Genomic DNA, 115,343 nt, shown 5'->3' with positions numbered 1-115,343 from the left:
GGCTCCGCAAGGCTGCTGCTACCGCGGAGCGCGGTCCGCGGCTCTGGACCCGCGTCGCCGCAGGTCTCGGTGCATCGCTGCTCGCGGCCGCCGGTCTGTGGTTCGTCCTCGCGCGAGAGCCCGCTTCGGCGCCATCGTCACAGCCGAAAACGGCCGAACTGTCCGAACCACTGCCAGATCGCGCGAAGATCGAACCTCCGCCCTCGCCCGTCGCCGGCCTCCAGCCCGTAGCGACCGCGACGGCCCCCGATCCGCGCCCGTCAGCAGACGCGTCCGCGGACGCCGTGACCAGCGAGACGCCGCCGACTCAAGTCCAAACCCAAGTCCAAGCTCAAGTCCAAGCTCAGGTCCAACCTCAAGTCGAACCTCAAGTGCAAGCTCGAGCCGAAGCCCAAGTCCAAAGCGATACGCGCGTCGCGGACGCGACACCTGCCGTCGCACCGCCAGCTCCAAGTGCTGAAGCGGCCAACATTCGCTTGCCTGACGTCGTCATGATCCCGGGCGGCACGTTCACCATGGGCGGTTCGGAAACGTCCGAGCTGCCGGCTCACCGCGTCGCGATCAAGCCGTTCGCGCTCGGCAAATACCCGGTCACGCTTGGCGAATGGAAGGAATGCGTCGCCGACAAGGCGTGCACTGACGTCACGAGTGGTCCGGATGACAATCCGGTCACCAATGTCAGCTACGACGATGCCAGGGACTATCTCGGTTGGCTCTCGCGGAAAATCGGAAAGCCGTTCCGGCTTCCCACCGAGGCCGAATGGGAATATGCCGCGCGCGGCGGGGCGGCCACGAAATTCTGGTGGGGTGATCAGATGCGCCCCGGCATGGCCAACTGCAACCGCTGCAACGAGGCCGATGCGCCGCCGCAGTTGATGAAGGTCGGAAGCTTTCCAGCCAATCCGTTCGGCCTGTACGACATGGGCGGCGGCGTCGACCAATGGGTTGCCGACAGCTGGCACAAATCCTATCAGGGCGCGCCGTCCGATGGCTCGGCCTGGATAGACGAGCAGAGCTTCCTCCATGTCATCCGCTCGGGCTCGTGGAAGAACGATGCGAGCTATGCCCGCAGCGGCAGCCGCGATCGCTATGATGGGCGGGTGAGATATCCGACGCACGGCTTCCGCGTCGCTCTGTCGCTATGACCGCGGATCGCCCGCGACCACCGGCGCCCGCCGCATCAGTTTAGTTCGATTCTGATCGGCAAGCGCGTCGCGCGGCCTGCCGGAACCTCAATTTTGCCTTGCTGTCGTCGGTGTATCGATTTGCGACACCGTCCAATATTGCCATGCCTGATCGTCAGCATTTTGTGAGTCGGGGAGTTATGAAAAGTGTGAGCTCCGCGCACGCCGCGCCGCCGTCCGGTCGCCCGTTCTGGCGATGTTTGTATCATGCGTCGATCGCGGCTTTCGCCTTCGCCGTTGCGATCATGCTGGCGCCGAGCGACGCAGCGGCGCAGGCCAGGACGGCTCCCAAGGACGCGTACCTCTACATCATCTCCCCGGACGACGGCGACACCGTGAAGAGCCCATTCTGGTGCCGCTTCGGCCTGCGCAACATGGGCGTGACGCATGCCGGCGACAGCTTTTCCAACACCGGTCATCATCACCTTCTGATCGATTCCAACGAACCGATCAGCCCCGGTGAGCCGATTCCTCAGGACAGAAAGCATCTTCACTATGGCGGCGGTGAGACTGAGGCCTTGATCGATCTCCCTCCAGGCAAGCATACGCTCCAGCTCGTGATGGGCGACGGCATGCACTTCAACTTCGATCCGCCGCTCGTATCGAAGAAGATCACAATCACAGTCAGGGACAGCTCGGAGCGACACAGCCGGAGCGCCGAGCGGGGCCACCGTCGGACAAAACATGTTCACGAGCGCCCGGCCGAGGCGTCGGCGGCCGAGACAACGCCGCCCGACCCGTCAAAGTCGGCGAGCGCTGTCGATTTCTTCAAAGGCTTGTTTTCGGGGGCGAAGTAACGATGGGATCACGATCGCTGAGATGATCGACAGGCGAATGACTGCCGGTCTCCCGATCGTCGGGTCAGCGTCCCGCGAAATCCTCTCGGCAGATGCGCGCGGCGTCGGCCTGGAGCTGCTGGCGCAGCGCCTCCCCGAAGCTCAGCTGCTCCTGGCGCATCTTCTCGCGGGCGAGGTGAAACTCGGCGAGCATGACGGCGACATCCTGCCGACCATCGGCGAGGGCTTGCAGCCGCGACTCGGACCGGGTCTGAAACTCGCTGAACATCTGATTGACGTCCGAGACGATCCGCGTGACATCGGCGCACAGCCGGTCCTTCAGCGCGAGATGGTTCTGCCGGCGTTCGTCCGATATGCGTCCGAGATAGGTTTCCGTATCCGCAAGCGCCTCGAGCCGCTCGACCGCTCGCGCGGCAATCTCGGCGGCCGAGCGCGCGTCCGCTTCGCGCTTGGCGGCCAGCCGCTCCGCATTCCAGTTCGCACGGGCCTGGCGCTGCGTGACCGCAGCCCTGGCGCGCGTCCTGCTCAGCCTTCTGATTGCAGCGGATCTCGTCATGTCGATGCTCCTCTGTTCTCCGCGCCCGTGATCGGTACCTCGACGGCTTGTTCTATTTGATTTGCGACCGTGCGCTCGCGACGATCGATTCCAGATTGATGAGCCGGCCGGGCGGCCCGAGCAGCGTGCGAAGATGGTCGGGCCGCTGCGCCGCCAATTCGCCGACGGTGCGGATATTGAGCCGCCGCAGCTTCGCCTTCAGGGCCGGCCCGAGCGCGCGCAACTCATCGATATCGCGGCTCGACGCGAGCGATCGGACGAAGCCGTGCTTGATCTCGGCAGGACGAGGCCGGGGCGGCGTGGCCGTCTCGGGTTTCGGATCGGCCGCAGCGGGCGTGACGGAGGCGGCGGCAGGTTTTGCGGCCGGTGGAGGCGGCTTGTCGGCTCTCGCTTGCTCGGCGCCGGCCCGCGACGCGGCAGGCTTCCTGGCAGCCGCAGCGCGTAGCGGCTTCACCGGCGCTGTCGCGATGGCCTGCGCCGCGCCGGCCGAACTTGCGGCATGGCGCCGGCGCGCGCGCCGGAGATCATCGATCTTGCGCAGAGCCGCCTCGGAACGGGCCGTCAGTTGCTTGAGGTGCCGGGCATCGCCCTGACCGCCTGCTGGTTTGCCCGGGGTTGCGCGTACGGTGGTCGCGCCCTGCCCCGATGGCGAGGGCTTGGCTGGTTTCGCGGATTTCTTCGGCGACGGCGCCAGGGCACCTGCCGGCTGACGACGGCGCGCGGCGCGCTCCGCCCTGAGACTTCCGAGATAGTCCCGAACCTCGCCCTTGATCTCGGCCCAGCTTCTGCCTGCACCGGACTGATCCGAACCACTCATGTCGAAAGCCATGTCTTGACTGACTTGAAGGGACCGACCCTGAGGCTGCCGAGAAATTCCCGGCGCCTCAGGATCAGGATCGTTGTCACGCCGCCGAAGGCTGCGCGGTGAGGCCGATCGCCTCGGCATATTTCAGCCAGGTCTCGACCGACGCGATCACGACGCGGGCCTCGATGGCGATCAGCTCGATACCAACCAGCGCGACACGGACGAACGCATCGATCACAACGCCCTTGTCGAGGACACGATCGATCACTTCGGCGATGCTGCTGGATGCAATGCTCTTCTCAATAGCCACGGACTTACCTCATGCGTTTCTGCGGTTGTGGTGTCGCATCCAGGATTTTCCCGATGCATCTGCCCTTCGATCTGAACCGAAGTCACAAATCGAATTACTAGGGTTATTACAGATCTGTTCTAATAATTAGTTTAAATTACTGGATGAGCGACAAGTATTGTCTAGTAAAATCAAGTATTCAATTCTTGAAATGCCCGCACCTGGCCGCAGGCGCAAATCGCCCGGCCCACGCACGGTGATCATGGCATGGCCGGCAGCCGAGACACGCTGCGCCATCTTGATCCGACTCGAATGATCGGCGAGGCGGCTAAATTCTTCACTCGTCAATCCTGCTGCTTAGGCATCAGGACCGCTGTACTTAGGTGTATGTAAGGACGTCCAACTCACAGATAGATCACTGATCCCCGGGGTATGACGCGTGGGGTTTGCGACATCGCGCTAACGCCACGCGCCGGCGCAGCGCGTGCTGACAACCGCCCTTCGCAACAACTCAGCGCCGCGTCCTGCGCAGATCCGGAGTCCGCTTCGCCGCGCCGCCGGTGGCCGAAGGCCGCTCGTCGAGATGCGACGACAGCTCGCTGCTGATCGCCGAGCTGATGTCGAGAAACTCGTCGGTCAGCTTCCGCATCGCCGCCAGGCTGTCGTTGAACGTCTTGACCACGTCCTCGTCCTGATCGCCGAGTTGGCCCGACAGCAGGCCTTCCAGCGAATTGAAGCGATCCTCGATCGCCGAGGTGAATCCGCTCATCAGCTTGAGCACGGTCGTCATGGATGGCGACAACGGATGCGCATAGGCGCCCGCTTCGACCGGGCCGGCGACCGTCACGGCCGCCGATTTGGTGCTGTCCAGCCGGTCGCCGAAGGACTTGAGCTCGTCCCTGACGGTGCTCATCGAGCTTTCGATCCGGGCCTCGCATTCCAGCATCGTCTCGACAAACGCCGTGCCGATGTCCTCCGAACGCGTACCGGCCGGCAGCTGCTCGATCCTGCCCGCGATGGCCTGAAGCTTGCGATCGAACTCGGCGAACCGGCTCAGCACGGCCGCGAGGTCGTGCGAGAGCTGCTCGATCGCGGCGCCGCCGTCGTGCCGGCTCTGATTGTCCTGCGCCACGACATCAGCCGCCGAGGCCATGGCATGCTGTGTTCGGACCAGCGCCGAATCGGCGAATTGCGACAGCAGCCTGATCTTGTCATAGAGAGGCTGGACGTCGATCTCGATCGCCTGCCGCGCAACAGCCGTCCGCGGCCAGACCTGCTCGCGCGTTTCCAGTCCGTCATAGATCCGATCGAGGCGGAGCACGATATCGTCGAGCCGGCTCCCGACCTCCGAGGACTCATGGCCTGCGGCGACAGGGTGCAGCGTTGTTCCCGGCGATGACCAGCGGGTGAGCTCCTGGCGTCCGGCAACGGCGCTTTCGACGCCTGCTTGCAGGCGCTCAATCGCATCGCATATCTCCGCCAATTCGCGGCGGCCCGACGGAATGGCGTGAACGCCAGCCATCACCTCGCGCACGCTGCCTTGCGCCACGCCAGTGGCGAAGTCCTTGAAGTCCGCGAACTGCCGCGCCATCGCGGCCATCGCGCTTTCGAACTGCCCGGCGCGATCGGTCGTCTTGACCGCGTCGATCCGTGACGACATCTCCGTCAGATGGCGGATGATTTCGAGCCGCAGACCGATCAGGTTGGGCTGAAGCTCGGAGGTCGCGGACGACAGCATGGTCCGCACCTCGGCCAAGCCGCGATGAATGGTCTCGGACACATCTTCGAGACGATCGAGCATCTCGTCGAGCCGCCCGCTCAATCCGGCGGCGGCGCCGAACGGAGCGTGGGGCATCGCGCCACCGCCCGAGGTCAGCGTGACCTCGCGTAGCAGCGGATATTTGGCGATTGCCGTGTTCGCGCCGATCCCGAGATCACCGGTTGCGCCTGGCCTCTGATCATCGCCGGCAAGATAGAGTATCCGCGTCACCTGCACCGACAGTTCGCCGAGGCGGCTATCGATCCGCGCCACGTCCGCCTGCCCCGCAAGATGCTGCACGTGGCGCCCGAAAGCCTGCGGCATGCCGGACATGGTCTCGGCCAGGCTTGTCACCTGTCGCGAGACATCCGTCAGCATGCGGGCCTGCGCCTGGCTGAGAGATTGGACACCGTCCTTGATCGGCTGCACGGCACTGTCGACCGCGTTCGCACGGCCTGCCAGCTCAGCGACCGCGGTGTGGACCAATTGCAGCCTGTCGATGATCTGATCGACGCGGCCGGCAAAGGCCGACTGATCACGCCTCAGGTTCTCGACGAGGCCATCGAGCTGATGTGGCAGCTGGTCGTCGAGGCGGTCGAGCACGATGTCGAGCCGGCTGCCGACATCGGCCAGCTGCGGGCCGAGGGCCATCGCGAATGCGGGTTGGGCATCGGATGGTCTGGCCTGCCCCTCGCTCACGGCCGCTCGGGCCGCGAGGATCGCATTCATGAGCCGGGTGACCGCTTCGTCCGTCTGCCGCTCCAGCCCGCCGACCAGCCTGGAGCAGTTGGTGACGACGTCCGACGCGCTGGTGGTGACCTTGTCTTCGACGCGCAACGCAAGCGCCTGCATGTCCGCCTGCAGCGCGGTCGTTGCGACATCATGGGCCCGGAGCAGACCGGCGATCTCGTCGACCGCCTGCGCAACGCCGTCGACTGCGGCAAACCGCTGATCGATCCGCGCCAACCCCCCGTCGAACGCCGCGCGGCCGTCGTCGATCCGCGCGGCGAGACGCTCATCGACCAGGCGGACCTCATCCTTGACCGCGCTGGCCACCCGTTCCTGTTGGGTCAGCGCCTTGCCGAGCTCGCCAGCCATGTCGGCGACGCCGCGCGATGTGAGACCGAGCTGTTGCTCGACCAGCCCAAGCAGATGCGTGATCTGCCCGAGCGTCTGCTCGATCGTGTGCAGCCGCATGCGATTCACGTCGTCATCCGGGGAGCCGCCGAGACGTTCGGCAAGCTCACCAAGGCGACCTTGAATGGTCTGTGCCGCGGCGAGCATCGGCTGCAGTTGCGCCGACGACAGCCGATCCAGCGTCTGCGCCTGCTCGGCGACACCAGCGGCAAGCCCTGCGAGCCTGCGCAACGCCTCCGCGACATGGTCGCCGAGCTCCTGGCTCATGCTGTCGACCCGGGCTTCCGACAGCCGCCGGCTGTCGGCGAGGTCGCGCGACAGCAGAGCGAGCTCCTGAGACAGCCTGTCGAAGCGCGGGACGATCTCGATCTGCTCGAGGAACGCCCGGTTCTGCTCCAGAGAGTGCGCGATCCGCGACGACGTCGCGTCGACGGCGTTGAGGCCGTCCGAGACGCAGGTCAGGCTGCCCTCGATCCGCGACAGCAGGTTGAGGAACGCCGATTCCGATCCGGCGCGCGACTCCATCGCCCGGGCCGACAGCCGCTCACATTTGGCATCGCTGTCGGCGATGATGGCTCCGACCGCGTGCTCCTGCGCCTCGGTGGCGCGGACGACCTGCTGGCCGAGCAGCCGAACGGCCTCGCTGGTCGACGCGCCCTGTTGCAGGAGCTGCGTCAGCTCGCCGGCGATATCGAGGCGCTGCAGCAATTCGTCCTGCACGCGGGCGAGCCGCTCGCGGCTGTCGGCCAGCGACGCCGACTGCGCCTCGGACAGCCGTTGCAAGGTGCGGCCGGTCTCGACGAGCGAGCCATCAAGTCCCACCGTGCGCTGCTCGACGGAGGCGATCTGGACCTCGATGTTCTCCAGCTGCTTGGCCACGACGAGGTGGGTCTCCGACGCACTCTCCTGCTGGGTCTTGCTGGCGCGCTCGACCAGCTCGGCGAGCGACGCATGATGACGGATCGAATCGTCGCGCAGCAGCTGCAGGCCATCGATGATGACGGCGTCCGTCTTGACCCGGGAGCTGACCGCATCGAGCTGCGCTCCGATATGCGACAGCACCGAATAGAGATTGGCCATGTCGTCCGCGCTCGGCAGCGGCAGCTTGGTCGCGTCCTTCTGCAGAAGCGCGCGCTGCAGCTCGGAGAGCCTGTGGTCGAGCGTTGCCGTGGTCGCGAGCTGCGAAACGGAGCCGCCGAGCTCCGTGATGCGGCCGTCCAGCGGCTCGACGCGCCGCGCCACGCCGCGCAGATCGCTCAAGACCGGCTCCATCGCGCCCGCGATCGATCCCTTGGTGCGCTCGACGATGGTCTCGACCGCGGACGCAGCCTGGCTCGCGACCAGGCCCCGCATGTCGCGCAGGCCATCCACCACGAGTTGATTCGCCTGCCGGACCGCACCGTCGAGCACGCCGACATCCTCGCGCGTGGCCTTTGATCCCAGGCTCTCGCGAATCTTCGCAAGCTCGGTCACGGTCTGCTCGCGGATATCGATGACGGTCTCCTTGAGCTCCGCGGCCGCAGCCTTCACCGCTTCCGCTTCGCGTGTGCCGGCGGCGTTGCGGATCTGGACGATGCTCTCGGACATCTCGGCCAGGCGATCGAGGATCGCGCCGGTCGGACGCACCTGGGAGGCCACGGAATTCACGGCCGACCTGACTTCCGCGAGGCCGGCGCCGTTCTCCTTCAATTCCACGCCCGCACAGGTGACGGCGCGCGCGAGATTCTCCAGCTCGGCCACCAGCCGCGGATCCTTGCCGATGGATTTGAGCAGCGCATTGGCGCGCTCCTCGAACCGCGCAACCACGTTCTCGAACATCACGGGCGCGAGCCGGACCGTTTCGACCTCGGCCACGTTCGCCTCGCGCATCCGATCGAGCTTGCCCTTCTCGGCATCGAAGGTCTTCTGGATGTCGGTGAACGCGCGCGACAGCTGCCCGCTGTTCTCGTTCAGATCCTCGGCCAGCTTCGATGTCGCATGCGCAATTCCCGTCAGCTCCGCCTTCGCGGTGCGTGCCACGGTGCGCACCGCCTGCGTCACTTCTTCAATGGCGTGGATGCTGACGACATAATGCCCGATCATGATCTGGCTCTGCACGACATCCCGCGTCAGGTCGGTGATATCGCGCAGGATGCCGGCGGTCTCCGGCGGCTGCGCAGCGCCGCCGCTCTTGCGAACCTCGCGCAGATAGTCGACCAGGCGCCGCAGCGGAAGGTGCAGATTCCGCTGCAACGCGAACCAGGCCAGCGCGCTCTGCGCCAACAGTGCAACGATGATTCCGGCCCCGAAAGGCATCTGATCGGAGTAGCCGGCCTTGGCCACGATCGGCGAAACCAGGATCAGCAGGCAGGACACGGCGATCGGCATGACGACCAGCTGCAGCGACAGCTGACCAAGACTGTCGGTCTTCTTGTCGATTTGAAGCATCATCGATCGTCCCTAAATGAGCCTGCCGAGCGGCCCGAGCTCGATATTCAGTTCGTCGCGCCGCAGGCCGAACTGCTGCGACAGATCCTCGATCGCCGCCGCGGCCAGCATCAGGGTCCGTCCGAGATTTTCTTCCTGTTCGTCGGTCAGACTGTTCGCTTCGACGCGGCGGACCGCCTGCATTTCCATCAGTCGCCGGAGAAATTCGAGGATCGTCAGCACCAGGCGCGCGAGATCCTGGCGGACCTGGTCGGGATTGATCTCCACCCTCCCGGTCAACGCCTCGGCCAGTTTCTCCACGCCCGCCGCTTGCAAGGCATCTTCAAAATCTGTCATGCGTGATGCCGTCCAATGGGGAGACCGATCGACGCCAGCACCCGGGCAGCCGTCGCGAATGGGGGAAGCGGTCCTTCGACGACGCCGGGCTGCGTCCCGGCAGATGCGAGCTCAATCAGGCAGCCGCCGAGGGCCGCCGCATCGATCGCAGCACAGCTCAGAATCCCTTCCGCCACGCCCTGCTCGACGCGTACCGACGGTAGATCGAACCGCCGGTCACGCGCGGCTGCGGACAGCCGGCGCGCCAGATGCGAGGCATGCGAGGGATGTAGCTTCTGCAACTGGCGCAGATAGGCGCGTCCGGCAGATCCAGCCTCGGATCGCGCGGCCTGCGGAGCATCGTCGAAGGTCCGTGCATTGATGCAGAAAGCAAATTCCACGGTCAACTCGATATCGGCGACGGCGAGCCTCAGCCGCTCGATGGCAGTGTCATGCGCGGCCGTGAAGGCCTGCTCGTCGATCGACAATTGCCACGGCACCGGCAGGAACGGCCCGGTCGAGCACCAACGCACCGCTGTCTTGTAGCGGGACGCTCTCACGTCTGCGGCCGCGGGTGGCATGACGGCCAGGACGCCGCGCGCGAGATCGCGCACCGCCACCTCGTCCGCGAGAGGATGGTGGGGAAGCGCAAAGCCGGCGATGAGGGTCATCTCGCCTCCTCCAGCAGTTCGCGGCGCGCACGCGTCATGCGGTCGACCGACGCGACGACGACGTGAAGGCCGATAAAGACGAGATCGATGCCGGCCACGCTGAGGATGAGCTCGCCGTGCACCACAATTCCCTTGTCCAGGATGCGGTCCAGCAGGTCGAGCAGCGAACCGCGATCAGGATCGGAGAAGATGCTTGGCGGCGATCGCAGATTGTCGGTCATTCCTCGCCATGAACCTTCCTGTCGGCTACGAAGGAGTAGGCTGGCCAGGCGCCCGTCACCGTCAGCGTGAGACCCAGCGAACTCGCATCGCACGCATAACTTTGAGCGACCTGCAGAAATGCCCCGACGCCTCGCCGCTCGACGAGGCAGGCCAGATTGAGAAGAAGCGCGCTTGACGCGCGGTCGTCGGACAAAGGTTGCTGGGCGACGCAGACTTGGCCGAGCACCTCGCGCACGGCGGCCGCGAACGTCTGCCTCGCTTCCGAGGCTCGCCGGTCCTGGGCGCGCTTGTCGACACGACTGCGCAGATAGTCGCGGCCGTTCGTGGGCTTCACATCCCTGACAGTGTCCGCGGTCGCGATCTGCGCGATCCGCACCCCGAATTCGAGCCTTCCGGCGATGCGTTCCAGCGCAGCTCGTACCTGCGGCTCGGCCTGGTCGCAGATCCCGGACATGGCGGTCAATGAGCTCGCGAACGTGCCGAACTTCAGTGGAACGATGTCCATCGTTGCCGCGACCTCGCCCAGCCTTGCTGCATGCATCAACGCCAGTGCCGTAATGGCCTGAGGATCCTCGAGCGCGGCGGCCTGAGCCGGCGTCAGGCGCGATGCGAGAGCGACGACGTCCGTCGTGCGGCCTTCGCCGATCACCGCGCATGCATGTTGCCGCAGCAGTTCGTCGACGGCGCCGGGCGTGCGCCCGAGCATGAAGCCATGCACGATGATGGGAGGCGCGCTGGTCATATCGCTCTCTTGAGATCACCGTCGCGCCGGATCGACGCGAGCGCCGCGACCTTGCCGTTGGCAGTCTGTTTGGAGTGGACGCGGATCAGAAGATCATACGCCGTCTTGATGTCGGTCATATCCGGAATGTCGCGGGCCTGCGGCGACGAGGCTGCCATGTCGGGATGCGCGGCGCGCGCATTGCGTAGATAGGCAAGCCGGATCGCCTCTGCATTTGCCTGCGCGGTGATGCCGAGAAGCCTGCGCGCGGCGCGAATCGCGGGCTCCGAGGGCACGTCGACGCAGACGCTCGCGAAAGAGACCGGCGGCAACGGACCGGTGACGCGGATCGTCAGCGCGTCCGGCGCAATCGCATCGATGCCGGCCAGTACGTCATCGAGAGCGACCTCCTCCGACCTCTCGATCAGGACAACGAGGTTCGCCACGTCGCGGTCGCCACCGCCCGGCAGCGTCAGGCACTCCTTGAAATGCGTCGACAGCGCTGTGATCACGCGCGTCGCGAGGTCCTGCCTCGCGCGCTCGGGCGAGGACGGCTCAACGCCCGGGAAGCGCGCGGGATCCCAGCTGATCCGGACCTGAAACTGAACGCGCGAGCCGAACGCGTCGAGTTCGCGGCGCAATCCATCGGCGGAGGCTGCCAGGAACGCCGCGACATCGGTCGCGTCGTCCAGCGCCGCGTCTCCTGCGGCCGGAAGCAGCGGCCCGAGCTTGATCAGCGCCTCCAGCCTGCGTTGTTCGGCGGTGAGCCCCTCGATCAGCCGCTTCCGCGAGCGGTTCCGGAGCCAGCTGCTGCGCGACGCGCCGACCGCAACGGCCGCAAGCCCGCAAGCCTCGATCAGCTTGACACCTTCGAGATCGCCCGCGTCGCGACCGAGCTCGATGCGGCGGGCCGTCGCTGCATCCGTGATGCCGACAAGTCGAAGGCTCATCGCGACGTTTCCCTTTGCTCCTGAAGCGCCGGCGGGCGCCGGTCGACGGCCGCGAACGCAGCCTCGAAGTCCTCCGCCCCGAGCACCGGCTCGAAGCTGTCGGCATCGACGCTGCGCCTCAGGCAGGCGCGCGCAGCGGTATGAACGAGATTGGCGAGCTCGGCGCCCGTGTAGCCCGATGTGCGCATCGCCAGATGCTCGATGCGCACATCGGGAGTGACGGCCACCTTCGACACATAGATGGCGAGGATGGCTTGTCGGGCCGCGGCATCCGGCAGCGGCATCTGGATGATGTGGTCGAAACGGCCCGGCCGCAGCAGCGCCGGATCGACGCAATCGATGCGATTCGTCGCGCCGAGCAGGAACACGTTCTTGAATTCCTCGATGCCGTCGATCTCGGTCAGGAGCTGCGAGACGATGCGGTCCATCGTGCCGCCGTCCGTGCCGCTGCGCGCGGGCGCGATGGCATCGATCTCGTCGAAGAAAATGATGGTCGGCGCGGAGGAGCGCGCGCGGGAGAACACGTCGCGGACGGCGCGCTCGGATTCTCCGAGGAACTGATTCAGGAGCTGCGGGCCGCGAACGGAAATGAAGTTGACGCCTGCTTCCGTCGCCAGCGCCTTGGCCAGCAGCGTCTTGCCCGTTCCCGGCGCGCCATGCAGCAGGACGCCCTTGGCGGGCTGCAGGTTGAGCGCGGCAAACCGGTCGGCATGCAGGATCGGCCAGACCACCGCCTCGATCAGCGTCTGCCTGATCTTGTCCAGCCCGCCAACCATGTCCCACGACACGTTCGGCACGTCGGCGAGAAACTCGCGCAGCGCGCTCGGCCGCGTCTCCGCGAATCCCGTGTCGAAGTCGGCGGCGGTCACGAACAGGCTGCCGACATCGACATCCTCGATCGCGCCGGTGAGCTTGGCGACGCGGCGCAGAGCAGCCATGCCGGCCTCCCGGCACAGCGCGGCGAGATCGGCGCCGACATAGCCGTGCGATATGCGCGCGATATGATCGAGATCGACATCCTGCGACAGCGGCATGGTCTTGCTGTGCACCTCGAGAATCTGTCGCCGTCCCTGCTGGTCAGGCGCGCCGAAGCGAATCTCGCGGTCGAAGCGGCCGGGCCGCCGTAGCGCCGGATCGATACTATCAGGCAGGTTGGTCGCGCCGATCACGGTGACCGCACCGCGCGAGCGGATGCCGTCCATCAAGGTCAGCAACTGGCCGACGATGCGACGCTCGACCTGCCGGTCGCCGCTCAATCCTTCGCGCTTGGGCGCGATCGCATCGAGCTCGTCGAGGAATACGATGGAAGGCGCCTTCGCCCTCGCCTGCTCGAACACCGACCGCAGCTGCGCCTCCGACTCGCCGTAGTGCTTGGCGACGATCTCCGGACCGCTGATCTGGAAGAAGCTGCACTTGTTCTCATAGGCGATGGCGCGCGCGAGCAGGGTCTTGCCGGTGCCGGGCGGGCCGGAGAAGAGGATGCCGCGCGGCGGGTCGATGCCGACGCGTTCGAACAGCTCCGGCTGCCGCAGCGGCAGTTCGACCATCTCGCGCACCCGCTGCAGCTCCTGGTCGACGCCACCCAGATCCTCGTAGGTGATGCTGCGGTCGGCGTCGCCCACCTCGCGCGCGGATATGTCCAGCCGTGTTTCCGTGGTGATCAGCACGGGGCCGCTGGGCCGCGTCGCGGTGACCTCGCAGCTCGTGCTGTTGCCGCCCATCAGCGGCAGGCGAATGCTGTCGCCCGCAGTGATCGGGATGTGCTCCAGCGCGGCGACGACCCGGCTCTTGCCGCCGCTCGACAGGCTCGCGCCGGTCACGCTCAGGGTCACGCTGGTGGCCGCATTCGGCTGCGCCAGCGACAGCGTGACGGACTCGCCGATCTGCACGCCGGCATTGCGCCGGATGATGCCGTCGAGAACGACGATGCCCTTGCCTCGGAGACTCTCGTTGAGAAACAGGATGCGCGCATGGGTCTCGCGATTGCCGCGGATCCGCGCGACGTCGCCGGCCACCATGCCGAGCAGACGCGCGTCAGCGGGATCGATGCGAACGATGCCGCGGCCGACCACGCCGGCCGCAGCCTCCTTGACGACCCTGGTCAGCTCGGTTCCGGCGGCCCGCTGGGCGTCCGTGATCATTTCTTTTCCCCCGCCGCCATCCGCTCAGCCGCGGCCTGCAGCCGCCGGACCAGGTCGATCTCGATGGTCTCGAACTCTTCCTCGGTGAGCTCGCCCTTGAGCAGGCGTTGCTCGAGCGCGGCGAGGTGCTGCTTGAGCGCTTCCGTGTCGTCCATCTGCGCCTGGACGGCGTCATCGATCTTCTCGCCGACCCATTCGACGAAGTTCAGGGGCCCGAGAACCGGAGCGGTCAGCAGCTTGAACAGCATGGCTCATCCTCCGGCGTTGCCGGCGTCATCCCAGTTCAGACTCGCGCGCACGAAATTGTAAGGCGGCACCGGCGCCAGATAGCTGACGTCACAGCGCGCATCGCGCGCCTTCTGAAACGACGCCACCAGATCAAACAGCTGCGGCTCTGCCTCCGCTGCGACCAGGCAGGCCAGGCGCACCACGATCATGTCGTCGGTCACCGGCAGCTCCTTGTGCTTGACGCAGAGCGGCGCGATCGCATGCAAAATCTCGTTATGGTCGCTGGCGTTCTTCTGCCGGATGATCTTCTCGACCTGCTGCCCGATGGCGACCCGCTGGTGATAGGACTGCACCTCGTCCGCGCTGACCAGCTCGCGGCCACGGCGCCCGATCTCCGGCCGCTCGGAGGCGATCTCCTCGAACAGCCCGTCGCGCTTGAAGCGGACGGTGATCCCGACCTCGATTCGGCCGTCGAGCTCTGCGAGCAATGCAAGCAGATGCGCCTCGCGCGGCGCGATCGCCTTTGCCGCGATCTCGAAGGAGTCGAGAACGACGCCGAACTGCATCGGCAGCACGGTGACCTGGTTCAGGAGAAGCTCTTCGAGAACCTTGGTATGGCTGATCGTATTGCGCCGGATCGGCAGGATCTCCGCATCGGCGATCGGGCTCATCACCAGCCCCAGCGCGCCGATCCGCCGAGTCTCGACCGGTCCGGCCTCGATGCCGACGGGGCGCGCGACGATGTCGATGGCCGCATCAGCGTGGACGATACCATACACATAGATACGGGCTGCCATTTGCGTCTCCGATGAGTGCAGCAACAGGACATCGCCGCCGACCGGGCGGCCTGCGGATCGTCCGCGCGGGTTCGCGTCAGACCTTTCGAAGCGACACCTGAAGGATGCCGTTGCGGAGCGACGTCTGCCGGCTCTCAGGATCGACCGCCTGTTCAAGCGGGAAGGCGGCCCGATAGCGCTTCGGACCAGAGGTCTCGACGACCAACTCCTGTCCGGCGATGGTCACCTGGATCTGGTCTTCCGCGACTCCGGGCAATTCGATGGTGTAGACGATCTGGTCATCCTCGCTATGAACCTCCGCCAGCGGCTCGCGCGCGGTGTCGACATCGGACCCGGTCTTCCGCCCGGGATTGAATTCGCTGTTCGGCGGCCGCGCACGCGACGGGCGCTGGCCGAGAATCCCCGATCGGACGCTGTATCCCATCACGCCCTTGAGCGGCCCGCCGGGCGTGTTGATCTCGAATTCGTGCTGGCCGGCCCCGTCGGTGCCCTCGCCCGCGCCCTGCAGCTTTTCCTTGAGCGTTTCGGCGAGATCGCCCAATCGCCTGCCCATCTCTTCGAGTGACTTGAACCCGGAGAGGTCGTCGTCGGACCGCCGCTTCATGTTTGACTCTCCTCTTTTGTTCGTTGATCAGGTCGACGGAACGACCATGCCTTCCATGCGCTTTTCAAGAATGGCGAGCCGGCCGCGCAGCCTGCGGTTCTCATCCTCGAGGCCGCTGGTCTTGCCGGACAACATGGGATCGCTCTCCCACCAATTGATGCCGATCTCCTTCGCCTTATCGACCGTCGTCACCAGAAGACGAAGGCGGATGGTCAGCAGTTCGATCCCGACGAGCGAGACCGAGATGTCGCCGGCGATCACGATGCCCTTGTCCAGCACCCGTTCCAGAATGTCGGCGAGCCCGTCGGATCGTATCGAGTGCTGCATGGGCCGCTCCTGATCAGCCTGCTGATCTCAGCGCACGCGATACTCGCTCGAACGCCATCACTTCTCCGGTCTCGCTGAACTTCATCAGGTAGCGGGCGATGACGTCATTGTCCGCGATCTTGCCCTTCTGCTCGGTGACCTCGACCTCGACGGTCCAGCCATCGCCCTCGTGACAGCAGCGCGAGACTGTCTCCACCGGAACCTCGAGCAGGTCGCGGGCCGCTGTCCGTGCGAGCTTCGTCAATTCGATCGGTGTCATGTCGTCACCCGTTTCGTCGGCGCGGCGGCGGAGGGGCTGGCTTGGCCACGGCGGTCGGCTTCTCGCCGAGCGCATTCCGCTCCATCAGATACTGGATCCGCTTGTCGACGCCCTTCAGCGCCTCGAGGGTCGACGTGTAGCGAGCGAGATATTGCGCAACGGCCTGCGCGAGCCGCTCGCGCTCATATTCGAGCCTGACGATCTCGGTCGCAGCCTCGGTCCTCGACTTGCTCCCGCCGACCGATGGAAGCGGCCGCCGCGGTATCTGAGCCCGCATCATCCGCTGCATGACTGATCACCTTCGGACGGCGTGGACCGGCAGACCTGCTCGATGATGTCCGACAATTCGCGCTGGAAGCCCTCGCGCTGCTCCGGATCCATCGACCGGCTCGGCGCCTTCGCCTCCAGCACGTCGAAACAGAGCTGCATGAAGTGCGGGTCGTCGACATCGGGAACGAAATCCTCGTTGTGCGCGACGCGGGCGATGATGATCGCGCTTCTGATCGAGGGCAGCTGCAGCAGCCGCTTCGACTGACGCACCGCGCGAACGATGTCGACTGCGACTTCGGCGAGATGGAATGACGCGCCCGATCGCGCCATGACGATGCCGATCTCGGCATCGCGACGGTGATGATCGAAGTCGAAGGTGATCACCCGATCGATCAACGCATCCTGCGGCTGGCTGATGCCGGCGTAGTCCTCCGGATTGGAGGTGAGAATGACTCGGAATTCCGGGTGCGCGGCCTCGTAGCGGTCGGCCCTGGCGCGTCCGGAAATGATGACCATCCGCTCCTCGAGCGCCATCAGCAATGGATTGTTGGCCTGCGGCGGCGATCGCGTGAACTCGTCATAGATCAGCGTGTAGCCGCTCATGATCGCGGTCGTCAGCGCATTGTCGGTCCAGACGATGCCCGTCTCGGTTTCGACCCGGCGGACGCTCGAGACGTAGCGATCGACGATCTGCTTGGTGCGGACACCCGTCTGTTCGCCGATCAGGCTGGCGGAGGTTGCGGCGCTGTCACCGACGATCATGCAGACGGGACGTCCCCATTCGGCCGCGACGGCCATCGCCAAGGTCGTCTTGCCCGTGCCTGCGGGTCCCCTGAAATGGATCGGAGCGCCGGCGCGAAGATATCTCAACGAACGCTCCTTCAGCGACCGCAGGCCATCGTCGAGAAAAAGGCTCGATCGCGCGTGCAGCTTGACCACGCCGGCATGCTCGCCTTCGAGCTTTTCGATCTGCACCATGGAATTATCATGCCGTTGCGCAGCGCTGGATTCCGAAGCCGACCTCACGCACGCCTCCAATTGATTCTCGACGATCGGACGGCTGCTTCGTACTAGAAACGAACGTCCCCGCTCTCGGAACACATTAGATAACGCATGGTTAGTGCCTTGTTACGGAGCGATACTACGAAGGTGATGAGCGAACCGTACCTTTGTGTATCCGAATCGCCGAAGACTGCGGCAGGCCGGTCCACGAATCACTTTTCAAGCCTGCCGTCAAAGGGCGGCGCAACCTTCACGCCGCATGCACCTTACATGAAACGTGATTCTACACCGTCGCTTCGACGGTCTCCGCGGACGGCTTACGGTGTTCGGACCCGGTCCGGTGCGCGGATCTCGTTCGCGTCAGGGGCCGTCCGTTCCGCGAGACACGACCCTGCTGCGACGTCGGCACGAGCGAAGATCTGACCTCGATCAATGCATCCACGAGCTTCGCGATATCTTCGTCCGTGTGCTGAGGTGTCGGCGTGAGACGCAGCCGCTCCGTGCCGCGCGGAACAGTCGGATAGTTGATGGGTTGAACGTAGATGTCGTGAAGGTCCAACAGCCTGTCGCTCATCTGTTTGCACAGGCGGGGCTCTCCCACCATGATCGGCACGATGTGGCTGGGATTCTCCAGATGAGCGATCCCCGCCTGGTCGAGCTTCTTCCGCAGCAGCGACACCCTGTTCTGGTGGCGCGCGCGTCGACGGCCATCTCGCCTGAGCAGCTTGATGCTTTCGAGCGCGCCCGCTGCCACGCTCGGCGGCAGCGCCGTCGAGAAGATGAAGCCGGATGCGAAGCTGCGGATGAAATCGCAGAGGTCTCGAGACCCGGCGATGTAACCGCCGACGACGCCGAATGCCTTGGCGAGCGTTCCCTCGATCATGGTCAGCCGGTCGCGAACGCCGTGAAGCTCGGAGATACCCCCGCCCTCGTGACCGTACAGCCCGACGGCGTGAACCTCGTCAAGATAGGTCATGGCCCCGTGGGCGTCGGCGACGTCACAGATATCGGAGATCGGCGCGATGTCGCCGTCCATCGAATAGACCGACTCGAACACCACGATCTTGGGCACGCGCGCCTCGACCGCAGCCAGTTTCGCTCGCAGGTCAGCGACATCATTGTGCTTGAAGATCCGTACCTCGCAGCGGCTGTGCCGGATGCCCTCGATGATCGAGGCATGGTTGAGCTCGTCGGAGAACATCACGCAGTTCGGCAGTCTTGCACCGAGCGTGCCGAGCGTCGCCCAATTCGAGGCGTAGCCCGAGTTGAACAACAGCGCGGCCGGTTTGCCGTGGAGCGCGGCGAGTTCCGCCTCCAGCATGACGTGAGCATGACTCGTGCCGGAGATGTTGCGCGTGCCTCCGGCGCCGGCGCCGCTGCGATCGAGAGCGCGGTGCATCGCACCGAGCACCTGCGGGTTCTCACCCATGCCGAGATAGTCGTTGGAGCACCAGATCGTCACGACTTTCGCAACGCCGTCCCGGCGGTAGATCGCCCGTGGAAATGCGCCCACCATGCGCTCGAGATCGGCAAAGACGCGGTATGCGCCCTCGCCGCGCAATTCGGCCAGGGAGCCGCGGAACATCGCCTCGTAATCCATTTGCGTCTCCGGGGGATCTATGTGCATCAGCGATGCGGCGGTCCATCAATCGACATGCGCGAGCGCGCCGCGGGCGGCAGCGTCGCTGCGACTTTCGCCAGGCGATGGCGGCGCCGGGAAGAGCCAGCCGTCGATGAAATCGCGGGCGAGATCGACTCCGACGCATCCGGCGAGCATCCGGAACGTATGCTCATTGCTGCGCTGAGCCTCGATGTATTTGCGCTGGGCGACCTGCATCTCGGCCTCGGCCGCCGTCGCAAGGTGCGCGTCGAGATAGTACGCCAAAGCGGAACGCCCGAGCGCGACGACGCTGGCGACCTCGTGCCTGGATGCCGGGCGGATGGCGAGCGCGCTGCGCGAGAAAATCGACGCCGCCCAGGCCGGCAGGATGCGCGTCTCTCTGAAATTTGCTCTTTGGGCAGCGCTCGCCTCGGACCAGCCGTCGATGATCGCGTTCGCTGCCATAGTCGTTGGCGACAGGTCGAGAAAGGCACCGGTCGCCTTCTTGCGGCCGGCGATGATGTCGAAGCCGAAAATCGGCGCCGCGCGGTCGAAATGCGGAAAGATGCAGACATGAACGACGCCGATCTGCTCGCCGATCGAGAACGACTCGACATGCGCGTGGCGGAAGCGGCCGCCGACGAAGACGTCGTTGCGCCAGGTGATCTCCTTCTGCAGTGTGCCCTCGGCGATCGCGGCAGCGTGGAAATCGGGTACGCGTACGCGCTCCAGCGCCGGCACGGCGCGCAAATCCGCCGCGAAGTCTTCGGCCGCGTGCTGCAGATCGCAGATCAAGTCGTCGCCGTCGTCCCCATCACTCATTGATCGGCAGCCATCCAGCGGTCGAGCGCCGAGAAGGTCCGCTGCGCGCCGTCGATCATCTTGTCCAGATCGAGGTTCTGATCGTCGACCGCCCGGCTCATCGCCTTCTTGAAGGCTTGCCATTTTGCTCCGACGTCGGTCCCATACGGAGAATAGAACGACGCGCCATTGCCGCTCGTGACCTTCAGAGTCTGCAGCAGCGATCGCGCGATGAGCTGCCCTCCCATCGTGGAGCCCTCGATCACGTAGATGCAGCCCCACGCCTGCTCGACGGCATCGAAGGGCGCGAAATCGGCGTAAGCCGCCCGGTCGGGAGCGGGCGCCTGCAGGGCAGCGAGATCGGCGAACAGCAAGGCGGCCTTGCCGGCGCGGGCTTCAAGCTCGAGGGCGGCAGGAAGCTGCTCGGCCCAACGCAGCCACTCGCGTTCGACAGGCACATAGAAGGCGGTGAGCCTGCGCAGGATACCGGCATATTCGGATCGCGTCAGATCGTCCGCCAACAGCCGCTTCAGGCAGCCGTTCTTCTCGATCGATTCGTGCGCGGCGCGGGTCTCGTTTCGCAGCCGCAGCCACACGGTGTTCTCGTCATGACGGGAGCCTCCGACGGGCCGTGCATGGTCGGTCAAATTCTGCAGCGTGCTCATGTCTTGCAGCCTTGGATGTTACTGTCGTTCTTCGCGCGGCGGTGTGAATCGTGGCCCAACGGCCGAGATCGGCGCCGAACAGCTGCGCGGTGGTGTCATCGCTGCACGCGAGCCTGCGCGCCTTGGCCGGCGTAGTCGTCGCTTTGTCTCGGGATCGAGATCACGGCGACCACGCCGGGTCCGACTTCTGGCGGAACACATGTCTTCTGACGTGACGGCTACCACCGGCGAACGCACATTGGTCACGGCAACGATCGTCGCATTCTGCGACAGGCAGACCCGCCCGGGGACGGCGGGGCGGCCGGCTCACGCAATCTCCAGAACTTTTCCGAGATTGGCTTTGTGCATGACGGCCAGCACCTGCTGGTTCGCATTGGACACGCCAAGCGACTTGTTCTTGGACTTTGCCGTCGCGCTCAGGAACATCAGCATTCCCGAACTGGCAGCCTCGATGCTCTGCAGTCCGGAGAAATCGAGCTTGATCTTGCTGACCGACGGATTTGAGAGAACGGGCTCGACCTGCTGCTTGAAGGCCGTCTGAGTGTCGCTGGTCAGGGCGCCGCGGACGACGACCGTCGCCACGTTCCCGGCGGATTGCACTGAAAGAGTGATAGACATAGCGGCGGCCTCACAGGGGTTCGTATTCAGACTTGAAATCGAGCGACCCGGCCAGCCGCGGCGCATCAACGACGTCCATCAGCAGACGTCCCGAACTGGGACCGTAAGATTTCTGGCCCTGTTCCTGGTATCCACCCATGTTCCCCGCGAGTTCGGTGCGCCGCCGCGAGTCTGCCGGCCGACGCCGATCGAGGCTCTTCCGCCACACCGCCGAAATCGCATCGCCAAATTCCGCAGCGAGCCTGACCTCCACTTCGAGCCATGGACGCGAGGCGCCGTCGAGCGGCTGACGATGCAGCGCGAACGATGTCTTCGGCCGGAACATCTTGGGGCTCATCAGCTCCTGCCGGCTCGGCGGCTGGCCCGCCCATTCGGCATCGATCACGTTCTCGGCGCGGAACCAGAGGATGAAGTTGCCGCTCTCGTCACCGAGAGCCGTCGCGACCATGCCGCAAGCCCGAGCCCGAGCCTCGCCGCTGATCGGCAGCATGTCTGGCAAGGCATCCGTGGCGAACACCCGGAAGTTGCTTTCCGCAAGCGACGGCAGGCGATCGCCGAACTGGGCAACGATGCCGCGCACGGTCAGCGAATCCGGGGTCGATCCGATCAGCCGCACGTGAGAGTGCCGTCCGGCCCTGACGATCGCAGCGCCGTCGGCGTCCATCATGTTCAGCAGATCGACTTCGAATTTCTCGAGCGCTGCGGCCGGCTTGGCGGCCTCCTCGTCGACGAAGAACCGCGGCGACAGCGCCGCGAGCTGCGCGGCGACCATCTGGCAGGTCTTCTTGTGGATCCACGATGAATCGGCACGCGACTCGCCGATCTGCTCGATGATCCGACGGCCATTGTCGACCGCCGCAATCAGCTCCGAGGCGATCTTGTAGCGGTCGTCGATCCGCGCCTCCAGCGCCTCCAATTCGATCAGCTTGCTGATGAACATCATCGTCATCTGCTCGATGACCACGCGGCTGTCGTAATTGAGGAATTTGCACTCGAAATTGTGGATGACGAACAGTCCCCAGACGCGGTCGTCGACGTTCACGGGGAAGATCAGGTTGCTCTCGACGCCGAGATTGCGATTATAGCCGTTGTCGCATTCATGGATGCCACGCAGCCAGGCGTCGGTCAGGTCGAGCGTCGAGCCCGTCGGCACGATGCCGCCGTCGGGAGATCGCGTCATCAGCGGCACCGACGGCGAGCCCGACTGCGGCTTCGCACGCGTCTTTCCGGTCGACAGGATTTCCATCGCGTCGGTCGGGATGTCGGAAGCGGCAAAGAAGACGTGCAGGAACGAGGCCGGCAGCCGCGTCGTCTCGGAATGCTTCTCGGCGACGACCTGGCCGTGACCGTGCGAGACGAACTTGTAGAGCTTGACGCGGTCATAGCCGGTCACGAAGTTCATCATCTCGACGGCGCACTGATAAAGCCCGTCGATCGACCGCTGCTTGGCGAGCTGCTCGGTCGCCTCCGCCACCAGCGTCGCGTAGTCGCGCTCCGCCTCGACATACGGCTCGATCTCGATGAAGAGCTTGCCGCTGCGCACGTGGCAGATCGCCTCGAACTTCCGGCCGTTGACCGTCAGCATGGTCGGATTATCGAAGAACATCCGTCCGGGACGAAGGATCTCCAGCATCCGCTCGCGTGACCCGGACTCCTTGAAGATCTCGACCGGGCTGCGGCCGAGCGCGTCGGCCACCGAGATGCCCAGGATCTCCTTCACATTGGCGCTGACATGCTCGATCGCATCGACGCCGTGAGTCAGAACCAGCATCACGCCGTGCGGCTGGCACGACCCGATGCGCGCGACCGGAAGGCTGTCGTGCGCACATGGTGCCGGCCGGCCATTATGAATGCAACTGGCAAGAGTATTCATTGTCCATCTCCGCAGAGCGCAGAGCCTCGCGCTACTGATAAGCATGCCGGCTGATCGACCAGCGGTTTGGACTCACGGTTTCCACTGTTGATGAAGTGGTCTCGGAGCACCGCATCAATATCGGAGCGCTTGGTTAAACCCGGTCTAAGGGTAACACCTGCTTAAGGAGACAAAACGGACTACAAATGTCGCTGCCGTATAAGAACTGATCTCGATCAAATCACCCGCCGAAATATTGTCGTAGGCTAACTTCAACTTCGTGATCGTACTTGCTTTGATGCGACCACCTTATGCATGGCGACCGTCATATGGGGCGTCCAGAAAGCAATCATCGACAATTGATGGGACCATCCTACCGGCAACAGTGGCGCTGCCGGACAATCGGCGATGACTGACGACGTCTCGATCAACGAGATCACCCACCGTAACATCACGCGGACCACACGCGCGTACCTTATGATCGCACGCAACAGTGAGTATGAGTGAAATTGCTGAGCCATATCTGAAGACGGCGAAACTAACCTACTTAAGTGTCACTACCTTGCGGCTATCGACACGGAACCAGAGGATCACTCTAATGGCACTGGCCTCTCGATTCGGAAGGACTACGACCCCACGGCGCCATCAGCCGAGTTCACGTCGATCACCAAAGACACAGTCTTCTGCGCGGATCCTTCGGGAATGCGCGGTCATTCGCATTTGCCGACAGGTTTTGCGCGCGCGGTGACGATTGGTCGAGAGCTTTGCGTTCAAACTTCAGACTGCGGGAATCTTCGTCGAAACGACACATCTCAGCCATGGATGCATCTATGCAGCTTCACGTATCCGCCCGCAATTCGATTTCCGCGAACGCCACGCGACTGAACGACGCAGCAGGGTTGCAGCGAAATCTCGATTCCTTTGCCGGCGGCGGCGTGCTGCTCGACAAGGACGGGACGATCGTCGAGGTCAGCGAGATCTGGAAGCGATGGGCTGCCTTCTGGGGCCTCGGATTGCCGAACTACGGGATCGGCGAGAACTATCTCAAGCATTGCGTCTATAACGATCCGAGCTCGATCGAGATCATCCGGGGACTGAAGCAGTTGCTCGAGCGCAAGATCGATTTCTTCGCGATGCTCTACCCGTGCGAACGGCCGCAGCATCGCGAGTGGTTCCTGATGGTGGGCTTCATCCCCGAGGCGAATAGCGAACTGACCGCCGTGACGCATATCGACTTCTCCAGCGTTCTTCCCGACAAGGCGGAGATGTCGGCGCGTCTGGTGAGCACGGGCGCCGCCGCTCTCGGCCAGATGGAAGAACTCGTGACACGCGTGGTCCGTCGCTCGATCGCCGAAACGATGTCGCGGCCGAAGGCGGCGACGGGGGATGCGCCGGTCCAAGACCAGGGATCTCCCGACAAACGTGCGCTGAGCAAGCTGACGCGCTCTCAGCTGGATATACTTGGGCATCTCGCGATCGGCGCGACCAACCGCGACATCGCAATCGCCCGCGGCATCAGTATCAATACGGTCAAGACCCAGGTGGCGGCTCTGACCCGCACGCTGAAATTCTCGAACCGGACACAGACCGCGTTGTTTGCCGCGCGAAATGGCTACAACAAAGCGTAGGCGGGCTGCTCGCCTGTCTGTGCCGGGAAGCGACGACGTCTGCGGTTCTCGCCGTCCTGTATCGCGGCACAAACCCGACCATGGTCCGGTAAATCACACTTTGGTAGCGCCGCGGCTTATCCACTGCGAAGCAATCTTTTCCTAAAATCGATTCACTGTCTGTGGGACCGCCAGCGACGACGGCTCACCGGTTACGCGCGGCGTCCGTCGCGGGCGTGACTGGATACGTACGTAATCGCGACGGCACCAAGGGTATTTGCATGGCGTTCTGGGCATTCGGATCTGACCGCGGCGCGACCTCGCCGCTCAGAGTGGCTCTCGACAAGTCGCTTGCCATGATGGCAGTCGCGATGGACGGCACGATCATTTCGGCGAACGAGAACTGCCTGGGAGCGCTGGGCTATACGTCTGCGGAAGTCGAAGGCCGGCAGCACAGCATGCTGATCGATCCCGCCGCTCAAGCCGACGGGTCCTACCAGAAGTTCTGGGACAGCCTCCGGCGTGGGGAGTTTCAATCCGGCGAGTTCAAGCGGATCGGCAAGGGCGGCAAGACGCTCTGGATCCAGGGAACATATACGCCGATTCTCGATCGCAACGGCAAGCCGACCAAGGTGATCAAGCTCGCGACGGATGTGACGGCGCAGAAGGCGCGCAGCCTGGAGAACGACGCCATCATGGCCGCGCTGCTTCGGTCGCAAACCGCGATCGAGTGCAAGATGGACGGCACGATCATCACCGTGAACCAGAACCTGCTCGACCAGCTCGGCTACACGCTGGAGGAGGTTCGCGGCAAGCACCAGAGCATGTTCATCGACCCCGCCGCGCGGGACAGCGCCGAATATCGCGGATTCTGGGCCACGTTGCGGGCCGGCAAACATTGCGCGGCCGAGTTCAAGCGGCGAGCCAAATCCGGAAAAGATGTCTGGGTCGTGGGCAGTTGGAATCCGATCCTGGACGAGAAGGGCCAACCCTACAAGGTGGTGGGCTTTGCAACCGACGTGACGGCACAGAAGCTGGAAGCGATCGACTTCGCGGGTCAGATCGAGGCGATCAGCAAGTCGATGGCGGTCACCGAGTTTGCGCTGGACGGCACGATCTTGAAAGCCAACAAGATCTTCCTCGACATGATGGGTTATTCCGACAAGGAGGTTGTCGGCAAGCATCACAGCATGTTCGTGCCCGAGGTCGAGCACAACACTCCGGCGTACCGGGAGTTCTGGAGCAAGCTGCGCGCTGGCGAAGCTCAGACCGGCGAATTCCTGCGCATGAGCAAGGACAACCGCGAAGTCTACATTCACGGCAGCTACAATCCGATTTTCGATCTGGACGGCAAGCCGATGAAGATCGTGAAATACGCCTACGACATGACCCCGACGGTCATCGCCCGGCAGAAGAGCGGCTCGGTTCGCTTCATCATCGAATCCGTGGCCGACGGCGCGGAGAATCTAAGGACGTCCGTCCGCGATATTTCAGACGCGATGGACAAATGCCAGATGAAGACGTCCGAAGCGGTCGGGCATGTCGACGCCGCGGATCAGCAGGCCAAACAGCTGACGGCGGCGACGGACGCAATGGGAGGCATCGTCGAGCTGATCGGCAATATCACCGGGCAGATCAACCTGCTGGCCCTCAACGCGACCATCGAATCGGCCCGCGCTGGCGATGCCGGTCGCGGCTTCGCGGTCGTGGCGTCCGAGGTGAAGAACCTGGCCAATCAGGCGAAGCAGGCGACCGACAAGATCGGGTCGGAGATCGGCAACCTGAACCTCATCTCGGGCGACGTCGTCGTCGCGCTCAGGACGATCAAGGGGGCGATCGAGAGCGTCAGCGAATACGTCATCGCCTCGACCACCGCCGTCAAGGAGCAGAGCGAGATGAGCGAGGTGATCTCCGGCAGCATCCGCACCGCCGCGTCGGAAGCCGCGGGCATTGTGGTCTGATGCAAACACGGCGCGCGGCCCCTCGGGCGAACGCCGTGACCGGCGGGTCGGAAGGTCGGTCATGGGGCTGCAAGCCCGAAAGGACTACCGAACGCTGGAGGCGGCCAGCTCAAACGGCTGGCGCGTTGAATTTTGCGTAAGTGATTGATTTAGTTGGTACAGTTGGGTGGGCTCGAACCACCGACCTCCTGTTCCACAGTCAGATTTTTCGCTCCGCCGGGCTTACGACACGGTATCCGGAAGCACGAAAATCTCAATAATTTCAATATCCCGCTCCGCCAAGTCCCGCCATACCTACGCTCCAATTTCCGCTACGGTGGTTGCTAGGTGGTAGCTAGCAACCAAGGCTTCCGATGGCGAATTTGGGTATTACGGTTCGAACGGTGCAATCGCTCGGTCCTGGTGAAGCGATTTGGGATGCGGATCACAAAGAGGCGGTGCGGGGATTTGGCGTGCGACGTCAACGGGGTACGCCCGTCTATGTCCTGAAGTTTCGCGCGTCCGGCCGACAGCGCTTCTTTACCATTGGTCCCCATGGGTCCCCGTGGACCCCTGAAAAGGCGCGGAAGGAAGCAAAGCGCCTGCTTGGGCTGGTTGCTCAGGGAAAGGATCCGGCTGCCGAACGTGAGCTCTTGACGTTACAGACGGCGGACACGTTCCGAAAGGTTGCCGACGAGTACCTAAAGACCGCCAAGCAAAAGCAGCGCCCCCGGACTTACTCGGAAATCGAACGGTATCTGCTCGGCGTGTGGAAACCTCTGCACCAGCTCCCGATGTCGCAAATCAGCCGTCGCCATGTTGCCGCTCGTGTCGGCGATATCGCGACGAACAATGGGGCGGTCACGGCGGCTCGCGCGCGCTCGGCATTGTCAGCCATGTTCAACTGGGCCATTCGAGAGGGCCTTGAGATTCCGGCGAACCCAGTGCTCGGGACCAACCGCCCGGCCGCACCAAGATCGAGGGAGCGGGTCCTAACCGATGGAGAACTGGCCGAGATCTGGACAGGGCTCGAGGACGACGATTACGGACGCATCGTCAAGCTGCTCATCTTGACTGCCCAGCGTAGAGACGAAGTTGGCGGAATGCGTTGGGCCGAAATCGACGGCTCAAGGTGTCTCTGGACCATCCCCGGTTCCCGAACGAAAAACCATCGCGAGCACGCACTTCCACTGACAGAAGCGGCGATGCTGCTACTTCCCGCCGCCTCAGTCGGCAGAGAGTTCGTCTTCGGGGACGGACCGCGACGGAAGGGCGATGCACCGCGCGGCTTCTCAGGATGGTCGAAATCGAAGGCAGCGCTTGATGAGGGTCTACTAGCTAAGCGCAAGGAGAGGGCCGGTGTGGGGGAAACGGTCAATCCCATGCCCGAATGGTGGCTGCACGATCTTCGTCGCACGGCCGCGACAGTGATGGCCGATCAGCTGGGAGTGCTGCCTCATATCATCGAAGCGGTGCTCAACCACGTCAGCGGCCATCGGGCGGGAGTGGCCGCCGTTTACAACCTTGCGCGATATGAAGCCGAAATGCGGGCTGCACTGACCGCATGGGCAAGCCATGTCGACCGGCTGGTGCGAAGCAAGCCTTCGGTGGAGAAAGTTTCAGGCAGCTCGGCATGCCTCGATACGTGAGCCGAATTCGGATCTCACGAACAATATCTGACCATGCTTGCCAGGCAAAGCCCGTCTCGCGGCCTCTTAGCCGCCTTCCGCAAGATCCTAACGTTTGAAGGGAGCAGCCCACAAGCGCTCCCTTCTCCTGTCGACGTCGAACGTCGCCGCGCGGCTCGCCCCTCAGCTGAAGACGGGAAACGCTACGGATTCACCGCCACGGCGTTGAAGGGACCAAAGCCGACTTTGGGGTCGGCTGCATCACTGAGCTTGCCCGGCCATGTCACGCCGTCGCAAACCAACGTGGCCTGCTGACGATCCTGCACGCCGTCCGCAGCGAAGGCCGAAAAACCGGTGCCACTCGGCACGGTCCCTGCCTTCGGCTTCAGCAGCTTCGAAACAACCTCGCGAGCCACCTTGTTACCCAATAGAATGCCACTGTCCGCATCGAAAATGTAATGAACCCCCATCGTCAGGCGGCTATCGGCGTTCTCGCGCTCGGCGCAGGCCATCGTCAGCTTGCGAGCAGAACAGAATTGTGGGCTGGTGAATTGATCGACGAGCTTCCCGTTCGCATCTTTGCTACAGCGCACATAATTCAGCGCGTCCTTGTTCAGCCCATTGAATTCATCGGAGAGGAATAGGAATTGCCCGTCCGGCTCAAAGAACTGGCGCAGCACGCCAAAGAGCGCCCCGCCAAAGCTGGCATGGCCGGAGGGATAGGCAGGGAACGGCGGGGTAATGTTGATGCCGCCATCGGAGTTGCTGACTTGCGCTCCAAGCGGGAACCATTGCGTCGGGAAGCCGCCGGCAGGAGAATTGAGTTGTGCCTGCCGGATCACCGTCACAGGTCGAGCGATCTGGAAGTGGTACTTTGCGTCCCAGGCCGCAATGGCTGCGTCGGCCATGGCGACATTGACCAGAGCATACAGGCGGGCAACGTCCACGGCTTCCTTGAGCTGAAGACCCGGCCGCAATTTCATCGGCTTGACGTTGGGCGCCGATGGCACGAGCGATGACTCGATCACCGCATCGACAATCTGATTGTACAGGCGCGGAGGGGCACACAACCCCGCTGTGCCGTCATAGGCCCAGAACTGCGCAATGCTACGCCCATCCTTATACGTCTCAGGGATCTCCCGCTTGCCTTGGGCATCGTACAGCGGCTCTGCCGCCCATTCGTAGACCACTTTGAGCGACGGAATGGACGTGAGTGCATCGCTGAGAGTCAGATCCGTTCGTCTCAATGTCTCCACCACCGACTTGTCGAGCTCTGCCGGCCGGACCGCCGCCGCATCGCGCAGGGCAAAGGGACGGACATAGTGCCAATAGGCACCGAGCGCCGTCTGGATTTTCGACACCGGATCGGGAGACCATTGACCGGCCGGGAACTTGCCATCGATACGATTGAACCGAGGCGTCTCTCCCGTACCAAAGGCGGGCTCGGCGAGTTGAGAGCCGTCATTTTCACGCAGACTGATCAAACGCTGGGCCACGGCGTGCCCCGTGCGCGCACCTTCCTGATAATCGGCGCTGGCCGTCTCCAGAAGCTCCGCAGCGCATCGACGATACTCCTGAAGGCTGAAATCGAACTCACCCAATCGCGCATTTGCCAGATCGCGGCAATTGAGCGAACTGGCGGCAACCACGCGAGATGCGACGAGACCCGGGTAGAGCCAAGCCAGGACGTCGTAGGCAGCCTGGTGAATCGCGGCAGCGATCTTCTTGTCGGTTGGAGAACCCGTGACTGGCGATTGGACGTAGCTATCCGGCCCGACGCCGTAGATCATGCTTTGATAGGTCCCTGCATAGACGTTTGCGGCTTCGAACATCGCAAGATGCACGAGCGCCATGGCCCGGCTGGACCGATGCGGCCCGATCTGCTGGTAGTACACAATCGGCTTCGTTGCCGAAGGCATGTGATCGACGGACGTCGCGTCAAGCGCTACCTTGTGCCAGAACCTCAGATAGTCACTCGCGGTAAGTTCCTGCATGTGATCGGCCGGCGACAAGATCGCCAATTGCGCCAAAGAATTGACCGAAGCAGGCGTCGAGGTTGCGGTCAACGCCTGAGCGATCTGCGCTCGGGTGCTCAAGGTCCGGACGAACTCCTTTGAGGTGAACTGCTGGAGACTCAGCGAATTCGCTTGGCCAGGCACTTTGATCGTCGTCCTGAGCGCCTCATCCTTCTTCGCGACCGTCGGATCCTTACGCGCTTCGGTCGCGGCATAGATGCGGTTGAACTCGGCATATCCCTCGGATGACAACGGCAGGGATTGAGCGGCGGCCTGACTGGAAATTGCCGCTGTGATGAAACACGTCATGACATGGGTGGCAAAGCGCATATCAACCTCCTTTTGGTGAACTCATTATTCCATTCGCGATTCCGGTGAGCGCGACCGCTCACGCAATGCGCGGAGCTGCAAATTCGTCGATGAAAGCGACTGAGGGGGCGAACAGGAACGCCCCGCCGGTCGGAATGACCCATTGATTGGGCGCGGCGAAGGGAAGCGCCGTCCCGCCGGTATCAAGGCCGAAGAACGACGCAGGCTTCGGCGTATGCAGGCGGGTTGCCGGATCGACGTTCTGACCGACGAGTAGATCGAAACCTCCGGCGGTCGGAGCGTTGGGGTTGTTCATCCAGCCGCGGTTAAGACTGCCAAACTGATCGTCGATGGCGCGCTGATAGGACACGAATAGGAGCCCGCGATCCTCCGCGTTGACGGGCGCCTGGGGGTTATCGCGGTCGAACGGCGGCCCGAAGGGAATGCCGCGTCTCAGCATTTGGAATCCCAGGGTCGTCAGCGCCCCGCCCCGATCGGTCTGGAGATCGCGCGGATTCACCTTCCTGATATGGGCCCAAGCGGGACACAACCGGCCGATCGCCGGATCGGGATCAGCAAGCGACCCAGAGACCTGCGTCCCGTCATCCAGGCTGATCGCCGGGAGCGCATTCGCGAACGAAAAATAGTTGATTGCGTTCGGGTCATCGGCCTGCGCGGTCGCGGCGCCGCCGCGCATGATTGCATTGCCGGAACGATGGCGGCCGACGATGAGTGCTCGCAGATGCTCGGCTGGGATCGGGCGGCCGCCAGCGTCGCCGAGCGCCAGCGCCATCGCTTGCGTGTCGCTTTCGAAGGCCGCCACGTCCTGCCTCAGGCGGCGGAAGACCAGGAAAGAGCCGTTCGTCAGCTCAGGCGCGAGCACGGACGTGTCGCCCTCAAAGCGCGGTTGCCCGGCGAGAAACTGGCCGGGCCAAACAAGCGGCTGCCCCGGCTTGCCGAAATCGATGTCGTTCTGCGACGGCACACCATAGCGGGTCGTGATGAACCTCTCGGCGCCATCCTGCACGATGCGGCCGCGTACCCCCGGCTGGGAGATGCCGTCGCGAAAACCAAAATGCTCGACGCTGCCCGGCAGCATCGCCGCGGGCTCAACGTAGTTCGGCGCGGCGCCGATGATCTCGCTCACCCGATCGACGATGGGCGCCGCTTCATCGACGATATTGCCGTCGTGCGCGAAGATCAGCAGGAGGTCGACCGGTTTCGACGGCGCCCCCACGAGCCAGTGATCGCGAGATGAAGGGTTGGGCTTGCCGTCGGGCAGAACGGGGGCCGTCGGGTCGCCGGTGATGCCGGTCCTCATGCCCGCGTTGAAGGCACTGTCGAGCTGCCGCACCTGCGGTGCGCCGAGCGCATCGGTCGCATTCGGACCAAGCGCAAGGTTGAGCCAAAGGTCATCGCGCTGCGGACGGGGCTCGCCCGACATGAAGGCGGCCTTGCGATCGTCCCGATGCCCTAGAACGGTCGACAGAGGCGTCGGCCGCGGCAACTCTGCAAGGACCGCTTGCAGCGCGTCCTTTCGGTCACAGGAGAACGCGACGAAGTACTGCTGCTGCCGACTGAAGCCGGGCAGGATGTTTCCCTGGATGTCGGCCGCGTCGAGCAGCGGTTCTTGAGCGGCGGCCATGGCTCACTCACTCACGCGCAGGAGGCGGCCCGCTCGTTTGACCGACGACGGTCTCGCCCTCAGCGCCACCAGATCCGGCGCGGCGCCGGCACCAACGAGCTCCGGAAACGGGTCCTTGGCCGACGCCCCGCAGCCATCGGTCGGGTCCTTGTGATCGAGATTGACCTGATCGATCGGCAGCACGTTCTCCGGCCGGCAGCAATGGGAGATACAGCTGCGCAGGGTCGGCGCCGCGGCTCCGAGATGGGCGGTCTTGGCATAGAGGACCATCTGAATGTGGTCCGCCACCTGGCCGCCATGAGTGAGCCTGCGGCCGATGACCTGTACGCTGTCGAGCCCGAATGCGGCCCCCTCCGGCGGCTCCAAGACCGCCATCAGCCCGCGGCCCGCGACACCACGCACGATCTTGAACCAGCCCTGGAGCGGATTGTCATCCGCGTCGGTGAGGACTCCCGCAGCGATCCGATCGATATACAGCGCCACCGGGTTGGCGAGCGTGATGGATTGCGGCCTGGCGTCCGGCGTCGTCGCCAACACGGTGAGGTTCACGCCGAGGCCGATATTCGGATCGCTGCTGCGGTTGGGATCCCCGAAATTCGACCCGCAGGCGAACCGTCGCACCTCCGTGATCCTCTTACCGCTCACGTCGTGGCGAGGAATCGTGGCGCGTGCCGCGAGGTCGATCTCCGCCCCGAGCGTGTTCGCGGGGTGGGTGAGATGCATCACCCCTTTGGTGGTGTTCCATGGATTGTAGGGATTGTAGCTGCCCTTCGGGAGCATCTCATTTCCGAACGCGATGTCCTGCGTCAGCTTCAAGTCGTCGGGCTGAACTTGCGTCGAGACATGGCGCCGATAGAGTTCGACCACACAGTCGAAGTCGTGTCGCGCCAAGTCTATCCAGTATTCTGGAGCTTCCGCGGTGAAGACGATGCGACTGATCGGCCCCCCCGGAGATGCGCGATAGGCAAACCATTCACAGTACTCGTCCTGGCGCCGGCACGGCATGTTCAACGCGGGCGCGCCGGCCGGTGCGCGGTTCACGCGGGCCAATCGGTCTGCCGCATCCCAACGCGCCACATCGGCCGGCTGTTCACGCTTGATGACGAGCGGAAAGGCGTTCCACGTGACCGCGATATCGGCGCTCTCGGCCGCGCTCGCAGTCTCGGAGAAGAATAGCTTGTTGCCGGACGGCAGATTGCTGATTTCGTCGTCGAACGCGTCTTGAATACGTTTGTGCCAATCCTCGAGGAAAGCCGCTCGGGACGGACGTCCGGCAAGATCGTCGATGTTCGCCGGTGGCGCGTATTTGAACATGAGATGAACTCCTCTGCTTAGGATGTGTTCGTTGATCTTGCGGGTGACCGGCGACTCGCGGCCAAATGGACTCAGGCATGGCCCGTCGGGCGTCTTCCTCCGGGGGTGACTGACCTGCGGATGCGTCGGCGACATCGTCGACAGGCAAAATTCGAAGCTGCGCCTCGTCCACGAACTCTCGTGGGTGGTGTTGGCCCCACATCCCCATCCCACATCCCGCACGGGAAGGTTCTACGTGGATCAACCGAGATGCATCCGGGGCAATCGTGCACGCGCCAGCGTTTGCGCGGCGAGCAGCCCGCTGGTGGCAGCTTCACCGACCGTATGAAATGGCCTCACGAACTTGATCGGCGTTCCATTGATTTCAGTGAGGTCGCCCGCCCAGGCCATGCGATACAGTTTCTTCAGGTCTGCCTTGTCGTCCCCTGTCAGGACGCTGTCGGCGCCGTAGTTCATGATCGAAAATTTGCTATGCGTGCCGAAGACCTGGGAGGGAAAGGCGCTCTCGCTGACCTGAGCAAAGAAGTGCCGGAGCCCGAAAATGTGTCCCGTCTCGTGGATGAGCGTCTCAACCTGCTCTTCGCGCGGCTGGCTGAACATCTTGGGATACAAGATCAACTGGTGACGTCCGGCGTCCGGAAAAAACGAGCTCGCCAGGACGCAGCCGTTGACATCGCAATCGTCGGCGTTCCGCATCACGACCTCGAAATCCCACAGGTCGGACTGCTTGGTGAACTTCACTGGAGCCGCCTCGCCCCATCGGAGTATCGCCTCTCCGAACAGTTGCTCGATCTCGGACGCCGCGGCCTTCGGATTCGCGAAGGACTGCAGCGAGCTGTCGCGGATGCGCCATCGCAACGTCGTGCCTTCGGCCCAGAGCGGAATGAATCCGTCAGGGGCATTGACGACGAGTTCGAGCGGCGACCGTGCATTCGGCGTCGTATGCCCCCTACTCTCGGTATCGCAGCGCACGCCCGCTTTCATGACGTGGACGAGCTCTTTCGTGGCATCCGCGCGATCCGCAGCATCTCGCATCTTGAACGGATCCGGACGCGTCGACCTGCTCGTCGACCGACCTTTGGCCGACGGCGGCTCCGCCGGCTTGGTCTTGGCTTGCTTTTTTGCGATCTGCTTTCTCGTCGGATTCCCGACCATCGGTCCGTCTCCCTTCTTCAGTATCGTCGCAATCGAGACTGTCCATCCGGCTTGATGTCCGCGACCAGAACGAGCATCTACTTCGATGCCCTGGATGTTAGTCTCAGGTTAGTTCTATCTACCCTCAGGGGCGCGTGAATTAAGTGTGAGTTCGTCCGATCAGCCCATCAGTCGGGGCGTCTGATTCAGACGTGACGGCACCTGACTCTTTTGATGATTAGTTTTGCGGTCTCGCGGGACCTATATCCTGCTCGCCGATGCGGTCGACCAGGAGGATGAGCCATCTCACCGTGTCGCGCTCCTGCGCCGAAAGATCGACTCGCTCCGCGATCGCGACTGCGACGTCTCGAAACTCCGACCAGCGCCGGTAGAAATCAATCAGGTCGCGCGGCGGCGTACGGCCCGCCGTGCCGCCGTCTCCATCGAATGACCCGGGATCGTCTGCGCCAGCGCCCATCGGAGCAAGGCTAGTCTGCCTCCGAGGCTATGGCGTGTGAAAAAACCGTGAAGCTCCTTGAGCGGCACAACCATAGTGCTAGAGTTCGGAAAACTTCGCTCGACGGAGTGCCTTTCGTGGACGGCAAACGCATCGAGATTGGCCTGTTCGGCGCCTGTGTCGTGCGCTCCGCTGGCGCTGGTGGCTTCGAAATCACGGGCGCGAAGCACAAGGCCCTGTTTGCCCTGCTCGCCACGGCCCCGTTGGGACGCCGAACGCGGTCCTTCCTCCAGGATACGCTATGGGGGACCGCTTGCTACGACACCGGACGTCAAAGCCTTCGCAGGGCACTGTCGGATATCAAGCAAATCATGGGAGAGGCCTTTTCCGAGGTGTTGACGAACACCAACTCGGATGTCTCGCTCGATCTGAGCAAGGTCTCCTTCGTTGGAAGACCTGGCGCCGGCGAATTGTTGGAAGGGATCAACATCCGCGAGAGCGGCTTCGTTCGCTGGCTCGATGCGATGCGTCTCAATCCTGAGCAGATCTATTCGCTCTATAGCGTTCGGTCGCAACCGCCGCCGCCGCCAATGCTTCCCGCAATTTCGGTGCTGCCGTTTCGCACGATCGGAGGCTCTCCCGATGACGCCGTGCTTGGCGATTGGCTTGCGGAGGAAGCTTGCCGCTCGCTGTCGCGATCGAACCTGATTGCGGTGATCTCACACTGGTCGAGCCGATCGATCAATGTTCAAATGGTCGACGTTGCGACGATCCGAGAGCGTCTCGCCGTCGACTATTGCGTCGCCGGCACACTGCGCATCCGCGGAGATGAGATCGTGCTCGATGCCGATTTCCTCGACGTGGTATCCGGCCGCATTCTCTGGACGCGGCAGTTCCTGGGCGGTCTCAATAGCTTTCTCGGGCGAACGTCGGAAGGCGTGTCCGAGATTGTGACCGCGGTCGGACGTACCATCGCGGACGACGCGATCGCCCATGTCTCCGATCGGCGATTGACCGAGGTGGCCGATCATCGCCTGCTGCTCGCCGGCGTCGGTCTGATGCATCGTCCGTCGTTGCGGGCCTTCGCTCGTTCCCGTGACCTCATCGAAGAGGCGCTCCGACGCGCGCCGCATGCGGCTGAGGCTCACGCATGGCACGGCAAGTGGCATGTGCTCAGCGTGTTCAATGGCTGGAGCACGGATCCGGCTAAGGACACCCAGCATGCGATCGACTGTACGGCGCGTGCGCTCGACATCAACCCGGAGAGCGCCTTTGCTTTGACCATCGATGGCTTCGCGCATAATAATCTTTTGCGCAGAATGGACGTTGCCGGTGATCGCTACAATGCCGCGCTGAAACGCAATCCGAATGAATCACTCGCGTGGCTCATGAGAAGCGCGCTGCATGCGTTCCGCGACGAGCCGGACGCAGCCGTCGTTGCCGCCGAGAAAGCGCGCCGGCTCTCGCCGATCGATCCGTTTCAATATTACTACGAATCCCTAAGCGCGACGGCCTTGTTTGCCGCCGACCGTTATGGGGAGGCGCTGGACCTCGCGGAGCGGTCCCTGCTCCGGCACGATCGCCATGTCTCGACGCTGCGGGCCAAGACAGCCTCACTGTATTGCCTCGGCCGCGTGGAGGAAGCCAGGATTGCCGCGGCTGAAATTCTTCGGCGGCAGCCGGACTTCACGGTTGAGACCTATCTGCGCGGGCATCCGGCAGGAGATTATGAGTTCGGGCGCCGAGTGGCCGCTGCGCTCAAAGGTGCAGGCATTCCGTAAAAAAGCAATTTGGGGGGGGCAGAGATGAGTCAGTTAGGTGGTATGGGTGGTATGGGTGGTATGGGCGGTATGGGCGGCATGGGCGGCATGGGCGGCATGGGCGGCATGGGCGGCATGGGCGGCATGGGCGGCATGGGCGGCATGGGCAACCTGACTGCCACCGGCCTCGGCGCCTTTCTCGGCGCCGGCGCAGACCCGGTCTACGACCCGGTGCTGGTGCAGGGCCTGCAGATTACCGAACAGGCGATTACCCATGTTGCAGGAGATTGGGATAGTCCGGCGGCCGCACCGCTCACGTTCAACATCCCCGAACATCTTGAATTGTGGGCCGAGTGGGTTCGTTCGTCGCTTTACCTCACTGAATTTCTCCGCGATCTTGACTGGAAAGTTTGCGGGACGGACGCCGCCGGCGAGCAGTCCGTCACGCTGGGCTATCGATATCGGAACGACCGGAATAACTGGAATACGTCTCCGGCCGCCCCAATCTACCGGATTTTCCGCCCCAGCATGGAACGCTTCCAGCAGCAACTCGGGCTCGTACATAATTACATCGATCAGCGTCCGGATCGTAGCGCCGAGATCATGACCCAGCTCGGTTTTCCTACTCCGTATTTCATGATGATCCTCGGCCTGCAGGGCTCGCCTAATCGTTATACTCTTGAGCTGATAACGATCACGCAGGTGATCGCTGCACACGTCGCGATGCTCCTGAAACACCCGCTGGCGTGCCGCCGTCCCGACCGCCTTGGTGCTAAAGTGATGCCGATTATTCCGACTCCTGCGCACGGTACGTTCCCCGCAGCACATGCAGTCGAAGCATTTGCGGTTGCGGAGGTTCTCAAGCGCCTCGTGCACGAGGTCCCCCATTATTCCGACGTCCAAAAGCGCGACGCTCTCCTGGACAAGCTTGCCGAGCGGATCTCGATGCACCGAGTCGTTGCCGGCGTGCATTTCCCGATCGACATCTGGGCTGGCGCCTTGCTCGGGCGCACCATCGGAGAGCTGATCATCGCAAGAAGCGTAGCCCCTTCCTCGGACCACGAAACGCAGCGTTCGCAGATCCAGGGCTACAGCTACAATGCGAACGACCTCCAGAGCGACGGCGATTTCTATATCCAGAAATTCAAGGTGTCGGAAGGGGCGCCGGAGTACGGGGTTCAACGATTGCAAGAGACATGCGAGGTCGATCGGAGTGAGCTTTTCCAATGGCTGTGGGGAAAGGCCACCCACGAGTTTGCGCTCAAACGATAGGGTGGCTCAATGACCAGCAAAGAAGCCGCTCCCTCGCAAGCAATCAGTGCAAAATATGTCGGTCCATACGAGCGCTGGAACTTCGGCTACGGCAGACCATTCGCCTTTCCGGGACTCCGCAACTGGAAATACTTGACCGCGCTGACCGAAATCCCGAAGCGTGCCAACGTCGTCCATGTCGCCAATGGCGGCGTGAGCAAAATCTGGTTTCCGACCCTTTGGAAGGAGACCGGTCCCAACGTCGACCTGACCTTCGCGCCGTTTGTCATCGAGAACACGGACGATCAAATACCCATTCTGGAAGGTCTGATTTCTCTTCTTGAGGGCGTAATCCCTCAACTTGTCTCTTTCCTGACGAATACATTGGGGATCCTCGACATCAGCAAACCTCGATTTCGTCTGGCCTTCCCGGTGCCAGATTGTGCCATGCACAACTGCATGACTCAGCTGCCAGCAGATCCCCATCCCCGTCAGGAACTGCCTCCCGGCGACGGCACCAGGCAGATCACGGTGATTGCCCTGATCGACGACGGCCTGCCATTTGCGCATCGTAATTTCCGCAACGCCAATGGCAATACGCGGGTCGAGTATTGCTGGCTGCAGTCCGTCGAAAAATGCGAGAGCCAGAACACCGTCCTGTTCGGCCGCGAATACGATCGAGCGGAGATCGATGCTCTGATCCGAAACCATGGCGACGACGAGGACACGCTCTATCGGGCGGCAGGAGCGACCCTCAACACGGAGGAATTCCCATTTCTGGCCCGCCACGCCACGCACGGCGCGCACGTCATGGATCTTGCCACCGGCTACGCCCCCGAGCGCAAGGACAGGACGCCGGACGAAATCCGCATCATTGCAGTCCAGTTGCCGAATACGATCGCATTCGACACGTCGGGTTTCGGCAAGGACATGTACATGTTGTCGGCCTTTCACTATGTCTTCAATCGCGCCGACATTATTGCGCAGAGATATGGCGCCAAGAATCTGCGCCTCGTCATCAACTTCAGTTATGGATTTTCCGGCGGCCCGCACGACGGCGGACTCGAATTGGAAGCGGCGATCGACGAGTTGATCGAGGCCCGCCGGCGTCGGCAAGCAAGATCGGACGACTCTCTGTTCGGACCTAGTCCGACAGCGCTCGTCCTGCCGTCAGGCAATACCTTCCTCGAGCGAACCCATGGCGTGATCCCTCCACCGTCCGAGGACGAGGAGCCCCTCGAGGTCCGATGGCGCCTGCAGCCGAACGGCCGCACGCCGAGTTATCTCGAGCTTTGGTTTGGCAAATCCTTCGACCCGGTCGGATACGTCGTCGACGTCTGGGATCCTGGCAACACCTTGCGCAAGTCCCTGACATTCACCCGCGAGGACACTGTACAGAACGGGGAGGGCGATCAAATCAAGCCGGGCGATATTTATCAGGGTGACATTGCCGTTGTAGGCCAAGTGAGTTTCGATCTGCACAGGGGCAATCGCTGGCGCCTGCTCGTCGTGCTCGGGCCGACAGAGCCTGAGCCTGTGTGTGTGCCGCCCGTCATGAGTGGCGAATGGAGAGTGGTGATCAGGCGAGGCCCCCAAGCAGGCTCCATCAACGAGCCGGTCCATTGCTGGATCCAACGGGCAGCCGATCCTGAAAGTCTGCGCTCGGGAAGCCGCCAAAGCTATTTCGACGATGCGGGCAATATCCGGTACACGCGGCGGGGCGATCTCCGTGAAGCGGATAGCCCGGGTGCGTTCGTCCGCCGTTTCGGAAGCCTGAATGGCATCGCGACCGGAGCGACGTCCCTGGTCGTTGGCGGCTATCGGCTCGGCCAAGGGCTTGGCTCCAGCCTGAAAGACGCCCGGCCCTCCCGCTATAGTTCGGCCGGCTCGCGGGATCAGGACTGGCAGCTCGGACGTGTCGACTGCTCATCGATGTCCGACCGTTCTCGTGTCCTGCCAGGCACGATCGCAGCCGGCGTACGCAGCGGATCGCGCTCTCATCTGCAAGGGACCAGCGCAGCCGCGCCTTTGGTAGCCCGGCAACTTGCCGAGATCTTCTCGACTGCACCAGACGAGGATATTCGTCGCGCAGAACGCGAAAACTATCTTCCCCTGCTGCACGACAAGTATCCTTCCGATCCTGCCCCACTGACCGGAGTCCGTCTCGGCAAGGTTCTTGTCCCACCACATCAGCAGCCGGGAATTGAACCGATAAGTTCGCGTTAGCACTTTGGGCGCGGATCACTCATGCTGGTTCAACGTGCGAGACGACGTGTGCACAGAGGACTAAACTTGTCCCCGACTGCGCTCAGATGCCCGGTCCACCGTGGGTTCGTATTGGCGAACAACGTAGGATTCTTGGGTCGAAAAACTCTGGAGGGTGCGGTAAAATGCTGGAGGAAGGTCCTCCATCACTGACGAACCGGCGGTTCAATAACAACGTAGTTTGCCGAAGTTCTCCACTGCTTCAAAAGGGTGGCGGAGAGAGTGTCCGCGCCCGCGACCGCAATTTCCAATGACTTTCATATGCTTAGTCTTGTCTCGGGGCCGGCGTCCCATTGCGCCACCCACGTCCGAGCGGCGGATTGCAGCGAAAAAAAGCGAACGATCGCGGTTAAGCCGCCGGTCGGAGTCCCGAAGCCAATAAGGGCGTGGTCGGCCTCTCCGGCCATCTCAGGCGCCAAGGGGCGTGGCGACAAGACCTGGCACGTTCGCCCCAAAGACAAAGGTTCGAATTGTACCTCGGCCCAAATTTGGTCGAACCTAGCGAGAGCGCCATCGATGTCGCTGAATATGAGTTGTGATCCGCGGGTTTTGACCTGACAGTAGATCCGCTTTTCAGGGAATACGAGTTCGATGTCCTCGTCGTTTCGACAATGACGTGGTGACCCCGACTGCGTCGCCCCAAAAACGGGCAAGCTGCCGTGTAGAGGTGATGGTAGAGGAAGCCTCGATGGACGGCCTCGATCCGTGCAAGCTGGCGGGCGTCTAGATTAAAGCTCTCCATGCGACGCTTCTATCTCGAGGATGTGAACGGCGCCGCGTCGCCGACGACGCGGGCTTCGGCAACGTAGTCGCGATAGGCGTAGTTAATCAGGTCCCGAACAAGCTCTAGGAGGCCGTCCGTCGGCAAGCCATCGAAGGGGTCGCCGTGCGCCATGGCGTTGCGGCGCTCCGCTAGTGTCGGATGAACGTCTCCAATCAACTGACCGACGGCCGAGCCGCCGCAGCGAACAATCATCGGGATCTGCCCATCGGTGAGGCCATCGACCTCGACCATATACCTGAGCATCGCAGCGAAGCCGCGCTTGTTCTTCGAGATGCGTCCTCCGTACCGATCCATGAGCCCCAACTCTAGGGCAATCAACGCTGCAAGCTCCCCCGCTTTTACGACACTGAAGTCGACCCAGCCCAGCAGGTACAGGGTCTGCGCACGCGCGTACTTCGCTCGCACGATCTCTGGAATGCGCGCGTCGATAGCGAGACTCTCGACGAAAGCGCGCCGGTCGGTAAATTTTTCAAATGAGATGAATCCGCTCGCGCTGCCCTTTGTTGGCCACGCCAGCAACAGAGGTTCGTCCCGGTCACTGAGGGTGATGTGAGAGCGAACTAAGATCGGGTTTTCCATCGCTTCTGGCGTTTCTCTCAGAGCTCGATAATCGGGCTGGGGTTGGAGCGCGACACCACCAGGGTCAGGTTGCGGCTGGCTCGACTGATCGCGACGTAGAGCAGTCGGCGATCCTTTTCGCGGAAGGTCGTCCCGTCGCAGGGCATAATCACCACGTTAGGGGCTTCCAAGCCCTTGGCTTTGTGAATCGTGCTAACGGCGCGCAGGGGCGGCAAGCGTCGAGTATGGGCATGGTGGCGCGACTGTTCCGCTAGGCCGGACCGCGGATCCGTTGCTGCTCCAAGACGCACCGCTTCCCAGAACTCCCTGGGATAGTCGATGTGAACGGATGCGAACTCGGTTTTGAACTTCGTTGCGCGCTGCAGATCTTGCAGGAACGCGCCGACACCTGCATGATTGGGTCGCTCTACGATCCGGCGTGCCAACGACTGGATGAGCGCCGGTTTTCTCCGGGCCGGCTTGGCGCAACCGCTGGCGACCTCGTCGCAGAAGCGCGTCGCGAACTGACTGTCGGAAAAGCCCGTGCAAACCGCTTGGACAAAGGCCACCGCAGCCTTGGAGACGGCAGCGGCGTCATCGCAGGCGGCAAGGCTCTGCACGAGCGTTGGCAGCGCCGACCGGGTGTGTCCCTCCCAGATCGGCATGGATCGACCGAGAAAGGCTCGGATCGCCTGAACCGTTTCGTTGTGGTGCGAGAGGATCAGCAGGGGCTGCCCCCCCTTGAACGCAGGATCGAGCGGCCGCCGGTCCTGAGCGTCGAGTTGGAAGCCAAGGTTTCGTTGCGCGGTGTTGTCGGCGAAGACGACCTTGAGGCCGCGTGGCAGCTTGCCCGTCAGGCGCAGTTTTCCACCAGCAGCCAAGCTGGTGCGGCTTTCCAGAATCCAGCCCCCAAGCTCTTCGCCGCCGCCCGTCCAGCGGTGGGGAACATCGAGCGATTCCGCGACATCGGCCGCAGCACGAAAGGCAGCCAGGCGGCTGTCGTCGGCTTGGCCCTGCGCCTCCGTCGCGCCCCCGCCATAGATCCGTTGCATCGGATCGAAGAAGGCTCGGACCCTGGCGCCGGCGCCGCGCAGGGACTCGATGACGGCGTGCTGTTCGGCGCTTGCGTCCTGGTGCTCGTCGCAGACCACGATCGGATAGCGGCGCGCCAACATGTCGGCGATGAACGGACGACGCTTTAGCAGGCCCGCCGCCCAACGGCTGTTGCGGTCATAGTCGGGCAAAGCGCCCGGGACGAGACCCGGTTCCGGATAGGCCTCGGCGATCTGGCTGATCAGGCTGTCGATGGTCCGGATTTCCAACCCGGACAGGCCTTTCGTGCGATCAGCGAATACATCGCAGGCAGCATGGGTATGCGTCAGGATGAGAAGGCGCCCTGCGCCTAGTGTCGAGCTGACCTCGGCTGCGAAGGCGGCGCCTTGGAACGTCTTCCCGCATCCGCCCGGCGCTTCGACCACGACCAACTTCGCGGTTGACCTGAGCGCGGCGGCGACCGCCGCGTCAGCCATTTGCCGTCGCCTTCGGCGTCCTCGCGGTCAGCGCCGTGAGCGCGTCGATCAAGGGCTGCAGCTGGGGCTTCACCTCGACCATGGCGCCCAGGACGTAGGCTTTGTCCGCCAACTCTCGACCGCCTTCGAGGCTCTTGAACCAGCGCTTGCCGTGCTTCTTCCAAGTCTTGGCCTCCTTCTTCGGGGCCCCGTCTGAAACGCCGCTCGCAGCGGCGATGATCAGGGCGCGCAGGCGATCGCCAGCGACGGTTTTGACGGTGGCAAAGTCGTGCTTGGGGAACTCGGCCGTGGGTTCGAGGACCTTAAGCCGCTCGACTAAGGTGGCGAGCCGGGGTTGGGTATGGATGTCGTCAGGATCGACGAGCAACGCCTCCAGCTTGTCGTCACAAATGTGGGCGATGACGTTGGCTTCGGTGCAGCCCGAGGGCCACTGGAACAGAAGGTCGCCCATCGCAGACTTCAGATTACTCCAGCGTGTGGCGTTGTCGCCCTCACAGTCGACGAATGCGGCGAGGCCGAGTTTGGCTTTGGTAAACTCCTCCAGCAGTTCAAGCGTGAAGGTGTTGCCTTGACCGTCGCAGAGGCGAACCCCCAGGTCGAGCAGGTCCGTCGCGATTTCTCGCTGAAGCACCTCTCTGACGAAGCCGACCTCGGTTGGCCCTTCGCCCACCAGGGTTAGGCGCGACAGGAAAGCTTCTGGATCCCGCTTTTGCAGCTGAACCGAGCGCGGACCGGAAAGCTCGGCGATGACATGGCCCTGGCTGAGATACCAGATCGTCGCTGGCTCGGCGGCGACCAGGGCCGGCGCGCTGTGCGTGGTCATCACGACCTGGGATGGACCCGCTGCCAGCTCGCTGACGAGCTTGCGTTGGCGATAGGGCTCGAGGCCACGCTCGGCCTCGTCGACCAATGTAATGGGGCAACCGGACCGGCAGGCCTGGGCGACGGCCAAGGATGCTAGACGGCGAGTCCCCGAGCCCCAACTCGACAGCGGTAGGCGACTTTCTTCAATGGCGGCGGTCAGTCCGATCAGAGCGCTGATCGACTGGCCCTGGACCGCGCTGAGGCCAAGCCCCAGGTCATGCGGCAGCGCGCGCTCGGCGAACGTCTCGTTCAGCTGCTTCATCGCCTCTTGCCCTTCGGTCTGGAGCTCAGCCTTCACATCGACGTCCGAGAAGGCCGAGGTCAGGCGTGAGCGCAGCGCCTTGTCGCTGAGCAGCCGATCCAGTGCCGAGCCCTGCACAAGGCGGAGGTCGCGATCGTTCCGATCATCACCGCCCAGACGTACCAGGCCGATCTCTCGACGGAGCGTCGGCGAGAATATGTCGGTGCTGTCGTTCGGATTGTGGATCGCATAGGTCAGGTCGAGCTCTTCGGAGCCGCTGACAGAGATCTTATAGACCGGCGGCCTGACCGAACGCGCCGGTCCGCCTTCATCAGACTCTTGCGGTTTGCAGGCCTGTCGGCCATCCCACTCCCATGGGAACGCCGGACGCGACTGAGTGGCGATGCTGCTGTCCGGCGGCAGGCTGATTACGGCGCCGATGAAGAACCCGTCCTTGCGCTGACGTCGCCAATAGTCATTGTCAGACACAAGGGCAGTGTTGCTCGGATTGAGCAACAGGGCGATCGCTTCGAGGATGGTAGTCTTGCCGGCGTCGCCGCCGCCGAGGATCACGTTCAGGCCGGCTCTTAGGAACCAGTCGAATTTTTGGAACGCGCGATAGCGCTCGATTTTCAAACGGAGAATCGTGGCGCCTGCGACATCGACCAAAGTGTTCGTCTCCGTGTTCGGTTCTGCATCCATGCGCCGAATCTCAGTTTCCACATGATCAAGCTTCAAATTACCACAGCCGCCGCGCTGCGTTGCCAAGTTACCTGTAATATACACGCAGACGGCAATGATCGCCCAATGGGTGCAGGAGAGCAACTTGGCCCAATTCAGCGAGGAGGCGGTCCACGACTACCTGTTCAAGACTGGGTTAACCGACCTGGTCGACGAGGCCGCGGCGTTAGACGAAAAGCCTGTGGGCAACGAGGACGACTTCCAACTATGGCGAATCATCAAAGCGCGAACCCTGACCAAGCTCAAGAGACTGCACAATTCGGTTCGATTCGGAGAGTTTCTGGGCAGCAAGATTAAGCTGCCCACCGACCACACCCGCCCAATGGAGCTCGATCTGCTCGGACACCATGAGGACGGGCTCTTCATTCTCGAGCTAAAAGTGGACCGTGCGGCAGAGCGCAACGCGTTTTCCGAACTGTTCGCCTACAGCAATTACGTCGCAGGCATGTTCGCCTTGTCCGGCCACAAAGACATCACTAACGTCCTGGTCTCGACGATGGACGTGAAGATCACCCGCCAAGCCTATCTATATGACCGCCGACGTGCTCGAAAGCCTGAGGCTGCAGCTCCACGTGCTGAGCGACGATGAGTTCAAGCGCTTCACCAACCAGCTCCTGTCGCACGATGCCATGGGCTGCGTCGTAATCACCGTCGACGACATACCAGGCTGGATCGACAACAAGGAGGAAGACGGCTCGCCGAATGAGTGGACGCGAAAGCACCTTACCGGGCTCAGCAATTATGCAGCCCAGTTGATGGAAGAAGAACGGCTGCACGGCTTCTGCTTCGTTAGGAAGTTCTGGAACTCAATTCCTTGGTCGGACCGGAGCAGCCTATTTATCTGCGCTCTGAACCCTTTCCGCCTGGCCGAACCCGAGCGGGCCAACGCAATCACCGAACAACTGGATGAAGAGCTTCATCCAAAGCTCTTCGAGGCCCACTCTACGCCTTCAATGGACGGTTGATCCGGCTCGCTCAACGCGTCGCCAACGATGGCCTGACGCATGGCGGCCATGGCGAGATCGAATTGCCATTGTGGAGCGCGGTCGCCACCTCCGTGAGGGAGGTGGCGATTTCGCACAACTTCGCCTTCCGGCCGACAGGGATGATGCGCGAGGCCTATGTCAGCTACCTCAACGCCATCTATGCACGGAATGCGTCAGATGTCGACTATCAGGAGGATGTCTCCAAGCTGAAGGTCAACGAGATCTCCAACTGGTTGCGGGCGTGGATGTTCATGGAGATGTGCGGCTTCCAAGCCGGCGAGATCCCTGAGACAGAGGAAGACGACGACTAGGCGTCGCCTGGCTAGCCAAAACCAACGCACGGGTCGGGTCGCGTGGGCGACGACGGTGCCCGAGCTGCGAGGGAGCGCTTGGCGCACTCCGCGAAGGGATGGCCGGAGGCATCTCCTCCTACGCGGCGAAGCGTGGTGCGTCGCCGCGTTCCCGATTTTCGTCACCAGTCGCCTCTAGTAGGACGAGTAATATCTTATTTTGCCGGCGTTTTTCAATTCCGTTTCATTCTGGCGGAGAGGGAGTCCGCAAATCTCAAGGGATTCTTCCTTGATTGACAGATAGTTGGCGCCGTTCAACGCTGGCGTTCCCGCAGCATCACCCCTGTCGTCACGGCGGATTGGAGCGAATACGGACGGACAATTGTGGCCAAATTCTTAAGACGAAGAGAAGTGCTACCAAATCCTTTTTAGACCGCCAGCCGCCGACGAGCGGTTTACATCGAGAAATGCTTGGAGTGATCTTACGAGCACCAACCGGCGACGCCCTACAGCTGTAGTAGCGATTTGCCCCGCTCCTATTTATTCGTGAAGCTTCGTGCGCCCCAAGCCGGTCGCCTCGCATACTTCGTTGATCGTGCAGGTGAGCCGTTGGGCAAATGGAATGGTGTTCGACACTTCAGATTTCGAGGCAGATGTACCAACTCGTGACTGTTCGCTTCCATTCTTTCGGTGCTGACTCTGTCTCAAGGTCTCCCTCCCACTCTCGTAAGACGCGAAGAGACGAGGATGGCTATAGGACAATTAACGTCAATGCGGACAACCGAGGGCTTTCGCGTGCGCTAGCGGGCCGCAACGGTCGCTTAAGCGCGTCCGGACTGCAAAGTCGTCGCGTGTCGCAGATTTGCCGATTGGAACGCGAGGCGGGCTGCGGCATCATAGGGGCATGGCGAAGCAATAGCGCCTATCTTCGTCGACCGTGGCGCGCCACACATTCAATAATTCTCCTCCAAGTCGGGAAGCGCCCGCAACACATCTCGCCCAGCTAACGATTTGATTGCGTTCAGCGCAAAGGGGGCCTTAGCCCCAATTTGATTTGGTCGTCACAAGCCAAGTGGTGTGCCTGCATTGCAAACGTGGATACCTGACGCCGTCGATTGGGGGCAGGGGTCATAGATTTGGGGCTGCTTAGGCCTTCGGGCTCCTGAGCCTCACACCTTCGCCTTTTTGGTTCGCATCGAGAAATTCTATGCCGGCCTTGACCAAAGCTTCCCGAACAGCCTGCACCGTACGAGCGTAAGATTTAAGAACCGAGCGCGGGGTGAGGTGGCCTTGAGAAGAATTCGGACAGCGCCGACAATAAAGATCGCCGAACCGAAAAAGCTGAGACCGACCCTCTCGCTCGTCGGACACTCCAGCTGACAGCGGACTTCTCGGTCGAACTGATACCGACTGAGGTGACAAGATGGGTCGTTCTCAATAGAGTCACGATGCCTGCCTTACATTTGGCTGCCGCCGATAGCCGCTAGGCAGCCTAGAGAATTCAGCGGAGCGCTGTATCCGCCTCCTTGGCATCAATCAGGCCAAATCCCAATTGGTTATCGAAGCTAGTTGATGGTGCCAATGCGGACGCCGCGGCGACGAGTGTCGCGCCCATTTGGGCAGAGCTGATAGCTGGGAAAGCTTCCAGCAACTGCGCGCAAACGCCGGTCACGTGCGGTGCGCTCATGCTCGTACCAGTTTTCTCGACTCGAACCGCGAATACGGCCCCGGCACCGCCAGCCGGGTTTGGCTGATTTCCCAGCGCTCCGGAAGACCAGACCCTGAAACCAGGCGCAACGAGATCTGGCTTGTTCCGTCCATCGCGGGTGGGGCCGCGACCGGACGCTGACACGCCAGCCCCGCCGAGATGGTCGTAATTTCCTACGGTAATGCCGCGACGAATGGTACCTGGAGGGTTAAGGGTCCCATCGGCTGCAACGAAATTCCGAAAAAGGGACTGATCGGCATAATTATTCGCCGCGTCCCGCAAATCGCGCTCGATCCAGGCGTCGATCCTGCCATCTTTGATGTTGCTCGGATCGTGGGCCTCAATGCAGACTTTCCATACGCCACTCGAGAGCGTCGCGCCCGCCTGGGCTGAATCGACGTGGATGTGCACATAACTGGCGCCGTTGAGCGGATGGAATCGCTGCGAAGAGACCGTCACGATTTCATTGCCCAAAGGAAAGCGCTGCGTGTCGTCGGCGCCAGGAATGATCTTGGAGGTGACTAGGCTGGAACCTTGGGGATGCTCGACCCAGATGCGGAAACGATCGCGAGAGGAGGACCAAAGCTCCAATTCGTTTGGCGTGCGATCATGCCTCCCGCTTCGACCAAACTGCCATTCCAAAGTGCAACGTGGATCGCCAGCCGTGAGCACCACGACGGCGTGGCAGTCCCAATCAACTTCGTTTCCCGCCGATTTGACCAATACACGTCCGTTCGCTTCGAGCATGCGGTCAATCGTCCGTTCCACCACGCTTTCGCTGTCGTGGGCGCCACCATTGTTGCCCAGACTGACATTCACGACGCACGGCCGCTTCCCCGCTTTTTCAAAGATATATTTAATCGCTTCCGCGACGCGATCAGAGCTGGTCAGTGTGGTGCCCGGAATTTTGACCGCCTCGACATAGATGATGTCGGCATTGGTCGCTACCCCGACATATTTCGCCGCCGGAAAGACACCGCCGGCCGGATTGGGGCCGGTCGAGCTGCCGTTACCGACTGCGATCCCGGCGACGTGAGTCGCATGCGATCCCGGATTGCAGCGATGACGCAGGGGCGGACCGCCGGCCAAGTCACCATCGATGGTTGTCTTGTCATACTCGACGCCATAGCCGTATGCGGCCGGCGACTTCTCAGTCCCGACGGGGCGAAGGGACTGGTCCCAGATCGCGAGGATCCTGGTGTGCCCGTTGACTTGGAAATCCTCAAGCTTCCAATCCATTCCACCTCTATCGACAAAGCCGACCACTACGCCGAGGCCCGTCAACGCGGCACCTCCCGACGGAGGGCTCGACAATACATTGGCTTTGGTAGCTGGCACCGACGTATCAAGGTCCTCGCCCATCGGCCTCGGGGCCTCGACATAGACAACCGACGGGTACTCTGCGAGCCACCGAAGCGTATCCAGATCAGCTTCGACAATGAACACGCTCTCGTTAATTTGCACCGCGTGCCCGGTAAACTCCGGCAGGCCTGTGCCCGGCTGCAACAGCACGAATGCTCGGTGGTTAGGTCCGTTCGGATGCAAAGTCTCCGGCCAGTTTCGAGATTCCTCGGAATCTCGCCAGTCCGACGGGATTCGGCTAGCGGCTGCCGTCTCAACACGCGGATCCAGTCGCCTCACATTCGTCATGATGTCCCCCGTCTACCCCCGCATGGTTACCGACCAGAGCGGATCGGCCGGCGGCCTCCCCGCGATCGCCGCGAGTGCCGGCACACGAGGATGTTGCAACCCAAGTCGGGCCACGGCGGATTCGAGCAATGCAACTCCGTCGCGGAACAACGGCAATCCGGCATCGAGTGCCGCAGCGTAAGACGCGGCAGCACCTGCTTTTCCGACCTGCTCCAGCACCCAGCCGTGAAGGATATGGCTGTCCGGCAGCAATCCAAAAAACCTGACGAGGTTTGCTGACGCCTCCTCCAGACTTCGAAGAGTATAGCTTCTTTGGAGGGCGTCGCCGCGCCGACGGCCCAGATAGCCGCCAAGGCAGCCTGCCACGGGATCACGCCACTTGTCCCACAACAGCAAATCGATCTCGGGCGCGGTCGGGCTAATGCGGCCGTTGGCAACGGCGCGCTGCATCAGTTCGATGCGCCTCAGTGCCGCGAAGTTGCTGTCGGCGAACTCCTGGTCACGGAAACTCCTCTCCTGCGCCTGTGGACCGGTCACAGCCGGCATATAGAGATGAACGTCGATCCGCCCGTCGCGATCGCGCGTGATGACCAGCAACGTAACCCGACCGGGCAGGACCACGAGTGGCAGTGTCAATTGAGACGCAGACTGCCCGACGTCTTGCAAGGTGAGTTGACAGGCCCCCGGTGCGCGGGCGAAGGCCGCGGTCGCGATCTCAGCGTTGTCCGGGAGGCGACCCAACGCTTGCGATGCTTCCGAGGTGCCGTCAAGCGACCAGACGCCGACCCGTAACCGGCCGATCCAGTCCGTGCCGTCATCACTGCCTGCGACGATCTGTACACCGCTAGCCGCGCCGGTGATTGCGGAAAAGGCCGGAATGCCGACAGCGCGAAGCCGCTGTCCGAACTTTGATCCGGTCTCTGCGGCGGCCGCGGCCGATAGCGCCAGCACGGTGGACAAACGGAGCGATGCCGACGGGCCCACGCTCGCCGACACCGACACGGTCCCGTCCTTCTCCCGCCGGAATCCAACGGTCTCGATCAAATGCTGCAGGAGCGGACTTGCCGGGGGCGGCGCGGTCACCGCGACGTGAAGCGATTGGTGCTTGCCGACCTGCACCAGTTCTTCGGTGGCCTCTCCTTCCGGGGAGAGCAGTCTTGCGCGATAGAAGCCCGGCGGACAGGGCGCCAATCTGACGGCCCAACGATGGGTTTCAAGCACGCGACCTGCTTCGTCGGCGATTTCGACTGTCGCGAGACGGTCACCCGATTCGACCGTCAAGGAGCTCGGCGCGACCGAAAAGCTGGTTGCTCTTGCCCAGGATTCATCAGCATCGACATCGAGGGACTCTGCTGTGTCATCGTTCCAAAGCTCTCGTCGCTCGCCCGCTTGAGTGATGATCTTCGCCGGCGAACGAGCGAGTGTAATGTCGATCTCACATGGTTCGTAGAGATCGACGGATCTGACGTTGCCGACACGCTCCCAGCCATCGGCCTCGACGTCGACGCCATACAAACGCGGCGTCAGATCGAAGCACACGGGCAAGCCTTTTATCGGCTTCGGCTCGCGCTTGATCTCACCGGAGAGGTCTCGCACCAGCACACTGCTGTGCCCCAGCGCGTCCTTGGGCGCCAATTTTACACTCAACCGCACCTGCCCGAACCCCTCCGGCGGCTTGCTTGCCAGGATTGGGTCTTCGCCAGCCGTCTCGCCGAAACGGCGCGGCGTCTGGATGAACGCCCCAGCTTTGAGCTTGCGAGCCGTTACGACGCCATGCACGTAACTGAACAATGTACTCCAGCGGATGACATACGCTGCATTGTTCGAATCCCATCGCTTGGCGCTTCCTTCACCGCCAAGGCCGTCGAGCAGAGCCTGCGTGAACGCACCTCGTTCGTCGACTTCGTTGGCCTTCAACATAGGCGCTGTTGCGTACATTCCGAACTGCGGGCTCACCGGAGGCTGCGCAGCGCGCGGTTTGGGGTAACTGCCCAGGATGCGATCCGAGCCGAACGGCGCATTGCGGCAGCCGTCGATGAAGAAGAATTGCTCCTTGAATTGTGTTGACTGGAAGAGGTCGAACAGCGCCTGGACCGTTAGGGAGTTGTCCGTCAGCAATTCAGTGAAATCGGCAAAAGCCATTCCACTCTGGTTTGTCGCATTGATCCGCGCACTGAGACCGTGGCCGGAAAAATGGAAGAAGAAGCGGTCGCCCCGGCCTCGGCTCTTCGCGAGCACGCGCTCGATGACGGTGATCGCATTGGCGCGGCTGGCGGGAAGTGATTTGATGTCGCCCAGGTTCCGACCTGGTTTGGGACTGAGCAGCAGGAACAATTGCCGTTCGGACACCGCGCCGCCTGCGGGATCGAGCAGCCATTTGCGCATCGCCAAGGCGTCGTTCACCGCGCCATTGAGGCATGCCTCGGCCACGTCGTACTGATCGATGCCGATAACGACAGCCCAATTGTCCGGCGCCGGGCTCATGTATTGCCGATGCGCAGCATGGCCGCGCGACGCGTGAGTGCCTTGGCGCCGTCGGGCAGCCCGGACGACTTCAGCTCCCTTGCCGCCATGGCGCCGGCCTCCAGTGGCTCGAACGACGTGTAACGGCCGTCCTCGTAGAACAGGCGGACGGCTTGAAAGCCGAATACCAGCGGAATCTTGCCCTCGTAGGTGATCTTCGCGCTGGTGTCCTGGGCCGCCGACACCGACACATTGGCGCCAACGATCTCCTTAATCTCCGGTACCTTGAGCGTGACATCGGTACCCGAGCTGTCCTTGCTGGTGACGGTGATCTTGCTCGACTTGATGGTGGCGTTGACGACATAAATCTCGTCCGCTTCGAGCAACTGCATCACCCCCCGCGCCGACGGATCGACGTCGGCAGCGCCAAAGAACTTGTCCAGCGCCGCGATCTCGACCTCGTCTCTTTGGGTATCAGTGAACTCGAACGTCACCTTGGACGCGCCTTTGTAGGCGACGTCGAGTCCGAGCTTGCCGGCGCCCATTGCGCCGAGCACGGTGCCGAGCACGCTCAAGCCGAGACCGATGCTGAGTGTGCTCGCTTGCTCTCCGGCCAAAGTGGGGCCCGCCAGATTGAGCTTCAGCGGCGGCACGCCGACGGGACCGGACTTCATGATGGTCTCGAGTTCGCCGAGATTGGTGAGCTCTCCTCCATGATCCGAGAGGATTTGCAGGGGCCGCATGTCGGGCCGCGGTAGACGAACCACGCTGAAGCCCAGGCCCTTAAGGTAGGTGATCGTGGGATCGCTACAGATTGGCATTGTCTAGGTTCCTCCCTCCATTTGATATCGACACTATTGTTCTTATACAATTTTAAGCATCAACCGTACCATGACGCAACTCGAAGAATCCGGAGTTCATCCCTCGGAAAACGTGTCGCGAGGGTCGCCCCCGGCATCGGAAGCAGCAGCTCAATCCATGCGGCCCACCCAACATTTTGACCGCGGCGTCCGCCGGCCGATCGCGCGGCGCATGAGGCGTGGCGACAATGGCCCTGCTCCGTCCGTGCCACTGTTTGCAGTCTCATCTCGCTGGCGGCGATCGCGCGCCGAGACACTAAAGATATGGTTCTACACGCCTAATCAGCCTTCGGCGCTACGGCGACGGTCCCCAACTTCAGCGTCAGAATCGTCGGCGAGCGATAGCTGTGGCCGAACGCGGACAGCACCGGACCTGGCCACCCACGAAGGGCGGCGACTCGATCTGAGAGGACGGAAAAAAGATGTTGCCCATTCGCCGACCGCTCCTGCCCTCCTCATCTCCTTGCTCAGACACCTCCGACCGAACAGCTTTAAGCTCCTGGATAGGTGACGCAGTGGCCGAACGACAGGTTAGTTCGACATTTGCCTGCGGTGTGTGAGCTGCTTCACTCTCGGATTCTAAAAAAGCCCCGGAGATCCCTTACGAAAACGACTTCGATGCAACGAATCGGCCTGCACCTACGCAATGATTACTATCGTCGCTAACTCATCATCCAGGCTGAAGATTCATTGCTTTCAAAGGGTTAATTAAACCCTGCCAGACGGACGGTTGGAAGCTCCGGATGACTGAAACAACACTAAGGTGGAGCGACCGGCGCAACCGACTTTGCGGTCGATGCCTCAAGCGGGAAACGCAGCTGTCGCCGAAGCAGCTGACACGAAGGAGCAAGTCCTGCGCCATATCTTGACAATGCCAACGGACAAACCGTTGAGTTTGCAGAGGCGCCAGTATCCCGATTGTCCCCGCGCGTGCATCAGAGACCAATCACTGGAGCAGTTCGACCTATTGCCTTGCGTGTCGTCGGTCCATTGCAAAAGCCTGTTTCCCCTTCGCGGCCCACAGGGCTCGCACCCGTTCGCCCCGATCACCTTTGAGTTTGTCGGCGCTCCATAGCAGGGCGCCGAAGATCATGGCGCGGTCGTCGCCGGTTAGCTCCACGATACCGGATTTAACGACAAGTCCGCCGAGTTCGATGAGGTGCCGCGTGCGTTTGCGGCGCTCGACCTGCCATGTTCGCATGTCATGTCGCGCTCTTGCGGCTTGATGCCGGTTGCGCGCCGCTTGGTTGCGTAGGAGCGCCGTACGTGTTGCGGTCAGCTTTTTGTGCATTTCGCCGCGCCCGACTTTGAAAGAACGCGGCCCCGCGTTTGGCCCATGCCTCCCTCTTTCCGGCCTCTTTCGTCTCGGCCAGCACGATCAGCGCGCCCGCCAGTTCGTTTGTGCTAAGCGCGTCTGCCTCCGTGGCGATGACAAGTTCGCCGAGCTGTTTCACCTTGCGGCTCTTGAGGTCACGCGCCTTATCCCCAAGTGCCTTCAGTTCGGCATCGAATTCCCGTGGCTTGCGCATCGGTCTCTCCATGAGTGTTGATGGAGAAATGATAGTCGAGGCCCTGGCGCAATGCTGTAAGGTCGTCAGGACAGCCTGGGACGCGGTAGTCCCTCCCGAGATTTTTTCGAGGGAGGGCGCGCTTATACGTCGTTCCGACGTGCGCTTCGCTATGCCAGTGATTGGCTCGCGATGGCGATCTATCATCTTCACGTCAAGGTCATTGGCCGGAAAGCCGGGAGCAGCGCGGTGGCATCGGCGGCCTACCGCTCGGGCTCGCGGCTGCGCGACGAGCGGCTCGGCCGTGAGCAGGATTTTTCCGCGAAGCGAGGCGTCGTTCATTCTGAGGTGATACTGCCGGAGAATGCGCCGGAGGCATGGAGCGACCGGGAGCGGCTTTGGAACGATGTCGAAGCGTTTGAAGTGCGCAAGGACGCGCAGCTTGCCCGGGAGGTCGAGTTCGCTCTTCCGCGCGAGCTGAGTGAGGCGCAGGGCATCGAGCTTGCCCGGGACTTCGCTCAGAGCGAGTTCGTGGGTCTGGGCATGGTTGCCGACCTTAATGTGCACTGGGATAGGGCCGAGGACGGACTGCCCAAGCCCCATGCTCATGTCATGCTGACCATGCGCGCGGTCGACGAGAACGGCTTTGGCCAAAAGGTGCGGGATTGGAATCGCACGGAGCTTGTTGAGCGCTGGCGCAAACGCTGGGCGGAGCTCGCCAACGAGCGCCTGGCCGAGCTCGACATCGACGCGCGGATCGATCATCGCAGCCTGGAAGCTCAGGGCATCGCGCTGGAGCCGCAAAGCCAGATTGGCGCGCCGGCCAAACGCATCGAGGGTCGTGGCATCGGAGGTGAAGGGGTCGAGGCCGACCGTGCCGAGATGCACCGCGAGATCGCGCGGAACAACGGCGCGCGGATCATCGCTGATCCCGCCCTTGGACTGGACGCCATCACCCAGCAGCAATCGACCTTCACACGCCGGGACCTGGCTAAGTTCGCGCACCGGCACAGTGACGGGCTCGACCAGTTCAATGAGGTGATGGGCGCAATGCAGGGAGCGCCCGATCTGGTCGAGCTGGGCAAGGATGGGCGTGGCGAGGACCGGTTCAGCAGCCGCGGAATGATCGAGGCAGAACAGCGGCTGCACCGTGCCGCCGAACTGATGGCGGAACGGGAACGCCATCAGGTGCGAGATGCGGACCGCTTAGCCGCTTTGGCGCGGGCGGAAGAGCGCGGCCTGGTACTTTCGGCCGAGCAGGCAGAGGCACTGGCGCATGTCACGAATGGACGCGGTCTCAGCGTCGTGGTGGGCCACGCCGGGACGGGAAAGAGCGCAATGCTGGGGGTGGCGCGGGAGACGTGGGAAGCAGCGGGCTTCGATGTCCGCGGTGTGGCGCTGTCCGGCATTGCAGCCGAAAACCTCGAAAGCGGATCGGGCATTGCGTCGCGCACGATCGCCAGCCTGGAGCACGGCTGGGGACAGGGCCGTGATCTGCTCAAATCGAGCGATGTGCTTGTCATCGACGAGGCGGGGATGGTCGGCACGCGACAGCTCGAACGCGTGCTGTCGCATGCGGCCGAGGCCGGCGCAAAGGTGGTGCTGGTCGGTGATCCGCAACAGTTGCAGGCCATCGAAGCCGGCGCGGCGTTCCGGTCGATTCATGAGCGTCACGGCAGCGCCGAGATCGGCGACGTGCGCCGTCAGCGCGAGGACTGGCAGCGCGACGCCACACGTGATCTGGCGACTGGCGAGGTGGGCCACGCGCTTGAAGCGTACCGCGCCCACGGCATGGTGCATGAAGCCGAGAGTCGCGACCAGGCGCGCGGCGATCTGATTGATCACTGGGATCGCGACCGGCAGTCATCACCGGATCGGAGCCGGATCATCCTGACCCACACGAACGACGAGGTCCGCATCGTGAACGAGGCAGCGCGCGAGCGGATGCGGGCAGCGGGCGATCTCGGCGACGAGGTGGGGGTGACGGTCGAGCGCGGCGCGAGAAACTTTGCCAGCGGGGATCGGGTGATGTTCCTGCAGAACGAGCGCGGCCTTGGCGTCAAGAACGGCACGCTCGGGACCATCGAGCAGGTCAGCGCGCAGTCCATGGCCGTGCAGACCGACGATGGCCGATCCGTGCGCTTCGACCTCAAGGATTACAACCGGATCGACCATGGCTATGCGGCGACGATACACAAGGCGCAGGGCATGACGGTCGACCGCGTCCATGTCCTGGCGACGCCCGGCATGGATGCCCACAGCAGCTATGTCGCCCTGTCGCGGCATCGCGACGAGGTGGACCTGCATTATGGTCGCGATGATTTTGCCAACGCAGACCGGCTCACCCGCGCCCTGTCGCGCGACCGCGCCAAGGACATGGCCTCGGATTATGAGCGCGCCGATCCGCTCCAGAGCTACGCCGAGCGGCGTGGGATCACCTTCCGCGAGCGCGTGGCCGAGATCGTGCGCCAGATTGTGCCCGAGATGCTGCGCGACATTGTCGACGGCCTGCGCTCTCCGGCTGATGTGGCGGGACCGGATCGCGGACGCAGGCCGGAACGGGCAACGCAGGAAAGGGAACGCAGCGGTCCCGCAGCCGAGCGACGCGAAGCCGAAGTATCGGCAAGCAACGTGGCGCAAGATCCCGAAACGGACGCACGTCGCATCCGGACACGAGCGCTGGTGCGCCGTGCCCGCGCAGTAGATGCGATCCTCTCGGCGCAGGAGACGGGCGACCGAGCGAGCAGCGAACAGGTGAGAGAGCTGCAAGAGGCACGTCGAGCCTTCGAGGAGGTGCGCCCCTTTGGCTCGCACGACGCCGAGGCCGCTTACAGGAAGAACCCGGAGCTGGCTCGCGAGGCGGCCGGTGGTCAGATCAGCCGGGCTGTGCGCGCGCTCCAGCTCGAAAGCGAACTGCGCACCGATCCGAGCCGCCGCGCCGACCGCTTCGTAAAGCGCTGGCAGAAGCTCGACCATGCCAGCCGGCGCCAGTATGAAGCCGGCGACATGTCCGGCTACAAGGCCACGCGCTCGGCGATGGGCGACATGGCAAAAAGCCTCGAACGCGACCCACAGCTGGAATCCATCCTCGCCGGCCGCAAGAACGATCTCGGCATCGGATTCGAATCAGGCCGCCGGCTCGGCTAGGATCTGGCCTTCGTCCATGGCATCGATCTCGGCAGAGGTCGAAGCCTTGGAATTTGACCCATCCCGTTTGCCGCCGGCTCTACGCCACGCCTGGCAACGCGCGAACTCCTATTGTCCGCCTGCATCTGTTTGGCCTCTCTGGTCTCACGACACCTCAGAAGCGACCAGCGAAGGGCATCACGGCCATGCGCGAACTAGACCGTATCATCAGGTTGAAGACCGTCCTCGCCAGGACCGGCTGTCCCGGTCCACAATCTACCGCAAGATTGCCGAGGGCACGTTCCCGGCCCAGCTCAAAATCAGCAGCAACGGAACCGGTTGGCATGAATCTGAGGTCAGCCGCTGGATCGCGGATCCGGTCGGATGGCGAACCAAAGATCGATTTCCCTCCGGCCAGGACCAGGGGCTGAAGATCCGCACGAAATAGTCGGCGCTGAGTGTAATTCAGACGTGCGACTGCCCGCGTCTGTGACCATTACCGCACTCGCGGTTTCGAGGCTTCTGGGCCGCCATCGGGCGCTAATGGGAGCGCTGAGCATGTGTTCGGAAAATTTTTTCGACGGGACTTAGCCGCCCGATACTTTGGTCGGCCCCGTGGTTGCTAGATGGTAGCTAGCCTGAGCGGCTAGTTAGGCGAATTCCAAGTAAGGCTTTGATTTAATTGGTACAGTTGGGTGGGCTCGAACCACCGACCTCCTGTTCCACAGACAGGCGCTCTAACCAACTGAGCTACAACTGCATCCGCCACGGGCCGTCCCTGTCGGGGGCCCGAACGCGCCGGAAACTAGGTGCAACGGCCGGATTTGGCAAGGCCGAGAACGATAAAGTCTCCCGCCAAGCCCCCGTTTTTGTGCGTCGCGATGAGCTCTCATGGCTCGCGGTGACGCCCGGAAGTGAATGGGCCCGGACGCAGACGCGCCGGACCCGGTCTTCGCGCGACCGGGCGTGCCACGCCCGATCAGATCTGGTCAGCCTCAGGCCGCCGTCTTGAGCAGCTTGGTGGCGCTTTCCTTGATCGGCTCGACGGTCTCCACGGCGACCTTCTGGCCGAGCTCACCGAGCTCCTTGGCCTGCGCCGTGAACGTCTCGAACTGCTTGCGCACGAAACCGGTCCAAAGCTCCATCGCGTCCGACGGCGACTTCACGCCGAACAGTTCCTGGGCGAAGTCGAGCGAGGCGGTCGTGTTCGCCTTGGTGAACTCCATGACCTTCGACGAGTACGCGCCGGCGCCCTTGCTGGCATTGGCGAAGAAAGCCTCGATGGCCGAGTTATGGGTTTCGGCGGCGTCCTTGAACTTGGCGTAGTTCTCGCGGGCCTGTGACACGCCCTTCTCGGCGAGCGCGCGCACCTGTTCGGGAACCTCGAACGGAATGATCGATGCGGAGAAAGGATCGGTGGCATTGGTCATGGCATGCATCCTTGGACAAACGTTGAGACTGGACCGTCCCGGCAATCGGGAAGTCACTTCGGATCACGCAGAGGAACCGCCCCTGGGAGGTAACAACCTCGCGTAGAGCTATATCGTGTCGATTTTGTGCAACGCAACGGGAAATTCCAGCATCTGGAACTCTTTGTCGCGCTCTCAACTTCAGGACGTGAAAATACAGAACTCGACCGAAACGATGAGGTCAGGACTTCGGCTTGGTCGCGTCGAATGCCGCTCTGCTGATGGTCTGCCCCATCTCGCTCGCCTGCTCCGCCAGCGAGCGCATCTGGCCCTGGATGAACTCGCTGTGCAGCTTGAGCACCTCGGGAAGATCCTTGGCGTGAACCAGCGACTGCGCATAGTCGAGCGACGACTGCACGTTCTTCTCGGCGTAGGACAGCACCTTGACGCCGATGTCCTTGGCGCCGGCCCGCACGGTCGCGCCGCGCTCCTCGAGCGAACCCGCGGTGGCCTCTGCGCCCGCAAGGAACTTCTCGAGCGTCTGCCGCGCCTGGTCGAAGCCCGCCTCGGCCATGGCGCGCATGTCCTTCGGAATCTCGAATCGGCGTCCGTCCTCAGTCATGGTTCCCTCCTCCAGATGCGCGGATCATCGCGCCACCGCCAGCGGATCCGGAAGTCGACACGCGACCAGCGGCGATCGCGCCTTCGACCCTATCCACCCACCATCGTGACGGCGCGGTCCGCAATTGCAACATCCAACACAGGCGTCCGCCGCCGGTTCTGGGCACTGCGGCCGGGGAGGAACACATTAAGGTTATCCAAGCTTTAGCAAGGCCGGAGCACCGCCCGGGCGTGGACCTCTGCCCTCAAAACGCGCGATAGTAACGAATTCTTAACGCTACCAGCTCCGGTCGCCATTCAACGTTAAAGAGCCGTTCTCAGCCGCCGCCCATGACCCACGCCGATTTCGAAATGCTGGCCCTCAGCGATCCCCGGCTGGCCGTCCACGCCGCCGGCGCGCTGCCTGCCTGGCTGTGGTCGTCCGACGGCAGCCGGGTGCTGTGGGCCAATGCGATCGGCGCGCGCGCCCTCGGTGCGACCAATGTGCCGGCCCTGGTAACAAGGACCTTCGGCCCGGCCGATTCGCATCGTCGTCAGATTGCACAGTTGGGCCGGCGGCTGCCCGAGACGGGCGCGCTAAGGCTGGAGCGTCTGCGCGGCTTCGGAGCGCCGCTCGGCACGCTGGCGACCTGCGGCTGCGCCCGGATCGACCTGCCCGACGGAACGCATGGCGTACTGATCGCCAGCAGCGATACCGGCGGACGCAGCCTCCCGCTCGCAGAGCGCCTGAAGCGTCTGGTCGAACCGAGCGAACATGCAATGATCGCATTCACCCAGGACGGGCAGTTCACCGGCATCAGCACCGCGGGACGGCGGCTGTTCGGGATGCACGACCTCAGCGATGCCTGCTTCACCGCGGCCCGCGGCGCGGCGCTTGCCGACGGCATCGCCGAGGTGACGCTCGGCACCGAGCGCGCGGCGCTCCATCGCATCGGCAGCGGCAATCAGACCGCACTGGTCGCCGTGCCGCTGCCAGCCCTGTCCGACGAGGCGGATGCGCCGGGCCCCGCGTCGATAACCGATGAGGCGCTCGCCGCCGATGCCCCCGCAGCCTCGCCGCTCCCGATGGATCTGCTCCCCGCGGATGGGGCCGAGCCTCCGCCTGCCCCTTCGATGGATGACATGACTGAACGCGAGACGAACTACGAGGCCCCGGCTTTGTCGAATGAAGCGCCGACCAAAGTTCTGCTGATCGACGATCCCGCAGAAGCTGAGCTGTTCGAGCCGCTCGACCGCGCGCCGCAGGTAGCAGGCGACTTGCCTCCGTGCGCCCCGTCGCCGATCGAAGCCGCGTCTTGGGCAGCGGACGAAGCCGCGCCGCCGATCCCTGACGCGCCGGATGCCCAAACCAAGATTGCCGCTGACGACGCGTCGACGCCAGGCCGCCGCCATCCGCTGCGGTTCTCATGGCAGATCGATGCCGAAGGGCGGTTCTCGCTCGGCTCCGACGAGTTCGCGCGCCTGATCGGTCCCGAGAGCGCCGGCCATCTCGGCCAGCCATGGCCCGAGATCGCAAGCTCGCTCGGCGTGGATCCGGAAGGGCGCGTCAGTGCGGCGATCGCGACCCGCGAGACCTGGAGCAATCTCGTCGTCATCTGGCCCGCTGCTGCCGGCGAAAGGCTCGCCGTCGAGCTCTCCGGCTTGCCGGTGTTCACGGCGGATAAGGTCTATTCCGGGTATCGTGGCTTCGGCGTCTGCCGCGACATCGACGCGCTGAACCGCCTTGACGCAGTCCGGCGATCCGATGCCGGCCCGAGCGACGCTCCGGACGCCGACGACATCGATGATGCCCCACCTGATTTCGTCGCATCTCGTCCCGCTCAATCTGACCATGCGCCGGCCGCAGATGTGCCGCCGCCACAGTACATCGTTGCCGCGCCGTCGCGGGACGCTTCCATTGCGGCCGAGGCGCCCCACATCGACGGTGTCGGCCTCGAAGCGGCGGGGAATGTGGTGCCGTTCCGGGCGCCCGGCGAGAGCAAGCTTCCGGCGCTGACGCCGGTGGAGAACAATGCGTTTCATGAATTGGCGCGCCAGTTGTCGGCCCGGCTCGAAGGGGAAATCCGCAACCCGGCGGAGCTCGCCGGCCCAACGCTCGAGCCGGCGGCCCGCGTGAGCGACCCCTTCGGCCCACCACATCAGGATGCGTCGGGGATGACCGATGTCGCGGGCGCGCAAGGCAACGGCCTGCAGACCGATTGGCTCGCGCCCGAGGTCCCGCCCGCCCATGGCGACAGCCAGCGCGACCGGATCCTGCTCGACCTCTTGCCGACCGGCATGCTGATCTATCGACTCGACCGTCTGCTGTACGCCAATCCGGCGTTCTTCAAGCAGATGGGCTATGCGGATCTTCCGACCCTGGAGCAAGCCGGCGGACTCGATGCCCTCTACGTCGAGCCAGGCGCCCCCTCCGGAACCAGCAGGCCCGAAGCCGGCACGCCTGTTACGATCTCGGCGGCCGACGGCTCGACCAGCGAAGAGATCAAAGCCGAGGCACGCCTGTTCACGATTACCTGGGACGGCGACACCGCGCATGCGCTGATCTTTGCGCCGGCGCCCGGCCCGGCGGCGGCTCTCCCCGCCACCGTCGAAACGCCCCCAGTGCAGGCGCCAGCGCCATCTGCAACGCCACTGGTCGTCGCGCCGCCTCCGTCAGCCGGCCATGCCGAAGCCGAAGACCTCGCGGCGATCCTCGACGTGACGGCGGAGGGCATCCTGATGTTCGATGCCGGCGGCAACATTCATGCGTGCAACCGCAGCGCTGAAGCGTTGTTCGGCTACGATGGCGTCGAGCTGGCACGCCGCAATCTCATCGAGCTGTTCGCGCCGGAGAGCGCGCGGCTTGTGCTCGATTATCTCGACAGCGTGCAGCAGGCCGGGGCATCCGGCGCGCTCGACCAGGGGCGCGAGGTGCTTGGCAAGATCGCGCAAGGCGGCGCCATCCCGCTCTCGATCACGATCGGCCGCACCAGGGCCGACGGCCCGAACTTCTTCGCCGTGTTCCGGGATCTCTCTCAGTTGCGCAGGGGCGAGAGCGAGCTGCTGCACGCGCGCCGCGTCGCCGACCGGGCGGCCAATGCCAAGGCCGACATGCTGGCGCGCATCAGCCAAGAGGTGCGCGCGCCGCTGAATGCCATCATCGGTTTCGCGGAGGTGATGATCGGCGAGCGCTTCGGCACGCTCGGCAATGCGCGCTATGCCGAGTACATGAAGGATATCCGTGCCTCGGGCGAACGAGTCGTGTCGCTGATCGATGATCTGCTGGAGCTCTCACGCATCGAGACCGGCAAGCTCGAGCTGGCCTTCACCGCGCAGAACCTGAACGAGCTGGTCGAGAGCTGCGTGGCCGTGATGCAGCCGCAGGCCAATCGCGCCCGCATCATCATCCGCACCTCGCTGTCGCAGGCGCTGCCGCCTGTCATCGCCGACACCAGGGCGTTGCGTCAGATCGCCACGAACCTGATCTCGGCATCGATTTCGCTCGCCAACGCCGGCGGCCAGGTCATCGTCTCCACCGCGATGTCGGATTTCGGCGAGGTGGTGCTGCGCGTGCGCGACACCGGTCACGCGCTGAACGATCAGGCGGTCGCCGCGGCGCTCGAGCCGTTCCGTGCGACGGCCGGGGCCGAGTTCGGCGCCGATGGCTCGGGTCTCAGCCTGTCGCTGACCAAGGCGCTGGTCGAGGCCAATCGCGCGCAATTCCACATCAAGGCGGCGCCGAAGTCGGGAACGCTGATGGAAGTGGTGTTCTCCCGGGCCGTCGCGCGCAATCAGAGCACGGGCTGAGCCGAGCCAGCCGAGGATCTGATTGCGAGCGCGCGCAGCTTGAGGCCGAGCAGCAGCGGACCGAACGCCAGCACGAAGCCCGAGAAGGCGATGATCCAGGCAAAGGCCGCGACGTGCAGCAGCACGACGGCATGGGCCGGGACCAGCACGGCGCAGACCCGCGTAGTCGCCGCGACGATGATGCCGAGATAGATCGCCTGCGTCGCCACCGAGGCTGTCAAGGCCTGGCCGGTATGGCCGAGCGTGGCGCGCGTCATCACCGCGAGCGTCATGATGCCGGCGGCACCGACCATCCAGGCATGCAGCCCGGCGCTCGGCAGCGTCCATCCGAGGCTCGCCGCCGCCGTGGCCAGGAAGCCCAGCGGCACGAAGGCGTAGCCGACATGCAGGATCACGAGCAGCCTTTCGCGCAGCGTGCGATCGCCCGCCCAGCGCGCCAATCTGATCACATGCAGCACACCGGCGACGGCGAGCGCCAGCGCAGTGCCGGTACGCTCGGGAGCCACGATCCAAGACAGCAGGCTCAGCGCACTGATGAGGACGACGGCCATGTCGAAGCGGCCGAACGGCGCAGGCAGCCTGCCCGGGTGGTTCTTCACCAGCCAGTTGCGCGTGAAGCTCGGCGTGATACGGCCGCCGATCAGGGCAAGCAGCAGCACGATCACGGCGACGCCAATACGAATCGCGACATCGGCCGAGCCGCGCAGATGCGCTTCCAGATGAAACGCGATGTTTCCGGCGCACAGCATGCCGACGATCGCGACCACCGGCAGATTACGCCAATTGCGCCCGGCGACGATTTCACGCGCGGCAGCGAGGACGACCAGCGCCAGGAAGCTCGCATCGACAAGGAGATCGGCCCACCACGGCCCGATGATCGATGTCGTCACCGCGATCCGCCCGGCAATCCAGACGATCACCAGCGTCAGCAGCGGCAGGCCGCGGATCGGCAGACGCCCGGTCCAGTTCGGGATCGCCGTGAACAGGAAGCCGGTGACGATCGCCGGCAGATAGCCATAGAGCATCTCGTGCACGTGCCAGTCACGCGGCACGAAGGCCGAGTTCAGCGTCAGCTCACCATAGTAGGCCGGGAGCCAGACCAGGATGGCGAGCGCGGCCTGGACCGCACCGAGCAGGAAGAACGGCCGGAACCCGTTGGCGAGAACGGTCAAGCCCTGGGTGTTGCGTGAATCGGCCATGTCAATGCTCGCTCGCTGATGGAACCGCGCCGATGGCGCTGCATCGAGATGTAGTTGCGGCCCGCTCGCAGCGGGTTGTGCCAGCACAAACTTCCGGCCGATCGCAAAACCGTGCTAAGGGCGAGACGAACGTCGCCCTGCCCGGCCGGAGATCATCATGGCTTCTATCGACCGCTCCCTGGTCGCGCATCTGCCGCTGTTCGCGGGCCTCTCGCCTGAGGATCTCGCCGAGGTGCTGCGCGAGGCGCGCTCCATGCGCGTCCCTCGCAACAGTGCGGTGTTCGAGCAGGGCGCGGATGCGACGTCGTTCTTCCTGCTGCTGCACGGCCATGTCCGCGCCAGCAAGACGACGCCGACTGGTGACCAGATCGTCGTCCGCTACGTCGTGCCCGGCGACACGTTCGGCGTCGCCCCCGCCATCGGGCTGCAGCATTATCCGGCGACGGCGACCGCGGTCGATGACAGCGTCGTGCTGGCTTGGCCGTCGGTGGCGTGGCCGCGGCTGGTCGCGCGGTTCCCGTCGCTGGCCGCAAACACCTTGCAGACGGTCGGCCAGCGGCTGCAGGAGACTCACGCGCGCGTCGTCGAGATGTCGACACAGCAGGTCGAGCAGCGCATCGCGCACGCGCTGCTGAGGCTCGCCAACCAGGCTGGGCGCAAGCTCGACCACGGCGTACAGATCGACTTTCCGATCAGCCGGCAGGACATCGCGCAGATGACCGGCACCACGCTGCACACCGTGAGCCGCATCCTGTCAGGATGGGAGCAACTCGGCCTCGTCGAAAGCGGCCGTCAGAAGATCGTGCTGCGCGAGCCGCACAAGATCGTGCTGCTGGCCGAGCAGACGTCCGACGCGACCGCATCGCGATCCTGATCAGGTGCAGGCGCACAGCGCTGAGAGAAAAGTGTCCGCGTCGACGCCGTGCTCACGGCACGCATCCGCGACGTTGTGAAAGCAGGCGATCGGGCAGCCGACGCAGCGCATCTGAAAGGCGAGAAAGACGCGGATCGTCTCCGGCCTGCGCCGCATGACGTCGTCGACCAGTTCATCAAAGGAGATGGGCATGCGGGCCTCCATTCGAAAGCGAATGGTAGCAGCGATGCCGTCCCGTCTCTTTGTCGCGGCACAAGCACCGCGGCGTGGCGCGCGCTACACAGCCCGGCTGTGCAGCTGCTTCGATGCGTCCAGATGCGCGTCGAACGCGGCGGCTACGCTGCGCACCAGGAAGCGGGAATGCTCGGTCACGGCGAGCGCGCTGCCGTTGAGTTCGACCACGCCATCCGAAATCAACGACTGCAATCGGGGAGCCGATCGCAGCATCTCGTCGGTTTCCGTGCCGTGGCGCGTGCAGATGACGTCGAGGTCGACGCCATAGTCGCACATGATGCGCTCGATGATGTCGGCGCGCAGGCGATCGTCGTCGGTCAGGCCGTAGCCCTTGACGGTGGCGAGGAAACCTGCGGCGATCTTCTCCTCATAGGCGCGCACCTGAGGCGCGTTCTGAACGTAGCCTTGCGGCAGCTGGCCGATCGCCGAGGCACCGAAGCCGAGCAGCAGGTCATTGGCGTCCGTCGTATAGCCCTGAAAATTGCGATGCAGACGTCCCTCGCGGAAGGCGTTGGTCATCGGGTCGGTCGGCAGGGCGAAGTGATCGAGGCCGATCTGAACATAGCCCGCGTCCTTCAGCGCATCCGCGATGCCGCAGGCCTGATCGTAGCGTTCGAGGCTGTCCGGCAGCGCGTCATCCCGGATCTTGCGCTGATGCGTCTTGAAGGATGGCACATGGGCATAGCCGAACACGGAGAGCCGGTCTGGCCGCAGGTCGATGGCGCGCCGCACGGTGTCGAGACAAGACGCCACGGTTTGATGCGGCAGGCCGTAGATCAGGTCGAAATTGATCCCCGCGACGCCCGCCCGGCGCAGCCCATTGGTGGCCGCAGCGGTCTGCTCGAAGCTCTGCACGCGGTTGATCGCATGCTGCACGAGCGGATCGAAGCTCTGCACACCCAGGCTCGCGCGATTGACGCCACTCCCCGCCAGCGCATCGATCATCGCCTTGGTCAGCGTGCGCGGGTCAATCTCGATCGCGATCTCGGCCGACGGCAGCACGCGGAAGGAGTGGCGCAACGACCCCACCAGATCGACGAATGACTCTGGCGCCATGATGGTCGGCGTGCCGCCGCCGAAATGGATGTGCCCGACCGGAAGCGGCCGGCCGATCTGGCGGGAGACCATGTCGATCTCGCAGCGCAATGCCGACTCATAGATCGCGATCGGCTCGTCGCGCTTGGCGACCATGGTGTTGCAGCCGCAATACCAGCACATCGACCGACAGAACGGCACGTGCAGGTAAAGAGATGCCGTCGCGGTTGCGGGAATGGCGCGCAACCATTCGGCATAGGTGGACGGACTGACCGCAGCCGAGAAATGGGGTGCCGTGGGATAGCTGGTGTAGCGCGGAAGGCGCTCTTGTCCGTAGCATGCCGCGAGATCGGGTCTCATGTCGTGCCTGTCCACTCGTGCCTGTCGACTTGGGGGGTCATTCGGAGTTTGGACCTGTCTGACACCAAGCAACCGACGCTGCCTTGAGCTTCCTCAAGGCTGGCCGACGAATGCCCTGTCCCTGCCAGTAAAAACCCGGCTTTCGCCAGCGACATTGCGCTTCGTCAAAGTGGCCGGCCGATTTCGCACTGATCATCGATCCACTCACGACTCGAGGGACCCGTAATGGAAGCTCTGGACCTGCTCATTCGCCTGTTTGCTGTCCTCGCCAACGTCCGCGGCCATATTCCTCAATCTGACGGGTTCGAATCCTTTCGCGACGAGTCGGCGCCGGCCGGCTTGCTCGGCAACATCGCCCTGTTCATGACCACGCTGTTCTGCATCGCGGCAGCGGTGACTTTCGTCGTGCTGCTGACGGTGCGCTGGCTGAGCTGACGCACCCTTCGGACACCGACCGCCGTTCTTTGCCGAGAGCCGGCCCAACTGTCAGCGACAGCCTTGCTGCGCGCGCATTTTTAATCCGGGTTCGGCTCCCTGTGCCGTCTTGGCGGGCCACGTGACGGCCATCCACGCGGTCCGGCCGACGCGACGACGAAGATGCCGGGGACGGAGCCCGGGCATGACGACGTGGAGAGAGCGTCGCGAAGCAACAGCTTGTCGTTAGGGCCTCCCAGCAATTCCGCAAATGCTCAGTTGCTTGTTGCAGCACAAACAAGCCCGGCTCCGTCGAGCGCATGCTGTTTCGCGGCACACCAACAGATCCAACGAAGGAGCGATCCATGTTGACCCGCCGCACCGCTTTATTCAGTGCAGCCATCGCCGCGATGATGCTTGCGGCTCCCGCTGCTGCCGACGACCTCAAGCTGCCGCGCCAGCGGGTCGATCTGGTCGCGCCGCCCTTCGTGCATGCGCATGAGCAGGCGACCAAGCAAGGGCCGAAGATCATGGAGTTCAGGCTCGTGGTCCAGGAGAAGAAGATGGTGATCGACGAGAAAGGCACCACCTTCCAGGCCATGACGTTCAACGGCTCGATGCCTGGCCCGCTGATGGTCGTGCATGAGGGCGACTATGTCGAGGTGACGCTGGTCAATCCGGCGACCAACACCATGCCGCACAACATCGACTTCCACGCCGCGACCGGCGCGCTCGGTGGCGGCGCCCTGACGCTGATCAACCCGGGCGAGCAGGTCGTGCTGCGCTGGAAGGCCACCCGCACCGGCGTCTTCGTCTATCACTGCGCCCCGGGCGGCCCGATGATCCCGTGGCACGTCGTCTCCGGCATGAACGGCGCCGTGATGGTGCTTCCGCGCGACGGTCTCAATGACGGCCATGGCCACGCGCTGCGCTACGACCGCATCTACTACATCGGCGAGCAGGACCTCTATGTCCCGCGCGACGAGAAGGGCAATTTCAAGTCCTACGACTCGCCCGGCGAGGCCTACAGCGACACCGAGGAGGTGATGCGCAAGCTGACACCGACGCACGTCGTGTTCAACGGCAGGGCGGGTGCGCTCACCGGCAAGAATGCGCTCACCGCGAATGTCGGCGAGAACGTCCTGATCGTGCACTCGCAGGCCAACCGCGACAGCCGCCCGCATCTGATCGGCGGCCATGGCGACTATGTCTGGGAGACCGGCAAGTTCTCCAACGCGCCGGAGACCGGGCTCGAGACCTGGTTCATCCGCGGCGGCTCGGCCGGTGCTGCGCTCTACAAATTCCTGCAGCCCGGCATCTACGCCTATGTCACCCACAACCTGATCGAGGCCGCCGATCTCGGCGCCACAGCGCATTTCAAGGTCGAAGGCAAGTGGAACGACGACCTGATGACGCAGGTCAGGGCGCCGGCCGACATTCCGACCGGCTCGACCAACTGATCGGATCAGGGGGCCGGCGCGACCGGCCCCCGCACTTCTCGATGTGCTGCCATGCTGCTCGCCTTCAAGATCAAGATCGCCCTCGCCTGCCTCGTCGGCATCGCCGGCCCGACCGCCATCGTGCCGATCGTCGGCAGACTGCAAGATCCCGTCGCCGATTTTGCTGAGCCGGCGCTGGTCGAGATCGCGCCCGGACGGATCAACTACCGCGACTCCGGCGATTACATTCGCGATGGCCGCCAGGCCGAGGCACCGATCACCGCCCTTCGATTCGATCGCGCATTGACGATCATGATTCATCAGGTGAGCGCTGCCGACTACCAGGCCTGCGTCGAAGCCAACGCCTGCCGCATGCTCGACCGTGATGTCCCGGTCGCCATGGACCGCCCGGCCGTGCAGGTGAGCTGGCTCGATGCGAGCGCCTATGCCGACTGGCTGTCACTCAAGACCGGACAACGCTATCGACTGCCGACCGATGCCGAGTGGGCTTTTGCAGCCGGCAGCCGCTTCAAGGATGACGGCCTTTCGGTCGACGATGCCGATCCGTCGCGTCGCTGGATCGCCCGATACGAGCGCGAGTCCGCCTTACCCGACGATCCGAACCCGCGCAGCTTCGGCGGCTTCGGCAAGAATGAGCATGGCGTTGCCGATCTGGCGGGCAATGTCTGGGAATGGACGTCGACGTGCTTCACCCGCAAGGTGCAGGATGGTTCCGGACGCGTCGTCAAGACCGTCAACAATTGCGGTGTCCGCCTGGCCGAAGGGGCGCATCGTGCCTATGTGACGGACTTCATCCGTGACGCGCGCGCCGGCGGCTGCGCCTCGGGCCGGCCCCCGGCCAATCTGGGCTTCCGCCTGATCCGCGAGCAGCCCGCGTGGAGCCGAGACCTCCCGCAGCGGCTGAGCCGTTTGATGCGCACCTTCCGCGCCTGACCGCGAAACCTCCTCTGCAACAGCCCAGGGATCAGCGCCAGCTGCGCCGGTGCCCTGGGACTGGCACAAATGCCAGTCACGCAAAATCAACTTTCGGTTGCGAGACTGAGTCTACAAACGTTACACAATTGCCGTTGAGAGACGCGATGAGCGGGCCAGGAGGCGAGTGTGGTTTCTCGACATCCGCCGGTGTTCTTCACGTCCGACCTCCATGGCTATGGGATCGGCAACACCAGCTGGTTCGATGACAATTCCCCCCGCGCGCTGGCGGGACGCTGTCTGATCGACGCGCTCGAATATCTGCGAACCTCGTCGAAGTTCGCCGCCAGAGACTGGCATGTCGTGAATGCCAACGCGGCGCGGATCGTCCACCATTGTCTTGCCGATCCGGCGCTGGCGCGCCACGACATGCTCGGTCACGTGGCGCCGGCCATCGAAGAGATCTGCGGACGAATCGTCGCCAGCCGTCAATATCGCATCCCGTTCTACGGCGAGGATTTCTGGGATTGGGCCAGCGTCGTCGACGCGTTCTGCGAGGTGCAGAATCTTTCGCCAACCGCAGAGCGGGTGGCCAGACGCGAGCTGGACCAGTTTCGCAGAACCGTTCACATCCGGATGCCCGGTGGGTTGTCGGTTGGCGATCCCGATCAGGAATGGTTTGGGCCGGCGATCGCAACGCGGGCTCATCACCTGCTGGATACGCGCATGTCGGGCTTCGACCCTGATCTGCGCCACGAGTTGCAAGCCCAGGCGCTCGAACGAATCGAGCGCGGCAGATATCGCGGCCGTCCGGTGCTGCCATGGCAGGTCAATTGGCACCACGGTCAGGTTGTCGCCGAGTTTCAACGGGCGGCGAGCGAGCAGGCGGCGGAGCTGGCTGATTTCGCATGGCTCGCAGTCCCCGTCGAACCCGGCAAGCGCGCGCTTGTGCTTGCGCGCATCCTGCAGGGGGCCGGTGCCGTCAAGGACCGACGAACGGTGCTGCAGACGCTGGAAGAGCTCTATCGGTGCGAGACGCCGGGCCGGCCGCTCGGGCAAGGCGTGATCGGCGCCAGCATCGAGGCCTCGCTCGACGTGCTGGAGGCACTCTGGCTGCAGCTCGAGGATCGCGACAAGTCGAGCCTCAACGCGATGCTCGAGGCGCTGCGCTTCCTCCACGCCAAGGCCCATACGATCGGCTTCGTCGTCGAGACCGCCGAGGACATCGAGCGGCTGATCCAGGCCATGGGGCCGGGCACGCTGATCGAGCAGCGCAATGCCGCGCGCGCCATCATCAGGCACGCCAGCTTCCATGCGGTGATCTGCCTGGGCCGTTCGATGACGGAGGTGGCAAGCGCCACGTCGGTCGCGATCGAGGAGCATGGTGCGCGCTGGGTGATCATGCCGGGACGGGCCCATCCGCTGGGCCCCGTGCTTTCGCAAGCCGGCGAGGGCGCCCGCTTCGTCGGCGCCGGTCCGGGTGATCTCGTCATCGTCAGCGCCTTGGCGTCATTCCGGATCGAGATGAAGTTGCGCGATGCGCTCAGCATCGCCGAGCCGCCGTTTCCCGATGACGGGGGCATGATCATTCCCGCCGATCCCGCGCTTTGCCGACTCGCGCATGATTCCGCGGCCAAGATGCTCAATGCGGGCGGCGTATTCTTCGAAGGGGTGACGGTCACACGCGATGACGGCGGCACGGAGGCCGAGATCGCGGCGGCGTTTCCCGGTGCCCTCGCCACCGATGGAAGTGCCTATGCGGTGGGGCTGATCTGTCTCAACCGCGGCGTGCCCTGCCTGGTCATCCAGAGCTTGACGGGAACGACGCCTGGTCCGAGGAGCCCCGGCCACGACTCGGCATGCCGTCTCGCGGTCAGGGTCGCGGAGATGCTGTGCCGGGGCTGGTAGCGCCTCAGGTGTTCTTCAGCGCGACGCGGAATTCAGCCTCGGTCTTCGCCTTGACCTCGTCGAGCGTCACGCCGTCGGCGAGCTCGATCAGCGCCATGCCGTCATTGCCGTGCTTGTCGATGGTGAACACCGCGAGATCGGTCACGACCATGTCGACCACGCGCTCGCCGGTCAGCGGCAGGGTGCACTGCTTGAGCAGCTTCGGACCGTCCTTGGCGCTGTGCTCCATGACGACGACGACGCGCTTGACGCCGGCGACGAGATCCATCGCGCCGCCCATGCCCTTCACCATCTTGCCCGGGATCATCCAGTTGGCGAGATCGCCGTTCTGGGCCACCTGCATGGCACCGAGGATCGAGAGATCGATGTGGCCGCCGCGGACCATCGCGAACGAGTCTGCCGACGAGAAGTAGCTCGTGATCGGCAGCTCGGTGACGGTCTGCTTGCCGGCGTTGATGAGGTCGGGATCCTCCTCGCCCTCATAGGGGAATGGACCCATGCCGAGCATGCCGTTCTCGCTCTGCAGCGCGACGTCGACGCCCGGCGGGATGTAGTTCGAGACCAGCGTCGGGATACCGATGCCGAGATTGACGTAGTAGCCGTCCCGCAGCTCCTTGGCGGCGCGCGCCGCCATCTGCTCTCGCGTCCAGGCCATCAGACTTCCTCCCCGGCTGCAGCGGCGGCTTCACGTTTGCGCACGGTGCGCTGCTCGATGCGCTTGAGCGCGGTCCCGACCTGGATGATGCGCTTCACGAAGATGCCCGGCGTGTGGATGTGGTCGGGATCGATCTGGCCGGCCGGGAGCAGATGCTCGACCTCGGCCACAGTCACCTTGGCCGCCGTGGCCATCATCGGGTTGAAGTTGCGCGCGGTCTTCCTGTAGACGAGGTTGCCGGCGGTATCGCCCTTCCAGGCGTGCACGATGGCGATGTCGGCGAACAGGCCGCGCTCCATCAGATATTTTTCGCCGTCGAACTCGCGCACCTCCTTGCCTTCGGCGACCAGCGTGCCGACGCCGGTCTTGGTGAAGAACGCCGGAATGCCGGCGCCGCCGGCGCGGATGCGCTCGGCCAGGGTGCCCTGCGGACAGAACTCGAGCTCCAGCTCGCCGGCCAGATATTGCTGTGCGAACAGCTTATTCTCGCCGACATAGGACGAGATCATCTTCTTGATCTGCCGCGTCTCGAGCAGTCGGCTCAAGCCGATGCCGTCGACGCCGGCGTTGTTGGAGATGACGGTGAGGTCCTTGACGCCGGACTCGCGAATGGCATCGGACAGCGTTTCTGCGATGCCGCAAAGGCCAAACCCGCCGGACATGATGGTCATGCCGTCCTTGAGGAGGCCCGCAAGGGCGGTTTTGGCGTCCGGATAGACCTTGTTCATACGGAAATGACCTGATGCAAAGCGAGGACGGCGCGGAGATCGACCGGATTATTAGGCGAAATCTTCGCAATGCGTCAATGATGCCTTCCCAACGGGCATCGCGTGCTTTAGCTGTCGAGCGGGCCCGCCGCTCCGGGATGCTCCGGGGTTCGGGACGAACGGTGCCGGCCGCAATCCCGCCACACCGGCGGCACGGCCTTGAAAGCGTCAAGAAAACGCATCAAGTTGTTGATGTTGGCAAGGGTTTTCGGCGCGCCCTGCCCGTCTGTAGTAACCAGCGATCCGACAACCCCAGGACATGTCTGTGACCATGGCCCAAGCAATGAGGCGCCTCGGTACACCGATCGCGGTGTTGCTCGGGATCGCGTTCGTGGGCCTGCTCACGAGCTCCTGGCTGGTCAATCGCGACGCACTGCGGCGCGCCGTGGAGACCCAGATCCGCGCCGTCACCGGCCTCGAGCTCGTGGTGAAGGGACCGATCGACGTCTCCTTGTTCCCCGGCAGCTATGTCTCGTTCCACGACGTCGGCTTCAAGGGCAGCACCGCCGACGATCCGGCGCTGCGCGTCGATGTGCTGACGGCCAATCTGCAGCTGCTGCCGCTGCTGCTGCAGCGCTTCGAGATCGCCGACGTGATGATGCTGCGGCCGCAGATCAACGTGACCCGCGAGGCGAACGGCAACAGCAACTGGACGCCCTTCATCGACACCATCACGCGGACGATGCGCCCGGGGTCCGACAGTCAGATGTCGTTCTCCGAGATCCGCATTCAGGACGGCGTCCTGACGTACGACGATAACGGCCATCATGCCTCCGAGCGGCTCGACGACATCGACCTGTCGCTGGCCTGGCCGTCGATCTCGCGCTCCTTCGCCGCGACCGGGCAGTTCGACTGGCGCGGCCAACGAATCGAAGGCTCGGTCAGCATCAGCGACTTCCTGGCCGCGCTGTCCGGCGACCGGTCCGGCCTCAAGATGCGCCTTGCCAGCCCGCCGCTGAAGGTCGCCTTTGACGGCACGGTCGCTAACCGCACCAGCGCCCTCATGGAGGGCACCCTCACCGTCGACAGTCCGTCGCTGCGCGACGCGCTGCGCTGGACCGGACAGACGCCGCTCGGCAGCGGCGGCTTCGGCCGTTTCGCGCTGCGAGCGCGCGCCAATGTGGTCGGCGCCTCGGTCGCGCTCACCAACGTCAATGTCGAGCTCGACGGCAACGCCGCCGAGGGCGTGATGACCTACGCCAATAACGGCCGGCAGTCGCTGCAAGCGACGCTGGCGGCCGATGCGCTCGACTTCACGCCGTACATCTCGACATTCCGGCTGCTCGCCAACGGCGCGCGCGACTGGAACCGTCAGCTGTTCGACCTCAAGGCGCTGTCGACGACCGATCTCGACATGCGGCTATCGGCCGCAAAGGTCACGGTGGGCTCGTCGAAGCTCGGCCGCACGGCGTTCGGCGCCAACCTCCGCAACGGCGTGCTCGCGCTTTCCGTGGGCGAGGCGCAGATGTATGGCGGTGTGGTGCGCGGCTCGTTCGGCATCGCGCGAGCCGACACCGTTGCCGACGTCAAAGCCGAGTTGCAGTTCACGGACGTCGACCTGCAGGCCTGCGCCAACGAGATGTTCGGCGTCTCCTCGCTGTCCGGACGAGGCAACCTCAACGTCTCGCTGACCGCGTCCGGCTCGAGCCCATTCGGGCTCGCCCAATCGCTCGACGGCAGCGCCAACCTGCAGGGTCGCGACGGCGCGATCTCCGGCTTCAATGTCGAGCAACTGCTGAAGCGGCTGGAGCGCAGCCCGCTGTCGCGCGGGGGCAATTTCCGGACGGGATCCACACCCTACGACTCACTGACGATCGCCGTGAAGTTCGCCGACGGCGTCGCGACCGCCGAGGACATCCGCGTCGAAAGCCCGACCGCGCGGATCACCATGACCGGCACGGCCTCGGTGCCAAGCCGTGAATATGACTTCAAGGGCGTCGCCAGCCTGTTGTCGTCAGGCTCTGGCGGCAACGGCTTTGAATTGCCCTTCGTGGTCCAGGGCCCCTGGGAAGATCCGCTGATCTTCCCCGATCCGGAAAGCCTGATCCGCCGCGCACCCGCAGCGGCGCCGCTGCTCGATGCGGTGAAGGATCGCAAGACGCGCGACGCGGTGCGCTCGGTGCTGGAGCGCTTCACAGGCGGCGGATTGCGCCCTGCCCAGCAGGACGCCACGCCGCAGGCCGACGCCCCCGCAGCCGACACTCCCACAAAACAGAACTGACCGCGGCCGCATTAAGCGTGATCCATCGCGCGCAGGAGCCACGACCTATGTCTGATATATTACTCCTGGATCACATCTGAACCCTGAGCTAGTGTCCGCGCAACCGATCAAGCAAGATCGGCGGATCAGGGAGAGACACGTGAAATCCAAGGGAATGGGTGCGATTTCAATCGCAGTCGCAGCCGCCGGGCTTTTTTGCGCTGCAGCACCAGCCGTCGCTCAGGACACTATCACCATCTGGTGGAGCAAGGGCTTCTACAAGTCCGAGGACGATGCGCTGCTCAACGTCGTCAAGAAGTTCGAGGCCAAGACCGGCATCAAGGTCGAGCTGTCGCAATATGCGATCCAGGACATGATCCCGAAGACGGTCGCCGCGCTCGATTCCGGCACCGTGCCTGATGTCGCTTATGCCGACACTTACGACGTCCAGGCCCAGGGCAAGTGGGCGTATGAAGGCAAGCTCGAGGACCTCTCCGACATCCTGGAGCCGATGAAACAGGCCTTCGCCCCGAACACGATCGAGACCGCCTATCTCTACAACAATGTCACCAAGAAGAAGGCCTATTACGGCTTCCCGCTGAAGCAGCAGAGCATGCATGTCCAGATCTGGGGCGACATGCTCGAGAAGGCCGGCTTCAAGCAGAGCGACATTCCCACCAAATGGGAGGACTATTGGACGTTCTGGTGCGACAAGGTGCAGCCGGGCATCCGCAAGGCCACCGGCCAGCGCATCTATGGCGTCGGACAGCCGATGGGCGTGGAATCCACGGACTCGTTCCAGTCGTTCTACACCTTCATGGACGCCTACAACGTCAAGCTGGTCGATGACGACGGCAAGCTGCTGGTCGACGATCCCAAGGTGCGCGAGGGCCTGACCAAGGCGCTGAAGGACTATACCGACACCTACATCAAGGGCTGCACCCCGCCGTCCTCGACGACCTGGAAGGACCCCGACAACAACGTCGCCTTCCACAACAAGACGATCGTGATGACCCACAACTTCACGATCTCAATCGCAGCCAAGTGGTTCGAAGACTCCACAAATCCCGCGCTGACGCCCGAGCAGCGCGCCGCCGGCAAGAAGGCCTATGAGGAGGACATCATCACTGCCTCCTTCCCCAACAAGCCGGACGGCACGCCGATCAAGTATCGCTCCGACGTCAAGACCGGCCTCATCTTCAGCAACGCGAAGAACAAGGCGCAGGCCAAGGAGTTCATCAAGTTCCTGATGCAGGAGGAGAACCTCGGCCCCTACGTCGAGGGCGCGCTGGGCCGCTGGTTCCCGGTGACGACCGCCGGCCAGAAGAGCCCGTTCTGGCAGGCCGACCGCCATCGCAAGGCCGTCTACACCCAGTTCACCGGCGGCACCTCGCCGTTCGACTTCACCAAGAACTACAAGTTCACGATTCTCAACAACGAGAACGTCTGGGCGAAGGCGATGAACCGCGTGGTCAGCGAGAAGGTGCCGGTCGAGAAGGCCGTGGACGAGTTGATCGCCCGCATCAAGGAGGTCGCGGGCTAGTCTCTCGCATCGCGATGCACTAGCCTGACGCTCTGACAACGACAAAGACTGCCGGCCGCAGAAGCTGCGGCCGGTTCGTTATCGACGGGACGAGACGACCAAGAGAGACACCAAGAGAAACACCATGGCGATCACGCTCTCAGCTTCCGATCCCGCCCTCGCGGAGGCACCACGACCGGCGCGCCTGACCCCGCCTCAGGTGTGGGGCGTCGTGATGCTGGCGCCCTATCTGCTCGTCTTCCTGGCCTTCGTCGTCTATCCCGTCGGTTACGGCCTGTGGCTGGCGCGCGATCCGGCGAGCTATGTCGCGCTGTTCAATGATCCGATCTTCGCGCGCGCCGCCGTCAACACGCTGATCTTCCTCTTGGTCGGCATCAATCTGAAGATGCTGATCGCGCTGTTTTTGTCCGGCTTCTTCGTGCAGCAGCGCGGCTGGATCAAATGGCTGTCGGTGATCTTCATCCTGCCCTGGGCGGTGCCGTCGATCCCGACCATCCTGTCGGTTCGCTTCATGCTCAATCCCGAATGGGGCGTGGTGAACCAGTTGATCTTCAAGTTCACCGGCGAGGACGGCCCGAACTGGCTGAACGACCCGACGGTGGCACTCGCGATGGCCATCGGCATGCACATCTGGAAGTCGCTGCCGTTCTGGACATTGATCCTGATGACGGGGCGTCTCGCGATCTCGCAGGACCTGTTCGAGGCCGCCGAGGTCGACGGCGCCACCTGGATGCAGAAGTTCCGCTACATCACCTGGCCATCGATGCAGACGCTCTACATCACCTGCACGCTGCTCTCGATGATCTGGACGCTCGGCGACTTCAACAGCGTGTATCTCTTGACCGGCGGCGGCCCGGCCGATCTCACTCACGTGCTGTCGACGCTCGGCATCCGCTATCTCAGGCTCGATCAGCTCAGCCTCGCGATGGCTTCGATCGTCTGCGCGATGCCGCTGGTGCTCCCCCTGGTCTATTTCATGATGAAGCGGTTGTCGCGATGAAGCTCCCTACCCTCCGCGAGGTCGGCACCGAGGCCCGGCTGCTCTTGATCGGCATTCCCGTCTTCATCTGGACGATGATCCCGATCTATCACATGTTCCTGTTCGCGATCTCGCCCAAGGAGGACGCGTTCTCGGGCAAGCTGTGGCCGGACCACCCGACCTTGCACAATTTTTCGATCGTGTTTCACCAGCAGCATTACTTCCTGCGCGACTTCTGGATCCAGTTCGGCAACTCCGTAATCATCGCCGCCGCCGTCGGCGCGCTGACCCTGATCATCGCGACCTGCGCCGCCTATGCGATCTCGCGCCTGCGCGTGCCGGGCAGCCGCGTGGTGATGAACCTCGCGCTGTTCACCTATTTCATCCCGGCCGCGTTCCTCGCGGTGCCGATGTATCGCACGATGGGCAAATACGGCCTGCTCAACAATGACTGGTCGCTGATCCTGGCGATGGTCACGATCGCCTCGCCCTACGCGATCTGGGTGCTGAAGCAGGCGTCCGACAAGCTGCCGGTCGAGCTCGACGAAGCCGCCGTCATGGATGGCGCGAGCCCGTTGCAGATCTTCCGCCTGGTCTACGTGCCGCTGATGATGCCGTCGCTGGTCGCGATCGGCACCTATGCGGTGCTGCTGGCCTGGAACGAATATCTCTACGCGTTCCTGCTGCTGTCGAATGACAAGGCGATCACCCTTCCCGTGGCGCTCGGCAACTTCCTCGCCGCCGACGATTCGCCGTGGGAGCTGCTGATGACCACCGGCTTCATCTACGCGCTGCCGCCCGCCGCGGTGTACTACGCCTTCAAGCGCTACATGGTGGGCGGCCTCACCGCCGGCGCCGTGAAGTCGTGACGGCGTGATGCCCATCGGATTTCGCCACGGCCGCTTCACGGATGCCGCGCGGCCGAACTGGAATGGCGATGGGCCGCGCCCCATCGACTGGTTTGCCTGGTATCCGGCCAAGGATGGCACGGCCGAAACAACGCTTCCGGTCGCCCCATGGCCGCACGGCTGGTTCAAGGCCGGACCTGCGGCTCTGGATGGGCCGCTCGCCGCGGATGGACTGTATCCGCTGGTGGTCTACTCGCACGGCACCGGCTGCAATGGCTTGCACTTCGAATGGCTCGCCCGCGCACTGGCTGCGCAGGGCTTCATCGCGGTCGCCGTCAATCATCACGGCAACAGCAATGCCGAGCCTTACCGCGCCGAGGCCTTCCTGTGCTCGTGGGAGCGGCCGCGCGACATCTCCCTGCTGATTGACGATATCGTCGCTGATCCCGGCTTCGCCAGCCGCATCGATCCCGATCGCATCTTCGCCGTCGGCTATTCGCTCGGCGGCGTTACCGCCACCGCCCTGCTCGGCGCCATCATGATCCGCTCGCCGTTCGCGCCCGGCGCCAATCTCGGCCGCGGCCCGCGCGAGTTTCCGGATCTCGTCGATCATCTGCCGCGGCTGATGGAGCAAAGCCCGGTGTTTCGTGACTCCTGGGCGCGGATGTCGGCGTCGTATCATGATCGCCGCATCAAGGCGGCGCTGCTGCTGGCGCCAGGCCGGTCTGTGCAGGGCTTCTCCGAGGAGAGCGTGGCCGCGATCAACGTGCCGACGCACATCATGGTCGGCGGCGCCGATGCGCTGCTGCCCTCGGCACGTTGGCTGCACGAGCGATTGCCGGACAGCGCCTTCGATGTCGTCGCTGATGACGCCGGGCACTACGTATTCCTGCCGGAGAGCACCGAACTCGGCCGCAGTTCCGATCCGGCCAGTTGCGTCGATCCGGCATCAGTGGATCGCGGGAAGGTTCATCGCACGGTCGTCGCGGCCGCCTTGAAGCTGTTTACGCGTTAATCGACGCCGCCACAGCATTCTCGGTCATCTTGGTGAGCTCCATTCGTGAGGACGGAGCAAGGCGCCACAACCTCAGCTGTCATGCCCGCGCAGGCGGGCATCCAGTACGCCGCAGCCCCTCGATGGACTCACAGGCGTCTCGGCGTACTGGATCGCCAGGTCAAGCCGGGCGATGACAGCTGTGGTGGGGTGGCGCTCTCAGGACATCTCCGTCATTGCGAGCGCAGCGAAGCAATCCAGGGCCGCCCAAGGACTCTGGATTGCTTCGCTGCGCTCGCAATGATGGCTTCTAAAGCGGCGCCGCGCTCTCGCCGCGGTCGCTCGACAGCTTCGACGCCAGGGACGCGACCACGATGACCACCGCGATGAGCCCGATGACCAGCGTGCAGATCGCGTTGATCTCCGGCTTCACCCCGAGCCTCACCTCGGAATAGATCCGGATCGGCAAGGTCGCCGACCCCGGCCCCGTGGTGAAGCTCGCGATCACGAGATCGTCGAGTGACAGCGTGAAGGCCAGCATCCACCCCGCCACCACCGCCGGCGCGATCAGCGGCAAGGTCACCATGACGAAGGCGCGGAAGGGATCGCAGCCGAGATCCATGGCCGCCTCCTCCAGGCTGCGGTCGAGCGACACCAGTCGCGACTGCACGACCACGGCGACGAAGCACATCGTCAGCGTCGTGTGCGCGATGGTCACCGTCCAGAAGCCGCGCTCGGCGCTCAGTGCGACGAACAGCAGGAGCAGCGACAGGCCGGTGATCACCTCGGGCATGACTAGCGGCGCATACAGCATGCCGGAGAACAGGATGCGGCCGCGGAATGCCTGGCCGCGCGACAGCGCCACCGCCGCCAGCGTGCCGAGCACCGTCGCCAACGTGGCCGAAGTGGCGCCGACGCCCAGGCTCATCCAGGCCGCGTCGATCATCGCCCGGTCGTTGAAGAACTCATGATACCAGCGCAGCGACCAGCCGCCCCACACCGTCACCAGCCGCGAGGCGTTGAACGAGTAGATCACCAGGATCAGGATCGGCAGATACAGGAAGGCGAGCCCGAGCGTCAGCGAGGCGACGTTGAAACGGGACAGGCGGGAGGGCTTAGGCATGCGCGGCCAACTCCTGCGAAGCAGGCCGCAGCTTGAAGTAAGACTCTAAGCAGCCTCGGCTGTGGACGCCCCTCCCTTCCAGGGCTATCGCATTTGACGATCGTAATCTTGTTTCCGTCTCTCTCCACGTCGTCACAGCCAGGCTTGTCCCGGCCATCCATGTCGTCCAGCATGCTGAGAACGACGTGGATGCCCGGGCCTTCGCCGCGCCGAAGCGGCTTCGGCCGCGCAGGCGGGACAAGCCCGGGCATGACGAGGTAATCAATCGGCAGGATGGTTCGGCGGGACAGCTCCGCATTTCCAAATGTGACAGCCCTGCCCTGCAGAAGCGGGTGAGCGGCGGAGCGAGCATAGGGAGCGCACCCTCCATCACCGGCTCTCCTCCAACTGCCGGCGCTGCAGCCGGTCGTAGAGCAGCAGCGGCAACAGCAGCACGGCCAACAGCACCACGGCGATGCTCGAGGCCACCGGCCAGTCCTTATTCGTGAAGAACTCAAGCCACAGGGTCTGGCCGATCATCAGCGACTTCGAGCCGGCGAGGAGATCGGGAATGACGAACTCGCCCACGATCGGGATGAAGCACAACAGCGCACCGGCGCCAACGCCGGGCAATGACAGCGGGAAGGTGACCAGCCAGAAGGTCTCGCGCGGCGTCGCGCCGAGATCGGCGGACGCCTCCTCCAGCGCCGGCTCCAGCTTGGTGAGCGTCGCGAACAGCGGCAGGATCATGAACGGCAGATAGGAGTAGACGATGCCGACATACATCGCGCTGTCGGTCGACAGCCATACGACTGGCGCAGACACAATGTGCAGCGCGAGCAGGATCTGGTTGAGCAGGCCGTCATGCTGGAGGATGTTGACCCAGGCATAGATGCGGATCAGGAACGAGGTCCAGAACGGCACGATGACCAGCATCATCGCCACGCCCTGCCAGCGCTTCGGCAGCCGCGCCATGCCGTAGGCGATGGGATAGCCGATCAGCAGCAAGACCGCCGTCGACGTCAGCGCGACGACGACGCTGCGCAGATAGGACGAGAGATATAGATCGTCCGACAGCAGCAGCCGGAAATTGTCGAACGACAGCGCCGCGAAGGCATCACGCAGTGACGACAAGCCGTCCGCCCACGAGAAGACCGGCGTGTAGGGCGGCTGCGCTATCGCGGTCTGCGACAGGCTGATCTTGAGGACGAAGGCGAACGGCACCAGGAAGAACAGGACCATCCAGACATAGGGGGCGATCGCAGCAAAGCGCGCCGGTCGCGAGAAGATACGGCGCGCGCTCATCGCTCCAGCACCACGCAATCATCGGGCGTGAACCAGGCCACGACGCGCTGATTCAGACCATAGCCGTCGGCGTCGAGCCGCGCCGTGTTGGCCTGTGAGGCGTGCAGCACGGCGCCGCCATCGAGCCTGATCTTGTACACGGTCTTGCCGCCGAGATAGCTCGCATCGGAAATCGCCCCCTGGACGCAATTGATCCCCGCGGCGTCGGCAGCAGGGCGGCGGAGCGCAAGGCGAATCTTCTCGGGACGGATTGCGACCGCGACCTTGCTCTCGGTAATCGGAACGACCGGCTGCGCCGCGACGAGCTCACCCGCATGAGCGGTCGAAACCCGCAGCCGAAGCGGCTCCCGAGCGGTCACCTCGCCCTCGAACATGTTGATGTCGCCGACGAACTCCGCCACCCAGCGCGAGGCGGGCTCCTCATAGAGACGGCGTGGCACCGCGACCTGCTCGAGCTTGCCGGCGTTCATCACGCCGATCCGGGTCGCCACCGTCATCGCCTCCTCCTGGTCGTGCGTGACGATGATGAAGGTCATGCCGAGCCGGCGCTGCAGCTCCATCAGCTCGAGCTGCGTGCTCTCGCGCAGCTTCTTGTCGAGCGCGGCCATCGGCTCGTCGAGCAGCAGCACCTGCGGCCGCCGCGCCAGCGAGCGGGCGAGCGCCACGCGCTGCTTCTGGCCGCCGGAGAGCTGGTCGGGCTTGCGCTTCTCCAGCCCGTCGAGCCGGACCAGCGCCACCATCTCGGCCACGCGCGTGGCGATCTCGGCGCGCGGCATGCCGGCGCGCTTCAGCCCGAAGGCGATGTTGTCGCGCACGTTCAGATGCGGGAACAGCGCGTAGTTCTGGAACATCATGTTGATGGGCCGCTCGTGCGGCAGCAGCTGAGCGATATCCTCGCCGGACAGAAGGATGCGTCCCTCGTCCGGCGTCTCGAAGCCGGCCAGCATGCGCAGCAGCGTGGTCTTGCCGCAGCCGCTGGGCCCGAGCAGGGCGAAGAACTCGCCGGCGCGGATATCGAGCGACACGCCGTCGACGGCGCGAAAGCTGCCGAAGGCCTTCGCGACATTGTCGATCCGCAGGATCGGTGGCTGGGGATCGGGGCGCGGCTCCGGGGCTGGTGGTAGCGCCGGCTCCGCGGCGGGCTCTGAAGTCGCGATGTGGTCGGCCATGATCCCGGTCAATTCACCCCGCCGGCCCGAACGGCGCGGCGAGGGCAAGCTAGCCGCCGATCGACTGCAGCTCAACCGCGCGGGCCGGACTATCCCCGTCCCCGTCGCGCCGGGGGGCGGCGCTCCCAGAGGCGCCCGCCTGCGCCATGAAGGCAGCCAGCGCATCGCGCTCGGCTGCCGAGAGGCTGAGGCCGAGCTTGGTCCGGCGCCACAGCACGTCCTCGGGAAACCGCGCCCATTCCTTGGTCATGAGATAGCGGACCTCGGCCTCCGTCAGCTGCGCGCCGAAAGCCTGGCCGAGATCCGACCGGCTCCGGGCTTCGCCGAGGATCTCGCTCAGGCGGGTGCCGTAGGCGCCGACCATGCGGCGTGCCTCTGCCTCGCCAAGAAAGCGCCAGCGATCCCCTGCCTCGTCGACGAGGTCCTCAAAATGCTGCCAATCGAAATTGCCTCCCGGCAACGCCATCCCGGCCGTCCAGCGCGGCGTCATCGGAAAAAACCTGGCAAGCCTTGAAACGGCCTGCTCGGCGCGACGTCGGACGGTCGTCACATCGCCACCGCACATGGTCAGGAGCGGCGCTTTGCTGCGGCTGGCATCGAAGCTCACCACGGCCTCAGGCTGCCCAGCCTTTTCCCCGCGCAGCAGCATCATGTTGGCGCCGGAAACGGTTCTCAAGACATCGGCGGGCTGAATGTCGGAGCGGAAGTAACGATTGGCCGCCTTGCAGAGATAGCTCACATCCGCCGCCGGCACCGTCACCACGGCAGGATCGCCCGTGAAGCCGTGAGCCACCGTGCCGATCAGAGTGAACGCGCCGGCATAGGGTTGGGCGAAGATCAGCCGCCCGTCCGAATTCTGGAACACGTAGACGGCGTCCACATCGAACAGGCGGGGCACCACGATCTGGTTGATCTGCCTTGCCGTGGCGCGCAGCGGCGGCTGGCGCAGCACCGTCTCCGCGGTCGAGACGCTCCAGGCACCCGCGGCATTGGCGAGCGCGCCAGCCGTGACGATGCGGCGATGGCCACGGTCGATGATCGCCAGACGCCAGAGGCGGTCGCGGTCGGCGCGGATGCAGCGGGCGCCGGTCCGGATGGCGGCGCCACGTTCGGCGGCATCCAGCGCCGTCAGCGCCACCAGCCGGGAATCGTCGACCACGCAGTCCGAATATTCGAAAGCCGTCCCGATCGGGCGCTTCAGCGCGTCGCCGATCGGATGATGCGTCACATCCAGCGTCGACGCCGCGGGCAACCGCCGACGTGCCGCGAGCCGGTCATAGAGCCAAAGTCCGGTCCGCAACTGCCAGTGCGGACGCTCATTGGAATGAGCCGGAATCGCAAAGCGAACCGGGCGCACCACATGCGGGGCGATCGTCAGCCACACGTCGCGCTCGGCGAGCGACCTGCGCACGCGCAACAGGCTCCGCCGCTCCAGCGCGGCGAGGTCGCCATGCACGAGTCGCGATGTCGCCGACGATGCAGCACCGCCGAGATCGCCCTGCTCGACCAGGAGCACGCGCAAACCTCGACCCGCCGCGTCGCGCGCGAGGCTGACGCCGTTGAGACCGCCACCTATGATCGCGAGATCGTAGTCCGCCATGCGCCAAAATCTTCGAGCGTGCCAGCACGTACGATCGTAGACCCCAGCCGATGATTCTCGTAGTGGCGGAGCAAACAGGACCGCGGATAAATCCGCGCTGTTGCGCGGCAGCCGCTGGCCGGACTTGTACGGTCAGCCGGTCTTGCGGACGGTGGCGACGACGTCGTCATGCGCCCGGCCAACCACGCCGTCATATTTGTTGATCGGCAGGGGCTTGCCGAGCAGGTAGCCCTGGACGGAATCGCAGCCCTGCTCGGCCAGGAAGCCGAGCTGCTCGGGCGTCTCGACACCTTCGGCCACGATCGACATGTTCATGCCGTGACCGAGACCGATGACCGCACGGATGATCGCTGCCGATTGCGGGTTGCGGCCGAGATTCATGACAAAGGCGCGGTCGATCTTGATCTTGTCGAACGGAAACGCCTGCAGATAGCTCAGCGAAGAGTAGCCGCTGCCGAAATCGTCCATCGAGACGCGGACACCCAGCGCCTTCAATCGCCGCAGCAGCGCAACGCCGCGATCGAAATCCTCGATCAGCACGCCCTCGGTGATCTCGAGTTCGAGTCGTCCCGGCGACAGCCCGGTCTCGAGCAGGATCGAATGCACCAGCGCGACCAGATCGCCATGAACGAACTGCGCCGGCGACAGATTGACCGCGACCTGCAGCGGCTTCGGCCAGGACGCCGCCTCGCGGCAAGCCTCGCGCAGGATCCACTCACCCATCTCGACGATCAGGCCGCTCTCCTCGGCGAGCGGAATGAAGTCGCTCGGCGGCACGAAGCCGCGAACCGGGTGCTGCCAGCGCGCCAGCGCCTCGAAGCCGGTGATCTCGCTGGCATCGACGGTGCGGCCGGAATTCGCCTGCGGCTGGAAGTACAGCGACAGCTCGCCATGCTTGATCGCGACCGAGAGTTCCTGGTGCAGGACCCGGCGATCGCGGATCTGCTGGTCCATCTCGGGCTCGTAGAACGTGATGCTGCCGCGGGCCTTGGCTTTGGCGCGGAACAGCGCGGCACCGGCATTGGCGAGCAGCGAGGCCGGGTCCGAGCCGTTATGCGGAAACACCGAGATGCCGGTGGTGAGCGCGGTCCGAATCGACTTGCCCTCGATCTGGAATTCGACGGCGATCGCCTCGGCCAGCTGTTCCGCCAGCGCCCTGGCCGCCTCCGGCTGCTTGCCGTCGATGATCAGTCCGAACTCGTCTCCGGACAGGCGCGAAACCACCCCGCCCCGGGACACGGCGTGGACCCGCCGTGCGACCTCGACAAGCAGCTTGTCGCCGATGGCGTGGCCGAAGACATCGTTGACGTCCTTCAGACCCTTGAGGTCGACATTGAGGACCGCGAACTCCTCGTCCGTATCCCGGCAAGCCTCGATCATCTGGCTCAACGCCTGCAGGAAGGCGGCGCGGTTCGGCAGATCCGTGAGGCCGTCATGATAGGCCATGTGCGCCATCCGCGATTCGGTCTGGCGGCGGTCGGTGACGTCCTCATAGGTCTTGATCAGATATTGCGGCTCGTCGGCGTCGCCCATCACCGTCACGCGCCGCGTGAGGAACAGGCGCAGGCCGTCCTTCGTCGAGATCGGATGCTCCTCGGTCATCAGGCTGCGTTTCCTGATCGCCGCCTCGTCGCGCGCGATGATCAGCCGCGCCTCGCGCGGGTTGAATATATCTGCGGCCGTGAGACCCGTGGCGTCCTCGCGCTTGCGGTTGAGGATGACCTCGGCGCTCCGGTTGGCGAGCAGATAGCGGCCGTCGCGTGCGCTTTCGACAATCAGCGAGACCGGGATGTTGTCGACCACGAGCTCCAGGAATTTCTTGGTCTTCTCGAGCTCCAGGCTGAGGGAGCGGCGTTCGGTCGCGTCGTCGAACAGCGCGATCAGAAATTGAGCTTCGTTCTTGTCGTTGCGCGCGACGACCCGGTGGGCCTCCAGGATGCGCTTGTCGTCGCCGCGTTTGACGACCAGCTCACTGCGATGGGTCGTGCCGGGCGCCAGCATCGCGGCGCGGTCGGCGGCCGCGATATCGGCGGCCGTCTCGTCGCCGAACAGGTCGCTCGGGCGCTTGCCGATGATCCGGTCCCGCGGCATCTTCGCGAACTGCTCGAAGGCGCGGTTGGCGAAGATGTAGCGGCCGTCGTCGATGTTCTTGGCCGCGACACAGACCGGAACCTGGTCGACCACCGACTCCAGGAACTGCTTGGTCGAAGCGAGCTCACGTTCCAGCCGGCGCTGCTCCGTGCACTCTTCGTGAATGCCGATCGATCCGCCGGTCGGAAGCCGGAAGATCTTGGCGCGCACCGCGCGGCCATCCGGCAATTCGGTCAAAGACCCCTCCGGCTCCCGGGCTTGGCGCGCATAGTCGTCGACGCTGAGCTTGAGCAGGCCACGCTGGCGGCGCAGTTCAACCAGATCCCGCCCGGTGCAACCCGGAGAAATATCCCCCCGGTTCATGCCATAGATCTCGAGGAAGCGGCGGTTGTAGAAAACGACGTGGCCGCTGGCGTCGGTCATCATCAAGCCCTGACTCAGATTGTTCAGGGCGGAGCTGATGAAGGCGTTGCGCCGCAATTGGGCACGCTTGGTGCGCCGCAAGGCGGAGTGGATCCAGATCAGGACCGAGGCCAGGAAGGCGCATACGACAATACCGCCGATCACGACCTTCCAGAGCACATCGGGCTCGACAGCGCCGACATAGCTGGAGACGGAGAAGTCGGGCCCGGCAGCCCATGCCGACGTCGACGACCCCCCCGTGAGCAGCATCGTGGCGGCCCTTGCGGCCGCAACGACACGCGTACGAAACGCGTTTCGGTCGCTCGCCTGCCAAACGTTGCCAGCCATCAATCACCCGCGGTATCCGGATGGCATCTTCTGGCTCGACCGGTTGGGATCGGGTAAACGGTTTCCACATACTTCGACAAAGACGAAGCAAATTCCTGCGATGGCGTTCTATGATGAATACTTTGCTAAGGAGTGACGGACTTCGGACCGAGTTTCGCCCACCGGAGATTGCAACGAAACATGACTTCTCGGAACCGTTTCGGAAACGCGAATGGATAGAGTGGATTGCGTCGTCATCGGCGCCGGAGTCGTGGGGCTCGCGATCGCCCGCCAATTGGCTGGAGCGGGCCGTGAAGTCATCGTCCTCGAGGCCGCCGAGGACATCGGCACGGGGACATCGTCTCGCAATAGCGAAGTGATCCATGCCGGCATCTACTACAAGGCCGGGAGCCTGATGGCCCGCTTCTGCGTGACCGGCAAGCGGATGCTCTACCGCTACTGCGACGAGCATGGCGTTCCCTATCGCAATTGCGGCAAGCTCATCGTTGCGACCAGCCCGGCGGAGACCGAGAAGCTGCAGGGCATCCGAGCGCATGCCGAGGCGAACGGCGTCGAAGGCATGCGGCTCCTGACCGGTTCCGAGGCGCGGACGTTGGAGCCCGCCCTCGCCTGCGAAGCCGCGTTGCTGTCGCCCTCCACCGGGATCCTCGACAGCCACGCCTTCATGCTGTCGCTGCGCGGCGAGATCGAGGATGCGGGCGGCGCCTTGGCTTTCCACACCCCGCTGCTGCGCGCCAAGGCGACCGGGGACGGAATCGAGCTCGAAGCCGGCGGCGAGCAGCCGATGATGTTGTCATGTCGGCTGCTGGTCAACGCCGCGGGCCTGAGCGCGCCGGCGGTGGCACGAGGGATCGACGGGATGCCGCCGCAGCTGGTGCCAACGGCCTATCTCGCCAAGGGCAATTATTTCAGCTGCAGCGCCAAGGCTCCCTTCAGCCGTCTGATCTATCCGGTGCCGGAACCCGGCGGACTCGGCGTCCACCTCACGCTCGACATGGCGGGCCAGGCCCGCTTCGGCCCTGACGTCGAGTGGATCGATACGATCGACTACACCGTCGATCCCGCTCGTGCGGAACGCTTCTACCCAGCGATCCGAAAATATTGGCCGACGCTACCCGACGGCGCGCTGATGCCGAGCTATTCGGGGATCAGGCCGAAGATCGTCCCTCCCGCGGTGGCGTCGCAGGACTTCGTCGTTCAGGGACCGCGCGATCACGGTGTAGACGGACTCATCAATCTGTTCGGAATCGAATCGCCTGGACTGACGTCATCGCTTGCGATCGCCGCCCATGTCGGCGAACTCAGCGGTATCTGAAGAACTCACCATCAGTGCGGCGTTATCTGTCGGACGACGCTCACTTCGCGCCGCGGCATGCCGGGCTCAATTCGTCATATCTTTAAGGAAGTTGCGCCTGGGATGGGACTGATCATCATCCCAGCGCGCAATCTGGCGTTCGGTCGTGACGTCTCTTGTCGTCACATGTCAGTGAAGTGTTTCGGTGGTGACCTGTCTCAAGCGCTCGATCTCATCCTTGACCATCAACTTCCGTCGTTTCAGCTCGGCGATGCGCAGATCGTCAGTCGATGGGTGTAGGAGAGCTTCATGCAATTCGCTTTCAAGAACTTTATGCTTACGCTCCAGTTCAACGAGATGCGCCTGAATGGCCATTCGAAACCTCCTCGGTAGGTGAACCTGAGATTCGACCAGGGCTAATGAGTGTACACAAGTCGCTTGACCTGTCGATGGGGCCAAAACACCGCACATGCAAATTTGAGCGCCGTGCGTAACGAAGCGTGAGGGGATGCGGAGGAATCTACAACCGCCGCAAACCTGAAATTCACGGGACAGCCGCACAGATCAGCACCGTGGCGACTTGCGTCGAAAGCTTCGCAAGCGCAATACTCGCAACGCCTTTTTCGAGGCGTCCCACTTCCTACCGCTTTTTGCTATCATAGATCATGGCTGACCAAGACGAGCGCGAACTGCAGGCTGAACTCGCACGCCTGCAGCAGGAGCACCGCGATCTCGACGCGGCGATTGACGCTTTGCATCAATCGCCCGCTCCGGATTTGTTGCGGCTGCAACGGTTGAAGAAGCGGAAGCTTCTGCTACGCGATCGGATCGCTTTCATCGAAGACCAGATCACGCCTGACATCATCGCCTGACCTCATCGACTTGGCGGCGCGGGTCAGCGATCCTGTCCTTGTTAGGGATTGCAGTGACGCTTGAGGGATCTTGACAAATCGGAACAAAACAAGAACAATCGGGCCACTCGGTCACGCCCTCACATCGCAGGATGGATCTGATGCCCGCTCCCTTTTCTCCGCACGACCGCCTCTACGAACAGGCCTGCGATCAGGCGATCGCCATGTGCGACGGCAATCTGCGCTCGACCATCAAGGCGCTGATCATGGCAAACGAGTATCTTGAGCTGGAATTGCAGGAGCTGCGCGCCGCAATTTCTTGCGGATGCATGCCGAACACGGCGTCGGACGACCCACAGAGCAACGCCGCGTGACACCGGCGATGTTCGAGGCGTCTCGCGCGATCGCGCTGCACTGACTATGAGCCTCGTCACGAGAAGGAGCGGGCGATGCCTGACGTCACCTATTACGTCGCCATGCCTTTCAGGCGAGACGAGCTCGGCACGCTGGTCGCGGGAGCCGCCGAAGAGTGTCAGAGCTCGAGCGCAGCGCTCCGTCGTGCGGAGGCGATGTCGCGCCTGCCGGACAACATCGGCGCCATCGCCTTCAGCCGCAGTGGCGATCCGATGATCGGCGAGTTCAGCGACGCGCAACTCCTGCACAAATTCGGAGAGCTCCCCGATAATCTCGGCGAGTTATGACTCGCCGACCGCGGCGCGACGTGGGCAGCAAGGCGACCGCACAGCGTCAGCTGCCCTTGAACAATGGTTACGATTACCGCTGCCTCGATCAACCACGGCTCTCGCGCCTGCGCTGCGCCTTGCGGATGTACATCGCGCGATCGGCCTCCTCGAGCGCGCGCACCGGATTGACGCGCTTGTCCAGCAAGGCCACGCCCGCCGATGCGCCTGCCCTGACCGTCTGGTCGCCGAAAGTGAAGCTCAACATGTCGATGGCCTCCTCCAGCGCCGCCGCCTTGATGCGCGCGTCGGTCTCGCTGAGATGCCATAGCAGCACGCCGAACTCGTCGCCGCCGAGCCGCCCGATGACGTCGGAGGAACGAACCTCCTCACTGAGGACGCGCGCCACGGCCTTGAGGACCTCGTCGCCGGCGGCATGGCCGAACGTATCGTTGATCGGCTTCAGCCGATCGACATCGAGCACGACCAGCGCGCCGGTGGCATCGTAGCGTTTGATGAACGCGATCGAGCGGTGCAGCTCGCGGGCAAAGCCACGCCGGTTGAAGATGTCGAGCAGGAAATCGCGCTCAGCCGTGGCGGTCAACTCCTCGATCCGGAGCCGGGCTGCTGCCAGCTCGGCCTTGAGACGCCGGATCGTCTGTCGCGCGCCTGGGGGGACCGCCTCCGATTTCGGCGCCCGCCCGGGCCTCGATGCTCTTGGACGGTAGCGGGTTCCGCGCTTTCCGGCTGGTCCCGCCGTCGTCATGCGCCTCTTCTTCATCCGATTCCCTACCGCCCCGAGTTTGGACTTGCCGGGTTTAACCAAGACAGGATAGTCCATTCAGACCTCCATGCCATGGCTTGCCGCTGTCGGGACCGATCCTATACTCCGGCCCATGCTGATGGATTCCCGAGAAGAATTGAGGTCATGACCGCCCCGATCGCCATCATCATGGGAAGCCAGTCGGACTGGGATACCATGCGCCATGCCGCCGAAACACTCGGCGCGCTGGGCGTGAGCTATGACGCCCGCATCGTCTCGGCCCACCGCACGCCGGACCGGCTGTATGCTTTCGCGAAAGGAGCCAAGGCGGCCGGATTCCAGGTCGTGATTGCCGGCGCCGGCGGCGCAGCCCACCTTCCCGGCATGACGGCGTCCCTGACCGAGCTGCCCGTGTTCGGCGTTCCCGTCGAGTCCAAGGCGCTGTCCGGGGTCGATTCGCTGTATTCGATTGTTCAGATGCCCGCCGGCATTCCGGTCGGCACGCTCGCCATCGGGAAGTCCGGCGCGATCAATGCGGCCCTGCTGGCGGCAAGCGTCCTGGCGCTGTCGGACCCGGCGCTGGCCGAGCGTCTCTCCGCCTGGCGGCAGTCGCAGACCAACGCCATCGCCGAACGTCCGGAGGGCGCGGCGTGACCGGCTCCAATCGGGTGAAGCTCAAGCCCGGGGACACCATCGGCATTCTCGGCGGCGGCCAGCTCGGCCGCATGCTGGCGTTGGCGGCCGCGCGGCTCGGACTGCGTTGCCAGGTGTTCTCGCCCGACCCTGACTCGCCGGCCTTTGACGTGGTCCTGAACGCCACCTGCGCCGAATATGCGGACGTCGAGGCGCTGGAATTGTTCGCGAACGACGTCGACGTCGTCACCTACGAGTTCGAAAACGTCCCGTCGGCGGCGGCGCTGGTCCTGGCCGCACGACGTCCCGTGCTGCCCAGCCGCTCCGCGCTGGAGACCACCCAGGACCGACTGACGGAAAAGGATTTCGTCACCTCGCTGGGCATCCACACCGCCAATTACGCCGACGTCTCGTCGGTCGGCACATTGCGAGAGGCCATCCTGCGCATCGGCCTGCCGGCCGTGCTGAAAACCCGCCGCTTCGGCTACGACGGCAAGGGTCAGGTCAAGATCCGCCAGGGCGACGACCTCGAACGGATCTGGGCCGAGCTCGGCACCAAATCCGCCATCCTCGAGGCCTTCGTGCCCTTCGAGCGCGAGATCTCCGTAGTGGCTGCGCGTGCCGCCGATGGCCAGGTCGAATGCTTCGACGTCACCGAGAACGAGCATCGCGATCACATTCTCAAGGTGTCGCGGGCACCCGCTTCCATTCCGGACGCGCTCGCTGACGAGGCCCGGGACATCGCCAGCCGGATCGCGACGGCACTGGACTATGTGGGGGTCCTCGCGGTGGAGATGTTCGTCGTGACCGCTGGGCCTAAACCCGGCGTGGTTGTCAACGAGATTGCGCCACGGGTGCACAATTCCGGCCATTGGACGCTCGACGGCGCGTCCATCTCGCAGTTCGAACAGCACATCCGGGCGATCGCTGGCTGGCCTCTCGGCAAACCAGTGCGCCATGGCCATGTCACGATGACCAATCTGATCGGCGATGAGATCGACAGCTATGAGCAGTGGCTGACCGTTCCCGGAGCGACCGTTCACCTCTATGGCAAGGGCGCCCCCCGCCCGGGCCGCAAGATGGGCCATGTGACGCAGGTCTCGCCGCTCCCGCCCCGGATGGGCTGAAATATACCAGATCTGAAGTGCTAACTTTGGCGTTAAGAGCCTATCAGCGGGTGGACAGCGTTGCGCATGTCTGATACACGGGCGCCCTCAAGGTTAAGGGCGAGGCCTTCTGCCGGCCCTGACTTTCAGCAGATTTCAAACCGATAGACTGAGAAAGAGGATGCCGCGTGCAGGTTCTCGTTCGCGATAACAATGTCGATCAAGCCCTCAAGGCGCTCAAGAAGAAGATGCAGCGCGAGGGCATTTTCCGCGAGATGAAGCTCCGCGGCCATTACGAGAAGCCCTCTGAGAAGAAAGCCCGCGAGAAGGCCGAAGCCGTGCGCCGTGCGCGCAAGCTGGCCCGCAAGAAGCTGCAGCGTGAAGGCCTGCTGCCGATGAAGCCGAAGCCGGTGTTCGGCGCTGGCCCCGGCGGTGATCGTGGCGCTGGCCGCGGTCCGGGCGCAGGCGCCCGCCCCGGCGCACCGCGCTGATCTGAACGCAGTCATCTGGAGACGTTTGAAGGCGCGGGCCATCAGCCCGCGCTTTTTGGCGTTTGGCTGACCGCATCCCCCGCGGTGCTCGTCCCCGCCCCGAGATCACCGGCTCGCCCGCGAGCCGAACGCTCCAGCTCTTGCATGAGCGAGAAAAAAAGCGGCGCCCTTGAGGGCCGCCGCTTTTGCTGCTGTGATCGATCGGATGAGCTACTTCGGCAGCACCGAGTGGAACACCGACTTGGCTGCCGACACCATGTCCTGCGCCACGCTCGACATCTGGTCCTTGATCGACGGATCTGACTTGTCGGCGCGCAGATCGAGTGGCCGCAATTGCTGGACCGGAATCTCGGCCGGCGGCGTCGGCCGGCCGTCGGGTTGCAGCGATCCCGTGTAGGACGGCGCCGCGCCGGGCGCACCGGCCGCGGCAACGGTCGGATCGGCCGGCGGCGTCGACACGGTGATCGGAGGCGGCAGCGGACGCACGGGTGACACTTGAGGCGCGGCCGTCACGATGCGCGAGGGCTCACGCGCCACGTCGGCTGGCTTTTCGGCCGTCGGTCTCTCTCCGGCGGTCTTGCTCTCGCTGGCGCGCAAGCGCTCGATCGCGGCGCGAGCAAGATCGGCCGCGTCACGACGCTCCTCCGGCTGGGCCGCCGGCGCCTCGGCCGGCGTGCCGCGGGCAATCAGCTTCTCGCGTGGCGAAACCGGATGGCGCGCCGTTTCGGCCGGCAGGCTGGCCGTCTCGGTCGGCTTCACCTCGACCGCCTTCTCAGCGGCCTTTTCCGAGAGCGACTTCTCGGAAACGCCCTTCGCCTTGATGCCGGGCACGGGTAAATTCGAGATCTCGGCCGATGTCTCAGCCGGCTTCTCAGACTTGGCCTCGATCTTGCCGCCGTCGGTCTTCTCGAGCGCCCTGGGAGTCTCAGCCTTGGACCCGGATTTGGATCCAGTCAGCTTGGCATAGGCGGCCGATGCGACGGACGCCACAGTCGAAGGTGGCGAATCAGGCTTGGTATTGATGTAGTGGTTGACAATGTAAGCCCCGATGATGGTGGCGAGCACCGACGGGATGATCTCCAGGGCAAACTTGGTGAGATATTTCAGCATGCTGACCACTCCCGCGCGGTATTTGCGGGAACTTTGAGGCACAATTAAGGGACCATTCCCCACTCTCCGCGGCTCCATCGGCGCCAAGCGCAAATCGGTGAACCGCGAAAAGTCGTTTTCCTGAAAGCCTTTGAGACCGGAGCTGGGCTGTAATCCGAGACCGCTCGGACGCGCCGCAGGTTTCCGGATCACCGGCTTACGATACCACAATCAGCGGCATGCCGGTAAACAAATGGTTAGGGCTTCAGCTCGACTTCGAGGAAAACGATCTCGGAACCGGTCTCGTTCAGCACATCGTGTTCGACGCCGGCTTTGCGGAAATAGGATTTCCCGACCGCGAGCTGCGCCTTCGAGCGCTCGCCCGATGGCGCCACGATCGTCATCTCCCCGGCGGTCACGGGTACGATCACATAGTCCATTCCGTGGACGTGCCGGCCGGTCGCGCTGCCCGGTGCCAACCTCCATTCAGTGACACGAACCTCGGGCGTATCGACCTGGACGTCGGACTGGGCGCTGAGCATGGGAATGTCTCTCAAATCAGGGCACGAAGAGCAGGAAGAGGAATATCGCGAACACGACCATGTGCACCAGCCCGAACAGGATATTGGTTCTGCCGGTGCCGAAGGTCAGCATGCTCAAAACGAAGGTCAGGACCAGAAGCACCATACCCTGGGCGTCGAGCCCGAGCACCAATTGCTTGTCGAGCGCATAGGCTGTCACCGCCACTGCGGGAATGGTCAGACCGATGGTGGCCAGCGAGGAGCCGAGCGCCAGGTTGATGCTCTTCTGCAGGTCGTTGGCGCGCGCCGCGGAGATCGCGGCGACGCTTTCGGGAAGCAGGATCAGCAGCGCTACCAGCACGCCGGCGACTGCGGGCGGTGAGCCGGTCGCCGCGACGCCGGCGTCCACGACCAGCGAGAACTTCTTCGCCAGCAGCACGACGGCGAGCAGCGCGACCAGCAGCAGCCCGATGCTGAGCAGGAGCTTTCCCCGCGGAAGCCTGACATCGTCGTCGGCAAAACCGGCGGATTCGCCGACGAAGTAATCCCGGTGCCGTGTCGTCTGCGTGTACAGGAACACGGCATAGAGCAGGATCGTCACCACGCTGACGAAAGCGAGCTGCGCCGCCGAATACACCGGCCCCGGCGAGGTCAGCGTATAGTTCGGCAGCACCAGCGTGATGGTCGCCATCGTGAACAATACGCTGAGATACAGATTTGCGCCGGACACCAGCACGTCCTGCTCGCGGTAGCGCAGGCCGCCGATGAAGACGCAGAGGCCGACCAGGCCGTTGCAGACGATCATGACGACGGCAAACACCGTATCGCGTGCCAGTGCCGGCGCGGCCTTGTCGCCGAGCATGATCGTGGCGATCAGCGCCACCTCGATGACCGTCACCGCCAGGGTCAGGAGCAGCGTGCCGAACGGCTCGCCGATTTCGTGCGCGATCACCTCGGCGTGATGCACCGCCGCGAACACCGTCCCGAACAGGACGATCAGCAGCACCGCGGCGAAGACCAGCCCGGCGGCCGAGGGCGTAAAATCGTAGTGTAATGCCGTGACGCCGACGACCAGCGCGACGGCAAGGCCGGGGAAGATGACCGAGGTTGCTGGCGTGGGACCCTTCACGCTCATGATTCCGCGCTCCTGAAATTCATTCATTCGACTATGCGCGATGGCAAAGCACGCGTCACGCGGGTCCCGACATGACGGGTCTCCACCGACGCAACCTCGGATGGCGGCCGAAACAACTTCAATGCGGGCTGAGCAGCGGATGGATCGGCAGGAGCGTCAGCAGCAGGAACAACGGAAGCAGGACCACGGCCGCCCGACCCATGTAGCCGAAGAAGCTGGGCATCTGGATGCCGCGCTCATTGGCAATGGCCGCTACCATGAAGTTCGGCGCATTGCCGATATAGGTCAGCGCCCCCATGTAGACCGCGCCCATCGAGATCGCCGCCAGCGTGCCCGAGAGATCGCTCATCAGCACCTTGGGGTCGCCCCCCGCGAGTTCAAAGAACAAAAGATAGGTCGGTGCATTGTCGAGGAAGGCGGACATCAGCCCCGTGAACCAGAAATAGGCGACCTCGCGCGGCGCGCCTGCTGGTGTGGTCACCGCGTTCAGCAGCCAGCCGAACGAGCCGTCGTGACCGGCATTCAACATGGCGATGACCGGGACGATCGCCGTGAAGATTGCCGCGAACAGTTTTGCGACCTCGCGGATCGGCTCCCAGCTGAACCCGTTCGCCTCGCGGTGTTCGTCCGGCGTGAGCCAGAGCGACAGGCCGGCAATGACGAGCAGGACGGCGTCGCGAACCAGGTTCTGCAGCTCGAGATGCGTGCCGACGATGTCGAAGGCAATGCCCGGCTTCCAGTTGGCGGACACCAGCGTGTTGGTGACAATGGCCGCGATCAGCACGACGTTGACCAGGCCGCGAACGCGCACCGGCTCAGTCGTGCGGGATGCCCGCAGCGCCGGCTTTTCCTGACGAAAGCGCCACCCGTCGATCGCGGCAAAGATCACGAGCAGCAATCCAGCGACGATGGCGGTCTGCAGCCAGATGTTGCGCGTGGTCCAGAAGAAATCGACGCCGCGCAGGAAGCCGACGAACAGCGGCGGATCGCCGAGCGGGCTGAGCGCGCCGCCGACATTGGCGGCGAGGATGATGAAGAACACCAGCACGTGCACATTGTGCGGCCGGCCCAGATTGGCGCGGATCAGCGGGCGCACCAGGATCATGGCCGCACCGGTCGTGCCGACGACGCTCGCGATGAAGGTGCCCAGCGCGAGGATGGAGGTGTTGGTCGTGGGCGTGCCCCTGATGTCGCCCGTCACCAGGATGCCGCCGGCCACCGTGTAGAGCGCGAACAGCAGCACGATGAAGCTGAGATATTCGGCGAGCAGCGCATGGACGAAGGACGCCAGCGCAGCCCCGAGCCCAGCCTGCCAGCTCAGCGCCGCCAGCGTCACCAGGGCCCATGCCGCAGCGATCTTGCCGTAATGATGATGCCAGAAGCCGGCGAACAACAGCGGCCCGAGCGCGATCGACAGCAGCAGCCCGGCAAATGGCAGAGCGAACGGCCAGGTCATTGCGGCGCCGTTCAGCTCGGCGGCGTGCGCCTGAATCGGCAGAGCTGCAGAGAGAAGCACGGCGAGAAGCGGCGCAGGCCAGCTCACGCGGAAAAAGCTAGGGGGCGTTGATGAAACCTTTGGCAGTGTCTGTCGCACCAAAAAGATCCAGATCGTTGTGACCGCCGTCGGGAAACCGTACGAAGCGCTTGGGGTCATGCGCAAGCGCGAACAATCGTTCCCCGAAGCGGATCGAAATCCCCGGATCCTTGGCGCCGTGCATGATCAACAACGGCACGTGGACCTTGGCGATGCGCTGATCGGAGTGGAAGCGGTCGCGCATCAGCAGACTGACCGGAACCACCTTCAGCATGTCGGACGCGACATCGACGGTGGACGTGTAGGGCGCCTCGAGGATGAGCCTGTCGATCGGATGCTCCGCGGCGATTGCCGTGGCCACACCGCTGCCCAGAGAGAAGCCCCAGACGACGATGCGTTGTGGCTCATAGCGGTCGCGCGTGAAAGCGTAGGCGGCTGCGGCATCCTGAAGCAGCCCCGTCTCGCTCGGACTGCCGGTGGAGCCCGCATAGCCGCGATAGGACAGTGCGACGAGGCCGGTGCCGTCGGATGTGAGCGCCTTGAAGCGCGACACGACGCCTGCGAGGAAGTCGCCATTACCCGGGAAATACAGCACCACCTTGCGGCCGGGCTGCGGCGGCACGTGCCAGGCGATGACCTTCTCGCCATCGGCGGAGGTCAGCACATGCTCTTCAGCTTGCTGAAAACCGGCGGCCGCGGGCGCGGTGCGGCCGACCGGCGGGATCGGAAACAGCATCGCGCGCTGACGCACGAACAGCACCGCGATCACGGTGGCGTAGATCGCCACCAGGACAATCAGGAGCCATTTCAACGCGGTGATGGCTCCTGACAAGACGGGTTACATGCCCTTCACGATATTCTCGGTCATCTTCTTGGCGTCGCCGAGCAGCATCATCGTGTTGTCGCGGTAGAACAGCGGATTGTCGATGCCGGCGTAGCCCGACGCGAGCGAGCGCTTGATGAACATCACGGTGCCGGCCTTCCAGACCTGCAGCACGGGCATGCCGTAGATCGGCGAGGACTTGTCCTCTTCCGCCGCCGGGTTGGTGACGTCGTTGGCGCCGATCACGAACGCGACGTCGGCCTGGGCGAACTCGGAGTTGATGTCCTCGAGCTCGAACACCTCGTCATAGGGCACGTTGGCTTCGGCGAGCAGCACGTTCATGTGGCCGGGCATGCGTCCGGCGACCGGGTGAATCGCGTACTTCACCTCGACGCCTTCCTTCTTCAAGGTGTCGGCCATCTCGCGCAGCGCGTGCTGGGCCTGGGCCACCGCCATGCCGTAGCCGGGGACGATGATGACCTTGGAGGCGTTCTTCATGATGAAGGCGGCGTCGTCAGCCGAGCCGAGCTTGGCCGGCTTCTGCTCGCCGGTTGCGCCGCCGGCTGCGGCCGTCTCGCCGCCGAAGCCGCCGAGGATGACCGAGATGAAGGACCGGTTCATCGCGTGGCACATGATGTAGGACAGGATCGCGCCGGAGGAGCCGACCAGCGCGCCGGTGATGATCAGGGCCGAATTGCCCAGCGTGAAGCCGATGCCGGCGGCCGCCCAGCCCGAATAGGAGTTCAGCATCGAGATCACGACCGGCATGTCGGCGCCGCCGATCGGAATGATCATCAGCACGCCGAGCGCCAGCGCCAGCACCGTGACCATCAGGAAGTCGAAGCCGCCGCCGGTCAGCACCAAGCGCACGACGAAGAACACCAGCGCGACGGCGAGGCCGATGTTGATGAGGTGGCGCGCCGGCAGGATGATCGGGGCGCCGCTCATGCGCGCGGACAGCTTGAGGAAGGCAATGACTGAGCCGGTGAAGGTCAGCGCGCCGATCGCGACGCCGAGCGACATTTCGACCAGGCTCTGCGGATGGATGTTGCCGGGCGTGCCGATGTCGAACGCTTCCGGCGCGAAGAAGGCGCCGGCGGCGACCAGCACCGCGGCCATGCCGACCAGCGAGTGGAAGGCGGCGACCAGTTCGGGCATTGCCGTCATCGGCACCCGGCGGGCGATGACCGCGCCGATGCCGCCGCCGATCGCGACGCCGAGGATCACCAGGATCCAGGCCCACACATCGGCCGGCGGATGACTGGCGAGCGTGGTCACGACGGCGATCGCCATGCCGATCATGCCGAACAGATTGCCCTGACGGCTGGTGGCCGGGCTCGACAGCCCGCGCAGCGACAGGATGAACAGCACACCCGCCACGAGATAAAGGAGTGCCGACAGATTGGCGTTCATTGCAGATGCCCCGTTGTGCCTGTCATCCCGCGTCGCGCGGCGTTATTGTGCGGCGTTGTTATTTGGACTTCTTCTTGTACATCGCCAGCATGCGCTGGGTGACGAGGAAGCCTCCGAAGATGTTCACGCAGGCGAAGATCAGCGCGATGAAGCCGAACGCCCGCGCCAGACCACTGCCGCTCGACACCATGGATACGCCGACCGCGAGCAGCGCGCCGACAACGATGACGGAGGAGATCGCGTTGGTCACCGACATCAGCGGCGTGTGCAGCGCCGGGGTCACCGACCAAACCACGAAGTAGCCGACGAAGACGGCGAGGACGAAGATCGACAGCCGGAAAACGAAGGGATCGACGGCTTGGACAACATGTTCCATGGCTTTGCTCCTAGATCCTCAACTAAGCCTTAGGCTGGAAATTCGGGTGGACGATGGCGCCGTCCTTTGTCAAAGCCGTGGCCTTGACCAGCTCGTCGTCCCAGTTCACGGCCAGCGTCTTCTCCTTCTTATCGATCATCGTCTCGATGAAGGAGAACAGGTTGCGGGCGTAGAGGCCAGAAGCCGACGCCGCGACGCGGCCGGCGAGGTTCGGGAAACCGATGATCTTGACGCCGTCGATCTCGACGGTCTCGCCCAGCTTGACGCCTTCGACATTGCCGCCGCGTTCGACCGCGAGGTCGACCAGCACCGAGCCGGGACGCATCGACTTCACCATCTCCAGGGTGACGAGGCGCGGCGCCGGCCGGCCGGGGATCAGCGCGGTCGTGATAATGACGTCCTGCTTCTTGATGTGTTCCGCCGTCAGAGCAGCCTGCTTGGCCTGGTACTCCTTGGACATCTCCTTGGCGTAGCCGCCGGCGGTCTGCGCGTTCTTGAACTCCTCGTCCTCGACGGCCAGGAACTTCGCGCCGAGACTCTCGACCTGCTCCTTGGTGGCGGGGCGCACGTCAGTGGCGGAGACGATGGCGCCAAGGCGACGCGCGGTCGCGATCGCCTGCAGGCCGGCGACGCCGACGCCCATCACGAAGACCTTGGTTGCCGGCACGGTGCCGGCCGCGGTCATCATCATCGGGAAGGCGCGGCCGAATGCCTCGGCGCCTTCGATGACAGCGCGATAACCGGCGAGGTTCGCCTGGCTCGACAATACGTCCATGACCTGCGCGCGGGTGATGCGTGGCATCAGTTCCATCGCGAAGGACGCGATGCCGGCGTCGGCCATCGCTTTCAGCGCGGCGTCGTTGCCGTAGGGATCCATGATCGCGAACACGAGCGCGCCGCGGCGGTAGTTGGCGAGTTCGGAGGCCTCCGGCCGCTTCACCTTGATGATGATATCGGCGTCCTTGAGCGCATCAGCACTTACGGTTGCACCCGCCGCCGTGAATTCCGAATCCGGCAGGCCCGACTTGATGCCGGCGCCGGGCTCGACCGCGATCTCGGCACCCAGCGCCTTGAACTTCTTCACCGTGTCGGGAGAGGCGGCGACCCGCGGCTCCAACGGGTCGATTTCCTTGGCGACGGCAATCTTCATGAGGCCTCCGGCGCGGATGCGCGCGCGAGCTTAAAAACGGGCGGGACGTCCATGGGCTCCAGCGTGACGCCAGGGTCAGCCATCGGCTGCGGCAGTCAGCTGAAGGCCCGCCGGCGGGGATGCCGGCGGGCCCAGTGCGACACTAAACGAGGAAAATAGCCATCAAGATGACGATCAGAGCGACGCCGATCGTGCCGTACTTCACTAACGCGATGAAGCCTTCATAGGTAGCCTCGTGCGCCGGATAGTCGTTGCCATCAGCCGTCGAGTAGGCGATCTCGCCATGGTTTGCCATCGGGGTCCCCCAGAGTAAGTATGCTTTGTTAAGGTCGCATACCTCAAAGCCAATGCAAGGGCAACGGCTGGCATGCAAGGCGGTTTATCGGCTTTTCCGATCGCTCTATTGGCGAGGCCAATTATCGCGGATCCAGCGCGTCAGGCTGGCCTCGCTGACCTCGCCGGCGGCAAGGGCGAGGATCATTGCCGCAGCTTCAGCTTCCGGAACATCGAAGTCGAAACCGTTGACGCCAAGAAACGTGTAGAGCGCCAGCAGCGAGGTGCGCTTGTTGCCATCGACGAACGGATGATTACGCGCGATTCCATAAGCGTAGGCGGCTGCAAGCTCCGGAAGCTCCGCACCTTCGTAAGCCCATTTGTTTCTCGGCCTGTCCAGCGCGGACTCGAGCATTCCTTCGTCGCGCAGGCCACTTGCTCCGCCATGAATTGCAAGCTGCTCATCATGGATTGCGACGATCATCTGACGGGTGAGCCAAAACGGCTCGCTCATTTCGCCAGCTCGGCGAGCGCGTTGTGGTACCGTTTCATGCCGCGCCGGGCGACCGTCATCGCCTTCTCGAAATCCGGATCGTGAGGCGTGAGCACGAGCGTCCCGCCCGGCTGCTCGACGGGAAACAGCTTGTCGCCTTCCTTAAGATTGAGCCGAGCCACCATCTCCTTCGGCAAGATGAGGCCGATGGAATTGCCGATCTTGCGGACCTGCAGGACCACGCTGGAATCTGGCTTCAGATCCTTGGGAGTCTCATTCATGGGAATCTCCTCTGTTCTACAGACTGTATAACAGAGGAGCCTTGCTCGTTCAACAAATGTTTTACACCCCTACCCCATCGCCTCCAGCTCGTCGATCATGCCGGCGATGACCGACAGGCCGCCATCCCAGAACCTGGGATCCTTGGCATCCAGACCGAACGGCTTGAGCAGCTCGGAATAATGCTTGGTGCCGCCGGCCGCGAGCATTGCGAGATAGCGCTCGGCAAAGCCATCGGCGGCGTGCTCGTAGACGGCGTAGAGCGAGTTCACGAGGCAATCGCCGAACGCATAGGCGTAGACGTAGAACGGCGAATGGATGAAGTGCGGGATGTACGTCCAGAAGTTCTCGTAGCCCGGCTTGATCTCGATCGCCTCGCCGAGGCTCTCGGTCTGCACCGACAGCCACAGCTGGCCGAGGCGCTCGGCGGTGAGCTCGCCGTGCTTGCGCTCGGTATGAACCGCGCGCTCGAATGAATAGAACGCGATTTGCCGGACCACGGTGTTGATCATGTCCTCGACCTTGCCCGCGAGCAGCGCCTGACGCTGCTTGGCATCCTTGGTCTGCGACAACAGCCGCTTGAAGGTCAGCATCTCGCCGAACACGCTCGCGGTCTCGGCGAGCGTCAAAGGCGTCGGCGCCATCAGCGCGCCATTCTTCGCCGCGAGCACCTGGTGCACGCCATGGCCGAGCTCATGCGCGAGCGTCATCACGTCGCGCGGCTTGCCCTGGTAGTTCATCAGCACGTAGGGATGCGCCGACGGCGTGGTCGGGTGCGAGAATGCGCCCGGCGCTTTGCCGGGACGCACCGGCGCATCGATCCAGCTCTGGTCGAAGAAGCGCTGCGCGATATCGGCCATCTCGGGCGAGAAGCCGCGATAGGCCGTCAGCACCATGTTCTTGGCCTCCGGCCAGGCGATGGTGGCATTGGCGGCGAAGGGCAGCGGAGCGTTGCGGTCCCAATGCGCGAGCTTCTTCTTCTTGAACCAGCGCGCCTTGAGCCGATAGTAGCGATGCGACAGTTTCGGATAGGCCGCGCGCACCGAGGCCACCAGCGCGTCCACGACCTCACGCTCGACGCGGTTGTTGAGATGGCGCGAGTCCGCGACATCCTGGAAGCCGCGCCAGCGGTCGGAGATGTCCTTGTCCTTGGCGAGCGTGTTGGTGATCAGCGCGAACGTGCGCTCATTGGCTTTGAAGGTCTTGGCCAGCGCCTCGGCCGCCGCCTTGCGCTTGCCGCCGTCGCGGTCCTGCAGGAAGTTCAGGGTCGGCTCGATCGCGAGCTCCTTGCCATCGACCTGGAAGCGCAGCCCCGCGATGGTCTGGTCGAACAGCCGGTTCCACGCCGAATACCCGGTCTGAGACTTCTCATGGAACAGCTGCTCGACGCGGTCCTCGAGCTGATACGGCTTGTCCTTGCGCAGATCCTCGATCCAGGGCCGGTAATGGCCCAGTGCCGGCGTCTCCATCGCGCGCGCAATGACGGAATCGTCGATGCGGTTGAGCTCGAGCGGGAAGAACAACAGATGCGTCGAGGCGGTCGTCAGCCGCTCAGAGATGTCGCCGTAGAATTTGGAGATCGCCGGATCGACACTGTCGCCGGCATGCGCGAGACCCGCGAAGGAGCCGAGCCGACCGGCGAGATCGTCGATCGCCTCATAACGGCGCACCGCCGCCGCGAGCCATTCGCCGCCGTCTTCGCGCGCGACATGCTCGGCGATCTTGCCCTTGTAATCGGTCTCAAACGCGACGCATTCGGCATCCATCTTCGCGAGATCGTGAGCGATCTCCGGCGCGTCGATGCCGCTATAAAGATCGCCGAGATTCCATTCGGGCAGCGTCCCGATTCCGGTCTTCGCGGCGACCACCGTCTTCGCGGGCTTGGCGGACGATTTGGCCGCGGCACCGCGACCTGCTTTGACCGCGGCCGGTTTCGGCTTCGATGTCGGTTTCACGGCGGCCTTCTTGGCCTTGACGGCTTTGGAGGGAGGAGCAGCTTTGGTCGGCTTGCGGAGAGCGGAAGAGGCGCGCGAGGTCATCGGATGGGTAACCTGTTGTTCGAACGTTTATCCCGATCAGCGAGGTTTAAGGTTGCGTTAATCGGCGTCGGCGAGAGTGCCCCGATTCGAGACAGATAGTCGTAGCGTGCAAGGAAAGCCATGGCTGCCAGCATTTTGATCGCCGATGATGATCCGGTCCAGCGCCGGCTGGTGGAGAACATGGTGCAGAAATGCGGCTACGAGGCGGTCGTCGTCGAGACCGGCGATGCCGTGATCGAGAAGCTGACCAATCCCGACGCGGGTCCCATCGACGCCATCGTGCTCGACCTCGTGATGCCCGGCCTCGACGGCATGGGCGTGCTGTCGAAGATGCGCGAAGCCGGGATCTCGATCCCCGTGATCGTGCAGACCGCGCATGGCGGCATCGACAACGTCGTCTCGGCGATGCGCGCCGGCGCGCAGGATTTCGTCGTCAAGCCGGTCGGCATCGAGCGGCTGCAGGTATCGCTGCGCAACGCACTGAATACCTCCGCACTCAAGGGCGAACTGCAGCGCATCCGTCACAGCCGCGAGGGCCGGCTGACCTTCTCGGACATCGTCACCCGCGCCGAAGCGATGGCGCCGATCCTGCGCATCGCCGAGAAGGCCGCGGCCTCATCGATTCCCGTGCTGATCGAGGGCGAATCCGGCGTCGGCAAGGAGCTGTTCGCCCGCGCCATCCATGGCACCAGCGAGCGCAAGACCAAGCCGTTCGTCGCGGTGAATTGCGGCGCAATCCCGGACAATCTCGTCGAATCGATCCTGTTCGGCCACGAGAAGGGCGCGTTCACCGGCGCGACCGACCGCCACACCGGCAAGTTCGTCGAAGCCCATGGCGGCACCTTGTTCCTCGACGAGGTCTCTGAGCTGCCGCTCACTGCGCAGGTCAAGCTGCTGCGCGCCTTGCAGGAGGGCGCTGTCGAGGCGGTCGGTGGCCGCAAGCCGGTCAAGGTCGATGTGCGCATCATCTCGGCAACCAACCGCCGCCTGCTCGACCGGGTCAAGGAAGGACATTTCCGCGAGGACCTGTTCTACCGGCTGCACGTGCTGCCGCTGACGATCCCTCCCTTGCGCGCGCGCCGCGAGGACATTCCGCATCTGCTGCGGCATTTCCTGGCGCGCTTTTCAGCCGAGGAAAATCGCCCTGTGTCGGGCATCAGCGGCGACGCGGTGGCGTATCTGACCAAGCTCGACTGGCCGGGCAACATCCGCCAGCTCGAGAACGCCGTCTATCGCGCCGTCGTCATGAGCGAGACCGACCAACTCGGCGTCAACGACTTCCCGCTGATACCGACCCATGCGCCGCCCGTCGAGCCGGCGCCACCCCTGGTCGTGGAGCGCCCCGCTCAGGCCACGCTGCCGGCGATGGTGCCGGGTAGTGAAGTACCCATTGCACCCCTGCCCTCGCATGGCAGCCTGCCCATGCTCAACGCCGGTGGCGACGTCCGGCCGCTGGAGGAGATGGAGCACGAGATCATCCGCTTCGCCATCGCTCATTACCGCGGTCAGATGTCGGAGGTGGCGCGGCGTCTCAAAATCGGACGCTCGACGCTCTACCGCAAGCTCGACGAGGCCAATGGCGAGACGCCATCGACGGAATCGCCGCCGCTCGGATGATCCGCTCGCGTCCGAAATTCGCCGCAACCCTGCGCAACAACGGAACATCTGAACCGTTGCCTTGCGGTGACAGACAGAGGAAAAAACGCGTGGCACAAGCGCAAGATCGATTTGCCCGGGTTTCCCAAGAGTCAGTTTGTCGTGAGTTGTCCCGTGTGGCGCTGGCCGCAGAATTGGGGCTTCGGTATCGTTCGGGCGTGATTCATTGCGTCAAGGCGTGACCCATTCTCACGAACCGTGCTCGGGCCCAAGCTGGCGGGCAGAGATCGACCTTGTGACCGACCCTGTTCCGAACCGCGGGACAGATCATTCGAGGGATTGACGATGCGAGATTGTGTGACCACCCGTGGCGGATATGACCGCGTGCTGATGGCTGTCGCGGCAACTTTCCTCGCGGTGTCCACGACCTCCGCTCTCGCCCAGAACGATCCGCCCCGCAGCAGCCCGGCAGAGCTTGCGATCGACGCAGCGATCCCGTTCCCCGAGCCGGCCAACGTGCCGCCGCCGACCGCCAGCGACTTCAAGCTCGACACCACCGCTACCGTTTCGCCCAGCCAGGCCAAGGCGCCCGAGCCGGTGAAGCCGGCCGATACGGCCGCAGCGCCCGCAGCCGATCCCGCCAAGACCGTGACGGCGCCGCCGCCGGCAGCGGCTCCCGCCACAGCGACGACTCCGGCGCCGGCCGGCGAGCCGGTCAAAGCCGCGAGCAGCGTTCCCGCCGCCGACCAGCCGGTCGCCGATCGCCTGCGCGACCTGATCGCCACCAAGGGGACCAAGTATTTCGACCGCAAGGCCGAGCGCGCCGCCGTCGAGAAGTTCTACACCGGCCGCGACTACGCGCCGATCTGGACGCAGAGCGGCAATCTCACCGCCGCCGCCAAGGGCGTGATCGCGCGCCTCAAGGATGCGGCCGCGGACGGCCTCAACCCCGCCGACTATCCGGTGCCGGATTTCGCCGCGGCCGGCTCCGCGCCGGACGCGCTGGCGGAGGCCGATCTCAAGCTCACCGAGAGCATGATGGACTACGCCCGTCAGGCCCAGAGCGGCCGCATGCACTGGTCGCAGGTCTCGGCCGATATCCAATATCCCGAGCATCCGATCGATCCGAACGAGGTGCTGGCCAACGTCACCGGCGCCAAGGATGCCTCCGCCGCGCTGGAGAGCTACAACCCGCCGCACAAGCTCTACAAGCTGCTGAAGGCCAAGCTCGCCGAACTTCGCGGCGACCGCGACGGTACGCCCATCATCATCGAGGACGGCGAACCGCTGAAATACACCCCTGCCCGCGGCAAGAACGCCCCGGAGGCCGAGGCGCAGATGTCCGACCCGCGCGTGCCGAAGCTGCGCGCCAAGCTCGGCCTCACCGAGAACCTCGACGACATCCGCTACGACGCGAAGGTCGCCGCCGCCGTTCGCAAATTCCAGGACAGCGTCGATCTCAAGCCGACCGGCGTGCTCGACGACCGCACCGTCAAGGCGCTCAACACGCCCAAACGCGACAAGCAGATCGACACCGTCATCGTCAATATGGAGCGCTGGCGCTGGCTGCCCCGCGAGCTCGGCGCACCGGCGATCGGCAATGCCTATGTCATCCTCAACATCCCCGACTACACGCTGAAGGTGATGCAGCACGGCGCGCAGGTGTGGACCACCCGCGTCGTCACCGGCAAGCCCGGCCAGCACGCGACGCCGCTGCTGAGCGAGACGATGAAGTTCATCACGGTCAACCCGACCTGGAACGTGCCGCCGTCGATCATCTACAACGAGTATCTGCCGGCGCTGCAGCAGGACCCGACCGTGCTCGACCGCATGGGCCTGCGGTTGGAGCGCGCCCGCGACGGCTCGATCCACATCTCGCAGCCGCCGGGCGAGGCCAACGCGCTCGGCCGCATTCGCTTCAATTTCCCGAACAAGTTCCTGGTCTATCAGCACGACACGCCGGATAAGAACCTGTTCGCGAAGGAGGACCGCGCCTTCAGCCATGGCTGCATGCGGGTGCAATATCCGGATCAGTATGCGTCGGTGCTGCTCAACCTCACCATGCCGGGCGAGCGCTATACGCCTGAGCGCATCCGCGGCATGTATGGCTCGAGCGAGATCGACCTGAAATTCCCGACCCCGATTCCGGTCAACATCACCTACCAGACCGCCTTCGTGGACGATGCCGGCAAGCTGCAATTCCGCAAGGACGTCTATGGCCGCGACGCGACCATGATCGCGATCCTCAAGAACAGCCGCGGCAAGGATCTCGAGAACGTCGTCGCCCACGCCCAACCGAGCTATTCGCGTCCGAAAGGACCGCTGCCGAACTCGGTGAATGTCAGCGACAACAGCTTCTCGTCCGGCTCCTCGGGTCCGAACTTCTTCGAACGTCTGTTCGGCGGCGGCCAGCCGACACCGCCGGCGCCGGTCGGCCGCCCGCCTCGCCGGGTGTTCACGCGCTGACCGGGTTCCCTCAGCCGCCGCAAATCCCGATGTGAGATCAAAGGCCTCGCCATCCGGCGGGGCCTTTGCTTTAGGTTAACCACAATGGTCAACCAAGATTCGATGGCTCTTTTTCGCCACACTCAAGAGTATATGTTAAGGGTAATTGGGGGGCGGGTCGGTGAGTATCCCTTAACCATCCCGCCTTAGGTAAGCGTTTCCTCTCTCTTCCGCCGGACGGGCCGCAAGAGGGTATTCGAGTAAACGCTCGTCGACGGGGTGGGCTGCATCTTGCTGTCTGTTTTCGCGCGCCAATCGCGTTCGTTGCCCAGAAAGGCCTCGTTGCCCAAAAAGGCCTCGTTGCCCAAAAAGGCTTGGAACGCCGTCTGCCGCACCGGCCTTGCATCACTGCTCCTCGTGATGGGAGCCGGGACGGTCCGTGACGCCGAAGCCCTGAATGACACGCGCACGCTGACCTTCCACCATACCCATTCCGGCGAAGACCTCACCGTCACCTTCAAGCGCGAGGGCCGTTACGATGAAGACGCGCTGAAGAAGCTGAACCACTTCCTGCGCGACTGGCGCACCCAGGACGAGACGGTCATGGACCGTCGCCTGTTCGACATCCTCTGGGAAGTCTATCGCGACGTCGACGGCAAGCAGCCGATCCAGATCATCTCGTCGTACCGCTCCCCCGCCACCAATTCGATGCTGCGTCGGCGCTCGGCGCATTCCGGGGTGGCCCGCCACAGCCAGCACATGCTCGGCCATGCGATGGATTTCTACATCCCCGGCGTGCCGCTGGAGCAGATCCGCTACGCCGGCCTGCGCCTGCAGCGCGGCGGCGTCGGCTTCTATCCCACTTCCGGGTCGCCCTTCGTGCATCTCGACACCGGCAATATCCGGCATTGGCCGCGCATGACCGCCGACCAGCTCGCCCGCGTGTTCCCGGACGGCAAGACGGTCCACGTCCCGAGCAATGGCGTGCCACTGAAGGGCTATGAGCTGGCCAGGGCCGAAATCGAGAAGCGCGGCTCCGGCGAGGATGCATCATCCGGCGGCTCGAACCTGTTTGCGCGGCTGTTCCGCGGCCGTCCCAGCGAGGACGACGACGAGGCGGGCGAGAGCGAGGTCAAGGCCGACGCGAAACCGATCCAGACTGCGGCGCTCGTCGCCAAGACGACCGACAAGCCCGCGGACAAGCCTTTCGAGAAAGAGCGCTCCGCGGACAATAAGCCGGCGACGGCTCGCGGCAAGATCGCCAACGCGCTGCAGCTGGCCTCGGCGGACTCGCAGGCGGTGCAGCAGCCCTCGGCGAAAACCGACAGCAAGCCGGACGCGAAGCCCGAGACCACCAGCGCGATCGATGCGGCCGCAAGCGGTGGCGCGCCGCAGAGCGTCGCGGACATCATCAATTCGCGCGGCTTCTGGGGTGACAATCCCGCGACGCCGAAGCAGGCCACGCCCGAGCAGGTTGCGGCGATCACTGCGCGCCGGGCGCTATCGGCCATTGACCAGCCGCAGAATGCCAGCCTGATGCAGGCGATGGCCTTTGCTCCTGCACCCGTGGCCGATCGCGGCAATACCGCCACCTCGGCGATCCCCGTGCGCAACTCGCGTCAGTCGGCATCCCGCCCGGCATCGGCGCCAGCGGAGGCCACCAAGGGCAATCAGAGCCAGGACGGCCTGATCACGATGGCGACACGGATGTCGGCCGCCAAGGGGCCTGATTCGACCTGGATGCGGGCGATCATGCTGACACCGAGCGCATCATCGTCGATGTCGGTCACCAAACTGGGCGACCCGGATCTGACGGTCATGCGCAGCTACTTCGTGAAGCCGCAGACCACCCTGACGATGACCTTCGCGGCCGATCCGACGCCGGGGCTGAGCTACGACCAGTTCAGCGGCCCCGCGATCATCAAGCTCGAGACCAGATCCTTCACGATGCGCGCCGCGGCCCTGCGCTGACGACGCCGAAACCGCCCCCTGAAATGTCAATGCCCCGCGATCGGCTCGCGGGGACATTGGGTGACGCGCCGCAGGCGCGCCTCGTTCAGATCATGCCGAGCGCCTGCATGTAGGTCTCGAGGATGCTCTCCTCCTCCTGGCGCTCATTGGGGTCCTGCTTGCGCAGCCGAATGATGGTGCGCAGCGCCTTGACGTCGAAGCCGTTGCCCTTGCTCTCGGCATAGACATCCTTGATGTCCTCGGAGATCGCTTTCTTCTCCTCCTCCAGCCGCTCAATGCGCTCGATGATCGACTTGAGCTGATCTACGGCGAAGCGGGTCGCGGGCGAGTCGTCGTCCTTCGCGGCGGCGGAGGTGGCCATCTGTTACTCCTGAGTGGAACTCGTGTGTCCAAGGAAGGCGCCGCCAGGGCGCCGCGTGTTCGCCGCGACCCTCAAATCTGGCGTGCCCTGCGTCAAGGCGACATCGCCCTCATCCACAGAGCGCCCACATCTTGTTGGGCTCGGTGGGCCGCCGAACAACAACATCGACCACGCGGCTTGCGTTTTCCGCGTCCCGCGGACAGCCGCTCGATTCGCGGATCAGGCGAGCGCGCGGCCGGCCGTCCTCAATGACCCGGATGCACCTTCTTCATGGCCTCGATCTGCTCGGCGCTGGCCTCGCGCTGGTGCTTCGCCTTCCATTCCTCATAGGGCATGCCGTAAACCGCCTCGCGGCTCTCGTCCTTGCTCAGCGCCACCCCCTGTGCGTCGGCCGCGTCCTTGAGCCAGTTGGACAGGCAATTGCGACAGAAGCCGGCCAGATTCATCAGATCGATGTTCTGAACGTCGGTGCGGCTGCGCAGATGCTCGACGAGCCGGCGGAAAGCGGCGGCTTCGAGCTCGGTTCGGGTGGTGCTGTCCATGATGATCCCTCTCGTTCCCTGTTCCGCGCCGCGACGGACATCTGCTATATAATGCGGCTTCGTCGCAGGTTTGGCCATATCGCAGCACCGTCACGGGAGGCGATGAGAGCGATCGCATCCGCCTCGCCACGAAATCGCCTTGCCGTTGACAGCCGCGGCCAAGCGCGCGACATCGATCAACGTTTGATATAGCGTCGCGCAATGATCCCCAAAACCTCCCGCATCATGCATCGCCTTCCCCACCGCCAGGGTTTCGGACTGCTTTCGCTGCTCGGGCTGGCCGTGCTCTGTCTCTCCTCCAGCCCGGCGGCCGCCGATTTTCGCCTCTGCAACAACACCTCGAGCCGGGTCGGGATCGCTCTCGGCTACAAGGACGCAGAGGGCTGGACCACCGAAGGGTGGTGGAACGTCTCCTCTCGCAGCTGCGAAACGCTGCTCAAGGGCACGCTGGTCGCCCGCTATTATTACATCTACGCGCTCGACTATGATCGCGGCGGCGAATGGTCCGGGCAGGCCTTCATGTGCTCCCGCGACAAGGAGTTCACCATCAAGGGCACCGACAATTGCCTGGCGCGCGGCTTCGACCGCACCGGCTTCTTCGAGGTCGACACCGGCGACCAGCGCGCCTGGACGGTGCAGTTGACCGAGGCCAACGAGCAGCCGGCGCAGCAGCGCGTGCCGGGCATCCCAGGTCCGCTCGGCCCCGGCAATGTCCCTGGCCTGCCCAATGGTCCTCAGGCGGCGCCGCCTGCCGGATCCGGCCTGCCGTCCGGGCCGGCAGCGCCCAAACCATGAGACGCCTGCGCCGCATCAAGATTCTCGCCACGCTCGGTCCCGCCTCCTCGGACAGCGCGATGATTCGCAAGCTGTTCGAGGCCGGGGCCGACATCTTCCGCATCAACATGAGCCACACCCCGCATGACAAGCTGCGGGAGCTGGTGGCCACGATCCGCAGCGTCGAAGCCAGCTATGGCCGGCCGATCGGCATCCTGGTCGATCTGCAGGGCCCCAAACTGCGGCTTGGCACGTTTGCCGAAGGTCCGGTCCAGCTCAACAACGGACAGAGCTTCGTGCTCGATTCCGACAAGACGCCCGGCGATGCGACACGGGTGTACCTGCCGCATCCGGAGATCCTGGCAGCCCTGCAGCCCGGCCACGCGCTGCTGCTCGACGACGGCAAGGTGCGGCTGATCGCCGAGGAGACGACCCCGACGCGCGCCGTCACCCGCGTCGTCATCGGCGGCAAGATGTCCGACCGCAAGGGCGTGAGCCTGCCCGACACCGATCTGCCGGTCTCGGCGATGACGCCGAAGGACCGCGCCGATCTCGAAGCGGCGCTGAACATCGGCATCGACTGGATCGCGCTGTCCTTCGTGCAGCGCGCCGATGACGTGCTCGAGGCGAAGAAGATCATCCGCGGCCGCGCCGCCGTGATGTCCAAGATCGAGAAACCGCAGGCGATCGAGCGTCTCAACGACATCGTCGATGTCTCCGACGCGCTGATGGTGGCGCGCGGCGATCTCGGCGTCGAGCTGCCGCTGGAGCGCGTGCCGGGCCTGCAGAAGCAGATGACACGGTTGGCGCGCCGCGCCGGCAAGCCGGTGGTGGTGGCGACGCAGATGCTGGAATCGATGATCCAGTCGCCGGTCCCGACCCGCGCGGAGGTCTCCGACGTGGCGACCGCGGTCTATGAGGGCGCTGACGCGATCATGCTGTCGGCGGAATCGGCGGCCGGCAAGTTTCCGGTCGAGGCGGTCTCGACGATGAACCGGATCGGCGAGGAGGTCGAACGCGACATCGTCTATCGCTCGGTGATCGCGGCGCAGCGGCCCGAGCCGGAGTCGACCGCGGGCGACGCCATCGCCGAGGCGGCGCGCAGGATTGCCGAAAATCTCGATCTGCCGGCGATCATCTGCTGGACGTCGTCCGGCTCGACCGCGGTCCGCGTCGCGCGCGAGCGGCCCAAGCCGCCGGTGGTCGCGATCACCCCGAACCTGGCGACCGGGCGCCGCCTCGCGGTGGTGTGGGGCGTCCATTGCGTGGTGGCCGAGGATGCCCGCGACCAGGACGACATGGTCGAACGTGCCGGCTCGATCGCGTTTCGCGACGGCTTCGTCCGCGCCGGCCAGCGCGTCATCGTCGTTGCCGGCGTCCCGCTCGGCACCCCCGGCACCACCAACATGGTGCGCATCGCCTATGTCGGGCCGTCGAACGAGGCCCATCTCTGAGCTGATCAGTCGGCGCTGCCGACCGGCTTGAGACCCGCGGTCGAAGCCGCGGGCAGCGCGGCCGAGATCACCGGACAGACCATGATGTCGGTGCCATCGGCGCCCGGAATGCGCTCGCAGCGTCGCGCACTGTCGATCTTGAGATCGTAGTCGGCGAGCACGTCGAGCCGCGGCGGGTTGTCCGCGGGGCTGTCCGCATAGTACAGCGCCCAGACCCCGCCCTGCAGCGGAGATGCGAGGCCGCGCCGCACCCGGCGATCGAGCACGCCGCCTGACACCAGCGGGACCACCAGTTCGGACAACTGATAGACGCGCGAGCCCTCATGCACGAACGACGTGACATAGCCGAGCGGCTTCTGCAGCAGCAGGAACGTCGCGGGCTGTCGCAAGGCTTCGGCAAGCTGCGGCCGGTACGGGTCCGACCACGGCCGCCGCATCCAGTCTGTCGGCTGCGACGCCAGTGCAACAGCGAGCGCGGCAACGACGATGATGGCCTGCCTGCTTCGCAACGAGGTCTGCTTCGCGACGGGTTCGCGCCAGGCGTCGCTCAGACGGATGAGCAGCAGCACGATCAGCGGTGCCGCAAGCAATTCGAGCGGCATCAGATAACGCTGGATCGAGAACGCCAGCATCCACAGGACGTAGCTGATCCAGAAGAACATGATCAGGCGCCGGTCGCGCAGCCCCAGCACCTCGCGCCGTTGCCACAGGCCGGTGAGGATCACGGCGATCAGCAGCACGATGATCACGGCAAAGCGCGGATCGCGGAACGGCCATTCCGACGACGGATGCTTGCCGATCACCCAGTAGAATGGATAGGCGAGCGCGTCGGCGAGGCTCTGCGGCATGAAGCGGGTGTCGACGATCGACACCAATGGCGCCTCGGGCGAGCGGAAGATCGTGTTGTAGAACGGATAAAGCGGACTGCCGAAGTCGCGCAGCATCTTCAGCGCCCACGGCCCGGCCGTGACGATGCCGCCGAGCGCGCTCGCGGCGCCGAATGTAGCGACGGCCCGCAACGGTCTTGCCATCAGCAGCAGCGACACGCCGGCGGCGATTAGGAACGTCGCATTGGTCAGCTTCAATCCGGTCGCTGCCCCGAACATCAGGCCGGCCGCGAGCAGATGCCGCGGCCGCGCGTCGTTGTCCTCGTGACTGAACAGCAGCGCGAGACCGACGAGGATCGGCAGTGTCGTGAGAATGTCCGCAAAGCTGGTGCCGACCTCGGACAACGCCATCGGGCTGAGGGCCGCGATGATCAGCGCCGAAGCGAGCTTGAAGACGTCGGCCGTCCGCTGAAGCAGCACACGCGTCAGCCAGAACACCACAGCGAGGTTCAATCCATGCAACGCACCGAGCGCCATGCCCCACCACGGCGCGGGAAGGCCGTGCCGGACCACGTAGGGCAGCAG

General features: G+C 64.0%; 98 protein-coding genes, 1 tRNA gene and 1 pseudogene (2 of these 100 cut by a window edge). 36 read left to right on the top strand and 64 right to left on the bottom strand.

All coding sequences use genetic code 11. The annotated features are described in order from the left end of the window. Together BRADO_RS06035 and BRADO_RS06030 are read left to right on the top strand one after the other, a co-directional pair. Positions 1-1,145: the 3' portion of a formylglycine-generating enzyme family protein gene (locus BRADO_RS06035; RefSeq protein WP_157872523.1), read on the top strand. The gene continues 424 nt to the left of window position 1, outside the view; the window shows 1,145 of its 1,569 coding nt (coding positions 425-1,569); the start codon falls outside the window, past its left edge; it ends in the stop codon at positions 1,143-1,145. 284 nt (positions 1,146-1,429) lie between these two features. Beyond that, positions 1,430-1,981, top strand: a complete 552-nt coding sequence (locus BRADO_RS06030; RefSeq protein ID WP_011924423.1) for a DUF4399 domain-containing protein — start codon at positions 1,430-1,432, stop codon at positions 1,979-1,981. A 64-nt stretch (positions 1,982-2,045) separates the two neighbouring features. On the opposite strand, the gene BRADO_RS06025 is transcribed toward BRADO_RS06030, so the two are convergent. The 22 genes from BRADO_RS06025 to BRADO_RS05920 form a co-directional block, all read right to left on the bottom strand. Continuing rightward, positions 2,046-2,537 (bottom strand): hypothetical protein, encoded by a 492-nt coding sequence (locus BRADO_RS06025; protein ID WP_011924422.1) that lies wholly within the window; start codon positions 2,535-2,537, stop codon positions 2,046-2,048. A 52-nt stretch (positions 2,538-2,589) separates the two neighbouring features. Next, positions 2,590-3,354, bottom strand: coding sequence for a hypothetical protein (locus BRADO_RS06020; protein WP_011924421.1), 765 nt, complete (start codon positions 3,352-3,354; stop codon positions 2,590-2,592). Between the two features lie 85 nt (positions 3,355-3,439). Continuing rightward, on the bottom strand, positions 3,440-3,652 hold the full coding sequence (gene gvpA, locus BRADO_RS06015; protein WP_011924420.1) for a gas vesicle structural protein GvpA: 213 nt from the start codon (positions 3,650-3,652) through the stop codon (positions 3,440-3,442). 490 nt (positions 3,653-4,142) lie between these two features. Next, positions 4,143-8,957 carry a hypothetical protein gene (locus BRADO_RS06010; RefSeq protein WP_011924419.1) on the bottom strand — a complete coding sequence of 1,605 codons (4,815 nt, stop codon included), beginning with the start codon at positions 8,955-8,957 and terminating at the stop codon, positions 4,143-4,145. A 9-nt stretch (positions 8,958-8,966) separates the two neighbouring features. Next, a complete protein-coding gene (locus BRADO_RS06005; RefSeq protein WP_157872522.1) occupies positions 8,967-9,290 on the bottom strand; it encodes a gas vesicle protein K in 324 nt (107 codons plus the stop codon). Next, positions 9,287-9,940, bottom strand: a complete 654-nt coding sequence (locus BRADO_RS06000) for a hypothetical protein (protein ID WP_011924417.1) — start codon at positions 9,938-9,940, stop codon at positions 9,287-9,289. The genes BRADO_RS06005 and BRADO_RS06000 overlap by 4 nt, the downstream gene beginning before the upstream one ends. After that, entirely contained in the window at positions 9,937-10,161 is a 225-nt protein-coding gene (gvpJ, locus tag BRADO_RS05995; RefSeq protein WP_011924416.1) for a gas vesicle protein GvpJ, read from the bottom strand. The genes BRADO_RS06000 and gvpJ overlap by 4 nt, the downstream gene beginning before the upstream one ends. Beyond that, positions 10,158-10,904, bottom strand: a complete 747-nt coding sequence (locus BRADO_RS05990; RefSeq protein WP_011924415.1) for a GvpL/GvpF family gas vesicle protein — start codon at positions 10,902-10,904, stop codon at positions 10,158-10,160. Before BRADO_RS05990 ends, gvpJ begins: the two co-directional genes overlap by 4 nt. After that, positions 10,901-11,833 (bottom strand): GvpL/GvpF family gas vesicle protein, encoded by a 933-nt coding sequence (locus tag BRADO_RS05985; RefSeq protein WP_011924414.1) that lies wholly within the window; start codon positions 11,831-11,833, stop codon positions 10,901-10,903. Before BRADO_RS05985 ends, BRADO_RS05990 begins: the two co-directional genes overlap by 4 nt. Continuing rightward, the gene (locus BRADO_RS05980; protein ID WP_011924413.1) at positions 11,830-13,974 is read right to left on the bottom strand and encodes an AAA family ATPase; all 2,145 of its coding nucleotides are present in this window, start codon (positions 13,972-13,974) and stop codon (positions 11,830-11,832) included. Before BRADO_RS05980 ends, BRADO_RS05985 begins: the two co-directional genes overlap by 4 nt. Then, positions 13,971-14,222 (bottom strand): gas vesicle protein GvpG, encoded by a 252-nt coding sequence (locus tag BRADO_RS05975; protein WP_011924412.1) that lies wholly within the window; start codon positions 14,220-14,222, stop codon positions 13,971-13,973. Before BRADO_RS05975 ends, BRADO_RS05980 begins: the two co-directional genes overlap by 4 nt. A gap of 3 nt (positions 14,223-14,225) precedes the next feature. Continuing rightward, entirely contained in the window at positions 14,226-14,999 is a 774-nt protein-coding gene (locus BRADO_RS05970; RefSeq protein WP_011924411.1) for a GvpL/GvpF family gas vesicle protein, read from the bottom strand. 76 nt (positions 15,000-15,075) lie between these two features. Next, on the bottom strand, positions 15,076-15,540 hold the full coding sequence (locus BRADO_RS05965) for an Hsp20/alpha crystallin family protein (RefSeq protein WP_157872521.1): 465 nt from the start codon (positions 15,538-15,540) through the stop codon (positions 15,076-15,078). 90 nt (positions 15,541-15,630) lie between these two features. Further along, complete coding sequence (locus BRADO_RS05960) at positions 15,631-15,930, bottom strand: gas vesicle protein (protein ID WP_011924409.1); 300 nt, start codon at positions 15,928-15,930, stop codon at positions 15,631-15,633. Between the two features lie 13 nt (positions 15,931-15,943). Then, positions 15,944-16,189 carry a gas vesicle protein GvpO gene (gene gvpO, locus BRADO_RS05955; RefSeq protein ID WP_011924408.1) on the bottom strand — a complete coding sequence of 82 codons (246 nt, stop codon included), beginning with the start codon at positions 16,187-16,189 and terminating at the stop codon, positions 15,944-15,946. 4 nt (positions 16,190-16,193) lie between these two features. Further along, on the bottom strand, positions 16,194-16,478 hold the full coding sequence (locus tag BRADO_RS05950; RefSeq protein WP_050780959.1) for a hypothetical protein: 285 nt from the start codon (positions 16,476-16,478) through the stop codon (positions 16,194-16,196). After that, complete coding sequence (gvpN, locus tag BRADO_RS05945; protein ID WP_157872519.1) at positions 16,466-17,437, bottom strand: gas vesicle protein GvpN; 972 nt, start codon at positions 17,435-17,437, stop codon at positions 16,466-16,468. The genes BRADO_RS05950 and gvpN overlap by 13 nt, the downstream gene beginning before the upstream one ends. 307 nt (positions 17,438-17,744) lie before the next feature. Further along, the gene (gene hemA, locus BRADO_RS05940) at positions 17,745-19,061 is read right to left on the bottom strand and encodes a 5-aminolevulinate synthase (protein WP_011924405.1); all 1,317 of its coding nucleotides are present in this window, start codon (positions 19,059-19,061) and stop codon (positions 17,745-17,747) included. 45 nt (positions 19,062-19,106) lie between these two features. After that, positions 19,107-19,883: a phycocyanobilin:ferredoxin oxidoreductase PcyA-like gene (locus BRADO_RS05935; RefSeq protein ID WP_011924404.1), complete on the bottom strand. Its 777-nt coding sequence runs from the start codon at positions 19,881-19,883 to the stop codon at positions 19,107-19,109. Then, complete coding sequence (locus BRADO_RS05930; RefSeq protein ID WP_011924403.1) at positions 19,880-20,527, bottom strand: biliverdin-producing heme oxygenase; 648 nt, start codon at positions 20,525-20,527, stop codon at positions 19,880-19,882. Before BRADO_RS05930 ends, BRADO_RS05935 begins: the two co-directional genes overlap by 4 nt. 306 nt (positions 20,528-20,833) lie before the next feature. After that, entirely contained in the window at positions 20,834-21,145 is a 312-nt protein-coding gene (locus BRADO_RS05925) for an STAS domain-containing protein (protein WP_011924402.1), read from the bottom strand. Between the two features lie 10 nt (positions 21,146-21,155). Beyond that, on the bottom strand, positions 21,156-23,018 hold the full coding sequence (locus BRADO_RS05920; protein ID WP_011924401.1) for a GAF domain-containing protein: 1,863 nt from the start codon (positions 23,016-23,018) through the stop codon (positions 21,156-21,158). Between the two features lie 743 nt (positions 23,019-23,761). Here BRADO_RS05920 and BRADO_RS05915 point away from each other — a divergent pair. From BRADO_RS05915 to BRADO_RS05905, 3 genes are all read left to right on the top strand, one after another. Continuing rightward, positions 23,762-24,625 carry a LuxR C-terminal-related transcriptional regulator gene (locus BRADO_RS05915; protein WP_157872518.1) on the top strand — a complete coding sequence of 288 codons (864 nt, stop codon included), beginning with the start codon at positions 23,762-23,764 and terminating at the stop codon, positions 24,623-24,625. Between the two features lie 260 nt (positions 24,626-24,885). Continuing rightward, positions 24,886-26,565: a PAS domain-containing methyl-accepting chemotaxis protein gene (locus tag BRADO_RS05910; protein WP_011924399.1), complete on the top strand. Its 1,680-nt coding sequence runs from the start codon at positions 24,886-24,888 to the stop codon at positions 26,563-26,565. A 353-nt stretch (positions 26,566-26,918) separates the two neighbouring features. After that, positions 26,919-28,193, top strand: coding sequence for a site-specific integrase (locus BRADO_RS05905; RefSeq protein WP_011924398.1), 1,275 nt, complete (start codon positions 26,919-26,921; stop codon positions 28,191-28,193). Between the two features lie 182 nt (positions 28,194-28,375). Here BRADO_RS05905 and BRADO_RS05900 read toward each other — a convergent pair whose 3' ends face one another. The 4 genes from BRADO_RS05900 to BRADO_RS05885 form a co-directional block, all read right to left on the bottom strand. After that, entirely contained in the window at positions 28,376-30,517 is a 2,142-nt protein-coding gene (locus BRADO_RS05900; protein WP_011924397.1) for a vanadium-dependent haloperoxidase, read from the bottom strand. A gap of 58 nt (positions 30,518-30,575) precedes the next feature. Further along, positions 30,576-32,141, bottom strand: a complete 1,566-nt coding sequence (locus tag BRADO_RS05895; protein WP_011924396.1) for a peroxidase — start codon at positions 32,139-32,141, stop codon at positions 30,576-30,578. A gap of 3 nt (positions 32,142-32,144) precedes the next feature. Continuing rightward, positions 32,145-33,455: a hypothetical protein gene (locus BRADO_RS33250; protein ID WP_050780958.1), complete on the bottom strand. Its 1,311-nt coding sequence runs from the start codon at positions 33,453-33,455 to the stop codon at positions 32,145-32,147. Positions 33,456-33,695: 240 nt separating this feature from the next. Further along, positions 33,696-34,610, bottom strand: a complete 915-nt coding sequence (locus tag BRADO_RS05885) for a matrix metalloproteinase-11 (protein WP_197535376.1) — start codon at positions 34,608-34,610, stop codon at positions 33,696-33,698. A gap of 573 nt (positions 34,611-35,183) precedes the next feature. Here BRADO_RS05885 and BRADO_RS05875 point away from each other — a divergent pair. From BRADO_RS05875 to BRADO_RS05865, 3 genes are read left to right on the top strand one after another with little or no spacing between them, the layout of a single operon-like run. Further along, positions 35,184-36,827: a hypothetical protein gene (locus tag BRADO_RS05875; protein WP_041756155.1), complete on the top strand. Its 1,644-nt coding sequence runs from the start codon at positions 35,184-35,186 to the stop codon at positions 36,825-36,827. 24 nt (positions 36,828-36,851) lie between these two features. Continuing rightward, positions 36,852-38,078, top strand: coding sequence for a phosphatase PAP2 family protein (locus BRADO_RS05870; protein WP_244422970.1), 1,227 nt, complete (start codon positions 36,852-36,854; stop codon positions 38,076-38,078). A 9-nt stretch (positions 38,079-38,087) separates the two neighbouring features. Next, positions 38,088-40,283, top strand: a complete 2,196-nt coding sequence (locus BRADO_RS05865; RefSeq protein WP_011924390.1) for a hypothetical protein — start codon at positions 38,088-38,090, stop codon at positions 40,281-40,283. A gap of 790 nt (positions 40,284-41,073) precedes the next feature. Here BRADO_RS05865 and BRADO_RS05855 read toward each other — a convergent pair. From BRADO_RS05855 to BRADO_RS05845, 3 genes are read right to left on the bottom strand one after another with little or no spacing between them, the layout of a single operon-like run. After that, positions 41,074-41,685, bottom strand: coding sequence for a hypothetical protein (locus BRADO_RS05855; RefSeq protein WP_041756153.1), 612 nt, complete (start codon positions 41,683-41,685; stop codon positions 41,074-41,076). A gap of 17 nt (positions 41,686-41,702) precedes the next feature. Next, on the bottom strand, positions 41,703-43,193 hold the full coding sequence (locus BRADO_RS05850) for an ATP-dependent helicase (protein WP_063822874.1): 1,491 nt from the start codon (positions 43,191-43,193) through the stop codon (positions 41,703-41,705). After that, a complete protein-coding gene (locus BRADO_RS05845) occupies positions 43,186-45,000 on the bottom strand; it encodes an ATP-dependent endonuclease (protein ID WP_041756152.1) in 1,815 nt (604 codons plus the stop codon). Before BRADO_RS05845 ends, BRADO_RS05850 begins: the two co-directional genes overlap by 8 nt. 124 nt (positions 45,001-45,124) lie before the next feature. Between BRADO_RS05845 and BRADO_RS35595 the strand changes: the two genes are divergently transcribed. The 3 genes from BRADO_RS35595 to BRADO_RS35585 are packed head-to-tail and all read left to right on the top strand — an operon-like array spanning position 45,125 to position 46,336. Beyond that, positions 45,125-45,628 (top strand): hypothetical protein, encoded by a 504-nt coding sequence (locus BRADO_RS35595; protein ID WP_050780955.1) that lies wholly within the window; start codon positions 45,125-45,127, stop codon positions 45,626-45,628. After that, positions 45,612-46,004, top strand: a complete 393-nt coding sequence (locus BRADO_RS35590; protein WP_197535375.1) for a hypothetical protein — start codon at positions 45,612-45,614, stop codon at positions 46,002-46,004. Before BRADO_RS35595 ends, BRADO_RS35590 begins: the two co-directional genes overlap by 17 nt. Continuing rightward, positions 46,001-46,336, top strand: coding sequence for a hypothetical protein (locus BRADO_RS35585; RefSeq protein WP_011924384.1), 336 nt, complete (start codon positions 46,001-46,003; stop codon positions 46,334-46,336). The genes BRADO_RS35590 and BRADO_RS35585 overlap by 4 nt, the downstream gene beginning before the upstream one ends. Before the next feature lie 1,480 nt (positions 46,337-47,816). Here the strand turns inward: BRADO_RS35585 and BRADO_RS35695 are convergent. From BRADO_RS35695 to BRADO_RS05815, 5 genes are all read right to left on the bottom strand, one after another. Further along, positions 47,817-49,535, bottom strand: coding sequence for a S8 family serine peptidase (locus tag BRADO_RS35695; RefSeq protein WP_050780953.1), 1,719 nt, complete (start codon positions 49,533-49,535; stop codon positions 47,817-47,819). Between the two features lie 150 nt (positions 49,536-49,685). Next, complete coding sequence (locus BRADO_RS05830) at positions 49,686-52,157, bottom strand: caspase family protein (protein WP_011924382.1); 2,472 nt, start codon at positions 52,155-52,157, stop codon at positions 49,686-49,688. Continuing rightward, a complete protein-coding gene (locus tag BRADO_RS05825) occupies positions 52,154-52,957 on the bottom strand; it encodes a hypothetical protein (protein ID WP_157872517.1) in 804 nt (267 codons plus the stop codon). Before BRADO_RS05825 ends, BRADO_RS05830 begins: the two co-directional genes overlap by 4 nt. A 1,003-nt stretch (positions 52,958-53,960) precedes the next feature. Continuing rightward, entirely contained in the window at positions 53,961-54,197 is a 237-nt protein-coding gene (locus BRADO_RS05820) for a conjugal transfer protein TraD (RefSeq protein WP_011924380.1), read from the bottom strand. 1 nt (position 54,198) lies between these two features. Then, positions 54,199-54,525: a conjugal transfer protein TraD gene (locus BRADO_RS05815; RefSeq protein WP_041757331.1), complete on the bottom strand. Its 327-nt coding sequence runs from the start codon at positions 54,523-54,525 to the stop codon at positions 54,199-54,201. A gap of 171 nt (positions 54,526-54,696) precedes the next feature. On the opposite strand from BRADO_RS05815, the gene traA reads away from it, so the two are divergent. Next, positions 54,697-57,651: a Ti-type conjugative transfer relaxase TraA gene (traA, locus tag BRADO_RS05810; RefSeq protein ID WP_011924379.1), complete on the top strand. Its 2,955-nt coding sequence runs from the start codon at positions 54,697-54,699 to the stop codon at positions 57,649-57,651. A gap of 185 nt (positions 57,652-57,836) precedes the next feature. Continuing rightward, a pseudogene (locus BRADO_RS33735) lies at positions 57,837-58,078 on the top strand (helix-turn-helix transcriptional regulator). Between the two features lie 235 nt (positions 58,079-58,313). On the opposite strand, the gene BRADO_RS05805 reads toward BRADO_RS33735, so the two are convergent. From BRADO_RS05805 to BRADO_RS05795, 3 genes are all read right to left on the bottom strand, one after another. Continuing rightward, positions 58,314-58,390 (bottom strand) — tRNA-His (locus tag BRADO_RS05805). A 235-nt stretch (positions 58,391-58,625) separates the two neighbouring features. Then, positions 58,626-59,060 (bottom strand): phasin, encoded by a 435-nt coding sequence (locus BRADO_RS05800; protein ID WP_011924378.1) that lies wholly within the window; start codon positions 59,058-59,060, stop codon positions 58,626-58,628. Between the two features lie 220 nt (positions 59,061-59,280). Further along, the gene (locus BRADO_RS05795; RefSeq protein ID WP_011924377.1) at positions 59,281-59,661 is read right to left on the bottom strand and encodes a phasin; all 381 of its coding nucleotides are present in this window, start codon (positions 59,659-59,661) and stop codon (positions 59,281-59,283) included. Between the two features lie 329 nt (positions 59,662-59,990). Between BRADO_RS05795 and BRADO_RS05790 the strand changes: the two genes are divergently transcribed. Beyond that, the gene (locus BRADO_RS05790; protein ID WP_011924376.1) at positions 59,991-63,446 is read left to right on the top strand and encodes a PAS domain-containing sensor histidine kinase; all 3,456 of its coding nucleotides are present in this window, start codon (positions 59,991-59,993) and stop codon (positions 63,444-63,446) included. Here BRADO_RS05790 and BRADO_RS05785 read toward each other — a convergent pair. Continuing rightward, a complete protein-coding gene (locus BRADO_RS05785) occupies positions 63,431-64,645 on the bottom strand; it encodes an NnrS family protein (RefSeq protein WP_011924375.1) in 1,215 nt (404 codons plus the stop codon). The genes BRADO_RS05790 and BRADO_RS05785 overlap by 16 nt on opposite strands. Before the next feature lie 157 nt (positions 64,646-64,802). Here BRADO_RS05785 and BRADO_RS05780 point away from each other — a divergent pair, with 157 nt between their 5' ends. Further along, complete coding sequence (locus BRADO_RS05780) at positions 64,803-65,519, top strand: Crp/Fnr family transcriptional regulator (RefSeq protein WP_011924374.1); 717 nt, start codon at positions 64,803-64,805, stop codon at positions 65,517-65,519. Here BRADO_RS05780 and BRADO_RS05775 read toward each other — a convergent pair whose 3' ends face one another. Beyond that, positions 65,520-65,711, bottom strand: a complete 192-nt coding sequence (locus BRADO_RS05775) for a DUF1858 domain-containing protein (protein WP_041757330.1) — start codon at positions 65,709-65,711, stop codon at positions 65,520-65,522. An 84-nt stretch (positions 65,712-65,795) separates the two neighbouring features. Next, on the bottom strand, positions 65,796-67,148 hold the full coding sequence (hemN, locus tag BRADO_RS05770; protein ID WP_041757329.1) for an oxygen-independent coproporphyrinogen III oxidase: 1,353 nt from the start codon (positions 67,146-67,148) through the stop codon (positions 65,796-65,798). 225 nt (positions 67,149-67,373) lie between these two features. Between hemN and BRADO_RS05765 the strand changes: the two genes are divergently transcribed. The 4 genes from BRADO_RS05765 (at position 67,374) to BRADO_RS05750 (ending at position 71,842) form a co-directional block, all read left to right on the top strand. Further along, on the top strand, positions 67,374-67,583 hold the full coding sequence (locus BRADO_RS05765) for a hypothetical protein (RefSeq protein WP_011924371.1): 210 nt from the start codon (positions 67,374-67,376) through the stop codon (positions 67,581-67,583). 344 nt (positions 67,584-67,927) lie between these two features. After that, complete coding sequence (nirK, locus tag BRADO_RS05760) at positions 67,928-69,022, top strand: copper-containing nitrite reductase (RefSeq protein ID WP_011924370.1); 1,095 nt, start codon at positions 67,928-67,930, stop codon at positions 69,020-69,022. A gap of 51 nt (positions 69,023-69,073) precedes the next feature. Beyond that, positions 69,074-69,955 carry an SUMF1/EgtB/PvdO family nonheme iron enzyme gene (locus BRADO_RS05755; RefSeq protein ID WP_011924369.1) on the top strand — a complete coding sequence of 294 codons (882 nt, stop codon included), beginning with the start codon at positions 69,074-69,076 and terminating at the stop codon, positions 69,953-69,955. 168 nt (positions 69,956-70,123) lie between these two features. After that, a complete protein-coding gene (locus tag BRADO_RS05750) occupies positions 70,124-71,842 on the top strand; it encodes a hypothetical protein (protein ID WP_011924368.1) in 1,719 nt (572 codons plus the stop codon). A gap of 4 nt (positions 71,843-71,846) precedes the next feature. On the opposite strand, the gene BRADO_RS05745 is transcribed toward BRADO_RS05750, so the two are convergent. Then, positions 71,847-72,497, bottom strand: coding sequence for a CoA transferase subunit B (locus BRADO_RS05745; RefSeq protein WP_006614161.1), 651 nt, complete (start codon positions 72,495-72,497; stop codon positions 71,847-71,849). Then, positions 72,497-73,225, bottom strand: a complete 729-nt coding sequence (locus tag BRADO_RS05740) for a CoA transferase subunit A (RefSeq protein ID WP_011924367.1) — start codon at positions 73,223-73,225, stop codon at positions 72,497-72,499. The genes BRADO_RS05745 and BRADO_RS05740 overlap by 1 nt, the downstream gene beginning before the upstream one ends. Positions 73,226-73,535: 310 nt before the next feature. Here BRADO_RS05740 and BRADO_RS05735 point away from each other — a divergent pair, with 310 nt between their 5' ends. From BRADO_RS05735 to BRADO_RS05715, 5 genes are all read left to right on the top strand, one after another. After that, positions 73,536-75,485 carry an AsmA family protein gene (locus BRADO_RS05735; protein ID WP_041756150.1) on the top strand — a complete coding sequence of 650 codons (1,950 nt, stop codon included), beginning with the start codon at positions 73,536-73,538 and terminating at the stop codon, positions 75,483-75,485. Positions 75,486-75,624: 139 nt separating this feature from the next. Then, on the top strand, positions 75,625-77,007 hold the full coding sequence (locus BRADO_RS05730) for an ABC transporter substrate-binding protein (RefSeq protein ID WP_041756149.1): 1,383 nt from the start codon (positions 75,625-75,627) through the stop codon (positions 77,005-77,007). A gap of 124 nt (positions 77,008-77,131) precedes the next feature. Continuing rightward, positions 77,132-78,007 carry a carbohydrate ABC transporter permease gene (locus tag BRADO_RS05725; RefSeq protein ID WP_011924364.1) on the top strand — a complete coding sequence of 292 codons (876 nt, stop codon included), beginning with the start codon at positions 77,132-77,134 and terminating at the stop codon, positions 78,005-78,007. Then, complete coding sequence (locus BRADO_RS05720) at positions 78,004-78,855, top strand: carbohydrate ABC transporter permease (RefSeq protein ID WP_008962973.1); 852 nt, start codon at positions 78,004-78,006, stop codon at positions 78,853-78,855. The genes BRADO_RS05725 and BRADO_RS05720 overlap by 4 nt, the downstream gene beginning before the upstream one ends. A 7-nt stretch (positions 78,856-78,862) precedes the next feature. Beyond that, the gene (locus BRADO_RS05715) at positions 78,863-79,849 is read left to right on the top strand and encodes an alpha/beta fold hydrolase (RefSeq protein ID WP_041756148.1); all 987 of its coding nucleotides are present in this window, start codon (positions 78,863-78,865) and stop codon (positions 79,847-79,849) included. Between the two features lie 289 nt (positions 79,850-80,138). Here BRADO_RS05715 and BRADO_RS05710 read toward each other — a convergent pair whose 3' ends face one another. The 5 genes from BRADO_RS05710 to BRADO_RS05690 form a co-directional block, all read right to left on the bottom strand. Next, the gene (locus tag BRADO_RS05710) at positions 80,139-80,951 is read right to left on the bottom strand and encodes an ABC transporter permease (protein WP_011924362.1); all 813 of its coding nucleotides are present in this window, start codon (positions 80,949-80,951) and stop codon (positions 80,139-80,141) included. Between the two features lie 369 nt (positions 80,952-81,320). After that, positions 81,321-82,235, bottom strand: coding sequence for an ABC transporter permease (locus BRADO_RS05705; RefSeq protein WP_041756147.1), 915 nt, complete (start codon positions 82,233-82,235; stop codon positions 81,321-81,323). Beyond that, on the bottom strand, positions 82,232-83,404 hold the full coding sequence (locus BRADO_RS05700; protein ID WP_011924360.1) for an ABC transporter ATP-binding protein: 1,173 nt from the start codon (positions 83,402-83,404) through the stop codon (positions 82,232-82,234). Before BRADO_RS05700 ends, BRADO_RS05705 begins: the two co-directional genes overlap by 4 nt. Positions 83,405-83,453: 49 nt before the next feature. Continuing rightward, positions 83,454-85,004, bottom strand: coding sequence for a glycerol-3-phosphate dehydrogenase (locus tag BRADO_RS05695; RefSeq protein WP_011924359.1), 1,551 nt, complete (start codon positions 85,002-85,004; stop codon positions 83,454-83,456). A gap of 132 nt (positions 85,005-85,136) precedes the next feature. Continuing rightward, complete coding sequence (locus tag BRADO_RS05690; protein ID WP_041756146.1) at positions 85,137-87,845, bottom strand: EAL domain-containing protein; 2,709 nt, start codon at positions 87,843-87,845, stop codon at positions 85,137-85,139. Between the two features lie 211 nt (positions 87,846-88,056). On the opposite strand from BRADO_RS05690, the gene BRADO_RS05685 reads away from it, so the two are divergent. Then, entirely contained in the window at positions 88,057-89,160 is a 1,104-nt protein-coding gene (locus BRADO_RS05685) for an NAD(P)/FAD-dependent oxidoreductase (RefSeq protein ID WP_011924357.1), read from the top strand. Between the two features lie 168 nt (positions 89,161-89,328). Here the strand turns inward: BRADO_RS05685 and BRADO_RS05680 are convergent, their stop codons facing one another. Next, complete coding sequence (locus BRADO_RS05680; RefSeq protein ID WP_041756145.1) at positions 89,329-89,514, bottom strand: YdcH family protein; 186 nt, start codon at positions 89,512-89,514, stop codon at positions 89,329-89,331. 290 nt (positions 89,515-89,804) lie between these two features. Here BRADO_RS05680 and BRADO_RS05675 point away from each other — a divergent pair, with 290 nt between their 5' ends. The 3 genes from BRADO_RS05675 to BRADO_RS05665 all read left to right on the top strand — a co-directional run bounded on the left by BRADO_RS05675 (position 89,805) and on the right by BRADO_RS05665 (position 90,691). Next, positions 89,805-90,011, top strand: coding sequence for a YdcH family protein (locus BRADO_RS05675; RefSeq protein WP_009028242.1), 207 nt, complete (start codon positions 89,805-89,807; stop codon positions 90,009-90,011). Between the two features lie 140 nt (positions 90,012-90,151). Further along, positions 90,152-90,364, top strand: a complete 213-nt coding sequence (locus BRADO_RS05670) for a hypothetical protein (protein WP_041757328.1) — start codon at positions 90,152-90,154, stop codon at positions 90,362-90,364. A gap of 75 nt (positions 90,365-90,439) precedes the next feature. Beyond that, the gene (locus BRADO_RS05665; RefSeq protein WP_011924354.1) at positions 90,440-90,691 is read left to right on the top strand and encodes a hypothetical protein; all 252 of its coding nucleotides are present in this window, start codon (positions 90,440-90,442) and stop codon (positions 90,689-90,691) included. A gap of 88 nt (positions 90,692-90,779) precedes the next feature. Here the strand turns inward: BRADO_RS05665 and BRADO_RS05660 are convergent, their stop codons facing one another. Continuing rightward, a complete protein-coding gene (locus BRADO_RS05660; RefSeq protein WP_041757327.1) occupies positions 90,780-91,436 on the bottom strand; it encodes a GGDEF domain-containing protein in 657 nt (218 codons plus the stop codon). Positions 91,437-91,598: 162 nt separating this feature from the next. Here BRADO_RS05660 and purE point away from each other — a divergent pair, with 162 nt between their 5' ends. From purE to rpsU, 3 genes are all read left to right on the top strand, one after another. Continuing rightward, positions 91,599-92,087 (top strand): 5-(carboxyamino)imidazole ribonucleotide mutase, encoded by a 489-nt coding sequence (gene purE, locus BRADO_RS05655; RefSeq protein ID WP_011924352.1) that lies wholly within the window; start codon positions 91,599-91,601, stop codon positions 92,085-92,087. After that, positions 92,084-93,193 (top strand): 5-(carboxyamino)imidazole ribonucleotide synthase, encoded by a 1,110-nt coding sequence (locus BRADO_RS05650; RefSeq protein ID WP_011924351.1) that lies wholly within the window; start codon positions 92,084-92,086, stop codon positions 93,191-93,193. Before purE ends, BRADO_RS05650 begins: the two co-directional genes overlap by 4 nt. 167 nt (positions 93,194-93,360) lie before the next feature. After that, the gene (rpsU, locus tag BRADO_RS05645) at positions 93,361-93,663 is read left to right on the top strand and encodes a 30S ribosomal protein S21 (protein ID WP_011924350.1); all 303 of its coding nucleotides are present in this window, start codon (positions 93,361-93,363) and stop codon (positions 93,661-93,663) included. Positions 93,664-93,873: 210 nt separating this feature from the next. On the opposite strand, the gene BRADO_RS05640 is transcribed toward rpsU, so the two are convergent. The 12 genes from BRADO_RS05640 to BRADO_RS05585 all read right to left on the bottom strand — a co-directional run bounded on the left by BRADO_RS05640 (position 93,874) and on the right by BRADO_RS05585 (position 104,788). Next, positions 93,874-94,773, bottom strand: a complete 900-nt coding sequence (locus BRADO_RS05640) for a hypothetical protein (protein WP_011924349.1) — start codon at positions 94,771-94,773, stop codon at positions 93,874-93,876. A gap of 236 nt (positions 94,774-95,009) precedes the next feature. Continuing rightward, a complete protein-coding gene (locus tag BRADO_RS05635) occupies positions 95,010-95,294 on the bottom strand; it encodes a cupin domain-containing protein (RefSeq protein ID WP_041756144.1) in 285 nt (94 codons plus the stop codon). A gap of 16 nt (positions 95,295-95,310) precedes the next feature. After that, complete coding sequence (locus BRADO_RS05630) at positions 95,311-96,408, bottom strand: calcium:proton antiporter (protein WP_041757326.1); 1,098 nt, start codon at positions 96,406-96,408, stop codon at positions 95,311-95,313. A gap of 118 nt (positions 96,409-96,526) precedes the next feature. Continuing rightward, complete coding sequence (locus BRADO_RS05625) at positions 96,527-97,864, bottom strand: sodium:proton antiporter (RefSeq protein ID WP_011924346.1); 1,338 nt, start codon at positions 97,862-97,864, stop codon at positions 96,527-96,529. Between the two features lie 97 nt (positions 97,865-97,961). Continuing rightward, positions 97,962-98,762, bottom strand: coding sequence for an alpha/beta hydrolase (locus BRADO_RS05620; protein WP_041757325.1), 801 nt, complete (start codon positions 98,760-98,762; stop codon positions 97,962-97,964). An 18-nt stretch (positions 98,763-98,780) separates the two neighbouring features. Then, entirely contained in the window at positions 98,781-100,178 is a 1,398-nt protein-coding gene (locus BRADO_RS05615) for an NAD(P)(+) transhydrogenase (Re/Si-specific) subunit beta (RefSeq protein ID WP_011924344.1), read from the bottom strand. Between the two features lie 58 nt (positions 100,179-100,236). Further along, complete coding sequence (locus BRADO_RS05610; protein ID WP_006612207.1) at positions 100,237-100,554, bottom strand: proton-translocating transhydrogenase family protein; 318 nt, start codon at positions 100,552-100,554, stop codon at positions 100,237-100,239. 22 nt (positions 100,555-100,576) lie between these two features. Further along, on the bottom strand, positions 100,577-101,704 hold the full coding sequence (locus BRADO_RS05605; RefSeq protein ID WP_011924343.1) for a Re/Si-specific NAD(P)(+) transhydrogenase subunit alpha: 1,128 nt from the start codon (positions 101,702-101,704) through the stop codon (positions 100,577-100,579). Between the two features lie 142 nt (positions 101,705-101,846). Further along, complete coding sequence (locus BRADO_RS05600; protein ID WP_011924342.1) at positions 101,847-101,999, bottom strand: aa3-type cytochrome c oxidase subunit IV; 153 nt, start codon at positions 101,997-101,999, stop codon at positions 101,847-101,849. 105 nt (positions 102,000-102,104) lie between these two features. Beyond that, positions 102,105-102,491, bottom strand: a complete 387-nt coding sequence (locus tag BRADO_RS05595; protein WP_063822873.1) for a type II toxin-antitoxin system death-on-curing family toxin — start codon at positions 102,489-102,491, stop codon at positions 102,105-102,107. Continuing rightward, a complete protein-coding gene (locus BRADO_RS05590) occupies positions 102,488-102,751 on the bottom strand; it encodes an AbrB/MazE/SpoVT family DNA-binding domain-containing protein (protein ID WP_173363486.1) in 264 nt (87 codons plus the stop codon). Before BRADO_RS05590 ends, BRADO_RS05595 begins: the two co-directional genes overlap by 4 nt. A gap of 69 nt (positions 102,752-102,820) precedes the next feature. Then, a complete protein-coding gene (locus tag BRADO_RS05585; protein WP_011924339.1) occupies positions 102,821-104,788 on the bottom strand; it encodes a M3 family oligoendopeptidase in 1,968 nt (655 codons plus the stop codon). Between the two features lie 120 nt (positions 104,789-104,908). Here BRADO_RS05585 and BRADO_RS05580 point away from each other — a divergent pair, with 120 nt between their 5' ends. From BRADO_RS05580 to BRADO_RS05565, 3 genes are all read left to right on the top strand, one after another. Further along, the gene (locus tag BRADO_RS05580) at positions 104,909-106,405 is read left to right on the top strand and encodes a sigma-54 dependent transcriptional regulator (RefSeq protein WP_011924338.1); all 1,497 of its coding nucleotides are present in this window, start codon (positions 104,909-104,911) and stop codon (positions 106,403-106,405) included. 369 nt (positions 106,406-106,774) lie between these two features. Then, positions 106,775-108,850 carry a murein L,D-transpeptidase gene (locus tag BRADO_RS05575; RefSeq protein ID WP_011924337.1) on the top strand — a complete coding sequence of 692 codons (2,076 nt, stop codon included), beginning with the start codon at positions 106,775-106,777 and terminating at the stop codon, positions 108,848-108,850. 399 nt (positions 108,851-109,249) lie between these two features. Further along, positions 109,250-110,800, top strand: coding sequence for a DUF882 domain-containing protein (locus BRADO_RS05565; RefSeq protein WP_011924336.1), 1,551 nt, complete (start codon positions 109,250-109,252; stop codon positions 110,798-110,800). An 85-nt stretch (positions 110,801-110,885) separates the two neighbouring features. Here the strand turns inward: BRADO_RS05565 and BRADO_RS05560 are convergent, their stop codons facing one another. Continuing rightward, positions 110,886-111,161, bottom strand: a complete 276-nt coding sequence (locus tag BRADO_RS05560) for a DUF2312 domain-containing protein (RefSeq protein ID WP_008961835.1) — start codon at positions 111,159-111,161, stop codon at positions 110,886-110,888. 245 nt (positions 111,162-111,406) lie between these two features. Then, positions 111,407-111,703 (bottom strand): DUF1244 domain-containing protein, encoded by a 297-nt coding sequence (locus tag BRADO_RS05555; RefSeq protein ID WP_011924335.1) that lies wholly within the window; start codon positions 111,701-111,703, stop codon positions 111,407-111,409. Between the two features lie 201 nt (positions 111,704-111,904). On the opposite strand from BRADO_RS05555, the gene BRADO_RS05550 reads away from it, so the two are divergent. Both BRADO_RS05550 and pyk read left to right on the top strand, forming a co-directional pair. After that, on the top strand, positions 111,905-112,498 hold the full coding sequence (locus tag BRADO_RS05550; protein ID WP_011924334.1) for a DUF1036 domain-containing protein: 594 nt from the start codon (positions 111,905-111,907) through the stop codon (positions 112,496-112,498). Further along, entirely contained in the window at positions 112,495-113,931 is a 1,437-nt protein-coding gene (gene pyk, locus BRADO_RS05545; protein ID WP_011924333.1) for a pyruvate kinase, read from the top strand. The genes BRADO_RS05550 and pyk overlap by 4 nt, the downstream gene beginning before the upstream one ends. A 5-nt stretch (positions 113,932-113,936) precedes the next feature. Here the strand turns inward: pyk and BRADO_RS05540 are convergent, their stop codons facing one another. Beyond that, on the bottom strand, positions 113,937-115,343 hold the 3' portion of the coding sequence (locus tag BRADO_RS05540; protein ID WP_050781082.1) for a glycosyltransferase family 87 protein. 210 nt of this gene lie beyond the right edge of the window; 1,407 of the gene's 1,617 nt are visible here — the last part of the coding sequence; its start codon lies beyond the right edge, outside the window — the gene reads right to left on this strand; it ends in the stop codon at positions 113,937-113,939.

It is taken from the genome of Bradyrhizobium sp. ORS 278, assembly GCF_000026145.1.
GTDB lineage: Bacteria > Pseudomonadota > Alphaproteobacteria > Rhizobiales > Xanthobacteraceae > Bradyrhizobium.
Note: the sequence above shows the minus strand (reverse complement) of the source record. Positions and strands in the feature narration are given on the sequence as shown.

Bases quoted from the DNA above. Each gene is read 5' to 3' on its own strand.
- BRADO_RS05685 (WP_011924357.1), top strand. From the start codon at position 88,057: ATGGATAGAGTGGATTGCGTCGTCATCGGCGCCGGAGTCGTGGGGCTC.
- BRADO_RS05670 (WP_041757328.1), top strand. From the start codon at position 90,152: ATGCCCGCTCCCTTTTCTCCGCACGACCGCCTCTACGAACAGGCCTGC.
- BRADO_RS05885 (WP_197535376.1), bottom strand. From the start codon at position 34,610: ATGGTCGGGAATCCGACGAGAAAGCAGATCGCAAAAAAGCAAGCCAAG.
- BRADO_RS05600 (WP_011924342.1), bottom strand. From the start codon at position 101,999: ATGGCAAACCATGGCGAGATCGCCTACTCGACGGCTGATGGCAACGAC.
- BRADO_RS05775 (WP_041757330.1), bottom strand. From the start codon at position 65,711: ATGCCCATCTCCTTTGATGAACTGGTCGACGACGTCATGCGGCGCAGG.
- BRADO_RS05595 (WP_063822873.1), bottom strand. From the start codon at position 102,491: ATGAGCGAGCCGTTTTGGCTCACCCGTCAGATGATCGTCGCAATCCAT.
- nirK (WP_011924370.1), top strand. From the start codon at position 67,928: ATGTTGACCCGCCGCACCGCTTTATTCAGTGCAGCCATCGCCGCGATG.
- BRADO_RS06005 (WP_157872522.1), bottom strand. From the start codon at position 9,290: ATGACAGATTTTGAAGATGCCTTGCAAGCGGCGGGCGTGGAGAAACTG.
- purE (WP_011924352.1), top strand. From the start codon at position 91,599: ATGACCGCCCCGATCGCCATCATCATGGGAAGCCAGTCGGACTGGGAT.
- BRADO_RS06000 (WP_011924417.1), bottom strand. From the start codon at position 9,940: ATGACCCTCATCGCCGGCTTTGCGCTTCCCCACCATCCTCTCGCGGAC.
- BRADO_RS05635 (WP_041756144.1), bottom strand. From the start codon at position 95,294: ATGCTCAGCGCCCAGTCCGACGTCCAGGTCGATACGCCCGAGGTTCGT.
- BRADO_RS05660 (WP_041757327.1), bottom strand. From the start codon at position 91,436: ATGACGACGGCGGGACCAGCCGGAAAGCGCGGAACCCGCTACCGTCCA.
- traA (WP_011924379.1), top strand. From the start codon at position 54,697: ATGGCGATCTATCATCTTCACGTCAAGGTCATTGGCCGGAAAGCCGGG.
- BRADO_RS05985 (WP_011924414.1), bottom strand. From the start codon at position 11,833: ATGAGCCTTCGACTTGTCGGCATCACGGATGCAGCGACGGCCCGCCGC.
- BRADO_RS05575 (WP_011924337.1), top strand. From the start codon at position 106,775: ATGGCTGTCGCGGCAACTTTCCTCGCGGTGTCCACGACCTCCGCTCTC.
- BRADO_RS05630 (WP_041757326.1), bottom strand. From the start codon at position 96,408: ATGAGCGTGAAGGGTCCCACGCCAGCAACCTCGGTCATCTTCCCCGGC.
- BRADO_RS05825 (WP_157872517.1), bottom strand. From the start codon at position 52,957: ATGCCAATCTGTAGCGATCCCACGATCACCTACCTTAAGGGCCTGGGC.
- BRADO_RS05585 (WP_011924339.1), bottom strand. From the start codon at position 104,788: ATGACCTCGCGCGCCTCTTCCGCTCTCCGCAAGCCGACCAAAGCTGCT.
- BRADO_RS05935 (WP_011924404.1), bottom strand. From the start codon at position 19,883: ATGAGTGATGGGGACGACGGCGACGACTTGATCTGCGATCTGCAGCAC.
- BRADO_RS05550 (WP_011924334.1), top strand. From the start codon at position 111,905: ATGATCCCCAAAACCTCCCGCATCATGCATCGCCTTCCCCACCGCCAG.
- BRADO_RS05785 (WP_011924375.1), bottom strand. From the start codon at position 64,645: ATGGCCGATTCACGCAACACCCAGGGCTTGACCGTTCTCGCCAACGGG.
- BRADO_RS05850 (WP_063822874.1), bottom strand. From the start codon at position 43,193: ATGGCTGACGCGGCGGTCGCCGCCGCGCTCAGGTCAACCGCGAAGTTG.
- BRADO_RS05830 (WP_011924382.1), bottom strand. From the start codon at position 52,157: ATGAGCCCGGCGCCGGACAATTGGGCTGTCGTTATCGGCATCGATCAG.
- BRADO_RS05925 (WP_011924402.1), bottom strand. From the start codon at position 21,145: ATGTCTATCACTCTTTCAGTGCAATCCGCCGGGAACGTGGCGACGGTC.
- BRADO_RS05690 (WP_041756146.1), bottom strand. From the start codon at position 87,845: ATGGCTGGCAACGTTTGGCAGGCGAGCGACCGAAACGCGTTTCGTACG.
- gvpN (WP_157872519.1), bottom strand. From the start codon at position 17,437: ATGGTGCAGATCGAAAAGCTCGAAGGCGAGCATGCCGGCGTGGTCAAG.
- BRADO_RS05970 (WP_011924411.1), bottom strand. From the start codon at position 14,999: ATGGCAGCCCGTATCTATGTGTATGGTATCGTCCACGCTGATGCGGCC.
- BRADO_RS05920 (WP_011924401.1), bottom strand. From the start codon at position 23,018: ATGAATACTCTTGCCAGTTGCATTCATAATGGCCGGCCGGCACCATGT.
- BRADO_RS06010 (WP_011924419.1), bottom strand. From the start codon at position 8,957: ATGATGCTTCAAATCGACAAGAAGACCGACAGTCTTGGTCAGCTGTCG.
- BRADO_RS05910 (WP_011924399.1), top strand. From the start codon at position 24,886: ATGGCGTTCTGGGCATTCGGATCTGACCGCGGCGCGACCTCGCCGCTC.
- hemN (WP_041757329.1), bottom strand. From the start codon at position 67,148: ATGAGACCCGATCTCGCGGCATGCTACGGACAAGAGCGCCTTCCGCGC.
- BRADO_RS05680 (WP_041756145.1), bottom strand. From the start codon at position 89,514: ATGGCCATTCAGGCGCATCTCGTTGAACTGGAGCGTAAGCATAAAGTT.
- BRADO_RS05855 (WP_041756153.1), bottom strand. From the start codon at position 41,685: ATGGAAAACCCGATCTTAGTTCGCTCTCACATCACCCTCAGTGACCGG.
- BRADO_RS05870 (WP_244422970.1), top strand. From the start codon at position 36,852: ATGAGTCAGTTAGGTGGTATGGGTGGTATGGGTGGTATGGGCGGTATG.
- BRADO_RS05865 (WP_011924390.1), top strand. From the start codon at position 38,088: ATGACCAGCAAAGAAGCCGCTCCCTCGCAAGCAATCAGTGCAAAATAT.
- BRADO_RS05625 (WP_011924346.1), bottom strand. From the start codon at position 97,864: ATGACCTGGCCGTTCGCTCTGCCATTTGCCGGGCTGCTGCTGTCGATC.
- BRADO_RS05715 (WP_041756148.1), top strand. From the start codon at position 78,863: ATGCCCATCGGATTTCGCCACGGCCGCTTCACGGATGCCGCGCGGCCG.
- BRADO_RS05905 (WP_011924398.1), top strand. From the start codon at position 26,919: ATGGCGAATTTGGGTATTACGGTTCGAACGGTGCAATCGCTCGGTCCT.
- BRADO_RS05990 (WP_011924415.1), bottom strand. From the start codon at position 10,904: ATGACCAGCGCGCCTCCCATCATCGTGCATGGCTTCATGCTCGGGCGC.
- BRADO_RS05705 (WP_041756147.1), bottom strand. From the start codon at position 82,235: ATGAGCGCGCGCCGTATCTTCTCGCGACCGGCGCGCTTTGCTGCGATC.
- BRADO_RS05605 (WP_011924343.1), bottom strand. From the start codon at position 101,704: ATGAAGATTGCCGTCGCCAAGGAAATCGACCCGTTGGAGCCGCGGGTC.
- BRADO_RS05895 (WP_011924396.1), bottom strand. From the start codon at position 32,141: ATGGCCGCCGCTCAAGAACCGCTGCTCGACGCGGCCGACATCCAGGGA.
- BRADO_RS05710 (WP_011924362.1), bottom strand. From the start codon at position 80,951: ATGCCTAAGCCCTCCCGCCTGTCCCGTTTCAACGTCGCCTCGCTGACG.
- BRADO_RS05560 (WP_008961835.1), bottom strand. From the start codon at position 111,161: ATGGCCACCTCCGCCGCCGCGAAGGACGACGACTCGCCCGCGACCCGC.
- BRADO_RS05780 (WP_011924374.1), top strand. From the start codon at position 64,803: ATGGCTTCTATCGACCGCTCCCTGGTCGCGCATCTGCCGCTGTTCGCG.
- BRADO_RS05800 (WP_011924378.1), bottom strand. From the start codon at position 59,060: ATGACCAATGCCACCGATCCTTTCTCCGCATCGATCATTCCGTTCGAG.
- gvpO (WP_011924408.1), bottom strand. From the start codon at position 16,189: ATGACACCGATCGAATTGACGAAGCTCGCACGGACAGCGGCCCGCGAC.
- BRADO_RS05675 (WP_009028242.1), top strand. From the start codon at position 89,805: ATGGCTGACCAAGACGAGCGCGAACTGCAGGCTGAACTCGCACGCCTG.
- BRADO_RS05610 (WP_006612207.1), bottom strand. From the start codon at position 100,554: ATGGAACATGTTGTCCAAGCCGTCGATCCCTTCGTTTTCCGGCTGTCG.
- BRADO_RS33250 (WP_050780958.1), bottom strand. From the start codon at position 33,455: ATGTTCAAATACGCGCCACCGGCGAACATCGACGATCTTGCCGGACGT.
- BRADO_RS05950 (WP_050780959.1), bottom strand. From the start codon at position 16,478: ATGCAGCGGATGATGCGGGCTCAGATACCGCGGCGGCCGCTTCCATCG.
- BRADO_RS05930 (WP_011924403.1), bottom strand. From the start codon at position 20,527: ATGAGCACGCTGCAGAATTTGACCGACCATGCACGGCCCGTCGGAGGC.
- BRADO_RS05980 (WP_011924413.1), bottom strand. From the start codon at position 13,974: ATGATCACGGACGCCCAGCGGGCCGCCGGAACCGAGCTGACCAGGGTC.
- BRADO_RS05640 (WP_011924349.1), bottom strand. From the start codon at position 94,773: ATGCTGAAATATCTCACCAAGTTTGCCCTGGAGATCATCCCGTCGGTG.
- BRADO_RS05695 (WP_011924359.1), bottom strand. From the start codon at position 85,004: ATGGCGGACTACGATCTCGCGATCATAGGTGGCGGTCTCAACGGCGTC.
- BRADO_RS05845 (WP_041756152.1), bottom strand. From the start codon at position 45,000: ATGGATGCAGAACCGAACACGGAGACGAACACTTTGGTCGATGTCGCA.
- BRADO_RS06030 (WP_011924423.1), top strand. From the start codon at position 1,430: ATGCTGGCGCCGAGCGACGCAGCGGCGCAGGCCAGGACGGCTCCCAAG.
- BRADO_RS05700 (WP_011924360.1), bottom strand. From the start codon at position 83,404: ATGGCCGACCACATCGCGACTTCAGAGCCCGCCGCGGAGCCGGCGCTA.
- BRADO_RS05565 (WP_011924336.1), top strand. From the start codon at position 109,250: ATGGGAGCCGGGACGGTCCGTGACGCCGAAGCCCTGAATGACACGCGC.
- hemA (WP_011924405.1), bottom strand. From the start codon at position 19,061: ATGGATTACGAGGCGATGTTCCGCGGCTCCCTGGCCGAATTGCGCGGC.
- BRADO_RS05735 (WP_041756150.1), top strand. From the start codon at position 73,536: ATGGCCCAAGCAATGAGGCGCCTCGGTACACCGATCGCGGTGTTGCTC.
- BRADO_RS05725 (WP_011924364.1), top strand. From the start codon at position 77,132: ATGGCGATCACGCTCTCAGCTTCCGATCCCGCCCTCGCGGAGGCACCA.
- BRADO_RS06020 (WP_011924421.1), bottom strand. From the start codon at position 3,354: ATGAGTGGTTCGGATCAGTCCGGTGCAGGCAGAAGCTGGGCCGAGATC.
- BRADO_RS05755 (WP_011924369.1), top strand. From the start codon at position 69,074: ATGCTGCTCGCCTTCAAGATCAAGATCGCCCTCGCCTGCCTCGTCGGC.
- BRADO_RS05740 (WP_011924367.1), bottom strand. From the start codon at position 73,225: ATGAACAAGGTCTATCCGGACGCCAAAACCGCCCTTGCGGGCCTCCTC.
- BRADO_RS05790 (WP_011924376.1), top strand. From the start codon at position 59,991: ATGACCCACGCCGATTTCGAAATGCTGGCCCTCAGCGATCCCCGGCTG.
- BRADO_RS05960 (WP_011924409.1), bottom strand. From the start codon at position 15,930: ATGCAGCACTCGATACGATCCGACGGGCTCGCCGACATTCTGGAACGG.
- BRADO_RS05975 (WP_011924412.1), bottom strand. From the start codon at position 14,222: ATGCTGTTCAAGCTGCTGACCGCTCCGGTTCTCGGGCCCCTGAACTTC.
- BRADO_RS05765 (WP_011924371.1), top strand. From the start codon at position 67,374: ATGGAAGCTCTGGACCTGCTCATTCGCCTGTTTGCTGTCCTCGCCAAC.
- BRADO_RS05900 (WP_011924397.1), bottom strand. From the start codon at position 30,517: ATGCGCTTTGCCACCCATGTCATGACGTGTTTCATCACAGCGGCAATT.
- BRADO_RS05615 (WP_011924344.1), bottom strand. From the start codon at position 100,178: ATGAACGCCAATCTGTCGGCACTCCTTTATCTCGTGGCGGGTGTGCTG.
- pyk (WP_011924333.1), top strand. From the start codon at position 112,495: ATGAGACGCCTGCGCCGCATCAAGATTCTCGCCACGCTCGGTCCCGCC.
- gvpJ (WP_011924416.1), bottom strand. From the start codon at position 10,161: ATGACCGACAATCTGCGATCGCCGCCAAGCATCTTCTCCGATCCTGAT.
- BRADO_RS05795 (WP_011924377.1), bottom strand. From the start codon at position 59,661: ATGACTGAGGACGGACGCCGATTCGAGATTCCGAAGGACATGCGCGCC.
- BRADO_RS05815 (WP_041757331.1), bottom strand. From the start codon at position 54,525: ATGCGCAAGCCACGGGAATTCGATGCCGAACTGAAGGCACTTGGGGAT.
- BRADO_RS05745 (WP_006614161.1), bottom strand. From the start codon at position 72,497: ATGGCCTGGACGCGAGAGCAGATGGCGGCGCGCGCCGCCAAGGAGCTG.
- BRADO_RS05720 (WP_008962973.1), top strand. From the start codon at position 78,004: ATGAAGCTCCCTACCCTCCGCGAGGTCGGCACCGAGGCCCGGCTGCTC.
- BRADO_RS05590 (WP_173363486.1), bottom strand. From the start codon at position 102,751: ATGAATGAGACTCCCAAGGATCTGAAGCCAGATTCCAGCGTGGTCCTG.
- BRADO_RS05580 (WP_011924338.1), top strand. From the start codon at position 104,909: ATGGCTGCCAGCATTTTGATCGCCGATGATGATCCGGTCCAGCGCCGG.
- BRADO_RS05820 (WP_011924380.1), bottom strand. From the start codon at position 54,197: ATGCGAACATGGCAGGTCGAGCGCCGCAAACGCACGCGGCACCTCATC.
- BRADO_RS05665 (WP_011924354.1), top strand. From the start codon at position 90,440: ATGCCTGACGTCACCTATTACGTCGCCATGCCTTTCAGGCGAGACGAG.
- BRADO_RS05555 (WP_011924335.1), bottom strand. From the start codon at position 111,703: ATGGACAGCACCACCCGAACCGAGCTCGAAGCCGCCGCTTTCCGCCGG.
- BRADO_RS06025 (WP_011924422.1), bottom strand. From the start codon at position 2,537: ATGACGAGATCCGCTGCAATCAGAAGGCTGAGCAGGACGCGCGCCAGG.